This window comes from Hydrogenovibrio sp. (genome assembly GCF_965140365.1).
Lineage (GTDB): Bacteria > Pseudomonadota > Gammaproteobacteria > Thiomicrospirales > Thiomicrospiraceae > Hydrogenovibrio.
In genome coordinates this window covers 1,784,255-1,898,341 of sequence record NZ_OZ223196.1, presented here as the reverse complement: position 1 = coordinate 1,898,341, position 114,087 = coordinate 1,784,255, and the positions used below count along the sequence as shown (strand labels likewise).

The window sequence follows — 114,087 nt, the reverse complement described above, 5'->3', positions numbered from 1 at the left end:
ATAAATGGCACAGCCTTTTTCGTACACTTGGCGGGTATGACCGTCCGCGTGGCGCAAACGGTAAGCGATTTCAAAACAACGATTGTCCTGTATGGATTTTTGAACATTGCACCAGACGTCTTCCTGGTCCTCGTCGTGAATCAGCGAGCCGTAGGACAGCTCGGCGTTATTGATCATTTTCTCCGGAGAGTACCCCGTCAGTTCCCGGCAGCCGTCGCTGACAAATTCCATGGTCCAGTGAATGTTGTTGCGGGAACGGTAAATCATCGCGGGCACTCGGTCGACCAAACGGTTCAGGCTGCGGTAGCGGGCTTCCTTGATTTGGTCGGAACGGATTTGCGGGGTAATGTCGCACAGAGTGGCGCTCAACGGATAAGGCCGGCCGGGCAACAGCGGCTGCACCCGTATTTCGCACCAATGCACCACATCCTCTTTATCAAGAATGCGTAGCCATAACAATTGACTGTCGCAGGCCTGGTGAAATTTCTGGAATGCGATCTGCCAGTTGACGCGATCCTCCGGGTGGATGAACTGGGTGAAGGGTTGGTGCTGACAGTCGGCGGAGGCGTGACCCGTCAATTGTGACCAATGGCGGTTGGCGTATTGCAACCGATTGTGTTTTTCGATGACGATGACGGCGTCGTTGAGGCTGTCGATCAGCGTTTCCAGATTTAAGCTGTGGGGGCTTCGCAGCCAATCGGCCGCGTTTTGCAGCCAGGCGGTCATGATGGTTCGTCCGTTTGCGACGCTTTCAGGCGATGATTCCAAGCCGCCAGTTCCAACCGGGAATGCAGGTCGAGTTTGCGTAGCAGGTTCTTGACGTACACTTTGACCGTGCCGTCGCTGATGCCGAGTTCGCGGGCAATCAGCTTATTGCTGAGACCCTTTGAAATCAATTCGAGCGTCTGGCGTTCGCGTTCGGTCAGGTCGTTGAGAATGTCCTCGTGGGTTTCCGGTTCACGCTGAGTGGGCATCGGATGGTTTTGAGAACGAATGCCCTGGGCCAATAAGGTCACGGCGGATTCGTCGATGGCGATTTTGCCGGCCAGTACCGCCGAGAGATGGTCGAGAATCTGTTCGGAGTCGGTGTCTTTCAGCAGATAACCGTCGGCGCCAATGCTGATGGCTTCCATCAGGCTTTGGCTGTCCATCGACACCGTCAGCATGACGATTTTGGTGTCCGTCAGTTGTGGGCGTAGGGCTTTCAGGGCTTCAATGCCGCTCATATCGGGCATCTGTAAATCCAGCAGCAATAAGTCGGGCGGTATCTCCGGCATGTCTTCAATCAAGTCCAATGCCGATCCGTAGGATTGCATGACGTCAAAACGGTCGCTTTCATTCAGCAGTTCAACGACGCCGCGTCGGAACAGTGGGTGGTCGTCGACGACGATAGCATTCGCTGTCGTGGAGGATTTCATGGTGTCAGTGTTTCCTTGATAGCCATAAACAAACGCGCGTGCCACCTTGCTGACGCGTTTCGATTTGTAATTTGGCACCCAGTTTGCGGGCGCGTTCTTCCATTATGCGGAGCCCGAAGCTGTCCTTACGGGCGGGATTCGGGCGGATACCGATGCCGTTGTCTTCTACGGTGATGCTGACGTCGGCATCGGGGTGATGGGTGATGACGATTCGCGCGTGCGAGGCATGGGAGTGCCGCACCAGATTACAGAGCGCTTCACGAACGATGAACAACACTTCATTCGGGTGAGAGACGGTTTCCAACGCTTCTTTTGCCCGATTATCCAACTCGAAGACGATGCCGGAAAGTTGCTCGAATTCATTCATGGTGTTTTCGATGGCGCTTGAAAGGTGCGGTTCCTCATAAGTCACGCGGGAGGACGAAATCATCTCGCGGGTCAGACGGTGCGCAAAGCCGATTTGCTGTTCAATGTCTTTGCTCAGTTTGCGGAAAGTCGGGTCTTCCAGTTCCAGGCACGCGCTGTTTAAGGTGTAAGCCCGCATTTTGAGATAACTCAGTATCTGTGCGATGGAGTCGTGCAAATCGGCCGCTTGGGCTTCTCGTTCCTGTTGCACGGCCTGGTTGATTTGTTGCCGGTGTTTTTGGTGTGCCTGTAACCCTTTTTGTAATGCATTGCGGAATGGGCGTAGTCGGTTTGCCGCCAGGTTGTCGGTAGGAACCGGGCCTTTGAAGACCACCACCAGATAGGCTTCTTCATGACTTTCACGGTTTTTTAACGGGAAGAACACTATATTATGTGCGCCCACCTGGTCGATGCGCTGCGAATTGCTGGCACCCGGCGTGCGGATGCGCAGGGATTCGAAATAATTCATCAATTGCGGATTGGGCGGTAGGTGCGTGGGCGCATGCACATGGTATTTATGCCCGGCCAACGGCGTCAGAATGAACAAACTGTCGTAATGGGGCAGCTTGGCACTGCACTGGGCTTGCAAGGCGCTTTGGGAAAGCAGATTGGGTAGCAGTTGATTCAGGTTGTTAGTGGTGGCCAGTTGGAAAGCGATATCGGAGTAATCAAGCGCGTTTAAGCCGTGGGGCCTTGTCTTGCGGACAGAACGATGCCAAAGTGTGGAAATGTTGAACGATAACAGTTGTCCCAAGTTAACCATTCGGACTCACCTTGCTCACCTTTTTGGCTCATTAATTGTGCAATTTATTACCCAGTTGTGAGAAGTAGCACCAAACATGCCATCGGTCGGAATTCAGGCCTACTCCATTGGGGTTACTGCCAATGGAGTATTGTGCAAAGTCCTTGAATAATAAATCATATCAGTAAATTTTGTTTATTATCAGGAATCAATAAATCGGTTTGGTCATTCAGTGTTTGTCGGGAAAAGCCACAGCATCTTTTTCCAAAATCGCACTGATTGAGTGCAAATGCGCTGTTATGTACCAAATCGTTTATTGAGCACAGTGAGAGCAACATCATGACGCAAACACATGCCTATGTAAAGGAGTACCGCATTCCCGGACAAGACGCCATCTGTCTGTCGGTTCAGGCGGGGGAACGGGTGCAAGTGGCTTCGGTCGATGGTTGTCAGGGATGTGAAGTATTCTTCGTTTCCGACAACGGTTATCGGTTGCCTGTTTCAGGTGCCGTGACGCTCGGTCCGGCGAATGGCACTTTGAACCTGATGGCCGACAACGGTCAGGCTGCCGAGCGTTTGAAAGATCGGTTTCAGAGTTGGCAGGTGAAAGAGGCCGTTTTGAATGATGCCTACACCTTTCCCGCGCAAGCCTTACCGGATATTTCACCCGAGCAGGATGTCACGCTGGTTGTGGTGGCCGCAGGCGATAAAATGGCGGTGGATTCTCATCAGCCGACCACCGAGTTGAAGGTGGTGCATTATGCCCAGGCGCCGGTTGATTTGCCGGAACCGCTGGCTGAACCGGTACAGGAAATCCGCGTTCCGCACAGTAGCGCACGCACTTATGAAGTGAAGGCCGGGCAGTGGATTCAAATCATCGACGTGCAAGGCAAGCAAAGCTCCGACTTCATCGCGTTTGATAAAGCCGCATTGGACGCCGGGCAAGAAAAGATGATCGACGGCACCGCGACCCGAACCAATATGGGCTTGTCCTTACCGCAACCGGGCCTGTTTTCCAAATTCATGGACGAAGACCAGCAAACCATGTTGGAAGTGGTTCAGGATACGGTCGGTTGTCACGACAGCTTCCTGTTCGCCTGCAGTCCGAAATTTTATGAAGACCAGGGGTATTTCGGTCACATCAGTTGTACCGAGAACTTCAACAACGCTTTGAAAAAATACGGCATTCAACCGCGTAGCGGCTGGCCGGCGATTAATTTCTTTTTCAATACCTATGTCGAGCCGTGTGGCACTATCGGGTTTGCGGAACCCTGGTCTCGCCCCGGCGATTACGTTTTGTTGAAAGCCAATCGGGATTTGTTGTGTGCCTCGTCGGCCTGTCCGGATGACATCGACCCGGCCAACGGTTGGCATCCGACCGACATTCATGTCCGAATCTACGATGAGAACGAACAATTTACCCGTTCCATCGCTTACCGAACCATTCCAGAGGAGTTGTCCCGCATGACCAAGCAAACCGGCTTTCACAGTCGAACGTCGAAACTCACCAAACATTTTGCCGAATACCGGGGGTACTGGGTGGCGACCGAATACGAAGGCTGGGGCGTCAATGCCGAATATCTGGCGTGCCGTGAAAAGGTCGCCATGATTGACCTGACACCGCTGCGCAAGTTCGAAGTGGTCGGTTCGGATGCGGAAGTGTTCATGCAGTATGCCATCACCCGTAATGTCCGACGCGTTTCGGTGGGTGAAATCGTCTATTCGGCGATTTGCAACGAAACCGGCGGCATGATCGATGACGGCACCTTGTTCAAAATGAGTGACCAGGCGTTCCGTTGGGTGTGCGGTGATCCTTATACCGGCAAATGGCTACGCGAGTTGGCGGAGAAAACCGGGCATCAGGTCACGGTGCGTGAATCGACCGATCAGCTCCACAATGTCGCGGTGCAAGGGCCAAACAGCCGAGCGCTGTTGCAAGAACTGATTTGGACGCCCGAACACCAAACGGATGTGGCCGACCTGGCCTGGTTCTATTTCACCATCGGACGCCTCGGCGGGCCGACCGGAACACCGGTAATGGTATCCCGTACCGGTTACACCGGGGAGCTGGGGTTTGAAGTCTGGTGCCATCCGGACGATGCGGAAACCTTGTGGGATGTGATTTGGGAAGCCGGTCAGGCGTACGGCATCGCGCCCTTGGGGTTCGATGCACTGGATAAGCTGCGCATCGAAGCCGGTTTGATTTTCGCCGAGCATGAATTCTGCCCGGAAACCAATCCGTTTGAAGCGGGCATCGGTTTTACCACGCCGCTGAAAACCAACGATGAAGATTTTGTCGGGCGCCAGGCGATTGAGCGTCAGGCACCGGAAAGCCGTCATAAATTGATGGGGCTGGCGGTGCAAAGCAATGAACCGGTGCATCACGGCGACAAGATTTATAACGGGCGTTTCCCGGTCGGCGTTGTCACCAGCGCGACCTTTTCGCCGATTTTGAAAAAACAGATCGCGCTGTGCCGTCTGGCGCCGGATTTCGCTGCGGTGGATACCGAACTGGAAGTCGGGCAGTTGGACGGCCAGCAAAAACGCATTCCGGCCAAAGTAGTGGCCTTGCCGTTTTACGACCCGGAACGAACCCGGGTGAGAAGTTAATCCATAAATGGGGCTTATCTTGCTCCATTTCAATGAATTTAAGTGATGTCAGGGGGCCGACGAAGGCGACATCATTTATTTGCAATGCTGACAGGCATTGGTTTTGTGGCTTGCGTTTGGATGCCATTTTCAGTCATCGGGGGCTTTAAAGGTGGTTAAAAACGTGTTGTTTTGAGCGTTCCAAAAGGGGCGGTTTTGTTTGGCATTGTCGGGAAAGGTTCGGTTTTGGATGCTCGGCGTGTCGTGTTAGACCTGAGGAAGTTGTTCGAAAAAATTGAGATTCGAAACGCACCGCGTATCGGGATTGAGTTTTTTTGAACGATTAGATGGGTCCTTTAATCAACTTTAAGAGGTTTCAATTATGGAGCAATCAGCACCTACATTAGCCAGTTTACAGGCGATGATTGAAATGTCCGATACAATCAATATGGAAATTTTCTATTGGTTCTGTACCGGTCTGATGGTCATTATTCACGTCGGTTTCCTGGCCTATGAGATGGGCGCGTCCCGTCTTAAGAACGCATTGGCGTCCGGGGTTAAGAATATTCTGGCGTTTGCGTTTATGGTTCCCACTTTCTTTTTCATCGGATGGTGGATTTATTTGAGTATGTACAACGGGTTCGTTCCGGATTTCGAAGCAGGCGCCGCCGGGTTGCCTTGGTCGGAAAACATGGGGCCGAACTTGTCGGATAATGCCTCCGGTATCTTCTGGGGTGCTTTCGTGCTGTTCGCAGCGACCACGGCGTCAATTTTTTCGGGCGCGGTCATCGAGCGTATTCGCATGAGTTCCTTCCTGGTTCTGGCGGTTCTGCTGGGGTCTGTGGTGTGGATTTTGGCCGCGTCTTGGGGCTGGCACCCAACCGGTTGGTTGACCACCGAATGGGGTTATCATGACTTTGGTGCCGCCGGTGCCGTTCACATGGTTGCAGGTTTCTTTGCCTTGGGTGTGCTGCTGAATCTGGGCGCACGTATCGGCCGATTCGGTCCGAAGGGCGAAGTGAATACGATTGTCGGTCACAGCGTACCGATGAGCATGATCGGTTTGATGTTGATCGTGGTCGGTTTCTTCGGCTTCCTGGGCGGTTGTATCATCTATATGCCGGGCGCGCAATGGACGTCTATTTTCGGTAACGAAACCACGCTTTCCGCGATTAGCTTCAATACTTTGATGGCGATTGCCGGCGGGATTATCGGGGCTTATGTCATGACGCGTCAGCCGTTCTGGATGTTGTCCGGTGCGATTGCCGGTATCGTGGCTTCTGCGCCAGGTTTGGACCTTTACTATCCACCACTTGCGTTCCTGATCGCCTTCATCGGTGGTGCCGTCGCGCCAATGGTCGATAAGATACTGTCCTCGCGTTTCAAACTCGACGATCCGGTCGGTGCCTTCGGTGTGCACGGGGCCAGTGGTGTGGTCGGTTTGTTGATGTTGGGCGTGTTCAGCGGCTTCCCGAATGTGGTCGAAGGTGCGCCGAATGTTTCCTTCATGGGTCAATTGCAAAGTGCGGTTGTCATGGCACTGGTCGGCTTCATTCCTGGATACTTCGTATCGTTGGTGTTGTCGAAGTTCGGTTTACTGCGTGTGCCACCGAAAGCCGAAATGGCCGGTTTGGACATCGTAGAAGTACCGTTGCAGGCGTACCCTGAATCGGTTCCGGCTTACAACAGCAAAGACGAGTCTGGTGCTTCCGTCGGGAAAACCGCTTAATTTAATTCAGAGTAATATTCAACGTAATAAAGGAGAAATACGATGAATGCGAGTCCAATTACCAGTTGGGAAGGGGCCACGGCCTACTTTACGTTTGCCAATAATCCGACCATGATCGGATTGATTCTTGGCTTGGCCGTATTGGTGACGCTTGGCGTGATTGTTTATTCGTTCTATCACGAAAACCACTCATATATCGATTACCAATAACCAAGCAATTCTTACCTGACGTAATGTCAACCGGTGGACTTGGATCCACCGGCTTTTTTCTTCCTCCCTTCCCAAATTGATTTCCCCATCGTTTTTGCGTTTGTCTTGTCGCGAATTTGCGCTATGATGATTCAATTGCTCCAGAGAGTTCGAATGAATTTAAAACTCTTTCCGGCACCGTTTTATCCGACGTTCACACACATTCAGCGTAAAGAATCATGGCAAAAGACATCAATTGGAAAAAGACCTATGCCGCCGTTTGGCGCGGTAAAAAAGGGCGTTTACGCGCCGTCTCCGATTTGGACAGCATCGCAATGGACGATTTGCTGGGCATCGATACCCAAAAATTGGAATTCCGTCAAAACCTCGAACAGTTTCTGGACGGCCGACCGTGCAACCATGTTTTGCTGTGGGGCGCGCGTGGTACGGGCAAATCGTCTTTGGTCAAAGCCGCATTGAACACCTATGGCGAGCAAAAACTCCGTGTGGTGGAAGTGGAAAAACAAGACATCGACGACCTGCCGGAAATCAGCGATTTGCTGCGTGAATTGCCGTGGCGATTCCTGCTGTATTGCGATGACCTGACCTTCGAAGCCGGCGACCCGCGCTACCGTTATTTAAAAGTGTTGATGGAAGGTTCCATCGAGCGCCCGCCGGAAAATATTTTGATGATGGCCACGTCGAATCGTCGGCACCTGGTCAGCGAAAAAATGCAGGATAATCTGGCGGTGACGCAAGAGCAGAACGGCGAAATTCATTACGGAGACGCGGTGGAAGAAAGCACTTCGCTGGCGGACCGTTTCGGCTTGCGTTTGTCTTTTTACGCGCCGCCGCAGGATCAATACCTGCAAATGGTGGACCGATTGTTTACCGACTATGTGGGCGACCGTGAAATGCTGCATCGTGAAGCCATTAATTTCGCTACCGCTCGCGGTGGGCGCAGTGGCCGGGTGGCGAAACAGTTTTACAATTATTTCGCCATGCAAGTATCCGGTTCGGGCAACGAAGGTTAAACCCGCAAACGGTTATCTCGGTTTTCACCAGGCCTGGTGGTTTTTTGAGTTGGTTGGCTAATTGTCGAAACGGATAAAACCGTAACAAAAACAAGGTTTGTTACAATAGGCGGATTGTTTAAAAATAAGAAGATAAAACAGGATGTTATTCATGCGTCGAATGTTACAAGTCGTTTCGTTTTTGGTGGTGTCCATTGCTGTTTGGGGCACTGTTCAGGCCGCACAAACCACGCCGATCAAACAAGCCGCCGTCGCCATGCCGGACGAATACAGCGCCAAAGTCGCTCAGCAGATTTTACAACGCGGCGGTAATGCGGTGGACGCTTCCATTGCCGCGGCCTTGACCCTGGCAGTGACCTATCCTGAGGCCGGAAACCTGGGCGGCGGCGGTTTTATGACCTTGTACTTTCCTCAGTCGAAGTCGGCTGACGCAGCGCAACAGTCCCAGCAGGCGTATTTCCTCGATTACCGCGAAAAAGCCCCGCAAGCCGCACATCGTGATTTGTATCTGGATGCCAAAAAACGCGTGATTCCGTATCAATCGCTGGTCGGTTACAAAGCCTCCGGTGTACCGGGCACAGTGTTAGGCTTGTGGGAAGCGCACCAAAGATTCGGTTTCATGCCGTGGTGGATGCTGGTGCAACCGGCGATTGATTATGCCGAAAACGGCTTTGTGGTGTCCAAGCATTTGGTCAAAGTCGCCCAATGGTATCAAAGCTGGATTGCCGATAAATCCAAACAACCGCTTAATTTCAAAACCTATTTCGGTCATCTGAAAGCCGGGCAAACCTTCAAACAACCGGAGTTGGCGAAAACCTTGAAACGCATCGCCAAACTCGGGCCTTACGATTTTTATTTCGGCGAAACCGCCGATTTACTGGTCAAAGAAATGCAGTCCAACGGCGGTTTGATTACCCGTCAGGATTTGGCCGATTACCGCGTGAAATGGCGTCAGCCGATTGTGGCCGAATGGAAAGGGCACGAAATCATTTCCGCCGCGCCGCCCAGCTCCGGCGGCATCGCCATCGTGCAACTGCTGAAAATGAAAGCGTTGCTGGACGACGAATTCCAAGATGCGCTGGTATCGATGGACAAAGCCGGTATTCCGCCGGACGCCACGCGCGCCCACTTCTATGCGGAAATGGAAAAACGCGTCTATGCCGACCGTGCCAAATACCTCGGTGACCCGGATTTCGTTGAGGTGCCGATTCAGCAATTGATTTCGGATGCGTATCTGCAACGCCGCGCCGACGAAGTGAACATGGACGAAATTTCCGATTCGGAACAAATTCAGCCAGGCCTGGGCGAATCGCCGGATACCACGCATTTCTCGGTGGTGGACGGTGACGGGAATGCCGTGTCGAATACCTATACCTTGAATATGCCGTTCGGCAGCGGCGTAGTGGTTTCCGGTGCTGGGTTCCTGATGAACGATGAAATGGACGACTTCAGCACCAAACCCGGCGTGGCGAATGTGTTCGGCGTGGTCGGCGGCAAAGCCAATGAAATCGCCCCGGAAAAACGCATGCTATCCTCCATGTCGCCGACCATTCTGGTCAAGGACAATCAAGCCGAAGTCGTGGTCGGCACGCCGGGCGGTTCCTCCATTATCACGTCCGTGTTCCAAACCATTGTCAATGTGGTGGACCGCAAAATGCCCGCCCAGCAAGCGGTGGACGCCACGCGCGTGCATCATCAATTGTTGCCGAAGGATTTGATTCAATACCACCCCGAACTCGACACCGACACCCGTCAGGCATTGGAATTAATGGGCTACCGTTTGAAGCGCGGTAATTACTTGGGCGACGTGCAATTGATTGTGCAGGACGACAACGGCCTGCAAGCCGCCGCCGATGTGCGCGGCCGTGGCGTCGCCAAGGTATTTGACATTCCGCCCAGCGTTTCCAAAGATGATTGACGAAGCGCAAACGACTGAAACCCCTCAAAACGACTGGCAAGTGTATTTATTGCGCTGTGCTGACAATACCCTCTATTGCGGCATCACCAACGACCTGTCGCGTCGCCTGCGCCAACACAACGGCGAAATTAATGGCGGCGCCAAATACACCCAAGGCCGCCGCCCCTGCCAACTCGTCTATTCCGAAAACCATCCCGACAAAAGCCAAGCCCTCAAACGCGAACTGCAAATCAAAAAGTGGCCGAGAAGCCAGAAAGAAGGGTTGTGTTCCAACATGGAAAAATAATCATGTTTAGTTTTGATAAGGTTTGATACGTATTTAATTTTTGCAAATCAAAAAATGTGCTGAAATAATAAAGTATAAATAGGCTTGAAAAAATTTTAGAAGCGCATGTACAAAGAATATACGTTATCAATTTAGTTTTTATAGAGATTTATTGATCCTAGATTGTTAGATAAAGGAAATTGAGTGGCAAAAAGACCAGTTTATTTACCTTCTAAATCAGAAGACTTTTTAGTTGAAACTATAATGGTTGATTTCGAATGGTCTCCGGGACTCGCGGCCATTCATAAGCAAAAATCGATAGATTCCTTACATCAGTCTATTAAAGAAAAATTAAACTATATTAATGAATTATTAGAAGTTTCTAGTAAGTCAAAAGTTGATCTCGGGGTGAAGTTAAGTGCTTTTAACCTTTCTATTTACGATGTAAAGCGCCAAATTGAATTTAGCGTTGAGGCAGCTTTCCAGTCGAGTAAGGTTTTTGAGTTTGGTGGGCCTTATCGAGATTTACTTGATGTTCCTTCGCTCAAAGCTAAGAAGGATAGCCGTTTAAAGTCTTCGGGACGACTCATAAAGTTCCAATTTTACAATCAAGAGTGGCCTTTGGAACCTGAGACCGCATTCTATGATTATTTATATGTAAATGCCTTGTTGAAGCATCCCGAATATCATGATGAGCTTTTGAAGTTTTCGGCTTTTACTGATATTGAGTTTAACCCAGATAAGTCTATAAATTGCCAAGCATATTCTGTTGCACTTTTTGTTTCTTTGTATCAAAGAGGGCTGTTAAATCAAGTAAATTTAAAAGAAAAAGATTGTTTTTTAGGCCTGATATCCAAATTTAAAACAAGTAATGCTAACAATCAAAGTAGTATTCAGCCGAAGCTAATATAGGAAGTTTTTTCATGTTAAAGTCAATAAGCCTGACGGGAGAACAAAAGAAAGTCCTTTTTTTACCGCCGCAAAACCCAGTTCAGATAAGGGGGGGTGCTGGTAGTGGAAAAACTACAGTCTCCTTGTATCGTGCAAAACAATTGATTGAGACACAAAATCAATTGTTTAGCCAATCAAAGGTAGTTATTTTTACTTATAATAAAACGCTAGCAGCTTATATTGATGCTGTAAAAGCACATATACGGAACATTTATAGCAAAGAAGGGGAAGAAATTTCTACACACTCTGGCCTAGATATTCAAGTTACGAATTTTCATAAATGGGCATATAGCTTTGTTGGACTACATAGTAGTCAGGTTATTAAACCTTGGGATCAGGAAAAGTACATACAAGAAGCAATATACAAACAAAAGGCACTAGATCAACAAAATACAATTTTGAATAAATCTATCGAATTTTTTAAAGATGAAATTTCGTGGATGAAAGGTAAGGTTTTTGAATCAGAAATAGATTATTTAAATACTCCAAGGTCTGGAAGAGGAACTGGGGATAGGGTTATGAAAGATCACAAGTCTGCAATATGGGGTGTGTTTCTACATTACAAAAAAATAATGGAGATTAATGGCAAAATTGATTTTGATGATTTTGCATTACTTGCATTGAAGAAAATAAATAATACTAATTCATTTCAAGCCCCTTTTTCCCATATTATCATTGATGAAGCTCAAGACTTGAATAAGGCACAGATACTCACCTTATCGAAGTTGGTTTCAGAAGAGACAAATAGCTTAACGATAATTGCAGATGCAGCTCAGCGGATTTATAAGAGTGGGTTTACTTGGAAAGAAGTAGGTATAAATGTTCAAGGTGGGCGTAGTTTATCGTTTAAAAAAAATTATAGAAACACGTTAAATATAGCAAGATCTGCGGCGAGCCTATTAGATTATGAGGATGATAAATCCGATTTTACAGAATCTGACTTTTCTCACTTAAAGGAGGGAAGTACTCCGAAATTTATTCGATTTAGTTCGTCAATAGAGCAACTAGGCTGGCTTGTTAAAACTATAAATAGTTTTGAAAATCTAAGTGAGACAGTGGTTTTACACAGAACACAGATGGGAGTTAAAAGCTGTCACGCTTTTTTAGAAAGAATGGGAGTTTCATCTGAAATCGTAAATGGTGAGATTAACTACTATAGTAATGCTATTAAAGTTTGTACGATGTCTTCTATTAAAGGGCTTGAGTTCGATAATGTGTTTATTATTGATTTGAATGAAGGTGTATTTCCTTATCCTCCTGGATTTATTGATGAAGATGATGAATACCATATTTCTACAGAACGAAGACTTTTATATACATGTATGACTAGAGCAAGAAAAAATTTATTTTTATTGAATAGTGGTGAACCAACTAGGTATATAAATGAAATTTCCCCTGAATTCATTGAGAAGATTGACTTTTCTGTTGTACTGTAATTCTGAAGAGAGTTTTTTTGATGGAAATAAAAGATGATTATTTACAGATTGAAGAAGAAGTGAGAAAAAGAGGGATAGGACAGCTTATTCACTTTACTCCTACAATTAATTTGATGAGTATTATCGATCAGCAGGGGTTACTAAGTCGTGCAACCCTTGAAGCTTTAGATATAGATAAATACGATGTTTTGGATTATGCAAAGTTTACTGATGAGATAAGGTACGATGATAAGAATTACATTAATTTATCAATTACCGGTCCAAATACATATTTATTTAGAAAGTTTAGAGAACGTACAGAGGATGAACCATACATAGTGTGGTGTGTTTTAAAAATCAATTTAGAGCCTTTGTATTGGAAAGAGACAAAGTTTTCGATAACTAATGCGGCATCACAAGCGGCTAAAAAGCAAGGTATAGGTGGAGACTATGTTAGTTTTAGTAAGCTTTTTTCTAGTGAGCTATTTATAAAAAACAGAATTTTAAGGAGCAATCATATTCCTCAAAATATGCCAACGGATAGTCAAGCCGAAGTGTTGGTAAGGGATAAAATTCCCTTGTCCTGTATAAAGCAAGTTTGTTTTGTTGACGATGAGTCTTTGGCAATGACCTTGGCAGCTTTTTCCTCTCTAAAATTTGATTCGACAATTTTTACAGTAGATAAATCATTATTTGTTTAAATTAAGTCTATTAACATTAGACTCTTTGGTTTCCCTGACTCGGGTGTTTTTTGTATTTACTTTGAGGATACTGAAATTAATATGTCCAAATTGAAGGAAATCAATCGAGTGATTTCACCTTGTTGTTGTCTGGTTAGTGTTAACGATTTTTCGTCATACGTATTTCAAACTTGTCACAGTGATGGTATTAATTCCTTCGCATGGATTAATGTTAAGAGCATGGCAGATCTTCAAGTATTCAATCACATCAAGGCGCCTTTCGCCTGATTCAATTTTGCTAATCCAAGAGTGTGGCGAATTAAGCTGCGCAGATAGCTTTCTAGCAGAAATTCCTTTTTCTTCTCGTTTTGTTTGAATCCAATTGAGCAGTACTTTGTATTCTGCTAAATGAATTGTTTTATCCATGGAACGGGTCGCCAAAAAATAATTTGACCCTATTTTAGTTCCACCTTTATAATGACCCCAAAATAGGGTCAATATGACTTTTAGTATTTAAAATTTTATTTTCATTAGATAAAGGGATGATATGTATTACAGGAATTTTTTAGGGTCAGGAGCAGTTGTTATGTTTGTTGCTATTACTTTAGCTGCATGTGGTGGTGGAGGTTCTGATAGCCCACAAAGTAATGAAGTCGATAAGGGTGGAGAGCAACAATTAAGAGATTTTGGAGATTCTCAAAGTAAAAGAGGGGTTCCTTACAATTTGTCAGGGACTGATGGTAAGACGTTTTATAGTACATACGGTTGCACTTTAGGGGCATCTAAAAATTCTTTTTTAGTCTATTCAAACGGATTTGTCGAAGTATCTTACCAAGCATCTAAAAGTTCTACTTATCATACTGAATGTATGATGGAAAAGGCATATTTAAAAGTGGATATAGGAAATACGACTGATTTGGATGCTGATTTTTATGACGGTGAAAAATACGGGTATATGGTTTTTTATGATGAATCACTAAACTTGTTTTTTGAAATAAATAGTAATGCATTAGATATTGATGATGTTATAGCTTCTCAAGCTTACAAGTTAGTTGGGATAACCAATGATGGATTGAGCGCGGTAATCGATAAAAAAAACGGGGATACTGTTACCGTCCAACTTTCAGAAATATTTAAAGAGATTCCTCTTAGCACTATCGGTATCAATAAATATGCTCCAGCTTCATTTTACTCAGATAATTCTGATTTACTAATGGAAGTAGGAAGTACTGTTTCATATCCGATTGCATCATATGCAACCATCGATAAAGTATATGATTTAAGGGGTTTTCTATACAACTATAGCGATTCAGGATGTGATCATAGCGGAAGTGCTTATGCGATTTACAATGATGGAAGAATGGTAACAAAAGATCGAACAACAGGTAGTTATGAATCGACTTGCAATATAACTCAATTGTATGAAAAAGTAGAGTTGCATAATACAACAATGATAAAAGGTGATTATATTAATCAGTATACGTTTTATGATAGTTCTACGAAAATTTTTTATGATCACCTATCCACGAACTTTGGAGATAGTTCCGATTACTCCTTGGTTGAGATTATTTACCATGGAAATTATGGCGTGGTTGAAGATTCAGGCGGTAATAAAACAATTGTTAAGATTCTAAGTTCTTACAAACAGGTTTCATAACCATTGTTAATATTTCAATGGTAAGGTATTGAGATCGAGATGATCCAGGTTCAATTTATATTGATTATGATAAAGAAAGCGGACTTTCTAATGCTGATAGACACCGAATCATTGATGTAGATCCTACGGGAGCATTTTATATTTGTCCATAATAGAAAAGGTAGGCTAATGCATATTAATAAGTTGGTGGTATTTTTTGTAAGTATTTTCTTATCTATTGACGCGTTAGCCGCTGAATTTGAGTACAAGGGAGAAAAAATAAGGTCATCCATAAGCTCTAACACCGTACAGTGCGATGGATATGAGATAAAAATAGAAGTTGAAAAATTTCCTTTTGAATATGAAAGCTACGTACCGAACATATTTAAAATCAGTGGTTTTTATGGTAGTAATGCGATTGTTTCAAGAAAAGCTTATTTAGTAAAAAATAAAATAACCTTAATTTCAGAAGCTAATAAGCTAGATGGAATAAAAGATTTTTTAGTTGAAAATAGAACGTATTTGCCGTTAAAGGCAATGTGTAAGGGAAATGATTTCGTTATCCTGTATTGGTCAGGAGGAAATTGTAAATCCTGTGAAGTTTTTGTTGAGTTTAGTGTGGACCGATCAGGTTTTGGTAATCCAAAATTAATCTCAAAGGAGATGGTTCGCGACAAATACGACTAAATTCATAGCAAGAATCAATGCAGAAGGTTTGGTTTGTTTTGAGGAGTCGACTTTATCTAAAAACGCCCAGGCCTGGGCGTTTTTTGTATTCAGCTTACTGAGCGCGCACGGAAAAGGTATCGGTGGCTTTGATTTTAATCACGTCCGGATTGGGGGTGTTGTTTTCAATCAGCCAGGCGATTTCGTCTTGTTGTTGGCTGGCGTCGAAGATTTTTTGCCAGACGCGTTCCGACACCTGCCAGCGGTAACCGCGTTGGCGTAAAGCATCTTTCAAATCAAACGGTGCGCTTGCGCAGTTTTTCGCGGTACATGGCTTGGTCCGCCACGGCAATCAGGTGTTGCATGTCGTTTGCGTCTTCTGGGAATACGCTGCAGCCGATGCTGGCGGACAGGGTCAAGGTTAAGTCTTCTACTTGAAGGCTGGGCTTGAGGTTGGTATGAATCGCTGTCATGATCGGTTTCAGGTCGGGTGGCGTGGCGGAAGGGGGGATAATAATCAGAAACTCGTCGCCGGATAAGCGCCCAACTTGGTCATGCTCACCGATTGAACACTGCAAACGCTCGGCAATGTGTTTTAAAACCACATCACCCACTGGATGACCGTGCGTGTCGTTAATGATTTTGAAATCGTTTAGGTCAATGAACAGAATCGCCATATAGTCTTGGTCGGCGATGGCCGTGTCTAAGGTGTGTTTCAATTGTTCTAAAATTAAGGTTCGGTTCGGTAACCCGGTTAGGCCATCATAATGTGCCGCCCGATAAAGCTCTGCTTGCATCTCTTTTTGCTGAGTAATGTCTTGTGCCATGCAAATCAGGTGTTTGTGGTGTTTGTGTCCGGTCTCAAACGGCATATTGGACCATTTGCACAGAATTCGTTGTCCGTCTTTACGAATGTTTTCGTTTTCAGAAAAGGTCAAAACCTTTTCGGCTAATGTGCGTTGAATGATGTCGGGAATGGATGGGTTTTGTGGTTTGGGTAATAGCAAGTCATACACATTGCGCTGAATGGCTTCTTTGGCCGAATACTGAAAGGTGTTTTCGGCTTCGCGGTTCCAATGGTGAATTAGGCCTTGCTGGTCGATCTCGATCAGGCTGACCGGTGCATTTTGAAATAAATCTTCAAACTGTTGGCGGCGCACATTGGTGCGGTGAAACTGCCGGTACACGATGGCGGCGAGTAATGATATCAGCACGAGAATGGCGACGGCATAATAGAGTTGCTGTTTGAGGTGCTCGTAATCTAAATCGACGGGTTCATACAGCATCCCTTCAACATCGAATTTTTTCGGCAAGATGCCCAGTTGATGGTAAGTATGGGCAATGTGCTGCCAGCGACCGGGGTTCATATAACCGATTTCCACCAGGTCTGGCATCATCAACTGGCGCATCCGCTCGGCTTCGTATTCAAGGTGCGCGCGGCTTTTTCGAGTTGAATACTGTGTCAGAATCAGGTCGATGATCTCGTCCGGATGCTGCATGGCGTATTGCCAGCCTTTTAAAGAGGCCTGGAGAAAGTCGGCGACGATTTTCGGGGATGCTTCGACCATTTTTTTAGTGGTAAAGAGGTTGTCGCCGTAAAAGTCGATGCCCGACATCACCGGGCGGAACAGTTGCACATCAAGGCCTTTTTGTTTGAAGTCGAACGGCTCGTCGGTGGTGTAAACCGACATGGAACCCACTTGCCCGTCAATGAGTTCGTCGATGCGGTGCCGATGATCCCGTAGTTGTAATTTATCAAGATTGACCCCTTCGGCTTTCAAGTAAGCCATCAGCTCCAGAGAGTTGGGTTCCATCATGATGGGATGGCTGGCGAGCTGGTGAATGTTTTCGATGCCGGAATCGGATAAGGCGGCCAGTGCCAAAGGCGAGTGCTGCATAATGACCGCCAGCACCACAATGGGGCTGTTTTCATAAAAATTCAATAACACCTCGCTGGTGCCGACGCCGAATTGCGCTTGCCCCGAAAGGACGGATTGGATTGGACCCTGTCCGATGCCGGCTTCTTTTAAGGTCACATTTAAACCGGCGTCACGATAATACCCTTGTTGGATTGCGGCGTAGTAACCGGCGAACTGAAATTGATGTTTCCACTTTAATTGCAGTGTAATGGGGGTCAATGAATCGGGATGGCTTGTATCTCGTCCTGCCTGCGCGGGATGCGAGAGCATAAACACCGTCAAAAAGAGGGCGAGACTAGAGCGGGCTATGATTGTCATATTTGTTATGGCGAGTGCAATTTTATTATATTTTATATGGTTGCATAGTACTGAAAAGTCATGAACTTGCCAAGCCGGTTCGAGTGATTTTTATTGCGCGCGCACGGAAAAGGTATCGGTGGCTTTGATTTTAATGACGTCCGGGTTGGGGGTGTTGTTTTCGATGAGCCAGGCGATTTCGTCTTGTTGTTGACTGGCGTCGAAGATTTTTTGCCAAACGCGTTCCGACACTTGCCAGCGGTAACCGCGTTGGCGTAACGCATCTTTCAAATCAAACGGCGCGCCGGTGGCTTTGATGAGCACTTTTTGCTGGCGCACGGAGGCCAGCAGGAAGTGGAAGGCGGGCAGTTGCGATTCGGAAATCGGGAAACTCAGCAAATGGGTGAGGGCTTGCACGTCGTCCAAGGCGCGGTGCGCGCCGTAGAAAAACTGCCCGACTTTCCAGCATAAAAATTCCTGACTGCGCGAGCCGACTTTGGCGAGGTGAAACCAGTCCACCTGGCTGGCGGAGCAGCCCCATACCTTTTCCACAAACAAATCGTTATAACGTTCCACCACCGGGCGGTCGAAAGCCGCGTTGTGCGCCACGCAAAGTTGAACGTCCGCCAGATCGGCTTCGACTTCTTCCCACGAAATGCTATGGCCTTGCACGTCTTCCATGGTCAGGCCGGTCACTTGGGTGACTTCGGGCGTGATTTCGCCTTCCGGTTCGTTGAGGAAGTTTTTGGCAAGCAATACGCGGTAGAAATGGCCTTGCGAATCGAATTCGACTACCTGATAACCCAGTTCGATGATTTCGCACACCGAGGTGTCCAGCCCGGTGGTTTCGGTGTCGATAATGCAGACTTTGTGATAAGTGTCGCCTTGCGGTGCCTGATATTGGGAAACGGCTTGAAAGCGGCGCAGGACTTGATAGTCACCGGAGGCATCGAGTTGTTGGGCGAGGGTTTCCAGATGGGTGTCGGTTGTCATAGGCTTTGTGATTCGCTGTATTAAAGATGATGTGAACGCTCATTGTGACAAAACTCGGCAGGACGGGCAACTGTTTCGCAAAGCGGATGAGTATGTGAATGGTAGGTGAGTTATCGAATCCAATATTGCACGGCTTGCCACCAGCGCACGTCAAACCGCAGGCGGACGTAAATATACAGCCGGTGATATTGCCGATAAGCGGATTCGATTTCCGCGGTGTTGAGCTGGGCGTGTTGCAACAGCCAGGCGATGCGGCGTGAATGGCTGCGCGGAATGTAACCGAGCAAGCAGGACGAACCGTTCAGCCAGATTTGCACGGCATGGCCGTCGAATTTATTCTCGGGTTCCGGTTTGAGTGTGACGATTGCGCCCGGTGTCAGCAAGCCATGATTTTCCACGGCATCGGTTTCATAGAAATACACGCCTTTGACCGGCAGCACCCAGCTTAAAGACGGGTGCAGGATTCTTTGGGTGAGCTTCTGAAACCAAGTGGAAAGCATGGCGTTATCCTTTCGAGTCTTCTAGCCTTTCATCCTTGGATATTCGGCGGGTCCAAATCCTCGGGATGCGGTTCGATGGTAAGGCTTTGTTGTTTGCACATTTCCCGACAGATTTGACAGTGCTTTTGCAGGGATTGCAGCAATTCGCGGATTTCGTCCTGTTGCAGTTCCTCCAAAAGCTGGTTGTAGAAACAGGTATGCACCTGAATCATTTCGCCCATCAGTTTCCAGGCCTCGGCTTCGGTCATCAGGTAATGGGCTTGGAACAGACGCATGGCAGGGTGTTCGTATTCCTGATGCGGAATTTCCCAGGGCGGAATGCTCGGCAGTGCCACCGTCGGCAGTTTGTCCAGCAGGAAGGATTGTTCGGATTCGAAATGCGGCAGCATGGAATCGAAAATCCGCGCGGCGCTTGGGTTGTGATGCGCCTGCAAGGTGTGGCCGAAAGTTTGGCAATGGTACATGGATTCTTCAATCATCTCATTGACGGCGGCCAGCACCCAGGCCAGGTTTTTCTGGCTGGTTTTCAAGTGTGGACGTGGCTGGGTTTTGGTGTGCAGTGCGTTCATACCAAATGGCCCTCTTCAATACGGTTCAGGATGGTTTGCGCTTGGTCTTCGGCTAAGTCTGCGGATGTGGCCTGTTCGGTTTGCCCAGTTTTGACCGTGCTGTCACCATCCGGGTAAATCGGCAAATCGGCCTGATAAAAAATGCCGGTATCGAAGCCATCGCTGCCGTGAATGGCTTTGGCGGCTTCGATGACATCGGACGTGGGTTCGACATTCAACGGGCGCATGGTTTTCTGCCATTCCTTTTCTTCGGGGCGGAAGGTCACGCAGGGGCTTTTCACTTCAATCAACGAAAAGCCTTTGTGTTGAATGCCTTCGACAATCAATTTGCTTAAGCCGTTCGGGTCGCCGGAAAAACCGCGGGCAATAAAGCTGGCGCCGGAGGCCAGTGCAATGCCCAATGGGTTGAAGGAGCGGATGCCGGTGCCGTGTGGCGCGAGTTTGCTGTGCCAGTCCGGCGCGGTGGTGGGCGACGGTTGGCCTTTGGTCATGCCATAGACTTCGTTGTCCATGACGATGTAAGTCATGTCCATATTTCGGCGGCAGGCGTGAATGAAGTGATTGCCGCCGATGGAATAGCCGTCACCGTCGCCGCCGGCGACCAGCACGGTCAAATCCGGGCGATTCAGCTTCAAGCCGCTGGCCACCGCCAGTGCGCGACCGTGGACGCCGTGGAATCCGTACACATCCAGATAGGCGGGTAAACGGGAGGAACACCCGATGCCGGACACCAGCCCGATTTTCTCTTTCGGCAAATTCAACCAGGCCAGGGCTTTGGTCAAGGCGCGAAGGATGAAAAAGTGACCGCAGCCCGGACACCAGACCGGGTGAATGTCGGACATATAATCGTTTGGCTTGGCCGGTCTGGCCGGTTTAGCAGGGTTATCGGATTCCGCAGAGGCTTGTGTGGTTCTGATCTCCACGTGATTCAAGGCGTCGGTGCTCATTTGGTTTTCTCCAGACAGGCGGTCAAGTGGTGTTCGACACGGGCGGGATTGAACAGAATCGGCCCGGCTTCGGCGATGGAAACGGCTTTGACCGGAATCGCACTTTGCGACAGCAGGTAATGATACAACTGGCCGCTGGCGTTTTGTTCGATGATGATGACCTGGTTGCCTTTGAGGTGTTTTTTCAGGACGTTGGTTTGCAGTGGCATTAACAGGCGCAAAGCGATTAAACCGATATTGGCGCCGTTGGCATTCAGGTTGTCGATGGCCACGCGCACCGCTTCATAACTGGACCCCCAGGTGATGATAACGGTTTTGGTTTTCGGCGGCAGGTCGAGGCTGGCCCATCGGTCGCCGTAATCGAACTCGGCGATTTTGCGGGCGCGTTTCGCCAGTTGTTCCGAATGGTCGGAAGCCATTGATGACGGCACGCCGACTTCGGTGTGTTCTAATCCATCGGCGGTGTATTGGGTGTCCGGCATGCCCGGCCAGGCAATCGGTGAAATGGCGTCTTCGGTCAGTTGGTATCGACGATATGCGCCTTCCTGCGGTGTGGCGGTTTTGCGTTGCAACCCGAAATCCTGTGGCGGCACCGGGTCGATAATGGCGCGGCATTGCCCTAAGTGTTGGTCGGTGACTTCCACCACCAATGTTTGCAGGGCTTCGGCTAGGCCGAGCGACCACTGCGAAATCGGCACCATTTCCTGCACGTTCAAGGGTGCCACCACCACGTGCGGCGCTTCGCCGTGAAAAGCATACAGCACTTGGTTCAAATCGGTTTGTTCGGACTTGGTGGGAATGCCGGTGGACGGCCCGCCGCGCATCACCGTGACCACCAACGTGGGCGTTTCGCTGGCAATGGCGAGGCCCATTGCTTCGGTCATCAAGGCAAAGCCGGGGCCGGAAGTGGCGGTCATGCTCGGCCAGCCGCCGAAGGAACCGCCGATGACCATGTTCATGGCGGCGAGCTCGTCTTCGGCAATCAGCACATTGCCGCCCAGTTGTTCGATGCGTGGCGCGAGGTATTCGACAATGTCGGTGGCGGGGGTGATCGGATAAGCCGCGGCCAGTTTTAAGCCGCCGCGCAGCGCGCCCAAGCCGCAGGCTTCGTTGCCGCTGATGTTCCAGCGTGGCGTGTTGGTGGGCGTCCAATCCGGCAGACGGCGATAGGGTGTTTCCTCGACCAGAGTGGTGCCGATTTTGACGGCTTCCAGCGATTGCTGGACGACTTCGTCGCCTTTTTTGCCGAGGGTTTTGCGCAAGGCCGCTTCCAGGGTGTCCAACGACAGGCCGATTTGCTGGGCGAGAATGCCGAGCGCGAACATATTGATGCGGCTGCCCTTGAGGTTGCGCACGGCTTCCTGCAAGGCGACACCAATTAAGGTAGCACCGGTACTTTCTACCAGGCCTGGTGGTTTTTCACGGCTGTTGTCGTAAATCACCAGACTGTCCGAGGTCAGCGGGATTTCATCGTGGAAACGTTCGAACTTTAACCAATCCAATGCCAGATGCAGGTGAGAGAATTCGGCAAGGGTTTCGATGGGCCGGTCGGAAAAGTGCAACATCACGGCAGATTCGCCGCCGCGAATCTGCGGGCCGAAGGAGCGGTTCATCACGCCGTAAAAACCGGCCTTGGCCACCGCGTCCAGCAGAATCAACCCGACGGTGACGGCCCCGGTGCCGCCGGAGCCGGAAATGGATACCGCCAGAGTGTTGCGCGGTTGGGCGCTGGCTTTGGGGGGCGGCGAAGACGTGGCGTTATCCGACATGAAAGCTCCTTTGCATGTGTGGTCTTATCGGGTATATTGGATTACGTCTATTTTAGAACAATCGAAATTAGGATACACGTTGAAAGCGTCGGAATCTGCAAATAATGTGACTCATGCAGAGACCTCGGTGACGTTTTCGCGACGCTGAACAGGAAAGGAGAAGGCGATGAAATTAGCGTGGTTGAGTTTGGTGTTGGGGGCGGTGTTTGTGTTGAACGGTTGTTCGACGGCGGAAGAACGCGCCTATCAGAAAGAATATCAAAAGGAAGCGGCTAAGGAGTCGCATCAGGAACTGAGCCGCGAAGCGGAAAAAGTTAAAGAATAATCATCGGCTAAACTGGCATTCTAAGCCATCAGTGTATTGAGCGCATCCGGCAAACGGTAACCCTGTTCAACTTCACCGTTTTCGGAAAGCAGTGTCAAGCGCACGGCGGTGAGTTGTAAGTCCGGCGTGTTTTCGTCGGCTTCGCCATGCAGACGGTCGCCGATAATCGGAAAACCGGCCTGCGCCAGATGAATGCGAATCTGGTGTTTGCGGCCGGTGTCGATGCTCACTTCCACCCGGCTTTGCTGTCGTTCGGCATCATAGGCCAGCCGCGTGACATGACTGCGCGCGGCTTTGCCGTCAATCGGGGCATCCAATGTGACGGTGTCCGGCGGAAATTCCCCTTTTACCCAGGCCTGGTAGATTTTACGAATGTGCGGTTGTCGCGGCTCATCCAGTTCGTCCTTGGCGTTCGCTCGTTCAAAACGGTGTGCGAGTTGTTGGGCGGTTTTCTTATTGTGCGCCAACAGCATCAGGCCGTCGGTGGCTTTGTCGAGACGGTGAATCGGCCAGCAGGGGCGTTGCTGGGGTGCCTGCTCGAAACGGTATTCGCTTTCCACCCAGCGGTACAGGGTGGTGTGGTCGCCCCATTTCGAACCTTGCGATAGCACGCCTTTGGGTTTGTACCAAACGCTGTATGTCTGTTCGTCCGCGATCAATACTGGCGAGGGAATCTCGCTGTTCAATACCGCCGGATTGTAGTAAAACGACACCTCGCTGCCGGCTGGGAGGACTTTTTTGGCGCGGCGAATTCGGCCAGGTCGGGTTAATTTTGGGGTTTCGCTGTCGGCGTCAGGTTTTTTTAACGGTTCGGCCACCCAGACGGCGCCTTGCTGGCAAAAGCGTTTTAAAGCTTGATTGGAAAAAGCCACGCCGTTGGGCAAATGCGTTTGCAAGGCGTCCAGAAGCGATTGTGCCTGCGCCAGCGTAAAGTGGCATTCAATCGGTGTTTCGGTGGCGTTTTCGATGTCGGGTGTCGTGGTCATGGGAATATTTTACGGGATTCTCATGACTTGCGGTGGCTTCATCGGTAAATTGTCCAGCATCGACGGTTTTTGCAGTACAATTTGTCGCATTGTCATCAAAGATGGTTCAGCCGAGTGCAAACATTACAATTGGATACTGAAACAATCGAGGTGGTCAAAACCACCCGCCGCGGTTCGATTGCTCTGAAAGTCGAACCCGACCGCATCGCCCTGATGGTGCCGAAACAATTCTCCGAAGCGACAATTGAATCCCTGATCGAAAACGAGCGGGATTGGCTGTTGCAGCAAATCCGCAAGCATCAGGCGGAAATGCCGAAACGTCTGTTGTTGAAAAACGGGCATGAGCTGTTGCTGTTCGGCGAAAAAATTCTGTTCAAAGAAGATCACCACACCCAAGTGAAAACCCTGTCGGTGGCACTGGACGGGGCGCATTTGATGGCGTATATGAAAACCGCCCGTGCTTTGAAGGACCCGCAAGCCACGCAACGCAAAAAAGTGGTGCAGTTTTTCAGCGAGCAACTGCAAACCTATCTGGAACCGCGTTTGCAGATGTTTGCCGAGCAAATTGGGGTGCAACCTTCTGAGGTGACGATTCGCAATTACAAATCCCGTTGGGGAAGCTGTTACTCCGACGGGCGTGTGCAGTTCAACTGGCGGTTGGCGATGGCTCCGAAGGACGTGGTGGATTATGTGATTCAGCATGAATTGTGTCATTTGATTCACCCGAATCATTCCGCCGATTACTGGGCGTTGGTGGCGCGACATTGCCCGGATTTCGAGACCCATAAACAGTGGTTGAAGGAAAATGGCGCGGCGCTGATTGCGTTTTAATTCAGATTTCAAACCTAAATTCAAACCTAAAGTGAAACCCAGGAAAGGACGCAGTATGGATAAGAAGCAGGAAGACATTCAACCCATGGTGGAAAATGAAGCCACGCCCGTGACCGAACCGGAAACGGCTTTGAAAGCGGAAGTGGAAGCAGAAGTCCGGTACGCCGGGTTCTGGAAGCGTTTGGCGGCGTATATCATCGACTTTGTGGTGATTTCGTTTGTGTTCGTCATTATCGGTTTTGCCCTAGCCTTGATGGGCTTGGTGGACTTGAATCAGGAAGTGCCGATGGAGGAATACGACAATTCGATTGATTTGATTTCGATTCTGATTACTTGGGGTTATTTTGCCTTGATGGAGTCGTCGTCGAAACAAGGTACGTTGGGCAAGATGGCGCTGGGCATTAAAGTCACGGATTACGATGGTCAGCGCATTTCGTTTCTGCGCGCCACCGGGCGCTTTTTTGGAAAATACCTATCAGCGATTTTGTTGATGATCGGTTTCCTGATGATTGCTTTTACGGCCCGCAAACAAGGGTTGCACGATATTCTGGCGCGCACCTTGGTCGTTAATCAGCGTTAAAAGCCAGACAACTTCACACTCTTTATTCTCACCAGGCCTGGGCGTTTTTGTTTCTGACAAGGTATGATGCCGTTCAGGCTGTGGTTTGAATCTGACGGCGCACACTCAGCCAGAGCAACAGCGCCAGCATCACCAGTATCGCTTGCGATATCGCCATCCATTGCAAACTGTGTTGCACATACGGCACGACGAGCGCGGCCACCAATCCCGCCATCCCCATTTGAAAGAGACTTTGCACCGAACTGGCCAAACCGCGTTGGCTTGGCAAGCAATCCAGTGCCACCAAACTGAGGCCGGGGTTCGCCATGGCAAACGCGAATGAATAGAGCACTAGTGGGGCAATCACCAGCCAGGCTTGAACCGGCAAGAAGCTTTCAAAGAAAAGGTTGATGATGACCGCCAGGCTCGCCAGAGCAAAGGCGACATTGATTAAGGTGGTGGCTTTAAAACGGTCGGTGAGACGGTGAATAAGAATGGAGCCGATCAACACACCGGACACCACCGGCACAAACAGTATCCAAAAATCTTGCTGGCCGAGCTTTAGGTGATCGAACACCACGCTGGCGGCACCGGCGACATAGATAAAGAACCCGCCGATAATAAACCCTTGTGCGGCCACCAGTCGCAAGAACTGTGGATGCACCAGACTTTGCCAGTAGCCTTGGAGGATGCGAAGCGGGTGAATGGATTGCACGTGTTCGGGGGATTGCGATTCCTTCACCCGAAAGGAAAACAGCATAATGATGATGACGCTGTAAATTGCCAGAAAATAAAACACCGAGCGCCAGCCCAGGTGTATTTCCAGCCAACCGCCGATAATCGGTGCCAATGCTGGGGCTGCGGTGAACAACATCATCATTAACGCCATGGCCTTTTGTGCCTCATCGCCCTGGAAGAAGTCTCGTAACATGGCGCGGCTGGCCACTAGGCTGCCCGCCAACATGGTGCCTTGCAAGGCGCGACCCAGCAACAGGGTTTCGATGCTCTGTGCCAAGGCGCTGAGAATGGAAGCGGCCAAATAACCGACCAGGCTGATGAGAATAATCGGTTTGCGCCCCCAACGGTCAGCCATCGGCCCCCAGAACAGCGTTGCCAATGCGAAGCTGATAAGGTAGATGGCCAATGTCTGTGAAAGCAAATCCCGGTTCGCGGACAGTTCGGCTTCAATGGCTGGAAAAGAGGGCAGATAGGTGTCAATGGTGAAGGGCGCGAGCATGCCGATCATGGCGACGATCACAATTAAAAACATCGGTGATAAGTTGGCTGTAGAGTGATTGGATGATGAAAGAGATGGCATGGGGCGCAGGTTCGAATTGAATTTGAAAGACGTTATTGTAACGCGTTCAGACGTTTGACGAAACTCGAAGAAACGTTTGCCGGGCGGTCCACTAATAATGTTGGAGAGAAAATAAAAAACCTCCCGTTTTCATCCTGAAAAGGGAGGTCGGCTGAGGAGAGTGGTTTGGGCTTAAACCGCGACCACAGTGATGGTACTCAGCCACCACATGAGTGCGACGGAACCGAAGGTCAAAATCAAGCCCCAGATAATTGCTTTAATGCCATTCATGTCATTACTCCTTAACGGCCGGCATGGCCGCGTAGTAATCCGCCAGACCTTGAATTTCTTCATCGGTCAGGTCGTGGGTGAATTGCGACATCCCTTGGTGGACGTCGTTATGGCGTTGGCCGTCCTGATAGGCTTTCAGGGTGCGGACAAAATACTCCGGCACCTGACCGGCCAAGGACGGAACGATGCCGTGGCCTTCGCCGTGTACACCGTGGCAGGAGGCACAAGGCGTAATCATACGATTAACATCCCCTTTACGCACCAAACGGTCAATTTTAGGATCGGCTTCAGAGCTTTCTGTCCAGTTGGTCAGCGGTTGTTTGGCATAGAAGGCCGCGATATCCGCAATTTCCTGGTCGGTCATGCTTTGCGCCAGTTTCACCATAATATTGGCTTGTTTGTAGTTTTCCCAACGACGCCCGTCGCGATAATCCAGCATCTGTTTGATGGTGTATTCTTCCGGCATCCCATTGAGTGATGGGTAGTTGCGGGAAGGGGATTTCCCTGTTTCACCGTGACAAGCCGCACACATCCATTGATGGTTTACTTTTTCACCATTAGTTGCGTTTCCGGCTGGCATTTTGTTGAGCGTATTTTGCAACGTGAAGTTGGTCCAAGGACTGGCCTCGGGCTTCTCGTCATGGCCGCCGGCTAAGGCCATACCGCTGAATCCGATAAAGGCGGCTGTGCAGGCGGAAATTAAAGTTCGTTTTAACATAGTTATTACCTCACACCTTTATCAAGAGAATACGTCTTTTACAAATTCACGTTGCCAGTTCTTTTGGTAAACGGCTTCGAGAATCGGCTGAGCCGGTTTGTCGGTAATCGGTGAAACACCCGCCGATTTCCCTTTCGGTTGAATCAAACCGTCACGTACCTCATAGATGGCGGCAATGGATACCCCGTAGTTCTGACCAGCCAAGCTGTAACAGACGTTGGAGTAAATGGCTTTTTGCAGTTCATGCCCTTTCAACGTATCGGCCACGGCTTGCGCACACACTTTGGCCTGCGAGTTGGCGGAGTAACCGGATTTCGGCATCGCATCCGCGATGCTACTGTCGCCCAGAACGTAAACCTCTTCTTGAATCGTGGATTCGAAGGAGTTACGTTTGATTGGGCACCAACCGGAACGATCCGTCAAACCAAGCTTCTGTGCCAGTTTACCGGCGCGTTGGTTCGGGATGATGTTGATTATGTCCGCTTTGTACTCACCGAATTCGGTGATGACCGTTTTGTTTTTGGCGTCCAGGCCAATGACTTTACCGCCGTCGGAACCCGGTACCCAATCCAGCAAGGACTTGTCGGTTTTGTAACCGTAGAGGCGCTCCCAGGCTTTTTTGAACGGTACGTCTTTGGTGAAACGCTCTTTTGGGTCCAACACGATCAGCTTGGCGGTCGGGTTGAAGTTCTTGAAGTGCTCTGCAAAGAAAGACGCGCGTTCATAGGGCCCAGGCGGGCAACGGAACGGGTTTTGTGGTGGTGAAATAATGGCGACACCGCCTTTTTTCAGGCCAAATAGTTGGTCTCGTAATTTCAGTGTTTGAGGGCCTGCTTTGTAAGCATGCGGGAAGTCACCTGCCGCTAATTCAGCATTGTAACCTTCATAATCTTCAAATTTGAAGTCGATACCCGGTGAGACCACCAACTTGTCGTATTGGAAGTTATGACCTTTTTCGGTACGCACGGTTTTTTTGTCGAAGTCGGCACCGACCACTTTGTCGATGACGACATTGACGTTGTACTTCGACTTAATTGTGTCCAAGTTGAACGTTAAGTCATCCAGTGTGTGCATGCCGGCAATAACATCGTTGCTTCGCAAGCAGGTGATGTATTCCGGGTCTTGCTCGATGATGGTGATTTTGACGTCCGGGTCGGCGAAACGTAGGTATTTCGCAAAAGTGGACCCGCCGACACCGCCGCCGAGTACCACAACGTGCGGCGCGGATTTGGCGAAGGCTTTGTTGCTTGCGCCGAAGATACCGGTGCCGGCAACCGCCGCGGCACCGAACACTTTGATCAGATCGCGTCGTGTGATTTTACGATCGAAAGTCATGTTTTCTAATTGGCTCATTCTTGACCTCCTGTCGAACCGGCTTTCTGTGCCGCCAACGACTCTTTTAAACTGGTTTCTTCCCAAGGTTTCATTGGTTGTTTGACGAACCATTCCGCCATGGCTTTGATTTCTTCATCGGTGAAGCCGCGCGCGACTCGATCCATAATGACGGCCGGGCGAGTGCCTTCACGATAAGCAATCATCGCTTTGGTGAATTGTTCGACCGACATGCCCGCCAGCGGCGGCATGGCTTCTTGTAGCTCCTGCCCGTTGGTGCCGTGGCAAGGTGCACATTGCCAAGCCATCGCTTGGCCGGAGGCTGTCGGTGTTTTAACATCTGCTTGCGCAGCGTGCGTTCCGGCCAGGGTGAGGGCACAGAATGAGACGGTTAATAATTGTTTTTTCATTGTCTTCTCCTTACAGTGACCAGATATAGAAGCCAACCGCAAAGAATTGAACCATCCATAGAGTCATGATCCAAATCGCGATTGTTCCCATTTTGTTGACGGTCTCACCGGGGGTGTAAACACCAACGGTTTGACCGGCTTTCCACGCGATGGTCAGGAAGTAAGCCAAGACGCTTCCCCCGACAATCGCAAAGGTCAGGAAGAACAAGCCAGTGGAGTACCAGTCTGCAATGACTTTGTAGTCGAAGAAGCTGTAGTTGAAGAAGCCGTTCAGGATGTCGTAACGCAACACTTCACGAGAGATCGCCACAATCAAGCCAACCACGAGCCCCATTGGTAAGGCCATATAGCTGCAGATGCGTGCTTCGCCTCTCAGGCGGATTAAGCCCCAGACACCGTAGAACAGAACGGCCGCGCCACCGATAATGCCCCAGAAGGAGGTCGCGAAATTGCCAGCGGTTTCCGGTAAGGTCATCATCCAGCCGATGTAAAGCACGGTTGAGATAACGGAACCGACCAACATCCATTTCTTGCCGACGCCTGCCGCCCAGTTCAAGTAGTCGTGATCGGCATCTTCTCGTACCGACTTAAAGCGACGGTAGGTGACCAGCATGGCACCGGCGACCGGAATCGCCAAACTGATGAAGAAGGCAAAACGCCAAGGGCTGTAAGCATGCAGTTTCGAACCAGAATAATCTAACGTACCGTTCTGCATATACCATTCTTGCCACAGTTCAGGATGCAACATTTGTTTGGTCAAACTGTGCATGATGAAGCCGACAACCAACATCAACGCCAAGCTGACAACCATTGACCAGCGAGATTTCGGTGTTAGGGTTTTATCACTTTCTTTGTTGTTGCGGAAGTAATAGAAGTACATCGCCCAATACGCCAGAATCAAAATGACGATAAAGGAAATGACCCAGTCGGCGGACAACACGTTCGAAGTGTACCAGTGCGGATCGTAGGTGACCTGCACAAACAGTAACGGCGCGACCCCGATCACAATGGCGACCGAGACGGACACCTTGGCGATTTCGAGCATGGCCGCCCCTAGGCGACGCCAGTAAGCGTTTTGACTAAAAGCGCCGATGAGAGTAATCAAAGAAGTACCCAGCATCAGTTGCACAAAGAAAATGTGCATGGCGAAGGTCAAAACCCCCAGTGCAATGAAAATAATCGGATAGGTTGGAATCCCTGCGGGGTTACGCAGGGCGTACATCATCTCAGTAACCTGAGCAACTTGAGCAGCGTCCATTATTTGCCCTCCTGTTCAACGGTCAGACTTGCGACTTTGTCGTCGGCCTGTTTAATGGCCAGCGCACGGTCACGGTCTGAGATTTCTTTTTTAATCGCCGCAGTGACGGCCGGTTCGCCGCCTTCCTTATTCATGACCAAGAAGGCTGATAAGGCTTTGACTTCGGATTCCAGCATCGGCATTTTCGGCATGTAAGCGATGTTGCCGGTGGTGAGTACCCCGCGAACATATTCTTCCATGCGTGCTTGCGTGATGCCGTCAGGGAAGTAACGACGCAGAGGACGAATCCCGGTGGCACTTGGAGAGTGACAATTGGAGCAATAGGTCATGGCGATGAATTCACCCGCCTGAATCATGTTGCCGTTATTGACTTCTTTCAGGTGTTCAGGCGTAAATGGATGCGCCTTTAGGATGCCGACTTTTTCGATGGTCGGTAGTTGAGATTTAATATCCATGCCTGGTACGTCACGCCCAACCACCTGGTTGGAATAAACGTATTGACCGGCCACCCAAGGTTTACGCATGGATTCACGCGCGGTCTCTTCAGGCCATAGGCCCGCCACCAGAATGATAATGGTCATAGCACCGGCAAAGCCTTGAACCAAGGTTTGAGGACGTAACATGGTAATGATGAAGTAAGCTAACGTACCCGCCAATACGGCCATGATGCTGGCTTGGAAGTAGTTCGGCAAACGGTTTTCCATGACCAGAATAGCTTGGTCCGGTACAGACGTTAAATACCATTGGAACATGGCGGCACCAATCAAGGTGGAGATAATCCCTAGCCAACCCAGTTTGCGGGCCATTTCTTTTTTGAAGGCCGGGTCTTTGATGCCGGAAATGATAATCCCGCCAACGACCGCTGTCATGGTGAACATGAACGCCACACGCATACCCAGTTGCGCAAAGGTGTTGGTGCCGTAGAAACCGTTCAGGTACCCGCCTTCTTCAAACCAGATTTCTTTCCCTGGAACCATCATGAACGAGAGTATCCCGACGATAATGACCATGGTCGCGAAAGAGGCGATCCCGAAAATCAGTGAGATTTTCATGTGCGTTTTTTTGTCGACCTTGCCGACCAGATACACAATCATGTATACACCGACCACTTCGATGACGAAGAAAACCCATTCTGTGGCCCACTTCCACACGAAGGAGTGGATCAGGGCGCCGATGCCGTTCGGACTGGCGACGGTGGTTGAGTACCAGATCCCCGGCCCGGTGATGGAACCGGCTACATAGGTAAAGACCAGCAAGAAAAGGCCGTATTTCTTAATAAAATCCAGCAGATCTTCTCGGTCTTCTTTGTAGGCTTTATGAGACAGGTAGGCAAAGAGAAGTGCGGCTCCCACGGAAGTGTGGGAGGCCAGCACGTGGAAGGTTGCGATAAGCGCAACCACCCAGCCTGAACCGACAATTGGTTCGTACCAGGTTGGATATAAGCTGATTAAATCCATCTTGCTATTCCTCGATATTAATATCTTTTATCTAGTATAAGCCCATGTTATGGCTTTGCGGTCATCTTAAGTACTCAGTGTGGTTAATGGAATTAGAAAAAATTTATATTTATGGGTGTATAAAACTTAATGATGATTAAAATATTCCAAGAATCAATCGGTTATGGAAAACATAGCGTCATACTATGGTCATGCCCTTCATGGTTTTTTCACACTTCAATGAAAAGCTTAAAATAGATTATAAGTAAATGTACATAGATTAAAACCTTTTCTGCTGTTTAAATGCGTTTTTAAACCTTTTTTTATAAAGTTTTGGTTTTTGAAACCAACGCAAGAGGTTTCTTTATTACGCCAATCAGTTTTTTTGATTGGAGTTAGAATAAGTATTCTAGAATAATCATTCTAAAATAATTGACGCGAGAAATAAAAGACGTATGGCTAACTTTTTTGAAGCTTCCGATATCAGTGCCTCCAAAAAACGTATTTTGCAAAGTGCGTTGACGTTGTTCGTGGAAAAGGGGTTTTTCAATACCTCGATTCCAGATTTGGTGGAGCACTCGGGCGTCAGTACCGGTTCGATTTATCATGCCTTTAAAGATAAAGAAACTCTGGCCACAGAGTTGATGCACCACTTGTTGGCCACCATTGAAGCGGAGCAGGCTGAGATTTTGGCGCAGCACCAAGACGTGAAGGCTCGTTATTTCGCTTTGGTGGAGTGGATGTTGCGGTTTGCGAAAACCTATCCGGATGTGGAGCAGTTTATTTTGTATGCACGCCATAAAGAGTTCATGCCGTCGGTCAAACCCATTTGTTCGGCGAAACCTTTTATGACGTTACGCGATGTTATTTTGGAAGGGCAGGACACTGGCATATTACGCCGAATGGATGTGATGGTCGCGTCGTCCATTGCTTATGGCAGCGTTTTGCGTTTGATCCAATTGTATTTGGATGGGGTGTTGACCACGCCGTTGATGACGCATTTCGACGAATTGACCGAAGCGGCTTGGCGAGCTTTGGCGGTTGAGTGATGCGCTTAGTTTGGTGAATGAATTTTTTTACAGTAGATCTCTAGGAGCGAAAATGATTTTAAAAATGGATTTGGTGTGGTGGTATTGGGCCATTACGGATGCGTTGTTGATTGCGGGTGTGGCAGGCGTGCCTTATGGCATTGAAGCGGCCATTGTCTTCAATGTGATACAAGTAGTGCATTTTTATGTCCGTAAGCCCGATGTGAAAGCCTTTCCTGTTCAGGTGCGGTTGGCTTATCTGGCATTGTTATTGGTCGCACTGTATCCGCCGCTGTTCTTTTTATATTACCTCATTATTCTCGGCACTTCGGCAATGGTGTTTTTCGACTATTGTTTCCTGGCGCGTTTTATGTCGTTGATGCCGTGGAACCATTCCGAGCGGTTTAGCTGGGGGCTTATTCGCGCCACTTTTTTTTCCAAACCCGTGGACGGCTCGGTGCAAAAAGCCTGAGCGCACCGATTTTAATATTCAATTGATTAGCGTATATGAAGGAAAAAGTTATGCGACAACTATTATCAACGTTGATTTTGTCGTCCGGTTTTGTATCCGGTGCGGTATTTTCGGCCGGAGATAAGGCCGGTGACCCTTATGTCATGGGGTTTGAAACCTATGCGAAGGAAATGGGAGGGGACACGACTTACAGTGGGTATGCGCAAGAAGTGGTCAAAACCGAACGCAAGGCGGGTTACATTGGCCCGACGGTACATTTGCCGAAGCCTGTAAAAGTGACCGATGGCGTTTATACGGTGGTCGGAAGTTTGATCTGGCATAATCCGTCCAACTACGGGTTGAACAATAACCTGACGTTTATGATTTTTAAAGACGGCGTTTTTGTGTTCAATGCGGGGCCGAATCCGGCCGTAGCGGCCGCGTTCCATAAAATGATTCGTTCTTATACTGACAAACCAGTGAAATGGGTTGCGGTGGAAAACAGTCAAGGCCATGCTTATCTCGGCGCCAGTTATTGGGTGGATGTGGGCGTGAAAAACCTGTATTCGCATAAACGTGCTAATGATGATTTTCATAAAGGCTTTAAGTCGATTAAAGAACATTGGTCGTCGCGAGTGGGGGCGGAAATCACCCATTCGGCACGTGATGTGTCGGACCAATTCACCACCTTTGACGATAAATTGACCGTCGATGTCGGTGGTGGCGAGGCCGTTGAAGTCTTGAACTTTGGCCCCGGCCATACCCCAGGTTCGACATTGGTGTATGTACCAAGCCGTAAGCTGCTGTTGACCGGCGACTTGGCTTATAACTCCCGGATGTTGGCGTTGTTCTCTTACACGAATACGCTGCACTGGGTGGAATCTTTTGACCGGATGATGGCGGCGATGCCGAACGATGTCAAAGTGATTCCGGGGCATGGTGCGCCGACCGATATGGCGACCATTAAGCGTGACACCTATGATTATCTGACGTATATGCAAACCGAAGTGCAGAAAATCATCGACCGGGGCGGTTCGGAAGAGGACGCTTTGGAAATTGATCAATCGATGTATCAGGACCGTCCAGTCTTCGAACAGACGCATCGAAATAATGCCAGTCATATTTATCGTGAGATGACCGGTGGCGATTTAGGCGAAAACTTCGAGTAATTTTTGTTCGAACGGCGGCCTTAATAACCGCGTTCAGCATATTAAAAGGTTTCATTGCATTGCAATGAGGCCTTTTTTATTTGTCACCTGACAAATGCCGTTTCCGACTTTCCTTTTCTATCCCTATCCATTTTAGCGCTATTTTGACCAGGCCTGGTTTGTTTTCTGATGGGGTGGCGTCATATTTTTGGACGGTTTTTTTGAAGCGCTTCCAAGTTTTTTGATCAAAAAAATGCCATTTTGTTTTGAATTTTTAGAAAAAACGATTCTGTTTAAGTTACTGAAAAATAAGTATTTATTTTTAAAGTATTGATTATCGTCAATTCTAACCATCATGCCTTTCAATTAGTCACCTATAGGTTGGCGCACTAATATTGCACTTGAATTTATTTCAACTCCAAAAACAAGGAGAGCATTTATGGCGAGTAAAACGTTTGACGCTGGTGTACAGGATTACCAGCTGACTTATTGGACACCAGATTATACGCCTCTGGATACAGATCTATTGGCTTGTTTTAAGGTTGTTCCTCAAGATGGTGTACCGCGTGAAGAAGCAGCAGCGGCTGTAGCGGCAGAATCATCAACGGGTACCTGGACGACTGTATGGACGGATTTGTTGACGGACATGGAGTTCTACAAAGGTCGCGCATACCGAATTGAAGATGTCCCAGGTGATAAAAATGCATTTTATGCATTCATCGCTTACCCATTGGATCTTTTCGAAGAAGGGTCTGTTGTAAACGTATTGACTTCATTGGTCGGTAACGTATTCGGGTTTAAAGCCGTACGTTCACTTCGTTTGGAAGATCTACGCTTCCCAATGGCGTTCATTAAAACCTGTGGTGGGCCACCATCCGGGATTCAAGTTGAGCGTGATAAGTTGAACAAATACGGTCGTCCTATGTTGGGTTGTACCATCAAACCAAAACTGGGTCTTTCGGCTAAAAACTACGGACGTGCCGTATATGAATGTTTGCGCGGTGGTCTGGATTTGACCAAGGATGACGAAAACATCAACTCGCAACCCTTCCAGCGTTGGAGAGATCGTTTTGAATTCGTCGCCGAAGCGGTTGATAAAGCGACTGCGGAAACCGGTGAGCGTAAAGGTCACTATTTGAACGTTACCGCTGGTACCGTTGAAGAAATGATGAAACGTGCCGAGTTCGCTAAAGAGCTGGGTCAGCCAATCATCATGCATGACTTCTTGACCGCTGGTTTCACAGCGAATACCACGTTGGCGAACTGGTGTCGTGAAAATGGCATGTTGTTGCACATTCACCGTGCCATGCACGCCGTAATCGACCGTAACCCGAACCACGGTATTCATTTCCGCGTATTGGCTAAGTGCCTACGTTTGTCAGGGGGTGACCACCTACATACCGGTACGGTTGTTGGTAAGTTGGAAGGTGACCGTGCTTCGACGCTTGGTTTCGTTGATCAATTGCGTGAAGCATTTGTTCCAGAAGATCGTTCACGTGGTGTGTTCTTTGATCAGGACTGGGGTTCCATGCCTGGTGTGATGGCGGTAGCCTCCGGTGGTATCCACGTATGGCACATGCCGGCATTGGTGAATATCTTTGGTGACGATTCGGTTCTTCAGTTTGGTGGTGGTACGCAAGGTCACCCAGGCGGTAACGCAGCCGGTGCGGCAGCCAACCGTGTGGCATTGGAAGCTTGTGTTAAAGCACGTAACGAAGGTCGTGACCTGGAAAGAGAGGGTGGAGACATCTTGAGAGATGCGGCTCGTACGAGTAAAGAATTGGCAGTCGCTCTGGAAACTTGGAAAGAGATCAAGTTCGAGTTCGATACCGTTGACAAATTGGATGTGGGCTAAGCCGCATCTTATTTGAATGAATCCTAACAATACAAGGAGATAAAAATGTCAATGCAAACAGATGATTACCGTACTCAGTACACGTTGGAAACCTTCTCGTTTTTACCGGAATTCAATGCGGATGAGGTTTACGACCAGATTGTTTACATCATCAACCAGGGCTGGACACCAGCTCTAGAGCATGAAGATCCGGCCAATGCCTCAGCACATTACTGGGGAATGTGGAAGCTACCATTGTTTGGTACGCGTGATCCAAATGAAGTTTTGGTTGAGTTGGACGCCTGTCGCGCCGCTTACCCAAACCACTTGATTCGTTTGATTGGATATGACAACTACACCCAGTGTCAAGGGCACAATTTTGTAGTTTACCGTCCTCGCGGAATGTAATTCGCACGGAACGAATAACGAGATTAAACGAGTCATCAAGACGAAAAGGAGGCTTTAGCATGAGTAACAATGCTCAAAGCGGTCGAGCCGCAGCGATTGCGCGCCGAAAAGCACAGGTGAAAGGAAAGGGAGGGCAGGCGTCAGCTTCGACAGCGACGCGCCAGCGTCCATCCACTCCCGAGCCGGTTGCGACAACGGCGGCACCTGCACCTTCTCCAGTTGCTTCTAAGCCGTCTCGCTCTCGTCGCCAAGTTTCAGCTGCTGCGCCAACTCCGGCGTCCGCAGCAGGGCGTGAAGCGGCGAAACAGAAAAGACAGCAACAGAAAAACGGGAAAAGTGCGGCAGATGCGGCTAAGTCAACGTCTCACCCTAGTCAGAAGGCGAAAGCCAAGCAAAAACCGGAAGAGCCGATTGTCGAACCTCGTCAGTCTAAGACACCGAAGCCTGCGGCACGTTCAGAACGCCGTAAAGCGGTAAAACCTGAAGTGGCCGTGCAACCGAGCGGACGCCTTCAATCGAAGGCCTACCGTCAGGCGCAAGCTAAAGGCAAAGTCGGGCAGGAGGCTTTTAAAGCGAAAGGCACAAGTCAGTCTGGTGCCAAAGCCAAATTGGCGAATCCGGATGCATCGACGCGCGAGATTGCAAAGCAAGTTCGTGCCGAAAAATGCGCTAAAGGCAAAACCTGTTCAACTGGCGGTTCACGACCTATGCGGCAACCGAGAAATAGCGACCCGTTACCCCAAAAAGTGGGCGAGTCACAAACTCTAAGTGGTCAAACCGTTTCCGGTACGCAAGTCGGTCAAGGTGAAAAGAAAATGACAGGCGCTGAAACCGGTGCATGTCAATTGGTGAGCGGCACGGAATATTTGGGCTCTGAAGAGTTCAATGCGAGCTGCAGTTCTCAACCTGAGGCGAGGCCGGCAAAAGTGACGCAAACGCAAACCACTCGTGGTCAAAGCGTGAGCGGAACCGAAGTCGGGCGAGCTGAAAAAATGACCGGTAATGAAACAGGAACCTGTTCATCCATTACAGGAACCGAGTATTTGCCGGCCGACCAGAGTCAAATGTACTGTGGTTCCGTTCCTGCGAAAGCGAATGCAACCGGTTTTTCGGTGATGTCTCAGCCAGCGCAGAGCAACGGTAACAAAATCACCGGTGGCGACAATCGACAGTCTCAATCGACAACGATTAAGCCAAAAACACCGGCGAAAGCGCCGCAAAAGGTAATGCCTTCGCAAACGGCCAAAGGTAATACGACGACAGGTACCCAGGTGGGCCGCCTGGAAGCCGTAACCGGCGGTGAAGCAGGAAGTTGTAAATCTGTTACGGGTACAGGCTACCAGAGTGTGGAAGAGGCGGAGGCTTTATGCCAAATGCCCGCCACCGATACGGCCACCAAGGTAACCGCTTCTGGAACCAGTCGCGGCCAAAAGGTCACGGGGGAACGCAGTGGTGCTTACTACGGTATGACGGGTGCAGAAACCGGCGATTGTCAAGCGGTAACCGGCACACCTTATACGGGCGCTGAGCAAGCACAATTGTGCTCGGTTGATCAGCAAACTGAAATAAAGGTTCGGCAGCGTCAAGGCGCTAACCCGTCCATTTCAGGTGTTCAACCGGGGCCTCAGGGACTGACAGGTGCTCAAAAAGGGGCTTGTGAATTGGTTTCAGGGACACATTATCAAGGCAACGATCAAACCGCCATGGTATGTGATTCTAACAATGCCGCGGCACCGGGCGAGTCGGATTTTCCGATGATGGTGGGGCAAGCGCAAGCCGCTCCAGTGGCGATGGCAGAACCTGCGCCGGAACAAGGGTCGAGAATTACCGGTGACGGATGGGACAGAGGTTCCAAAGTCACCGGTACGGATGGACCTTGGGCGGCACAGCGTAATGCCTCGGTTCGTGGCACGGCTAAACAGTCTCCTATGGCGGCTGCGCAGTTTACGCCGGGGGCCAATGCCGAAGTGCCGATGAGTCCGATTACGGGTTCATCCGGTAATACCGACACGGGCGCGAAAGTGACTTTGTCGGGCGGTGCTAGAGCTTAATGATTGTGTAACGAAAGTGTGAGTGTTAGATGAATTCTACAAAAAAGAACTATCGTCAAAAGTCATTGTTTTGGAAACCGATTCCATCGAACCCTTTGTGGCAACAAAAGAAACCGACTGCTCATGGTGCGACGGTTGCAACGGAAGTGATGGATGAAATCGGAAGACAGGACAGAGTTGATACGACTCTAGCAATGGCCGGCACTCATGCTTTGGTTAACGAGGCTCAAAATGAATTGTTGCGTCGTTATGAAGTGGATATCAAAGCACGTTTTGATGACATCGAAACCGTTTTGAAAGACATTTTGACGCAGCAGGGCAAACCGGGATTTGTGGCTTGGGCCAACCAAGCGCTGTTTGCAAAGTTGGGTGTAAAGCTGACAGAAGACGATTGGCAATCTGAATTGAATTTTCAATCTCAGAAAGCGTTTCAGAAACTGTACGCCAAAACCCTCTTTGCACAATTTATTCGAATGTCGGAAGACTTCTATATCAATGACCCATTAATGGGCCAGCGAAAACAAGAAGCCGAACGCATTTTTAAAGAAGCGGGATTTCACGCCGTAGGCATTGCGCCTTGTGCGGATGGACGTCTTGCTCATGTAGTGAGTTATGTACTCAGACTGCCTTATAGTGCTGTAAGAAGAAAAGCCCATGCGGGTTCATTATTTGATATCAGCGAAAGTGTCAGAAACTGGGTGTTTATTGAACACACGCGGTTCAGAGAAGGTAAGCCAAATTCGGCTGAAGAACCGACGCGTTATTTAAAGATTGCGGTATATCACTTTTCCAAAGCCGATCCGACACATCAGGGGTGTGCGGCCCATGGGAGTGATGACCAAAAAGCAGCGGAGGCTGCACTAACAAAACTCAAGGATTTTAGACAGGCGATTGAAAATCGTTTCGGATGTGGTGCGAGTGTTCAGACCTTGTTGATTGGAATGAATACCGATGACGACAGTTTGAAAATTCATATTCCGAACGAGCAAGGCAAGGTGTGTTTGCAACGCTTTGTGGAAACCGATCAATTGTATCAGCAGACGGCTGATTTGTCGGCAGACCAAGCGAAGCAAGCGATTGAGCGCGCAATCGATGATTGCAATCTGAACAAAAGCTCAACCTTGCCACAATCGGGGGTGAATACCCTGATTGCCTGGTTGATTGCGAACAACTTCTCGCAACTGGCCTATGTCAACCGATATGAAAACGGTTGCTATAGCGATATCGGTCATGCGGAAAGGTTTATCGGAGTCGGTAACGGCTTCGAAGAAGTACAGCTTCGCAATCTGAGTTATTACAGCTTCCTCGATACGGTGGAAGAAGGTGTGAACGATGTGGATGTCGGTATCAAGATCTTCAAAGGTCTGAACGTCAAAAAAGGGCGACCGATTCCGATCATCATCCGTTGCGATTATGACGGGCGGGTTCCGGGATCGAAAGATAGAGCGCAAACCAAAGCGGTGAGAATTGAAAAGGCATTGCATAACCGTTATCAGGAATTGTCGACATCCGGTTTGTTGCAAACCATGCCGACCTTAAGAGATTTTACCGGCTGTCAGCCAGCTGAGAGGCTCTCCAGCCTGGCAGATTTTTCAGCTTGAGAAGCACTGCTTAGAAAGGAGTAGAAGGTGAAAATTTATAAAGTCGATAAGACACTCGTTTCGACCAATCGCATTTCCATGATGGAGCACAAGCCTCTGCTGGTGGTGCGAGAAAAAGATGGCGGTACCCCTCAAGTAGCGGTTGATCCGGTGGGGTGCAAGCCGGGAGATTGGGTGATTTGTTGTGGTAGCTCGGCAGCCCGAGATGCGACAGGTGTAAAAGGATATCCAAGTGATTTAACCATCGTTGGAATTATCGATAAATGGGAAGTGCCAGAGGATGCAGATACTACAAGTTAAAAAAGAGCTGGTTCTGACCAGTCGCTTGGAAGGGTTAGGTCATCTTCCAATCAAAGCGCTGGTCAGCCAGACAGGCGAAGTACTTGTGGCGATGGATCCCGTTGGGACAAAGTTGGGTGACTGGGTGTTTACCATCGCCAATTCTGCGGCGAGAGACGCGGCAGGAGACAAACGATTATTAACGGATTTAACGGTTGGCGGCATCATCGATGACTGGCAGCCAGAACAAAACTAAGTTTTAAAGTGAGCAACTCAAAGGAGAAAGTTATGAGTGATTACGGTATTGCGTTAGGCATGATTGAAACCCGTGGTTTGGTACCAGCGATCGAAGCCGCGGATGCGATGACGAAAGCGGCGGAAGTACGTTTGGTCAGTCGTGAATTTGTTGGCGGCGGTTACGTCACGGTAATGGTCCGTGGTGAAACCGGTGCGGTGAACGCAGCGGTCCGTGCCGGAGCAGATGCTTGTGAACGTGTTGGTGACGGTCTGGTAGCCGCGCACATCATTGCTCGCCCACACAAAGAAGTGGAACCTGTTTTAACAATTGAAAGTAAGTAACTTGTCTTTCGCTAAAAGTCTCTGAAAAGGAAGTACCCCGAAACACTTAATGCTTAGGGGCTTGAAGCGGAAACAATCATTTTTATCTGTAAGGAGAAAGGCTATGAGTACGGAATATGGAATTGCACTGGGCATGATTGAAACCCGTGGTTTGGTGCCGGCGATTGAAGCGGCGGATGCGATGACAAAAGCAGCGGAAGTGCGTTTGGTCAGTCGTGAGTTTGTTGGCGGCGGTTATGTAACGGTAATGGTTCGTGGTGAAACCGGTGCGGTTAACGCTGCGGTTCGTGCCGGAGCAGACGCTTGTGAACGTGTTGGTGACGGTCTGGTAGCCGCGCACATCATTGCTCGTCCACACAAAGAAGTGGAACCCGTTTTAACAATTGAAAGTAAGTAATTTGTCTTTCGCTAAAAGTCTCTAAACAGAAAGTACCCCGAAACACTTAATGTTTAGGGGCTTGATGCGGGAACAATTCTTTTTACCTCTAAGGAGAAAGGCTATGAGTACGGAATATGGAATTGCACTGGGCATGATTGAAACCCGTGGTTTGGTGCCAGCGATTGAAGCAGCGGATGCGATGACGAAAGCGGCGGAAGTACGCCTGGTCAGTCGTGAGTTTGTTGGCGGTGGTTATGTCACGGTAATGGTTCGTGGTGAAACCGGTGCGGTTAACGCCGCAGTTCGTGCCGGAGCAGACGCATGTGAACGTGTTGGTGACGGTCTGGTAGCCGCGCACATCATTGCTCGCCCACACAAAGAAGTGGAACCTGTTTTGACAATTGGTAACGGTGCCACCCGTAGCTGATTGAATGTCGAGGGTTAGTTTTTAACCCTCATTTGGAAGTTAGGAGGGAAAAATGCGTTATTCACAAAGAATGCCCGGTTCTGTAATGCCAGGAGCAGGCGCATACCCACAAATCCCCCAGGCACAGACGGCTGTTGCAAACAGTCAAATTCTGGGGTATTTGGGGCGAGCGTTGAGCCTGGAGTTTTCGGCCGGTCAGCATTACCTCGCACAGGCTTCGCTGGCGAAATTTCGCCAAGAAATTTCATATGCCGAAGGGTTTGTGACCCTGGCAAATGAAGAGTTCCAACATGCGAACTTGATTACAGATCGTATGGTTGCACAAGGAGCCCTTCCTGCGGGGAGCGTCTTACGTCCGGCTGGACCGGCAACCAATATGGTTGAAGCTTTGAGAAGTTGTGAAGAGCGAGAAATGGCGCTTATTCAACTGTATTCGGAAGCTTCGCAATATTGCGCCAATTTTGGTGCTCAAGAAGATTTGATGCTGTTTAACCGGCTATTGGAAGAAGAGCAAACTCAGCTTGTGAGAGTGCAATCCTGGTTGGAAGAATATTATGGATCTTTGATGATGCAACAACAGCCCAATAGGAGCTTTGTATGAACGAACAACGATGGAAGCTTAAAAAGAAACCTGCCAGTCTTGAGGCCCGTTTTGAGTTCGATGATTTCGAAACCCTACGGACCTTTCTTGACGATATGGCGGAAAAAGCCGAGCATCTGAATCACCACCCGAACATCAGTTTTGGTCGTGAGCATGTATCGGTCATCATTTATTCCCAGGCGCAAGAGTTGCAAGATGTCGATTTTGCGCTGGCGGATGGTATTGATGAAGGTTTCAGTCGCGTTAATCTGCACTAAAAGGAGAGTCTTATGACGACCCCATCAGACAAAACCAAGCCAGCCGCGACGGCGCAATCGTCCGCCTCGGATACGTCGGTTAAGCCGGTGTCAAGCACCTCGCCAAATGCGGCCAAAAATTCGGTTTCGAAACCGACGCCTAAAAAAACAGCGTCGGCCACGGCGAGTAAGAAACCGGCATCCAAACCGGCTGCACCGGCGAAAAAACCGGTGTCGGCACGTAAAAAACCCGCGCCGGCAAAATCGAATGCAAGCCCGTCCGGCAACGCTGGTCAGGAGCCTATTGCGGAGAGCATTAAGCGTTTTCCAAGTCGACGTGTTTGGCCGGATTAATCGCCTTTGAGTTCTTACGTTTGAATTTTTGAATTGAATTAAGTCTTAGTTGTTTGGGCAGATTTTTCTGCCCGTTTTTTTATGTGAAATTTAGAGTGGGATGATGTCGATCAGGGTTTGATTGATTATGCAGGATGGTTGTGGCCGAGAGGTAAAACCATTGATTCGAGTCTATGGAATCAAGTTGAAAAATCAATTTTTCATCCAGAGTGGATTTCTCTAGGATGAATATTCGTATGGAAGCGGTTCTCACGCAAGGAGGCGTTGAGGTGACCGGCAAGGTCCATAGGTGAAGCTTAGGCTTTGCATTTGGAGTTGATCGAACACAAAGACAAGAGATGGCGAACCGATATGAAATGGTATGAAGCAAATGCAGAGTCCTGGAGTTGTCCAAGCCAAAATGAAAACGATTCTTCAGCGGGCATTGAGGGTGGACTGAATATGGTGGAAACCTGTTGTGAAAAGCTGGTGCATATTGTAGCGAATACGGAATTGGAAACCGATTTAAGAAGCCTGTTTGATCAGGTGTCCGTCAGTCGTGTTACCGCTTTTGATGTGAAGCCCGCTCAAACGGAGACTTCCGGTCAAACCTTGTTTTTGGTCGTGGTGTCGGAGGAAAAACTGAACCGCTTATACAATGAACTGAATGTGTATTTGGACGGCAGTCATCAATTAACGGTGTTTACGGCCAATGTCGATGTGCTGACACCGAGTTATTTTGCTTAGGAAAAGACCATGCAGCGTTTGGTGTTAGCCACAGGAAATCCATACAAATTGACGGAAATGTTGCCGGTGATTGAGCAATACGGTGTTGAGCCATTGGCGCAAAGCACCTTTTTTGACGGAGAAGTGGACGAAGACGGTTTGAGCTTTGTGGAAAATGCCTTGAAAAAAGCACGTTTTGCCAGTGCCAAAAGTGGCTTGCCGGCTTTGGCGGATGACTCCGGTTTGGAAGTGGCCTCTTTGGGCGGGCTTCCCGGTATTATTTCCGCGCGTTACGCTGGGCAAGGACAACATAAACCCAGCGAAGAGGAAAATGTTCGCCAGCTATTACAGGATTTGGAAGGAAAACCTTTTTGTGAACGCAAGGCTCGCTACTCTTGTGCGGTGGTGTACGTAGCGCATGAGCGCGATCCTATGCCGGTGATTGGTATCGGTCATTGGTATGGTGAAATATTAAAGTCCCCACGCACGGGGCACGGAGTCGGTTACGACGACGTCATGTGGATTCCGGCGTTATTGAAGACGGTGTCGGAACTGCCGTTAGACGAAAAAATACGTTTGAGTCATCGCACGGAAGCGATTCATTCGGTGATGACCCAGTTGGAGACGAACGCTTTTTATGATTAAGCTTAGAACTTATGTTTTTTTGGACGCCTTACAACCGCAGTTGGCTTCGTATATGGCCACCGCTTCCATGGGGTTTCTACCGGTTGAAGGTGATGCTTGCCTATGGGTGGAAGTGGCGCCGGGGATGGCAGTTCACCGTTTGTCCGACATTGCCTTGAAGGCGTCCAATGTGCGTTTGGCGCAGCAAGTCGTGGAGCGGGCTTACGGTTCGATGGTCATTCACCACCGCACGCAAAGCGATGTGTTGGAGTCAGGCGAACGTATTTTGCAGCATTTACAAACACACGAATTTGATCGTCAGCAATGTTTGGTGATGTGGAATGAAACCATCCGTTGCATTACCGCCGACCATGCGACCTTGATTAACCGTGATAACCGACGTGGTTCGATGGCGCTGGCCGGGCAAAGCATGTTTATTATGGAAACCGAACCGGCCGGTTACATTGTTTATGCGGCCAATGAGGCGGAAAAGGCCGCGAATGTAACCTTGGTGGAAGCCCGAGCGGTGGGAGCTTATGGCCGCTTGATCATGTGTGGAAAAGAGGCCGACATCAATGAAGCCGCTCAAGCCGCGACGAGGTCGTTGGAAGGGTTGCAGTGTCGTCGTGATGGAAGAGATTAAAGTAACGTAACGTTATGTTATTCATAACAAATATTTAGTTTTACAGGCGCGTTTTTGAGATAGGGTTTACTCAGTTAGGGGGGTGATGTTGTGGCGGGAATGACTGAACATTTAAACAAGGCGACATCGAATTTTTTGATTCGGCATGCTTCGCTTCGGCAAATTCAGGTATTTGAGTGTGTGGCGAGAAACCTCAGTTTCACACGCGCCGCCGAAGAACTGTATTTGACGCAGCCGACGGTATCGTCTCAGGTCAAAAGCCTGGCTGAAGCGATTGATATGCCATTGTACGAGCAGGTCGGTCGGAAGATCTTTTTAACCGAAATCGGCGAAGAGGTCGCATGCAGTTGCCGTGCGATTATCGATCAGTTGTCGAACCTGGAAATTTTGTTGGATGATTTTCGAGGGTTAAAACGTGGTCGTTTACGTGTGGCGGTCATTACCACAGCAAAATATTTTGCTCCGATTGCCTTGGGTAAGTTTTGCAAAAAATTTCCCGATATTGATCTCAACCTTAAGGTCGGTAATCGTAATACGATTTTAAGCCGAATTGATCGAAATTTAGACGATTTGTATATACTCGGCCAGGTTCCGAGTACGGACATGGATTTGGAAGCGGTGCCTTTCGCGCCCAACCCATTGATTATGATTGCGCATGCCAATCATGAGCTGGTCGGCACCAAAGTCAGCTTGAAACGTTTGGCGAAAGAGCCGTTCATTATGCGTGAAAAAGGGTCCGGTATTCGTTCCGCGGTGGAAGACCTGTTTGCGCAACATGGCCTGACGGTGAAAGAACGCATGATGTTGGAAACCAACGAAGCCATCAAGCACTGCGTAATGGGGGAGTTGGGTGTCGCTTGTGTCTCCGAACATGCATTGGATCTGATCAGCCCGGGGGCAAAAATCGCCAAATTGGATGTGGAAGGCTTTCCGATTCATAAAGAATGGAATATCGTCTATCCGAAAGCCAAGTCCTTGTCGTTATTGGCGGAAGAATTCCTGAAGTTCTTGCAGGAACATGGTGACCAATACTTGGAGTTGGAGATGGATGAAAAGCCGGCATTGGACAAACCTGCTGAGACTTTGAAATCCGCATCCTCATAAAACTGTCATCCAAGGTTTCTCAACGACGGGTAGACTGAATCACTTAAATGAATCGTTTATGTTGTCGTTGAGGATTTTCCCGGCATGTCATTGCCCACCTTTTTAGCCCGTTGGGCCGCCACCGTTTCCATCTTTACACAGTTTCTAAAGCTCGGCTTGACCAGTTTCGGCGGGCCGGCGGCTCATATCGGTTTTTTTCATCAAGCGTTTGTGGTTCGACAGGGTTGGTTTGGTGAGAGCACTTTTGCGCGCTGGATTGCCTTGTGTCACCTTTTGCCCGGGCCTTCCAGTTCGCAATTGGGGTTTTTAATCGGTTATCAACGTGGCGGTTGGCCCGGTGCCGTCGCCGCGTTTGTCGGCTTCACCTTGCCCTCAGCCATGATGATGTTGGGATTGGCGTACGGTTGGTTTTGGCTGGACGACACCTGGCAGCCGGTTTGGCATGCTTTGGTGCTGGTGGCCGCCGCCATCGTCATTCAGGTCACTTGGCAGATGAATCGACAATTCTGCCAGGCCTGGTCACTTCGGTTCTTGGCGTTGCTGACGGCGGTCGGTCTGGCGGTGTGGCCATCGGTGTGGACGCCGTTGTTTTTGTTAATGGCGTTGGGTGTGATTGGCGTTTTGTTTAAACAGCGTCTGACGTCATCGGTCAATCAGGGAGCCATTTCAGACGGAGCGATAACGGAAAATCTATTACGCAGTCCGCCTTCCAAAGTCGGCTGGAGCTTAATCGTTTTAGCCGTTGGCTTATTGGGTTTTTTGCCGTTATTGGTATGGATGGGCGAGGGTGTCTGGTCAATCGCGAACGGTTTTTATCGCGCCGGCGCGCTGGTGTTCGGCGGCGGCCATGTGGTTTTGCCGATGTTGGAACTGGAGTGGGTGCAAACCGGGCGTGTGACCGAGTCGCAATTTTTGGCTGGTTACAGTTTGGCGCAAGCCTTACCGGGGCCCTTGTTTACCTTTGCGACCTATTTGGGTGGCGTTCTTGGCGGGTGGCTCGGCGCGGCCGTGGCGACGCTGGCGATTTTTCTACCCGGTTTATTGTTGATTATCGGCATTCTGCCGTTTTACCAAGCGTTCACCTCCTCGGAACGGATGCAGTCGGGCTTGGTGGCGGTGCAAGCCGGCGTGGTCGGTTTTATGTTGTTTGCATTGGCGGTGCCCATTTTGCCGCATGCTTTCGTGGATTGGACCAGCGGTTTCCTGGTGGCGATGAATCTGGTGTTTCTGTTCAAGTGGCAATGGCCGTCCATCTGGTTGATGCCCCTCAATATCGCACTTTATTGGAGTTGGTCACAGTTCGTTTCGGGGTGAACTCGGCTTAATCTCTGGCGCCAAAAGGCAGTCTTACGTCGTAATTTTTGGTATCCTTTGAGTTTGACTCAAATTGACTTAGACTGACTGAAAAGTGATACCGATTCCTTCATGATGCCAACCATTCACATTACCGCCAATAGCCGTTTAACCGGCTTTTTGAAACAAGCCTTACTGGCCGATCAATGGACGACGCAATCCGTGGCGAAAACCCCGGCGGTGATGACTTGGAGCCAATGGTGGCAGGAATGGGAGCAGGAAACTTTGTTAAGCGGGCGCTTGGCGCTGGACGCCTGGCCCGCCAAACGCTTGTCGGCGTTTGAAGCCCAATTGATTTGGGAATCTTTGCTGGATGACAAAATTCAAGCCGAGCCGCAACTGGCGTTGCTGAATGAGACGGCTACCGCCAAACAACTCTACCAGGCCTGGTGCTTTTGGTCGGAATATTTCGATGACCAGGATGAACAAACAATTTTCCAAACCGACGAAGTGCGTTTGTTTCTGGCCTTGAAAGGCGGTTACCAGAAGCGGCTGAAAGAACAGAACTGGCAAGACGATGTCTTGACGATGCAATGGCGATTACATTGGTTGCAGGAACGTCCGGTCACATCGACGCGTTTTATGCTGCATGGTTTTGACGAAATCACGTCGTTTATGCAGCAATGGATGAACCTACTGCGGGAAGCCGGTAATGAGGTCATGATCGTAGAGCCGGATGAGACACCAGCCCAGCCGCAAAAGCGTTACGCCGCCATGAACCCGCAGGACGAAATGCAACAAGCGGCGCTCTGGTGTGCCGAAACCCTGCAACGCCTCGGCGAAACCAAAGGGGCCAAAGATATTCGAATCGGTGTGGTGGCACCGAACCTCAACGACATTCAACAAGGATTCAGTGCCTTATTGGATGAGGTGTTGTTTCAACTCTTCGGTCAGGCATTACCATTAAAAACCGGGCGCCGTGTGTTGTATAACGTCTCGCTCGGCGAATCCTTGGCGAACACGCCGATTGTGCAAAACGCCTTGCAAACCTTGAACCTGGCGCTTTTGCCGGATAAACGCTTAAGCTACGCCGACTGGTCGGCCTGGCTGGTGTCGCCCTTTACATTGGGGGCCTTGCCACAGCGACAGAAAGCCGATGCCCAGTTGCGGCGGCTGCAATGGGCCAGTTTTAAGTGGCCGAATTTGGTGACTTGGCTGGAACAGCAGGAAAACCACTGGCCGACCCTTTTGCCCAAGCCGTTGATGACGGTGTTGCAAAAAATATCTGCCAAGCCTTCTGACCGAAAATACACAGGGCGCCTATCGTTGCACGCCTTTCTGGAACGGGTCGAACGGGTGTTGCAACAATTCCAATGGGGCGTTTCACGCCAGGAGCGCGCCTTAACCACTATTGAAACCCAACAGAAAGAAGCCTTTTTGGAATGCCTCGGTCGCTTTTCGCAGCTGCATCTGGGCGACGAAGCCCAAAACGCCCAGGCCTGGCTGAATTTGCTGAAACGGTTTGTGGCCGAAACCGTGCATCAACCCCAAACCAAAGATGTTGTCCCCATTCAGGTGGTGGGGATGCTCGAAGCCGGCGGACAAACCTTCGATGCCTTATGGGTCATGGGATTGACCGACGAAGCCTGGCCGCGACCGCCCAGCCCGAATCCTTTCTTGCCGATGCAGCTGCAACGCGAACGGGCCGTGCCGCGCGCCGATGCCCAGCGCGAGTTGCAGTATGCCCAAAAAATCACCCGCCGTTTGGCGGCGTCCGCCGAGCAGGTCGTCTGGTCATACGCCACACAATTGGAAGACCGCGTCGCTTTACCGTCACCGTTACTGAATTTGCCGGCATTGGCGATGGCCGAACCCTATCCGGCGCGCGACTATCGCAGTCTTGCCGAGCAACAATATCAGCAAGCCGCTCCGATTGAATGGGAAGAAGACGCCCAAGCACCGCCGATTCCATTGGGCGAACGCGCGCCGGGCGGTTCCGGGATTTTGACGGCGCAAAACAAATGCCCGCTGATGGCGTTTATCGATTTCCGGCTGGGCGCGCGTCAGCAATTGGAAGACGTGGCCGAAGGCTTGCGCGCCAACCATCTCGGGACCTTGGTGCATGAGGTATTGGAAGCTTTTTGGCGTGACGTGCAAACCCAAAACGCCTTGCTGGCCTTGGACGACGACAGCCTTGTCGCCAAGTTACACACGTTATTGGACGAGGCGATGCAGCCACTGATGCAACAGTTCGACGACCACTATCTGGCCTTGGAAAAAGAACGCATTACCGAGCTACTGATGAATTGGCTGGCGTTAGAAAAACAGCGGCCCGGCTTTAAAGTGGTGGCGTTTGAAGAAGTCCATACGCCGACGATTGCCGGCATTGAATTCAAAATCAAAATCGACCGGGTGGATGCGGTATTGGCCGAGGAATGCGAAAACAGTGGCGAAGCCGTGTCGGTCATCCTTGATTACAAAACCGGCAAAGCGTCCGTGAAAGATTTATTGAAAGAGCCGATTGAAGCGCCGCAACTGGCGGTGTATCTGCACGCCTATCGCGATGCGGTGGCCGGTTTGGGCTATGGCATCCTGCACAGCGACGACGGGGTTCGGTTTAATACTTTGGTGGCCGACGAGGGTGTGATGTTGAAAGACCGCTCGCAGTTGGTCTTTGCCAAAGAATCCGAAAAATCGGGCGGCGATTATGAAGGTGTCACCTGGACGGACTTCCTGAACGGCTTACGGGATGAAGTCGAAGCCTTGGCCGAATCGATTCAGCAGGGCCGTGCGGAAATGACCTTCCGCGATGAAAAGGATTTGGCCTATGCCGCCGGTGCTTTAGCGTTGCGATTGCCGGAAGTGAAAAGCCAGTTGGCGCAAGTCGGCTGGCAAGGCTCGGAGGAGGATGCATGAACGCATTGTCGAGCGCATCGCTGAACACACCGTTATACACCCCAATCAACCCTTTGGCGCAGGTGCAATTGGACACCGCCTTGCCGGATGGTGAAGCCCGTTATCAAGCGATTCACCCGCAAGGTTCCTTTATTGTGCAGGCACCGGCCGGTTCCGGGAAAACCGCTTTGCTGACCCAGCGCTTTTTGGCGTTGCTCTCACAGGTGGAGACGCCGGAACAGATTGTCGCCATGACCTTTACCAAAAAGGCCGCCGCCGAAATGCGTGAACGGATTTTCGAAGCCTTGGCCGACGGCCAGAAACCCCTGCCGGAAACGGCCTCGCTTTACGATCACAACACCTGGCAATTGGCGCAAGCCGCTTTGCAAAATGCCACACAGCGCGGTTGGCAATTGCTGGATAACCCGAACCGCTTGCGAATTCGCACCATTGATTCCATGAACGGTTATCTGGTGCAGCAAATGCCGCTGTTGTCGCGACTCGGCACTCAGCCGCAGATGGCCTCGTCGCCGGACACCTTGTATTTACAGGCCGCGCGTCAGGCGTTGAAAGACAGTCAAACCAGTGAAGCGGTGGCGAGCCTGTTGCGGCTGGTGAACGGCTCTTTCCGAACCGCAGAAAACCTGTTGGTGGGCATGTTGGCTAAACGCGACCAATGGATGGGCGCGCTGTTGCAATACGGTTCCGAGGATGAAGCCGAGGAGCGGGCCGAATTGGAGAATGCCTTGGCGCTGTTGGTGGCGCAGGAGCAACAACAAGCGGTGCAGCGACTGTCGCCAGGCCTGGGCAAATTGCAAGCATTATGCGATTACGCCGAATTTGCCGCGGGCAATGATCAGCCGCAATTGCAATGTTTGGCCGGGGTCGTTTTGTCGCCGGAAACGGATTTATCGGTTTGGCGCACACTGGGCGATTGGATTCTTACGAAAAGCGACCCGGCTTGCCGTAAAACCGTCAATAAAGCGCAGGGCTTTCCGGCCGGAAAAGGCGAAAACAAAGCCAATAAAGACGGCTTTTTGGAGGCTTTGTCGGATTTTGCTCTGGCCGATTTGCGCGGCGATATGGCACAAGCGTTACATGAGTTGCGGCAACTGCCGGACGGGCACTATAACGATGACCAATGGCAAAGCCTGCGGCATTTGATTGCGTTGCTGCGTCGCGCGGTGGCCCATTTGAAACTGGCGTTCCAACAACAGGGCGAAGCGGATTTCATTGAAGTGGCGCAGGCGGCGTCGCAAGCGCTCGGCACGGAACTGGAACCGACCGATTTGGCCGAACGGCTGGATTATACCTTGAAGCATTTGCTCATCGACGAATTCCAAGACACCAGTGTGGCGCAGTATGAATTGGTGAAAAAACTGGTGGCCGGTTGGACCTCAGAAGACAATCACAGCCTGTTTATCGTCGGTGACCCGATGCAGTCAATTTACCGTTTTCGTGAGGCGGAAGTGGGCAATTTCCTACAGGCCTGGCAAGGGCGCTTGGGGCAGGTGGCGTTGACGCCGTTGAGCCTGACGGTGAACTTCCGTTCCACTCAGGGCGTGGTGGATTGGGTCAATCAAACCTTTACCGAGGTGTTTCCGAAACACAGCGTCATCGAGCAGGGCGCAGTGTGTTATTCCTTGGCTAAAGCGTTTTCCGATAACGCCGAACCGGCGGTGCGTGCGAATTGGGCTTTGGAACGCTCGGCGGGAGAGGAAGCCGACGCGGCGGTCGATATCATCCAAACCACCTTGCCGGACTTGAAACCGGGCGCGGCCATCGGCGTGTTGGGGCGGAGTCGTTCGCACCTGATGCCCATTGCGGTGCGTTTAAAACAAGCGGGCATTCGTTTCCGGGCGCTGGAATTGGAAGGCCTGAAAGAGCGCCAGGAAATTCAGGATTGCGAAGCCTTGACACGCGCATTGCTGCATTTGGGCGATCGTCCGGCTTGGATTGCGTTGCTGCGTTCGCCGCTGGTCGGTTTGTCATTGGCCGATTTGTATGCGCTGTTGGGCGAAAACGACGATTATTATCAGACCCCGGTTTGGCAAAGTCTGCAAGCGGCGGTCTGTGACGAAAACAACCACACCCTAAAGGGCATAAAGGCCAGGTTGAAATTGTCGGAACCCGGTCAAACCCGTTTGGGGCAGGCCTGGTCGGTTTTGGATAAAGCCTTGAAGTCGATGGGTTCCTTCCGGCTAGAGCAGGTGGTGCGTCAGGCCTGGTTGGAATTGGACGGTGCCCAGACGGTGGAATCGGAACTGGCGTTGCAGAATGTCGAGGCGTATTGGATGATGCTCAATGCCTTACAAACGCAAAACGACGCTCAGGCGTTGACCGCCGCCGGATTGGCGGACACGCTGGAAAAACTGTTTGCTTTGCCGGATGCTTCGCCGGAAAGCGGTCGGGTGGAATTGATGACCATGCATAAATCCAAAGGGCTGGAATTCGACACCGTGATTCTGCCAGGCCTGGGGCGTAAACCGCGTTCAGACGACAAAACCTTATTGTCCTGGTTGTCGTTTAAAGGCACCGACGGTGATGACAACCGTTTGGTGATTGCCCCCTTTGAGCAAAAAGGCAAGGCGGCGCAGGCCAGCAATTCACCCGGCCTGGTGAATTTGATTAAACGTACCGACAGCGTGAAACAGGATTACGAGTTGGGGCGCTTGTTCTATGTGGCGGCGACTCGGGCCAAGCGCCGTTTGCATTTGCTGGGGTCGGTAACGGTGTCGGCCAAACAATTGGATGGCGACCAGCCGTTAGCACCGCCGGCCAAAAGCTTATTAAACTGTTTGTGGCCGCAGGTACAGGCCGAATTCGAGACGTTGTTGACGCACTATGCGCCCTCGGAGGAAGCAATCGAAGAGAGTGCGATTATCCCGAAGGTCAGCCGATTGCCGTTGATGCGAACGGGGTTTGCCTCATCCGCGGTGGCGATGCCGGATTGGTTGAAGCGCGGTGCGACGGAAACCTTGATGCCTGACGATGAAGCGGGTCGTGATGAGGGGGATTCGGCGACGAATGTTACTTCTAATAGCGGCGTGGAACGCGTGAACTGGCAAATCACATTGCTGGCGAAAAGTGTCGGCAATTTTGTGCATAAAATGCTGGAAATTTGGGTGGCCCAGGGCGTACCGACAGAGTTGGAATTAATCCGTTATGACGCTTTTTATCGGCACCAGCTATCGCAAGATGGCTTGAACGGCGAATTACTGGAAACGGCGATGGCTCGGGTCATGCGTTCATTGCAAAACGCCGTCCACAACGAATCGCTGATTTGGGCTTTGAAGCCATCGCATGCCGAGTCGGCGGTGGAGTTGGCGTTGAGTTCGATCAGCGAGGCCGGGCAGGCCAATCATATTGTGGACCGCACCTTTGTCGATGACCAAGGCGTTCGCTGGATTGTGGATTATAAAACCAGCTGGTTGGAAGCGGGGGCGTCTGAGGAAGACCGAAACATGTTTATTAAAGAGCAGGTGGCTGTTTACCGACCGCAATTGGCACGGTACGGCGATTTGTTTAAGGCCATGGAAGAACGGCCGCAGAAGTGGATTTTGTACTTCACCGCGCTGGATGCCTGGGTGGAAGTGAAACCGGAAGAGTGAAAGTGAGATGAGTGTGTCGATTGAAAAAACGCAACAACAAATTTTAAAACATCACGGTGGCAATGCTGTTCAAGCCCGGCAGGCCATTTCCAGCAGCTATGAACGACGTCATGATGACGACTTTTGGCAGTTTTGGGAAGCGACGGTGGCCGCAAACCATCAAACCGGCGATGGCATTGTCGATATGGGGGCGGGCATCGGGCAGTTCGTGCGGGATTGTGCGCGGCGTTATCCCGATTCGACGGTCACGGGGCTGGAAGCGGCGCCTTATATGTTGGAACATACCGTCGAGCTGCCGAACAATGCCCGCATCGTCCAAGACGATTTGAATCTTCCACAGGCGGACATTGCGCCGGGTTGCGTGTCGATGGTGATGGCGAATATGGTGGTGCATGAATTGACGCAGCCGATCAAAATGTTTAAGGCGGCGTACGATTGGTTGAAACCCGGCGGTCGTTTGTGTGTGGTGGATGTGGTGCGACAGCCGCTGAAAGATTATTTGGAGCACCGTTATACCGAAACTCAAGTGTGGGGCGAGGACACTACGGTGGCGGATTTGGAAGATGCGTTTGAGCATTTTCAGGAACACAATCGTTATCATCCGGATGATATTGTGTATATGTTGGAACTCGGCGGCTTCAAATTGGTGGACCGTTTGAGCTATCGCAATGATCGTTTTGTGCGTTTGGTGGTGGAGAAGTAATTTAGCTTGGTCTGCAAAAAGCCGACGTTAAAAGGCGTTTTGCAGCCATTCCGGTGTGTTTGACGTGTTGTCGTGAAAGGCGAGAACGTCAAAACGCATGGCGTGGTTTTGGTAATTGCTGTGTTGAAGCAGGAAAGCTTCGGCGCAGCGCCGGATGCGCTGTTGTTTGCGGGTATCGACAAACTCGGTGGCGTGGCCGTAACCGCGGTTTTGGCGCGCTTTGACTTCAATGAAAATCAAGGTGCTGTCGGCATCCAGTGCAATGAGGTCGATTTCACCGCCTTTGCAGCGATGGTTTTCGGCGAGGATTTTAATGCCGCGTTGGTTCAGCCAGTGTTTGGCGTTTTGTTCCGCTTGCCGTCCTTTATTCTGGCTGAACCAGCCCATTAGTTTTGCGCCGTTTCCAATAGGTTGGAGCCGGTTTCTTGTGGCGGTGTTTCCGGTGTTGTTTCTTGTGTTTCGGATGGTCGAATGTCAGGCGCTTTTTCAGCCAGGCCTGCCGAGCTGTATTTGCCCCAGACATAGTCGTGGTCGATTTCGTTTTCCTGAATGGAGAGCCTTCCCGTCATGCCGTTGTTTAAACAAACGCCGGGTGCCAGGTTGTCCTGATTCATGACAATGGTCAGGCTGTCCCAACCGAAGGCTTCAAAAGGTGTGTTGAGCGGCGTCGGTTTAAGCGCGGCGGGCATGGTTGGGAAAATCAAATCACTGAGGTCGCGATTGGCCGGGGTTTTATCCAGTTGAGCCGGGGTGATTTTCGAGGTGCCGTAAATCGGTAAATCCAGTTCGAAAAATTTGAACTGCGGTTTGAAAACGCCCAAGCGGCGCGTGTTACCGACCAGCACGATGGCATCTAAATCTTGGCGGGTGCGAGGCGTGAATTCAATTTTTTCCCGGAACAGCCAGTAAAGGTTGTTTTTGCGAGCTTGGCTGTTGGTTTCGTTGATGACGCTGCCGAGGGCTTTACGCAGATTCGGGTTTTTGGTTGGGTAGCTTTTGAGTACCGCGACATGGCCTTTGGTTTGTTTCCAGTCCCCGGCGATTTGCGAGGCCAGGGCGGCATCGGAATTGGCGGTGCTGGTAAGTATGCCGATGCGTTTCATATTGTTGTATTGCAGTTTCTGGTTGATTTGAAACGCTTCGGATTCCGATTTGAAATTGAATTGTTTCACCTGGCTTTGCTCCACGTGATTCAAGGCAATCAGGTTGTTTGGTTTTAAGGCGGCTAAGGTTTCCACGGCTTCTTTGGTGAGTGGGCCAATGATCCATTCGGCACCTTGGTGAACGGCGTTTAAATAGGTTTGTTGGAGATTGTTCAAATCCGAGCTGTCGTAAAAGCGGATGATGGTATCGCGTTGGTGTGCGAAGTGGTTTTTCAGAATGCCGTCACGAATCTGTTCGCTGATGTTGGCGTATTGACCGCTGAACGGCAGGAGCACGGCAAGGTGTTTAACGGAAACCGGGTGCTTCAGTCGGGTTTGAAGTTGGGGGAGTAAATGTTCGTTGTAGAGCGCGCCGGTATTGAACTCGGCCAGATCTTGCAGGGATTGTTTTTGCCAAATCGGGCGCTGTTGTGTGGCCTCGACCAATGCGAGCCAGTCGAGTAGTTCAATGTTTTGATTGGTTTCTGCCTGAGCTTGTAATTGTGCCAGGGTTTTCGGCGGCAGTTGCTTTAGCGTGGACCAGATTTGGTATTCAATCGCGAGCTGATCGGATGGGCCGACTTTTTGCCATAGCGATTGGCTCAATTGAATATAATCCGGCCAGGCCTGGCGCTTTTTAGCCTCTCGAATCGCGCCTTCAAGCTCTAGCAGAATGGCTTGCTTTTCGGCCGCGCTGCTTTTGGGGTCGGTCATGACCTTTTCGACGGTTTCGATTTTTGTGGACGGGGTGCTACAGCTCGACAGCCATAAAACCGAGAAGAAAAGGACGGGGATGATAGCGATTTGTTTAAGCATTTTGGTTAGAATGGCCCAAGTTATATATTGCGTTTAAGTTCGCGTTTAAGTTTGTGTGAAATGGTCGCGATTGAAATATTGTAATCATTATGAGAGCTTTGCATGAGTGGGGCGCGATAGAAAAATGAGATAAAATTTTTCTGAATTAGGCGGAAAACGCAGCGAATAGCGAGCTATTTGCCAGTTTTTCAACGACATTCAGGGAAATTTTAGCCATTTTTATCCGTGCATCCATCTCGTGCAGAGCTCTCATTATAACGAATTACGTTGAAATTGATAATGTCATGACCGTCACGAAAGGATTGAATGATGACGTCCTTGTGTGTTCGATAGACGTCACGGCGAAACAGGTAAAAATGAATGACTGAAATGATGACAGAATCTCAAACTGCGATGCCGGGTTGCTTATACATTGTCGCGACGCCCATCGGGAATTTGAAGGATATTACCTTGCGCGCACTGGAAGTGCTGGAATCGGTCGATTGGGTGGCGGCGGAGGACACGCGACATTCCAAAAGACTGTTGCAGCATTATGGGGTGAATAAGCCTTTGATCAGTTTGCATGATCATAACGAATTGGAACGGCGGGACGAATTGCTGGCACGTTTGGAAAAAGGCGAAACGGGGGCGTTGATTTCCGATGCCGGGACACCGTTGATCAGTGACCCGGGATATCATCTGGTGAGCTTATTGCGTGACGCGCAGGTGCGAGTGGAGCCAGTACCGGGAGCGTCTGCGATGATTGCGGCCTTGAGTGCGGCGGGGATGCCGACTAACCGATTTACGTTTGAGGGATTTTTGCCGGCGAAAAAACAAAAACGTTTGCATGCTTTAGAAGCCTTGGTGGCTGAACCGAGAACCATGGTGTTTTATGAATCGCCGCACCGGTTGTTGGAAAGCCTGGCGGCTTTCAAAGAAGTGTTTGGTCCGGATCGGGAAATGGTCGTCGCCAAAGAGCTGACGAAACAGTTCGAAATGTTTGTTTCTGGTGGTGTAGAAGCGGTTTTATCCTTTTTTGAACAACATCCCGATAAAGTACGCGGTGAATTTGTGTTGATTTTGTCGGGCTGTGCCGTGGTGGAGGTTGATGCCTCGGCGCTGAGTGCTGAAGCGGAAAATTTGATTCAAATATTGCTGGCGCAATCCTTGCCGGTGAAACAGATTTCGGAAATTGTGGCGAGCTTTTTCGGTTTGAAAAAAAAGGTGGTGTACCAATCGGTTTTAGAGCGTAAAGATTAGTATTTATCGCTATTTCTACAGAAAGTATTTAAATAAGAATTTTTCGTATTTTTATTTATTGTTTACAGATGTGTAACATGTTTTCTTTAGGGTGAAAAATACTTAAAAAAGTTGTTAGAATCGGCATAAATCGCCCATAAAAATGCTCGAATAAGGTATTATGTTGCACTAATATAAAAGCGTGAATGCAACACCCTATTAGAAGAACTTAGAATTAATAAAATAGAGTCAATAAAAAAGAAGTAACGAATTTATGTGCGGAATTGTGGGCGGTATTGCCGAGCGGAATTTGGTTCCGATTTTATTGGAAGGCCTAAAAAGGTTGGAATATCGTGGTTACGATTCTTCCGGTGTCGCGGTTCTGGATTCTGAAAACACCATCCAACGCGTTCGGGCTTTGGGAAAAATAAAAAGCTTGGAAGCCAAAATTGCAGAAGCCAAGCACCCGCTTTCCGGCCAAATTGGCATTGCCCATACCCGTTGGGCCACACATGGCGTGCCCGCCGAAAATAATGCGCACCCACACGTTTGCAATAATCAAGTTGCCGTTGTTCATAACGGTATTATTGAAAACTATCAATCCCTGAAAAAACACCAAGTTACCGAAGGCTATCGCTTTACCTCCGATACCGATACGGAAGTTGTCGCGCACTGTGTGCACGAGCAACTGAAATCATCTCAAACACTGCTTGAAGCCGTGCAAAAAGCCATTGCGCATTTTGAAGGGGCCTATGCGTTAGGCGTGGTGTCGGTTGAGTATCCAGATACCTTGATTGCGGCTCGTAAGGGCAGTCCTTTAGTGATTGGCGTTGGCATCGGAGAGCATTTTATCGCCTCGGATGTGTCCGCTTTGTTGCCAGTCACGCAGAGCTTTATCTTTCTTGAAGAGGGGGATGTCGCTGAAATTACCCGTGAAAGTGTCAATATTTATGATGTAAATGGGCAGCAAGTCGCACGAGAAATCAAACAGTCTTCTTTGAGTATGCATTCCGTGGATCTGGGTGATCATCGTCACTATATGCATAAAGAAATTTTCGAGCAGCCCCAGGCGGTCGTTGATACATTGGAAGGTCGGATTACACAAAATCATATGTTAGTGTCGGCTTTTGGTCATGATGCTGAAACCATTTTTCAAACGGTTCGGCAGGTGCAGATTATTGCCTGTGGCACCAGCTATCATGCCGGCTTGGTGGCGAAGTATTGGTTTGAAGACATTATCGGCTTGCCGTGTCAGGTGGAAGTGGCGAGTGAATATCGTTACCGCAATCCGGTGCTACTCGATCATACGCTTTTTGTGACGATCAGTCAGTCCGGTGAAACCGCTGATACCCTGGCCGCCCTTCAACAAATCAAGGCCCTGAAAGGGGATAAAACGATTGCCACCTTGTCGATCTGTAATGTGCCCGAATCCAGTTTAACGCGCGAATCCGATTTAACCTTCTTAACCCATGCCGGGCCGGAAATCGGTGTCGCCTCCACTAAGGCTTTTACCACTCAATTAGTCGCCTTGTCTTTGCTGGTGACGGCGCTTGGTAAAGCGTTGCATTTGATGTCCGAAACCCAAGAACGCAAAATCATTCACGGGTTGCAAAAACTGCCAGGCCTGCTGCAAAAAGCGCTGACTCATGAAAACGATATTAAAGAAATTGCTCAAAGCTTTGCGGACAAGGATAGTGCGCTTTTCTTGGGGCGCGGCACTATGTACCCCATCGCTATGGAAGGGGCTCTGAAGCTGAAAGAAATCAGCTACATTCATGCTGAAGCTTATCCGGCCGGTGAATTAAAGCATGGGCCTTTAGCATTGATTGACGAACATATTCCTGTGATTGCGATTGCGCCACATGATGATTTGTTGGAAAAACTAAAGTCTAACCTTCAGGAAGTCAAAGCGCGTGGCGGACAAATGATTGTGTTCGAAGATGAGCAGGCCAATACAAACTCCGAAGGTGGTATGAAAGTCGTTAAGGCCACGAGTAATGTGGGTCGAATTACCGCGCCGATTACCTTTAATATTCCACTTCAATTGTTGAGCTATCACGTGGCTTTGATCAAAGGCACGGATGTAGATCAGCCTCGTAATCTCGCCAAAAGCGTCACGGTCGAATAAGTTTTTTCTATAAAAAAGGATAAAATTAAATAATGTTTAATAATCAAGTAATTCTTATCACAGGTGGTACGGGTTCTTTTGGTAAAAAGTACACTCAAATTATTTTGGAAAAATATAAACCTAAGAAAATCATCATTTTTTCCCGTGATGAGTTAAAGCAGTTTGAAATGCAACAAAGGTACAACGATGACTGTATGCGTTATTTTATTGGAGATGTCAGAGACCCAAGCAGAATGCTAGAAGCCATGGAAGGTGTGGATTATGTCATTCATGCGGCGGCTATGAAGCAAGTGCCAGCGGCTGAATACAACCCAATGGAATGCATTAAAACCAATGTAAACGGTGCGGAAAATGTAATTAAAGCGGCGATCAAGAATAACGTTAAAAAAGTCATTGCTTTATCTACTGATAAAGCCGCGAACCCAATTAACCTTTATGGCGCGACAAAGCTGGCTTCGGACAAATTATTTGTCGCGGCCAACAATATGGTTGGCGGGCGTGAAACACGTTTTGCAGTGGTGCGCTATGGTAATGTTGTTGGTTCACGTGGTTCGGTTGTACCGTTTTTCAGAAAACTCATTGCGGATGGCGCAACAGAGCTGCCAATTACCCATGCCGATATGACACGTTTTATGATTACGCTTCGCCAAGGTGTTGAGTTTGTCCTTAAAAACTTTGAACGTATGCAAGGCGGTGAAATTTTTGTTCCCAAAATTCCATCTATGTATATGACTGAACTCGCAAAAGCTATGGCACCCGATTTGCCTATCAAAATTATTGGTATCAGGCCTGGTGAAAAGCTGCATGAAATCATGTGCCCAGCCGATGATAGTCATTTGACGCTAGAGTTTAAAGATCATTATGTCATCTGCCCGACCATTCAATTTGCGCATAAGTCAGACTTTACTAAAAACAAGCTAGGTGAAGAGGGTAAACCTGTTGAGCAAGGTTTTGAATACCATTCCGGTAATAATGATGATTGGCTTACGCATGAAGCCTTTTTAGACATGGCTAAAAACATTGACTCAATTTGAGCTAAATCATGATTCCCTACGGCAAACAAGATATTAACCAACAAGATATTGATGCAGTGCTGGACGTTCTGCAATCGGACTTTCTCACCCAAGGCCCGCAAGTTCCTTTGTTTGAAAAAACAGTGGCAGATTATTGTGGTGCAAAATATGGTGTCGCGGTGAATAGTGCGACATCGGCTTTGCATATTGCCTGTCTTGCTTTAGATCTTGGGGAGGGTGATAGCCTTTGGACAAGCCCAAATACCTTTGTGGCTTCAGCCAATTGCGGGCTATATTGCGGCGCTAAAGTTGATTTCGTCGATATCGATCTGGAAACCTACAATATGTGTGCGGACAAGCTGGAACAAAAACTTATCCAAGCTAAAGCCGACAATAATCTGCCAAAAATCGTCATTCCAGTGCACTTTGCCGGTCAATCTTGCGACATGAAACGCATTCATCAGCTTAGTCAAGAATACGGTTTTAAGATCATCGAAGATGCATCACACGCCATTGGAGGAAAGTACCTTGATAAGCCTGTTGGCGGATGCCAATATTCAGATATCACCGTATTCAGCTTTCATCCGGTTAAAATCATCACCACCGCAGAAGGGGGGCTAGCCACCACCAATCAACCCGACCTGGCCGAAAAAATGCAATTCTTACGAAGTCATGGTGTGACTCGTGATCCGAAGTTAATGACCAAAGAATCCGAAGGCGGCTGGTATTATCAGCAAATTGATCTAGGCTTCAACTACCGCATGACAGAAATGCAAGCGGCCTTAGGTGTCTCGCAAATGAAGCGACTCGATGACTTTGTTGCTACGCGTCATCAGCTACAAGAGCGCTATGATGAATTGCTTAATGATTTGCCTTTGACCAGGCCTGGTCAAAATCCCGATGCCCATTCCGCTTTGCATCTTTATCCGATTCAGATTGAACTGGACAAGGTAAGCAAAACGCATCGGCAAATCTTTGAAGAACTCCGCCATAACGGCATTGGCGTCAACCTGCATTACATTCCGGTACACACACAACCTTATTATCTGCAAAAGGGCTTTAAACAAGGTGATTTCCCAAACGCAGAGCATTATTACAGCCGGGCAATCAGTATTCCGTTATTTCACAGAATGACATACGAGCAACAAGATGCAGTGGTTAAAGTGTTGAAGAAGGTTTTATTGTGATTTTGGATAAAAAGTTGGTCGAATTAAAAACAGAAAGGTTGTGCTTAAGAATTTTAAGTGAAGATGATGTTACTCAGGTTTATGTTGATTGGTTGAATGATGTTGATATAAATCAATTCTTAGAGACTAGGTTTGTTAATCAAACATTAAAAAGCTGTTCTGAATTTGTTCGCCAGTGTTATTTAAGTGATGAAGCATATCTTTTTGGAGTTTTTATTAGAGATGAAGGCGGTTTAATTCATATTGGTAATATAAAGCTTGGTCTAATTAATCGGATTCATTTAACTGGTGATGTTTCATATTTTATTGGTGAAAAAAAGTACTGGGGGAAAGGTTTAGCGACTGAGATGATAGCAACAGTTGTTGATTTTGGGTTTAAGCAGTTAGGTTTGAAAAAAATTTGTGCTGGAGTCTATGAAAAAAACTTAGGTTCGTTAAAAGTTTTAAGGAAATGTCGTTTTTCTATTGAGGGTTTTCTTGAATCTCAAGTTGAGGGTGTTGATGGACGACAGGGTGTTTTTAAGCTGGGTATTTTGAATGATTGAGATAAAAAAACTCGCATTGGGTAGTGCTCAGTTTGGTGTTGAATATGGTGTAGCTAACAAAGTTGGCAAGCCATCCATTGAAATGGTCAAAGAAACCCTAGCATTAGCTAGATCAGAAGGTATTTTAGCTCTCGATACTGCCATTGCTTATGGTAATGCTGAAAGTGTTCTAGGAACGGCTGGCGTTGAGGGGTTTGATGTTATTACAAAGTTACCAAGTTGTCTCGAGTTAGCTCCAGCAGAAGTTCATGGTTGGGTTATCGATTCGATCAAAGCATCTTCCAAAAGGCTTGGCTGTAGAAAGTTAAATGGAGTTTTGCTTCATCGTCCATTGGAATTACTTTCAAATAATGGTCATGAACTTTATAAGGCTCTAAACAAACTAAAAGAATTAAACTTGTCAAAAAAAATCGGAATATCAGTATATGAGCCAGCTGATTTAGAGAAGCTTATTCCAAACTATGATATCGATTTAGTTCAGCTTCCTCTTAATATACTTGATAATAGGTGGGATAAGTGGTTGATTGAACTGCAAAAAAAAGGTGTTGAAGTTCATGTGCGCTCTGCTTTTCTTCAAGGTGTTTTGCTTATGCCTGCTGAACAACGTCAACATAAATTTAAACGTTGGAATGGGCTTTTCAGTCAGCTAGACCAGTGGTGCGCTAACAATGGTGTAAGCCCCATGACAGCATGTTTAGCAGGTTTAATGAAGCGACAAGAGATCTCTAAGGTTATTGTTGGGGTGGATTCTAGTCTTCAATTGCAGCAAATAGTTAATAATGTAAAGAACTTAGATTACCTACCTGTTCCCGAGGCCTTGAAGACAGATGATTCTATGTTACTTAACCCCTCAAATTGGAATAAATTATGAAAATAGTTGCGATTGTTCAAGCCCGGATGGGGTCGACTAGGTTGCCAAATAAGGTTATGAAGGATATAAATGGCAAGCCTATGATTGAGTTGCTGCTCGAAAGGCTTTCTTGTTCAAATGAACTTGATCAAATTGTTGTGGCAAGCTCTGAAGATAAAAAAAATGATATTTTGCAGGATTTTGTAGAGTCATTGGGTTATCAATGCACACGGGGAAGTGAAGTTGATGTTTTAAACCGTTTTTACAATGCAGCAAAAGAGTCTAGTGCAGATGTTATTGTGAGAATAACTGGTGATTGCCCTTTGGTTGATTTTGAGTTGGTAGATAAGTGCATCAAAGAGTTTAAGGCGGCTAAGGTTGATTATTTTAGTAATATCACTCCTCCTACTTATCCTGATGGCCTTGATATAGAAGTTTTTTCTTTTGGTGCATTATCCAAAGCTCAGACTGAAGCCACCTCTTCTTTTGATAGGGAGCATGTCACACCTTATCTAAGAAATAATGAAAGTATTTCAAAAGCAGGAATGACTAATGTTGAAGATCTATCGGCTCTTCGTTGGACTGTCGATGACCCTGAAGATCTCATAGTGATAGAAGCTGTTTTCGAACACTTTTATCCTAATAACTCTTTTTCATGGACAGAAGTTTTGGATTTATATAAAAACTCCCCAGAATTATTTGAAATGAACTCAGAAACTAAGCGTAATGAAGGTGAAACTATGGGAACAGGTCAAAAACTGTATAAAAGGGCAAAAAGAATTATTCCTGGCGGCAATATGTTGTTGTCCAAACGACCTGAAATGTTTCTGCCTGAGAAGTGGCCCGCTTATTTTAGTAAGGCTAAGGGGTGTACGGTTTGGGATATGGATGATAACCAATACATTGACATGTCTATTATGGGAATTGGTACCAATACTCTTGGTTATGGTCACCCAGAAGTAGATGAAGCGGTCATGCAAACTGTACGAAATGGCAATATGTCTACATTTAACTGTCCAGAAGAGGTGTATTTAGCTGAAAAGCTTGTTGAGCTTCACCCGTGGGCTGATATGGTGCGCCTTGCTCGTTCAGGAGGAGAGATTAACTCTATTGCGGTTCGCATTGCTCGAGCAGCGACTGGGCGAGACAAAATTGCGATATGCGGTTACCATGGTTGGCATGATTGGTATCTATCTACTAATTTAAGGGATGATAAGAACCTCGATGGACATCTTCTACCTGGCTTGGAGCCAAATGGGGTGCCAAGAGGCCTAATTGGCACCACGCTACCTTTTAATTACAACAGAATTGATGAGTTGGAAAATCTTATTAAATCCAACCCAGGACAAATTGCAGCCATAAAAATGGAAGTTTCTCGAAACGCTGGTCCGGAAGATGACTTCTTGCAAAAGGTTAGGAATTTGGCGACCGAAAATAAAATTGTACTTATTTTTGATGAATGTACTTCAGGGTTTAGAGAAACCTTTGGAGGGTTGCATAAAAAATATGGCGTTGAGCCAGATATGGCAATTTTCGCAAAAGCTCTTGGTAATGGTTATGCTATCTCTGCTTGTATTGGTCGTGCTGAAGTGATGCAAGCGGCTCAGAAAACTTTTATCAGTAGCACTTTTTGGACAGAACGTATTGGACCGTCTGCAGCAATAAAAACTTTAGAGGTTATGGAGAAGACCCGTTCCTGGGAACAAATTACACAAACAGGTACTCAAGTTTCAACTCGATGGCAAAACCTTGCGGATAAGTATCAACTTGAAATAAAGCGCTGGGGTTTGCCTGCGCTTTCTGGTTTTTCCTTTTCATCTGAGGATGCACTGGCATATAAGACTTTGATTACCCAAGAGATGTTGAAAAAAGGTTATTTAGCAAGTAATGCGGTTTATGTATGTACTGAACATACGCCTGAGATTTTGGACGGCTACTTTGAAAATCTTGAACCAATTTTCGCACTCATTAAAGAATGTGAAGAGGGACGAAATGTGAGTACGTTGCTTGATGGCCCTATATGTCATGCTGGTTTTAAGCGTTTAAACTAATGCGAATTGTATTCCGAACCGATGCTTCAATTAAGATCGGCACAGGGCATGTGATGCGCTGCATCACCTTAGCTAAAGCTTTAGTTGAAAAGGATGCGGAAGTTCAGTTTATTTGTCGGGATAATGTAGGCAATTTAATCGAAAAAATTCGCCAACAAGGGTTTACCGTTCATACGCTTGTCACTAGTTCAAGTGATTCTGAACAAACAGGATTAAAAGAATTTCCTAAGTTGTTTCATTCAGAATGGCTCGAAGTCACGCAACAACAGGACGCAAAAGACTGTCAGTCAATTTTGGAAGAAATCCAGCCGGATTGGCTGGTTGTGGATCATTATGCAATTGACCAGGCCTGGCAAAAACTGCTAGAGCCTTATTACCAAAAGCTCATGGTGATTGATGATCTGGGTGATCGAAACCATGAGTGTGATTTGCTGGTGGACCAAAACTACGGTTCTAACTCTGAAAAGTATCAAAACCTCGTGCCGGAAACCTGTAAGATTTTAGCCGGTCCGACTTATGCGCTTTTAAGACCTGAGTTTGCGCAATGGCGGGAAATCAGTTTGAAGCGCCGTGCGAATCAAAAAGAAATTGAAACGCTGTTGGTAACGATGGGTGGCGTTGACCCAGATAACTACACCGGGCAAGTGTTGCAGCAACTTGATAAACTGCAACAAACAACCATTAAAGAAATCATTGTGGTGATGGGGGCAACCGCCCCGCACTTGGAAACGGTGGAACAACAAGCACAAACCCTGTCAATCAAAACGACTGTACAAACCAATGTCAGTAATATGGCCGAAATTATGGCGAATGCCGACTTAGCAATCGGCGCGGCAGGTGCCACGACCTGGGAGCGCTGTTGTTTGGGTTTGCCAACCATTCAAATGGTGATTGCCGACAACCAGCGCCAAATTGCCAATGCTTTGGAAAAAGATCATATTGTCATATTGCTGGATGAAATCCAAAAACTACCAGGCCTAGTGACTGAGGCAAAATCAAAAATAACTTTGCTGGTAAAAAATGCTTCGGAGTTTGTCGATGGTCAAGGCCTTAAATGGGTGGTTGAGACGATGCAGGAATTTACCTAATGCAGATTGATACACAAAACTTTGGTCAGTTGACGTTGTTAAACTTTACTGATGCATCCAGAGATGACTCGTTTTGTGTGCTTAAAATGCGAAATCATCCTGATATAAAGAAGTGGATGTATAACCAAGAAGATATTAGCGAGCAGCAACACTTTGATTTTGTCGAGAAACTAAAATCTGATGCACTCAAAAAGTATTTTATTGTTAAACAGAACGAAAGTATTGTCGGTTCTATAAATTTTATAAACATTAACCAAACCGAGAGGGCGGCAGATTTTGGCTTGTATGCTAATCCCTTTGTGTCAATCACTGGCGCAGGTCGAATCCTTGAAGAAGTCGCCATACAATATGCTCAAGACATATTGGAGCTAAAGTGCTTAAAGTTGGAAGTGTTTGAAAAAAATATACGAGCGATAAATTTTTATGAAAAAAATGGCTTTACTAAGACGGCAGAAAAACGAATAAATGATCAATGTGTCATTTGTATGCAAAAACGAATTCAAAGTGGTAAAGAATAAGATGCTAAAGTTTAAAATTGACAATCGTTTAGTTGGCTCGGACTGTCCACCTTATGTGATAGCAGAAATGTCAGCAAATCATAATGGCGATATTCAAAATGCTTATAAAATTATTGAGATGGCGAAGCGTTCTGGAGCAGATGCAGTCAAGTTGCAAACCTATCGTCCTGACACAATTACCATGGATATGCGCACTCCGGAATTTATGATTGAAGGAGGCCTTTGGCATGGGCAAAGCCTCTATGAGCTTTATGATAGTGCGTATATGCCGTGGGATTGGCATAAGCTCCTATTTGATTACGCCAGAAAGCTCGATATCACCATTTTTAGTTCACCATTTGATAACACGGCAGTCGATTTACTCGAAGATTTAAATGTACCCGCCTATAAAATCGCCAGTTTTGAAGCGGTTGATTTACCCTTAATCAAATATGTCGCGCAAACTGGTAAGCCGATGATTATTTCCACGGGGATGGCCGATGCGGAAGAAATTCAAGAAGCCATTGATGCTGCAAGAGAGGGAGGGTGTAAGGAGCTTGCAATTTTGCATTGCGTCAGTGGTTATCCCGCGCCGGCAGAAGACTACAACTTGTTGACAATTCCAGACATGCAACAATGTTTTGGTGTTCCGGTCGGGCTTTCAGATCACACCTTAGATAATACAACTGCGATCGCCAGTGTCGCGCTAGGTGCGTCCATTATCGAAAAACACGTCACGCTTGACCGAAATGGCGGCGGGCCTGATGATAGCTTTTCACTCGAAGAATTAGAGCTGAAAGCGCTATGTGATAACGCTAAAACCGCCTGGCAAGCCCTAGGGAAAGTGGATTATGGCCGAAAATCTAGCGAACAAGGCAATGTTAAATTTAGACGCTCGTTGTACTTTGTAAAAGACATTAAAGCGGGTGAAACCATTACCTCAGAGCATGTTAAAAGCATTAGGCCTGGCTATGGTTTACCTCCGAAGTATTTAGACCTTGTGATTGGTAAAGTTGCGAAAGGATATATTTCTAAAGGCCAACCTATGAGTTTTGAAGTAATAAAATGAGATATCACTATACATACGACGATTTAGTAAATTGTTTTAAAGCGCTTAAGTTTTCCAATGAACACGAGGCAATCTTTATTTCCGGTGATTTAGGAAAACTAGGGCTGGGCGAATTTGGTAATAGAGAACAATATCTTGTTTCTCTGCTAAACTCGCTAGTTGATGTGTTTGGCGATAGCACAACAATTATGACTTCTACATTCACTCATGACTTGGTCAATACGGATAAGGTTTTTGATAAAAAGACTACGCCATCTATGCATGGTGCGGTTGCAAATTTTTTTATAAAACACTCTAGAAGTGTCCGCTCTTCTCATCCGTTTACGTCATTTTGTGCCATTGGACCAAAGGCAGAATATCTTTGCGGGGAAGATTTGATTCACCCTTATGGAATAGATTCACCTTATGACAAGCTCTTAAGTTTGAAGAATCCATTAACCATAAGTCTTGGTTTGCCGCCAAACATTACGTGTAGCCTGGTTCATCACGCTGAAGTCGTAATGAATGTTCCATATAGGTATATAAAAGAGTTTCCACATAAAGTAATGCAAAATGGTGTTGGAGTGGAAAAAAGTTATTGCTTACCTGTTGTTTATCGTGAAGTTGAAGCGACAAGAAATAAAAATGTAAGGATTTTTGAAGAGTTTCAAACACGTAAATCAGTAAAAGAAACGGATGTGGGGCGGGGCAAAATCTATAGTTATCAAACTAATGAATTATTTAAATCAATGGTTGCGCAGTTCAAAAAGAATATCTACTGCTGGTTTGATTCACCACCGAAAAATAGACCCTATAGGAAATAAATTTTATGACTACCAAACTCAATTTCTGTTTTAAAGGCAATCGAGCTTATGCACATGGCACGGATATTGTCGCCGCGTTGTTTAAACAGTTTGCTGATTCTGATTTAAGTGCAATCGATTTAAAGTTTAATGGTATTACCCACACCAACTTGGATGTTGTAGATGGTATTGATAATTCAGAAGCGAAAGTCAATATTCGCTGGTTAGAAGGTGGAAGTGAAAAACACTATCAGCTTGTTGAAAATGGCGAACCGATTGAATGCCGTTATGAGTACGATGAAGACAACATTATCGCAAAAACAAGCATTGATCTTGATAGCCAAACGATTCGTTTGGGTGCGGTCACTGGGTTTACTTTATGTGAAAACTTGGTCGCGATGAATAAGTATTTATTGCAGTCTCTCTATCCCGATGAAAAGGGTAAGTGGTATTTTACCCGCTTAGAACAAACAAAATTAATATCGGATGATGCTCTGATAGAAGTGGAACTGATTAAAAACTTCAACTTTAGGCTGACCAAAAGCGATATTTTGCTAGATGGTAAAGTCATTGGCAGCGTGTATTTTACGATGGTCAGAGGTTAAAGATGATTGCGATTACAACGATTGGAACCTACCTACCAGAAAACCGCGTATCAAACTTAGCCCAGCTTGAAAAGTTTGAAACCGACGAAACATTTATTCGTGAAAAAATTGGTGTGGTGCAACGTGCTGTCAAAGCATCGGAGCAAAAAACATCAGATTTATGCATCAAAGCTTTTGAAGACTTGATGACCAAAAAAGCGTTAGACAAAAGCACTGTGGATTGCTGTGTGGTGGTGACACAAAATCCAGATTTAAATATTCCGCATACTTCGGCCATCGTTCATAGCGCGCTAGGGTTGCCAGAGACTTGCGCCTGTTTTGATATTTCGCTTGGCTGTTCCGGGTATGTTTATGGTTTGTCGATTATTAGCGCATTTATGCAAGCAAACGGTTTTAAAACCGGCTTATTATTTACCGCCGACCCTTATTCCGACATTATTGATTCCGACGACAAAAATACAGCATTAATTTTTGGCGATGGAGCGACTGTAACCTTATTGGAAGAAAATCAACCAGGCCTGGTGGCTTTGGGTTACGACTTTGGCACCAAAGGTGCAGGTTATAAAAATCTCGTTAATGAGGATAAGCTTTATATGAATGGGCGAGCCGTGTTTAACTTTACGGCGGGTGTTGTTCCAAAGTCGATTGAGAAGCTATTGCAAAGGCTAGACCTAGACAAAAGAGACATAGGCAAATGGTACTTGCACCAAGGCAGTAAATATATTGTCGATACCATCACTATGCGTTTAGGTCTAGAGCCTGAAAAAGTGGTGTTTAATATGTATGAGTACGGCAATACCGTATCGTCTTCCATTCCTATGTTGTTAAGTAACGATTTAAATCAATTTAAATCAGGCCAAAAAATTGGCTTGAGTGGTTTTGGCGTAGGTCTGTCTTGGGCATCCGCCATATTTGAAATGAAATAGGAGTAAGAAAATGAGCAAAGTAACTGTAGAACAGATTTTAGAAACGATTGAAAACGCCAACCTTGTCAAAGATGTAAATGCATTAGACCTTGCAAAGCCATTGGGGGAACAGGGAATTGACTCGTTAGATTTTTCGGGCGTTCTATTCAATATGGAAGAAGCGTTTGGGATTGAAATCCCGGATGCTGATATAGATCAACTTCTAACTATTAATGATATTTTAGCTTACGTTAATAAAAAATTGGGTTGAGAATGAAAGAACAGTCTATTGGCCAGGTCATGCATCAGTGGGCAGAGGATTTATTTCCGATAAATCGCAGTATCACTGGAGAGGGAGTACGGAAGACATTACGTTACATTCAAGAAATACTACATGGTCTTGAAATAAAATCAGTACCCACTGGTTATAAAGCTTTTGATTGGACTGTACCTGATGAATGGAATGTATCTGAAGCCTTTATAGAAGATGATGACGGAAATATCATTGTAGACTTTAAAAATAATAACTTGCATTTGGTAGGTTATTCAGAGCCTGTTGATAAGTGGGTAAACTTCGAAGAGCTTGATAAACATCTCTATTCATTACCGAGTCAACCTGATGCTATACCTTATATAACATCATATTATTCGAGAAGGTGGGGTTTCTGCTTAACTCATAACCAAAGATTGTCTTTAGATAGATTAAGAAAATATCGTGTAGTTATTAATAGTGAACTGCAACCTGGTTTTTTGAACTATGGAGAGTTGATAATACCTGGTAAACAGAAGAAAGAAATTCTTCTTTCTACTTATGTGTGTCATCCTTCAATGGTAAATAACGAATTATCGGGTCCCGTTGTTACAATGGCTATAGCGAATTGGTTGTTGTCACTTGATAGGCAATATACGTATAGGGTTATATTTATACCTGAAACAATCGGATCTATTGTTTACTTAAGCCAACATTGGCGGGAAATGAAGGCTAATACTCTAGCTGGTTTCGTTTTGACCTGTATTGGTGATGATGAAAACTATTCAATATTGAGATCTAGGATCGGTAATACTTTTGCAGATAAAGTTGCTACATACGCGGCAAGTATTATAGATAAAAATTTTATTGAATATTCATATGTCGAACGTGGAAGTGATGAGAGGCAATATTGTAGCCCTGGGATTGATTTGCCTGTTTGTTGTTTAATGCGAACAAAGTTTGGCGAGTTTCCCGAATATCATACTTCTCTTGATAATCTTCAGCTGGTTACAGCTGAAGGGTTACAAGGTGGTTATGATTTGGTAAAGGAGGCGCTGGAGGGTATTGAGCTAAATAGGAAGTTTAAAGTACAAGTAATGTGTGAACCTCAGTTGGGAAAAAGAGGTTTGTATCCTAATGTGAGTACTAAGGATACGTTTGATAAGATTAAGTTAATAAGCAATTTAATTGCTTATTCTGATGGTAATTATGACTTGATTGACATAGCAAGAAAACTTGATTGCCGAGTCTCAGAGTTATTTGAGTTGGCTAATCCACTTCTTAAAAATGGTCTTTTAGAAGAAATGGATGTAATTTAATGAAAATTTTATTTTTAGAAAACCGGTCCAAAACGAAATTTTGGGTCGAGATAGCTGATTTATTAATTGAAAAGGGATATGAGGTCGAGTTTTTAGTACAGAATCATTTTTATAAACCAAAAAAACATAAATCTTTTTCTATTCCATACCCCACCAAAAAAGATTTATTTTTTTCAAAAAATAATGATTTTTTTTACGAGTTATCGCAAAAGGATCGTTTAGCTTATATCTTTAGAAGACCAGTAAATCACTATCAATATTATTATGATGAAATAAAAAAAGTCATTTTAAAAGGGGGCTATAAGTTTGTTTTTGGTGAATCAACTTTATTTCATGAGTTGATGGCAATTGATATTTGCCGGAATGAAAGTATTAAATATCTGAATCCTACTTTGAGTCGTTATCCAAATAATCGTTTTTCTTTTTTACTTTATGATACCTTGCAACCATATGAAGAAACCTTATCAAATGAAAACCTATCAGCATATGAGAATGATGAAAAAAAATTACTTTCAAAAGATTATCATCTGGCTTATATGAAAGCTAGAAAAAATAGATTTGGTTTTGATGTAAGATTTTTAAAAAAAATAAAAAATTATCAGCTTTCTTTGATTAGTTGGCTTATGGGAGAGCGATTCAACACACCTTCACCGATTGCAAAGTTAAAAATAAATTTCAGAACTTTTCTTTTAGCACGAAAGTGGGATGGTTTGGCCTGCAATCAACAGATTAATTTGGACTGGAATAAAACATTATTATTTCCACTCCAACTTCAACCAGAAGCGAACTTGGATGTCTGGGGATATCCATATAATAATCAAGAAGATTTGATTGAATTTTTGGCTGATAACATTCCAAGTGATTGGACTTTGCTTATTAAGCCAAATCCTAGAGTTAAATATGAACTGACAGAGGGTCTATTAAATACTGTTTCTAAACTAGAAAATACAAAGCTTATGTCCACTCGGTCATCCATGTCGGATATATTTGATGATGTTTGTTATATATTTTCAGTAACAGGCACGGTTTGTCTAGAAGCATTATTTTCTGGCAAACGCATTTTTTCTCCTAGCTTTCATATGGTTAAATTATTTTCTCCTGAGACAAGTGAATTGTCTTTTATTAAGAATATCGAGCACATAAAACCTGAAAGCAATTATATACAAGGATCTGGGTATAAGTATTTATTAGATAACTCATATGAAGGAACTATTTCAGACCCTTTATCAATGCCAGATTGTGTAGAAAATGATAATCTTCAGAGGGTATTTGAAGGTTTTTTAAAGGTGTTGCAAGATGGCTAAATACATTAGTGGTTTTTTTTGTTTTGTGCTTCCTGCGTTTATATTAAAAAATTGGTTGCTTCGATTATTTGGTTGGAAGATAGGTCGTAATGTCAAGATTGGACATTCCATTATTTTATCTAAAAATGTTTTTTTAGAAAGTGGAAGTCGAGTAGGCAACCTAAACTTTTGTATAGTTGACTATCTAAAAATCAATTCGAGTGGGAGTTTAGGGCATTTAAACTACATACGAGGCCCCCTTTATTTTTTCCTTGGTTTTAAAGCAGCATTGGGTAATTTTAACCATGTTAAACGCTCATATAAACCGGTTACATGGGGAAAGTCAATGTTAAAAGTAGGGGCATACTCGAAAATTACTTCTGGCCATACTATTGATTGTACTCGGCCAGTCATATTAGGGTGCTCGAGTGTTATAGCTGGTAAATCATCGCAGTTGTGGACACATGGATATATGCACGACTCTAAATCTGGAAAAAGGGTTCGTATAGATGGAAGTATTCGGATCGGAGACCATGTGTACATCGGTTCAATGTCGTTGATTAACCCAGGCATCAAACTGTGTTCTGGGGTCACCATTGGATCAATGTCTGTTGTCAGTAAATCAATTTTTCAAGGTGGATTTTATGCTTCTCCCCCCTTACGCCATCTGCAATTAAGTTATCAAGAGGCATTTAAAAAATATAAACAGGCTCCCTGTAGTATAGAAACAGTTCTAAATAAGAAAGATAACTAATGCTTACAGTTATTCGAAAACTTTCAATAGATCTTTCATTATTTTCCTTTTTTAAGTTTATTACATTAATCGCTCCACTATATGCTGCCTCGGTTGTAAACTCAGATGATTATGGTTTTCTTGAGTTTGCTCTGTCGACAGCCTACCTTGGTGCGTTGCTTCTATTGTTCGGTTCAACAAGAGCTATATCATTCGGAATACTAAAACAGGAAGATAGTGCTGTTTTTAGTGCAATGGTGTACATCATTTCAATATCTTTTCTATTGGCAATCGTTTTTCTTGTTTTACGTTTTATGAACTGGGGGGGCTATTCTTATTATTTAGCCTTTTCATTTGTGATTGTTTTTGTTCTTCAACAGGCTTTAGGTTCATTTTTTCGTTCAAAAGCAATGGGAAGAGTTGCTTCATTAAATGATTCAACTATTTATTTAGCATTGATGTTAGCAGTTTATCTAGTGAGTGTTGACTTTATTGGTTTTGATGAAGCATTGTGGATCTTTTTTTGGGTATTTGTTTTTCAATTTTTTTTCTTTATTAAGATTTTTAAAAGTGAGTGCTTTAATCAATGTCGGTTTGAATTTTCTTTTTCTGAGAATCTGTCAATAATTACGGGAGTATTTTTATCTATTGCAGTTTTGCATGTTCCTAAAATTCTAGGTTATTTCATTTCTCCTCAATTGGTGGCAGAATTTTCTTTACTTTTTAGGTATCTAGCGATAGCGGTTATTTTTCAGCAGTTTATAACGGTATTTTTTTTTAAAGATATCTATAAAACAAAACATGAAATTTTTTCTAAATTCATCATTATTATTCCCTCTGCCGTTTTTATTGGGGCAGCCTGTATGTATGGTTTATTTAATGGCTTCAGTTATTATTTTATATCGTTGGGTCTTGCATTGCCGAAATTTGAACCCTCTTTGGCTATCATGATGGTTTCATGTATCGCTTTATGGTCCTTAACCAGTTTGCTTGATGGTTTTTTTCTGCGTGAAAGAAAATACAAAATTAATATTGTAACTAACTTATTAGGTTTGCTAACTTTTTTGTTGCTTTTGGGTGTTTTGTTTATTAATAATCACAACCCTAGCGTTACTGAGCTTGTTCAGTACTGGCTTATTTCCTACGCTGTAATTTCTGCGTCTCAAGTTGTATTGGCAGGCGGTCTTAATGGTTTTGACGTAAAGAATATTGTGATGTTTCTTATATTTATAGGTGCTCTTAATATGTTGATGAATATATGGTTTCAATAAAAATTAAAATTTTGAACCCTTTGGTGTTCATTCCATTGGTTTTATCAATTATAGGATTCGGTTTGATTACTCTTCCATTAGATGTATGGTATGTGCCTTCATCGTTGGCTGTTTTCTATCTGGCATCTGCGATTTTTTCGCTTACTGTTGGTTATAGCCTATTTGACTTTCACTTTAAGATTGTACGTTATGAAGTTTTATCTATAGATGAAAGGGATGTTAAATTGGCTTTGAGATTAGCAATAGTTCTTGCTTATGTTGGCGTGCTTCTACATGTTATCGATATATTCTATTATAGAGGCTTCGATTTATTTGCTAGCTTTTCATTTAATCGGTTAACTTTGATGGAAACGGCCCCTACACCTTTTGGAGTTATCTCGGCTTTTTTCTATCCAGTAGCATTCATATTACCTTTTCTATATTTTTTAATGTTAAAAACTAAAGTACTAAGTTTTAGAGCTGTCCGTTCCTTATTAATATTCTTTCCTTTAATTTTTGAAATAGGTGTATCTATATTGCTTGGTGCAAGAATATTTGTATTTATAGCAATGTTTTTTGTTTTGTTTTATTTATATATGTTTGAGTATATTAAGTTTAGTTTTTTTATAAAAAAAACAGGCCTTGCTTTAGTAGTCTTGTTTCTGGTTTTTTTCGGTTATGTTTTTTCGATTAGGGCTGAAGTAATTGGTATGAGTGTCGGTGAATCGGCAACTCTTTCTGGTTATGCCTATTTCGTACCTATGGCTAGTGGCTACGGTTATTGGCTCGATGAAGTTGAAAGCATTAGCATGTTTTTATTTTTTCTTATTGTTGGTTTTATAAATTTATTGCAATATTTATCTCATTCGATTTTTGAATTATTTTTTGTAGTGGATAATTACAATGCTTTTACCTATTGCGCCGGTTCGAGTACATTTGGAGTGGTTGTTAAGTTTTTAAGTTATATTGGTATTAGTGGAGAGAATACATGTAATGTTTTAAGAGAAGGTGTTTATAGTACCCTGTGGGGGAATTTATTTTATGATTTCGGATTTATGGGTATTATTCCATCTTTTTTTTTAGGGGCTTTAGCTTCTTTTATTATGAATAGGCGATTTAAATTTAAATGGCTGTTATTCCCAGTTTATGCACATCTATTTTTAATTATATCCTTTTCCTTGTCGATAAATTTCATTTCAACAGGAAAAGGGGTTTATTTATTGTCGTCATTTTTTTTATTTTATACATTATTTATAATAGTTAAGGTTTTATTAGATGCGCATCGCAATAATTCATGACTGGCTAGTAACCTATGCCGGTGCGGAAAGAGTACTAGAGCAGATATTGAAAGTTTACCCTGAAGCCGATTTGTTCAGTACGGTTGATTTTCTAGATGAGGGTGAGCGAGACTTTATTTTGAACAAGTCGGTAAATACATCTTTTATCCAAAAGTGGCCAAAGGCAAAATCCAAGTATAGAAATTATTTACCGCTTATGCCCTTGGCGGTTGAACAGTTTGATCTTTCCGAATATGACTTGATTATTTCTTCTTCTCATGCTGTAGCTAAAGGCGTAATTACAGGTCCCGATCAATTGCATATTTGTATGTGTTATTCACCTATTCGCTATGCGTGGGATTTGCAGCATCAATATTTACGTGAGTCAGGATTAGATAAGGGATTAAAAGGCTGGCTGGCCAAGTGGTTGCTGCACAAAATGCGATTGTGGGATTTACGTACTGTTAATGGCGTGGATCAATTCATTGCTATTTCCGATTTTATAGGGCGGAGAATAAACAAAGTGTATCGTCGTGATTCAGTCACTATTTATCCGCCCGTTTACGTTGATGATTTTGTAGCGATTGATGTCACGAATGAAGATTTTTATTTTACGTCTTCCAGAATGGTGCCTTATAAAAAAATCGACTTGATCGTTGAGACTTTTTCAAAAAAACTGCCTGATAAAAAATTGGTGGTGATTGGTGATGGGCCCGACTTTAAAAAGATACAGGCCTTAGCGGGCGATAATGTCACTTTGCTTGGGTATCAAAAATTTGATGTTTTAAAAAGCCATTTAGCTAAAGCTAAGGCGTTTATTTTTGCTGCAGAAGAAGATTTTGGTATTGCACCTTTAGAAGCGCAAGCGAGTGGAACGCCCGTTATTGCATTTGGCAAAGGCGGTGCTTTAGAAACGATTGTGGGTTTGGATTCTGAAAAACCAACGGGTGTGTTTTTTAGAGAGCAAACCGTCGATGCATTAGCACAATCGATTGAGACTTTTGAGTTAGATGGTTACAAAATTCGACCAGAGCATTGCGTGGAAAATGCTGAGCGTTTCAGAGACGCGCGTTTTAGACAAGAATTTAAAGACTTTGTAGAAAAAGAATATAAAGAGTGGACAGAAAACTTATGAAAAAAGCAATAGTAACTGGGATTACAGGTCAAGATGGGGCATATCTGGCCGAGTTGTTGTTAGAGAAAGGTTATGCGGTTTATGGCACTTTTCGCCGTACGGCTTCGGTTAACTTTTGGCGGATCGAGGAGTTAGGGATTCAGAATCATCCTAATTTACATTTGATTGAATATGATTTAACCGATGCTTCTAACTCGATTCGTATGGTATCTGACATACAGCCGGATGAAATTTATAATTTGGCGGCACAAAGTTTTGTTGGTGTTTCGTTTGAACAACCACTAGCCACAGCGCATATTACCGGTTTGGGCGCGGTGCACTTGTTAGAAGCGATTCGTATTTTTAACCCTAAGATTAAGTTTTACCAAGCTTCCACTTCTGAAATGTTTGGTGAGGTGCAGGAAATTCCTCAGGTCGAATCCACGCCTTTTTATCCTCGTAGTCCTTATGGTGTTGCCAAGCTGTATGCGCATTGGATGACGATTAACTACCGAGAGTCGTATGGCATTTTTGGCTCTAGCGGCATATTATTTAATCATGAATCTCCCTTGCGTGGGCGTGAGTTTGTCACTCGTAAAATCACCGATTCGGTGGCAAAAATTAAACTCGGCAAACTGGATTGTTTAGAGCTGGGCAATATGGATGCCAAGCGAGATTGGGGGTATGCTAAAGAATATGTTGAGGGTATGTATTTAATGCTTCAAGCGGATAAGCCTGGTACATATGTTTTAGCAACCAATCGGACAGAGACAGTACGTGATTTTGTACGCTTAGCTTTTAAAGCCGTTGATATTGAACTTGAGTTTAAAGGTGAAGCTGAAAACGAGATTGGGGTTGATAAGGCTAGTGGCAAAACTGTTGTTCGAGTTAATCCCAAGTTTTATCGTCCAGCGGAAGTTGATTTGTTGATTGGTAATCCAGAAAAAGCAAAGCGTGAACTTGGCTGGGAACCAAAGACTTCTCTTGAGGAGCTTTGTGTAATGATGGTAAAAGAAGATTTGAGACGAAATGAAGTCGGCTTCTCATTCTAAAGTTTTAATAACCGGGTTAGAGGGTTTTACTGGTCATCATTTAGCAGCTTTTTTAGCCCAGGCCGGTTTCGAGGTTGTGGGCTTAAAAAGTGATTTGACGGATCGAGATTCGGTATTCTCTGAAGTAGCGTCTTGCTCGCCTGATTATGTCATTCATTTGGCGGGTATATCTTTTGCGGCAGAAGCGGACGCGGATTTGATTTATCGAGTCAATGTGGTCGGTACATTAAATTTATTAGATGCTTTATGCCAGCTTGATAAACCTGTGCAAAAAGTCGTTATTGCCAGTAGTGCAACGGTTTATGGCAATGTTATTGGTTCTGTACTTTCTGAAGCATTGTGCCCTAAACCAGTGAGCCATTATGGTTGCAGTAAGCTGGCTATGGAGCATATGTCGCAGAACTATCTGGATAAGTTGCCGTTGGTTATTACTCGTCCATTTAATTACACCGGTATTGGTCATGCTGAGCATTTTTTAATTCCTAAGATTGTGAAAGCTTACCAAGAGGGAAAAACTGAAATTGAGCTAGGAAACTTGGATGTTTCGCGTGAGTTTAATGATGTTCGTGATATATGTTGCATATACCATGATTTGTTATTGGCTGAAAAGTCCGGCGTTACTGTAAATGTTTGCTCTGGTAGAACGATTAGTTTGATGCGCATTATGACGTTAATGGATCAGATTGCTGGTTATAAAATGCAAGTAAAGGTAAATCCTGCTTTTGTGCGTGCTAATGAAATAAAGGATTTGTCTGGCGATGTGTCGCAATTAAATGATTTGATTCAGCCTGATTTTAAATATGGTATCGAGGATACTTTACGCTGGATGTATGGAGCTAAGTAATGATTAATATTCTTTTGTCAGGTGGGTCGGGTACGCGTTTGTGGCCTTTGAGTCGCGCCATGTTGCCAAAGCAATTTGTCCGTTTATTCGATAACGAATCCTTGTTTCAGCAGACCGTAAAACGAAACGCCCTAATCTGTTCCCACAGTTTAATCGTATCTAATATCGACCAATACTTTCTTGCCGTTGACCAATATCAACAAGTTAGTGAGCATGCGGCGCAATTTCTTCTTGAGCCAATTGGCCGGAATACGGCACCTGCGATAGCTTTAGCGTGTATGTTATTGGATGAGGATGATGTGGTTTTGGTTACGACATCAGATCATTTGGTAAAAGATCAGGCCGCATATGAGAAGGCCGTATTGAAGGCAAAAGAGTTAGCCGAGGCGGGTAGTTTGGTAACCTTTGGCATTCAGCCAACTTATGCCGAAACAGGGTTTGGTTATATTGAAGCATCGGATCACGATGTACTTTCTTTTAAAGAAAAACCGGATGTTGAGACGGCCCAATCTTACATAGAGCAAGGTAATTACTATTGGAACTCCGGTATGTTTTGCTTTAAGGCGGGCGTTCTGCTGAAAGAGCTTGAAAAATATTCACCGGAGATGTTGGAAGCCTGTCGCGTAGCATTGCCGAAACAGCAGGATTGTTCGGAAATCCGAATTGACTTTGAAGCGATGCAGGCGATTCCTGAAGATTCTATTGACTACGCGGTGATGGAAAAGTCCGATAAGGTAAAGGTGGTGCCGTGTGATATGGGGTGGTCGGATTTGGGTAGTTTTGATGCGTTGTATGATGAGGTAAAACAACCAGGCCTGGATAATGCGGTTTTGGCGCGTTCGGATAATGCGCCGGATGTCATTAGTGTGGATGCTAAGGATAATTTGGTGGTGTCACGAGATCGTCAAATTGCGTTGGTGGATGTGGAAGATTTATTGGTGGTCGATACGTCAGATGCGATTTTGATTTCTAAAAAAGGCAGTTCTCAGAAAGTGAAACAGGTTGTGGCGGAAATCAAAAAATTACAACCGGAGTTGGCCGAGGTGCATCGTCTGGCCCATCGACCTTGGGGTACTTATGAAGTATTGGTCGATTCCGATCAGTATAAGGTCAAGCGCATTGTGGTGAAGCCGGGGCAGCGGCTATCTTTACAGAAACATTTTCATCGTAATGAGCATTGGGTGGTTGTGTCTGGAACAGCGACTGTGACAGTGGATGAGGAATGTTTTTTAGTTCGCCCGAATGAATCAACTTATATTCAAATGGGCCAAGTGCATCGCTTGGAAAATAGCGGAAAAATTGACCTGGTAATGGTGGAGGTTCAGGTCGGTGAGTATACCTGCGAAGATGATATTGTTCGTATTGAAGATGTTTATGGACGTTGATGTAAGCAATGGAATTGGTGTGATTAATTTAAGTGCCAGCAAAATGCTGGCATTTTTATGGAAGAGAGTATGAATAAATTATCGTGTTTTAAAGCTTATGACGTTCGTGGCAAGGTGCCGGAAGAGTTGAATGAAGAACTGGCTTACAAAGTTGGCCGAGCATTTGTGGAAGAGTTAAATGCGAGCTCTGTGGCCGTGGGTTATGATATCCGGTTGGAAAGTGAAGGCCTGGCAGCGGCTTTAAAAAAGGGCTTGACTGAAGCTGGCGCGAATGTTGTGGATATTGGTTTGTGTGGTACGGAAGAAGTGTATTTCGCTACGTTTCATCGAAAGTTGGATGGTGGGATTATGATTACCGCCAGCCATAATCCAAAGGGCTATAACGGCATGAAGTTGGTTGGCAAAGGGGCAAAACCGATTTCCGGCGATTCTGGTTTAAAAGCGATTGAACAGCGGGTTTTAGATGAAGCGTTTAATAGAGAGAAATCACCAGGCCTGGTGGATTTTCAACCGGAAAAGTCTGCCTATATTCAGCATTTAATGTCTTATGTAGATATGTCAGTTTTAAAGTCGCTTAAATTGGTGATGGATGCAGGAAACGGTTCTGCAGGGGCCGTAATTAAACAAATTGCTGAGAAGTTACCGTTTGACTGTGTGTTTGTAAACGACACACCCGATGGTAACTTTCCTAACGGAGTGCCAAATCCATTATTGCCAGAAATGCGCTCCATTACTTCAAATGCTGTGAAAGAACATAATGCGGATTTAGGTATTGCCTGGGATGGCGATTTTGATCGATGTTTTCTCTTTGATGAAAATGGTGAGTTTATCGAGGGTTATTATTTGGTTGGATTGTTGGCTGAAACGTTGCTGGACAAACAGCCAGGGGGCAAAGTCATTCATGATCCGCGTTTAACTTGGAATACGATTGACCAAGTAGAGAAAGCAGGTGGTGTACCCATTCAATCGAAAACAGGGCATGCGTTTATTAAAGAGCGGATGCGTTTGGAAGATGCTATTTACGGCGGTGAAATGTCTGCTCACCATTACTTTAAAGATTTTGCTTATTGCGACTCCGGTATGATTCCGTGGTTATTGATTATGCAGTTGATGTCTAGCACAGGAAAACCTTTATCGGAGTTGGTCAGTGAGCGCATGAAAGCTTACCCGTGTAGTGGTGAGATTAATTATAAGGTTCAAGATGTGCCAGTCGTCTTGGAAAAAGTAATGGAACATTTTGCCTCCCTTAATCCTCTGGTGGATAAGACGGATGGTATTAGCCTGGATTTCGGACATTGGCGAATGAATATTCGTGCTTCTAATACCGAACCACTGCTGAGATTGAATGTCGAAAGTAAGGGGGGCGAAGAGCTTGTCAGGAACAAGGTAAAAGAAATAGAGGAGCTACTAGTTTGATGATGTTCAAAGTGCCTATTGTTTAATAGGCGTTCTTGTTTACAAAACCTTTGAACACCGTCAGGATAATGATTCTGATATCCAGCCATAATGACCAGTTATTGATGTAGTGCAAATCAAATTGCACTCGTTTTTCCATTTTTTCTAACGTATCCGTTTCACCTCGCCAGCCATTGATTTGTGCCCAGCCCGTGATGCCTGGCTTCACTAAATGGCGCTGCATATATTTGGGGACAAGCCTCCGATACTCTTCGTTATGAGCTACGGCATGAGGTCTGGGGCCGACAATGCTCATTTTTCCTTGCAATACATTAATAAATTGAGGAAGTTCATCCAAGCTTGTACGACGAATAAAAGCACCAAAAGGCGTGACTCTGGGATCATTTTGTGTGGCTTGCTTAATAACGGCGCCATTGTCTTGAGTAGTCATGGAGCGAAACTTGTAAACCTTAATTTCTTTGCCATTAAGCCCATAGCGCTTTTGTTTGAATAAAACTGGGCCGGGGGAACTTTTTTTAACCATGAAGGCAACCCATAGCAGTATTGGGCTGATGAATATTAATATGATGAATGAGAAGACAACGTCCTCTAGTCTTTTAATGATTTGATTGCTGGTCGAACTGAGAGGCGTGTCGTACACGCTGAAAACCGGAATACCTTTGAGCTCACTGGTTTTTGCATGCATGAGGTCGAAAGTGAACAGGTCTGGTACGAATTTCACCACGCTGGTGGTGTCGGTGAGTTCGTTAAGAATTTGTTTGATTTTTTGTTCGGCTCGTAAGGGTAGGCAAATATAAATTTCACTGTAGTGATTTTGATTAACGATGTTACCGATTTGATTGGTGCATCCCTTGACTGGAATGCCATTGATTTCGGTGCCGTGAAGTTCTGTGTTGTCGTCATAAAAAGCACATACACGATAGCCCAACCAGGGGTTGTTTTGGATGATGTTGGCAATATGTTGGCCCACTTTACCCGCGCCGATAATGGCAATGGTTTTGGTGTTATTGCCGTGCATACGATATTTGGCCAAGATTGCTCGCAATGCGACGCGGTAGCCGATTAAAATGATTGGTGTGATGATGGCCCAAAGGGTGACGGCCAGGCGTGAGAAGTTTTCGCTGTCTTTATACAAAAAAGCAATTACGATCAGTGTGGCCCAAGTCAACAACCACGCGTTTAAAATGAGTTTGGCGCTGGCAAACAGGGACCGACCTCGCCAACTGCGATAAACGCCGACCATTTGGCTGGCGATGACAAAAATAAACCCGCCTAATAACCCCATGGTTAAGTAGCGGTCATGCCATGGAATGTTTTGAAGCTGGGTGAGTGCTAGTAGTAACCCGATAGGTAGGAAGGCGTCAATGACGCGGTGAATCCAAACAAAACCGGAATGGTCGGGTTTAATGGCGTTTAGCATAGGCGGTACAACTTTTGGTTTGTTTATTTTTTAACACAACATTTACGCAAGTGCTTGTTGCGCCCATCCGTGGGGAATGCTCCTAATGTCAAAGTAAAGATAAACTGTAAAATCGACCCAATGGATCGGACCCAATGGATCGATGGCTACTTTGAAGTTCTCCTGAGAGAATTATACTTTAATCGGGCGGATAAACCTATTGTAAAGTTAGGGTTTTCGCGTATAAAGCATTGGTGGGAGGAATGCCGTGCACAGATGGGGACTGGCTTTAACGTTTGTCCTCTTTGTCCCTTGAGTACAGGCATGGTCAAGATTGTCACGCCGTACGCTCCTCGCGATGACAGTTCGAATTGGTTCTTTGTCAAAAGCTTGTCGTAAAAATGCCCAGGCCTGGCCAAAATTGATATACTTTTGCACAGTTAAATGAATATTTAAAAATGAGGTTTGGCAATGGCAAAACACCCCGCTCAGGCATTGAATGAAGATTATTATCCTGCAGATGACGAGATAGATTTATTTGAGCTATGGAATAGCTTAGTGGCGGAAAAAAAGACAATTGTCGGCATTACGTTGGCTTTTATTGGTTTGGGCGCTGTTTGGGCTTTTTTGGGGCCTAAAACGTATGAGGTGTCTATGGCCTTTTTGCCGCCTTATGAAAAGGATGTGGCGACTTTGAACTTTCCAGGGGTCGTGTCTGAATCGCCGCAAGATGTATATCAAAACTTTTCGCAAAACCTAGTGTCCCCAGAAAATATTTTATGGTTGAGTCAAAATGACAAAGTGAGACTCTTGTATGCTAAGGGCGCGAATGTGTCTGCAATCCGTGCCGATTTAGAAAAGCAAGTTGCAGTAAACCTGCCTGTTGAGAGTAAAAAGAAGACGTTGGTTGGAGATTCTCTATTGTCGTCGGTTGTGGTTTCTGGAAAAGGGGCGGAAGAGGCTTATTTATTGGCTTCTCTTTATTTAGATAGGGTTTTATCGAGCACAAAGCAGGATATTAAAGATAATATTATTCTAACGATTGAAGAGAAAATAAAACAAAAAAATAAAGATTATCAGATTGAGGATAATCGTATCAATGCGGAAATTGAAGCGGAGATTTCAGCTTTAACAGAAAAGGATTTGCAATCGAAGGCGGAAATTAATGAACAAATTCGTTTGTTAAAAGAAAAGGTTAAGCTTCAAAGAGAATTTCAGATCGAACGCTTGCAAGCGGATTATGCCTTGGCCAAAAAATTGGGGATTCATCAGCCAATCGATCCTTTGGACTATAAACGCAATTCCGGTAGTTCAAGAACAGAGTTGGTGATAAATAATGCCAATCCATCACGTTATTGGTTAGGAACGGAAATATTGGCGGCAGAAATTAAAAACTTACAGAATCGTAAAAGCGATGATGCTTATATTTCTGGGTTGGCGGATTTGAAACAAAAGTTGAAAGCTTTAGAGGTTAACCATCGTATTAATACATTGAAACAACGCCAGAACAACTTACCGTTTTCTAAATCTTTGAGAAACTTAAAGGTTGAAATTGAAAAGCTTCAAGAAGCTGAGGATAAAGTGAAAAAGGCCGATTTTGACGTTACAAGAATTGTTGAACCGCCAAGCAAACCTTTTAAGCCGGTAAAACCCAAAAAAGCATTGATTTTGGCCGTGGCCGGTGTGTTGGGGTTGATGTTGGGTGTATTCATTGCGCTGATTCGTCGTGCGGTTAAAAAGCGCCGTGAGGCGATGGTCACATAAGATTTAACTCTCTATGGTTGGTAGGTAATTATAAAAAGGAGGCTTTGGCCTCTTTTTTTATGCCTCTTATCTATGTCTTTTCATTCATGTTTCGTTGGATGGTCATTTGAACGTCATGAATCTATCAAGAAGGTGTCATTAAAGAGCGCTTCGAAGTTTATAGGATTGGATTCGAATTTTAAATTTGATCAATAACATAAACCGAGAGGGTATTATGACTCTGAATAAACTGAGTGTGGCAATGGGGTTGGTATTTACGGTATCAACACTTTCTTTGAGTGGCTGCGGAGGCAGTAGCGATGACGGTTCCGATGGAGTGGATGGAAAAGATGCATCCAGCCAAGTGGTTGGGTTGGAGCGTGTTGGTCGTACGGCTTCTCAGGGCTTTGATGTTAGTGCGGCGGAAATTGTCGACTATGATAAGCACCACAATCGTATTTTTGTGGTCAATGCCGACAGTGGGCGAGTGGACGTATTTTCGGATTTGATGTCGGCGCAACCGGCTTTATATGGCAGTTTGGATCTGGCCCAAATGTTGGTTGATAACGCGATTGTTTCAGCCACTTCCGAAGTGGGAGCCGCGAACAGTATTTCGGTTTATGGAGACTATGCGGCTGTGGCGGTGCAGGCGAATCCTAAAACCAATGATGGTTGGGTGGTTTTTTTGAATACGGCTGATTTGTCTTATGCCCGTGCCGTCCAAGTGGGGGCCTTGCCGGATATGGTAACGTTTACACCGGATGGTTCGAAGGTGTTGGTGGCCAATGAAGGCGAGCCGAACAGTGATTATTCCGTGGATCCGGAAGGGTCGGTCAGCGTGGTTTCCATGAGTGACTATTCCGTGACCAACATTGGTTTTACCGATTTCAATGTCGGTGGCTCTCGAAATAGTGAATTGCCGACCGATAAAATGGTGTTGGATGGTTTCAGCGCGACAACTTTGGATAATAAAGCGACGGTGGCCCAGAGTTTTGAGCCAGAGTATATTTCGGTGGCAGCTGATAATTCGAAGGCGTATGTGACCTTGCAGGAATCCAATGCGGTTGCGGTGATTAATTTAAATGATAGCTCGGTTGATAAAATTATCGGCTTAGGATTTAAAGACCATTCGATTCCCGGCAATGAATTAGATGCCAGTCAGAAGGACGGTGTTCATATTCAGAACTGGCCGGTGATGGGAATGTATATGCCGGATTCCATTACGTCCATGACTTACAATGGCAAAACCTATTTATTAACCGCCAACGAGGGGGATGATCGCCAGGATTGGTTGGAAAACGTAACGGATCAGGCGGCTTGCGAAGCGGCGGGTTATTATTTCGACAGTTCGGATAACTGTGTTGATGCGTTTTCGGCTAAGGATTATTACGATTCCGATAACGTCACCCTGGATTCGAATATGACGTCTTCGGATAACGGCGGGTTTGGCGATGACGATGAGTTAAGACGTTTGAAATTTTCTTACCATACCAGCGTTGTTCAAAACGGTGGCACGGATTTCGAAAAACTATACGCTTATGGTGCTAGATCTTTTACGATTTGGGATGCCGAAACCGGCGAGCAGGTGTTTGACTCTGGTAGCGATTTTGAACGTTTGACGGCCTTACGTTATGGTGATGATTTCAATAACGATAATGCCGAAAATGCCGGGGATGATCGTTCCGATAATAAAGGTCCAGAGCCGGAGGCGATTACGGTAGGGCAGGTTAATGGTCATACCTATGCATTCATCGGTTTGGAGCGAATGGGGGGCATTATGGTTTATGATGTGTCCAACCCTTACGCGCCACAATATGTTCAATATATCAATGATCGGGATCTTTCCGTTGATCCTGACGATAATTCCGGTTCGACATACAGTGTGGATGCAGGCGATTTAGGGCCAGAAGGTTTTAAGTTTGTTTCAGCATCGGATAGCGGCTCAGGAAAGCCGTACTTGATCGTTGGCAACGAAGTCAGCGGTACGACGGCGATTTATGAGGTCAAACTGACGACGTTGTCTGACTGATTGACGTTTTTTTAAGTTTGCTACGTTGTCGAAAACAACACAAAACCCCGTAATGCGGGGTTTTGTGTTTTAAGTATTTTTACGTTATTATTTTTATTGCGCTTTAATGCGTAATTTTTAATGTGTAAGATTAAAAGGATGATAACGATGATTAGATTAGTTGCACTTGTTTTCAGTTTGTTTTTTGCTTCCTACGTTATGGCGGCACCGGTGAATGTCAACAGCGCTTCGGCGAGTGAAATTGCCGATGCTTTGAGTGGTGTGGGTGAAGTAAAGGCGCAGGCGATTGTTGAATACCGTAAAGCGCATGGCGGATTTAAGTCCGTGGATGAACTGGCGAATGTCAAAGGCATTGGCGCCAAAACGCTTGAGAAGAATAAGAGCGATATTTTGTTGTCGGATAAGAAATAATCGAGACAGCAGATGAATCTAATAATCAGGAGGCTTGGCCTCCTTTTTTGTTTGTGCAGTGGTTTGCTGGTTTTTCCGACGGCCAACTCAGAAGACAGTCCTGACCTTTTTTTACCTAAGGTGTATGATCCGGGTAAAGTCGACGTTCGAGGTTGGCTGATGAGTGAAAAGCTGGATGGCGTTCGGGCTTACTGGGATGGTCAGCAGTTGTTATCGCGCGGCGGTCAGGTGATTCATGCTCCAGGGTGGTTTTTGAAAGGCTTTCCGAAGTTTGAATTGGACGGTGAACTTTGGACCAAGCGCCAGGACTTTGAAAACATCGTTTCCATTGTGCGCAAGCAAGAACCGGATAATCGATGGAAGCAAATCACGTATCAAGTGTTTGATGTGCCGAATCAGCCGGGCGGTTTGCTGGAACGGCTTGCGGTATTGAAAGCCTATCTGAAAAAGCAGCCTTTACCGCAGGTGAGGCTGATCCCTCAAATACCGGTTGAAACCACGGCTCAAGTGGAGGAAATGCTTGAGCGATTGGTTAAGAAGGGAGCCGAAGGGTTGGTTTTGCGCCAGGCTTCACAAGCTTATGTGACTGGCCGAACGCAAACGGCATTGAAGGTGAAAACCTATTGGGATGACGAGTGCCAAGTGGTTGGCTATACGCCGGGCAAGGGTCGTTTTAAAGGCTTGGTGGGGTCTTTGGTGTGTGATTGGCAAGGGCAGCAAATTAAACTGGGGTCTGGCCTAAGTGTTCCGGAGCGTGAAAATCCGCCAACGCTCAATACGTGGGTGACGTTTAAGTATTATGGTTTGACTCAGTCCGGTAAGCCCCGTTTCCCGGTCTTTTTACGGGTTCGCACCGACCGGGATTTGCAGTGAAGGAGGGGCTTTTTCTTGTTTGATTAAAGAGAGAAATGCGATTTCGGTTCGGCATTGACCAAGTAAGGCAAGACGGTTTCAAACAATACTTCCGTTTCCCATTCTGTTTCGCTGATGCGGGTTAAGACTTCGGCCGTCATAGTGGGTTTTTCACCTTGGACGGCGACGAGGCGACCGCCCAGGTTCAGTTGCTGTTTGTAACTGTCCGGCAATTCGGCTACGGCGCCGGTCAGGAAAATGACGTCGTAGGATTGGCCATCGTCCCAACCTTGGCTGGCGTCGCCTTGTTTGAAAGTAATGTTGTCGAATTCGGTCAAGCGTTGCTGAGCCGTTTTTTGTAAGCTTGGGAAGAGCTCTACGGTGGTGACGCTTTTCGCGGCTTTAGCCAACAGGGCGGTGGTGTAACCGGAACCCGTGCCAATCTCCAGGACGGTTTCGTCTTCGGCTGGATCCAGTGCTTGCAGCAAACGGGCTTCGACACGTGGCGGCAACATGGTTTGATCTTCGCCAATCGGCAATTCGATGTCGCTGTAGGCCAATGCTTGCTGTGATTCGGCCACAAACTCGTGGCGCGGTGTTGACATGAACAAGTCCAGTATTTTCGGGTCGAGTACATCCCAAGGGCGGATTTGTTGTTCGACCATGTTAAAGCGCGCTTGTTCGAAGTTCATGGCGTTGTTCCTTTTGTTCTGGTTCCGTTGAGTACGAGGTTGTTATTGATTGTCTTTACCCGCTTTTTCGTTTTGGGGTAATTCGGCCGTCTCAAAATGGGCGCTTAATTATAGCGGAATTTTTTGGAAAAAACAGCGAATCCAGTAAGCCAGTGCTCACCACGTCATTTTTGAAATGACGGAAATGCCCAGGCCTGGCCGTATTTGTGAAAAGATTGTGAAATAACCTTGTTTTGAGCTAGGTTTTTTTGACAGCGTGCGAGTAGGTTGTTAAGGTTGAGTTGCAGCGGATGTAATCTGTTTTGGAACAGGAGGTGTATCATGTTTGCGAAATCGTTTCTTACGGCCGTCTTGGTCTTCTCTCTTAGCTCGACGTTGGCTTATTCGGCTGAACAGAAAGTTAATATCACCAAAGACTTGGCATCCATTACGGTGATGGATAACGGTAAAAAATATGTGATCAAACGTAATCAGGACGTGAATAACAAGATTGTTGATGATTACGCTCTAACCTCTCGGCCTTGTCCGCCGTTTTGTGTGCAACCGATGCAGTTGTTGCCCGGTGTACATACGATTGGCGAAATTGAAATGTTGAAGTTCCTCAAAGCCCGTTCTGATGGCGATAAGAACATTTTGATTATTGATTCGCGTACCCCGGATTGGGTGCGAAAAGGCTCGATTCCAAGTGCCATCAATATTCCGTGGACGCAATTGTATCCAGAGTCTTCCTCCTATCAGCCTTTTGTTGTGGAAGATTTGCTGACCAGCCGTTTTGGTGCCAAAGTGGATGACGGTATTTGGGATTTTTCCAATGCGAAAACCTTGGTGATGTTCTGTAACGGTCCTTGGTGCGGCCAGTCGCCGACCAATATCAAGGCGTTGGTGAATATGGGCTATCCGGCCGATAAAATCTATTGGTATCGGGGTGGTATGCAGGCTTGGAATGCGTTGGGCCTCACCACGACGACCTCGCCTTAATATTTGAGAGCTTAACACGAGATGGATTCACGGCTAAAAATGGCTAAAATCTTCCTGAATGTCGTTGAAAAACTTGTTAATAGCCCGCTATTAGCTTCGTTTTCCGCCTAATTCAGAAAAATTTTATCTCATTTTTTCCTCGCGTCCCACTCATGCAAAGCTCTCTATTTGAATAACCTCAACGCTTCTAAGGCCTTGATTTATCGAGGTGAACGCATTGTTTGCCTCGAACACACATTAGTGGTTATTTTTCATTTTAATCTGCTAAAACGTAATCCTTCGTGTTATAATCGTCCGCTTTGTCGCGGATTGACTTTTCTTCGGGAAATCAGCCCTCAGTCTTTGTCGTCAGCGCCTTTAGAACGTTGTATCGAATTTTTGTACCGAATAGTTGAATAAATTTTTAAAGAGATTGAATCATGCCTATCATTACCTTGCCGGATGGCTCGAAAAGAGCGTTTGAAGATGCCGTTACTGTCATGCAAGTTGCGTCCGATATCGGGACGGGGTTGGCCAAGGCGACGGTGGCCGGTCGTGTGAATGGTCAGCTGAAAGATGCGTGTGATTTGATTACGGAAGATGCCGATCTGCAGATAATCACTCTGAAAGATGAGGATGGTTTGCACATTATGCGCCATTCCTGTGCCCACTTATTGGGGCATGCCTTGAAGCAGCTTTATCCGTCGGCCAAGATGGCGATCGGCCCGATTGTCGAAAACGGTTTTTATTACGACATCGATCTGGAAGAAAAGATTACGCCGGAAGATTTATCAAAAATTGAAAAGCGTATGGCGGAGTTGGCTAAAACCAAATACGAAGTTATTAAGAAAATGACGCCGCGTGATGAGGCGCTGGCGATTTTTAGAGAGCGCGGCGAAGATTATAAAGTCGAGCTGATTGAAGATATGCCGGAAGAGACCGAGTTCGGTTTTTATTATCATCAGGAATACATCGACATGTGCCGAGGCCCGCACGTGCCAAATATGGGCTTTATCAAAGCGTTTAAGCTGACACACGTTGCTGGTGCCTACTGGCGTGGCGATTCGGACAATAAAATGTTGCAACGTATTTACGGTGTGGCGTTTGCCGATAAAAAAGAATTGAAAGATTACCTGGCGATGATGGAAGAAGCGGAAAAGCGCGATCATCGTAAGTTGGGGAAACAGTTGGATTTATTCCATGTGGATGAGTTGGCACCGGGCATGGCGTTCTGGCACCCGAAAGGTTCGACCCTGTACCGCATCGTGGAAGATTATATGCGTGAACAGCTTCGTGAAAACGATTACCATGAAATCCGCACGCCATTAATTATGGACCGCTCCTTGTGGGAAAAATCCGGCCACTGGGACAAATTTAAGGACAATATGTTCACCACGGAAACCGAAAACCGTGATTATGCCGTTAAGCCGATGAACTGTCCGGGACACATTCAGGTGTACAACCATAATTTGAGCAGTTACCGTGACTTGCCGATTCGTTTGGCCGAGTTCGGTTTGGTGCATCGTAATGAGCCGTCTGGTACCTTGCACGGTTTGATGCGTGTGCGCTCTTTTACCCAGGATGATGCACATATTTTCTGTATGCCGGAGCAAATCAAACAAGAAGTGCAGGCCTGTATTGATTTGGTCTTTACGACTTATGCGGATTTTGGGTTTGATAATATTCAAGTGAAGTTTTCGACGCGTCCTGAGCAGCGCGTGGGGTCCGATGAGGTTTGGGATGCGGCCGAAGAGGCGCTGGAACAGACCCTTAAAGACGCTGGTTTGGAATATGCTTTGCAGCCGGGTGAAGGTGCTTTTTATGGTCCTAAGATCGAATTTCAGTTAAAAGATTGTATCGGTCGAGTCTGGCAGTGCGGCACCATTCAGCTGGATTTCTCGATGACGCAGGCTGAACGTTTGAATGCCGTTTACATTGGACCAGATAACGAAAAACATCACCCGGTCATGATTCACCGTGCGATTCTCGGGTCGCTGGAACGTTTTGTCGGTATTTTGGTTGAACACTATGAAGGTAAGTTCCCAACCTGGCTGGCGCCGGTGCAAATGGTGATGGCCTCCATTGCCGAAGTCCACAATGATTATGTGGCCGATTTTGCTAAAAAATTGAAAAAACATGGGTTTAGAGTCGAAACAGACTTGAGAAATGAGAAGGTTGGGTTTAAAATTCGCGAACACACTTTGCAACGTGTGCCGTATATCCTCGTTGTTGGGGATCAAGAAATGGAAAACGGTACCGTAAACGTGCGTGCCCGTGGCGGTGAAAACCTGGGAAGTTTCTCGTTTGAAGAACTGCTCAACCTGCTTGTAGATGATATTTCACACCTGGGTCGTGTTGTTGAATCTTAGTTTTACAGAATATAGTTTATTGAGGAGATATTGCTATCGCAGTTAGAAGAGGTCGTGGTAGGCCGCAGCAACCAGAGGCGCCTAAAGACAACATTAACGACAGAATTACGGCAAAAGAAGTCCGCTTAATTGATGCGGAAGGCGAACAACGAGGCGTTGTTTCTATTGAAGAAGCTCTAGAAATCGCCCGTGACGCTGAATTGGATTTGGTGGAAATTTCCGCAAAATCCAGCCCACCTGTTTGCCGCATCATGGACTATGGTAAATACGTTTATCAGCAACAAAAGAAAAAGCACGAAGCTAAGAAAAAACAAAAGCAGGTTCAGGTCAAGGAAGTGAAATTCCGCCCTGGAACGGAAGAAGGGGACTATCAGGTGAAAATGCGAAACCTGACGAAGTTCCTGGAAAAAGGCGACCGCGTCAAGGTCACCATCTGGTTCCGTGGTCGAGAGATTACCCACAAAGAGCTGGGCATGCGAATGTTGGAACGTGTGCGCGATGATATTCAGGATATCGCCACCGTTGAGCAGATGCCGAAAATGGAAGGTCGTCAATTACAAATGATGGTCGCGCCCATTAAAAAATAACGTCGGCAAAGAGTTTATGGAAAACTTCGGCTCTCTGAGTTGAAGGCTTTTCGATAGAAGCTTGCTCCCACAAGTGTAAAAAGGGAACCTTAAAACAATAACTGGGGCGGCGTGTAAAACGTGGTTACCGGTGCAGCTCTTCAGTGCTGTTTATTGTTATGCGCTCGGTACCAAAGGTACCGAACATTCTAAAAACTGATGGTATTCCGGCTCGCTGGAATATCGGCAATTGGAGTTTTAGCCATGCCTAAGATGAAAACAAATAAAAGTGCTCAAAAGCGCTTTAAAAAAACCGGCTCCGGCCGTTTTAAGTGCAAACAATCGCATCTTCGTCACATCTTGACCAAGAAGTCGACTAAGCGTAAACGTCATTTACGTGCTGCAAGCATGATTCATGATAACGATGTGGCAATGGTTCGCCGCATGCTACCGTACGCATAAGGAGGTTGACCCATGGCAAGAGTTAAAAGAGGCGTGATTGCACGCAAGAGACACAATAAAGTATTAAAGCAAGCAAAAGGTTATTACGGAGCTCGTAAAAAGATTTTCCGTGTGGCCAAGCAGGCAGTAATCAAAGCGGGTCAATATGCTTACCGTGACCGTCGTCAGAAGAAACGCCAATTCCGTCGTTTGTGGATTGCACGTATCAATGCCGCGGCACGTATCAATGGTATGACTTACAGCCGTTTCATTTCCGGTTTGAACAAAGCGGGAATCGAAGTGGATCGTAAAGTGCTATCCGATATCGCTATCCATGACGCAGAAGCGTTTTCCGCCATTGTTGAAAAAGCAAAAGCGGCCTTGGCATAACGATAGAGGTTCCTACGGAACCCATTTAAAGGGGCTTTTAATAAGCTCCTTTTTTATTTTTAAGCTCAGTTGTCTTTCGATATAACTCGATATAACGTACCGGTGAATGAGTTTAAAAATAAACCCCCTCACCTTGTTTTGATAGCTGAAATAAGCGTGATGCATTAACCGCCGGGAAGACGGCGCGAACAACAGACATTCCTCATTTTTTATTTTTAAAGGTCGTTTAGATCATGCAAGAAAAACTGCAGCAGATAGTGTCGCAAGCTAAGGAAACGATTCATTCCGTTTCCGAATTGATGCACTTGGACGAAATTCGCGTCCAATACCTTGGGAAAAAAGGTGAACTGACCGCCATGATGAAAACGCTGGGGCAGCTTTCCGCTGAGGAAAGACCCAAAGCGGGGCAGGTGATTAACGAAGCCAAGCAAGCCGTACAAGGCTTTTTGAACGAAAAAAAAGCGGAGCTGGAAAAGGCGATTCTGGATGCCCAGCTAGCCAGCGAAACCATCGATGTCTCCCTGCCGGGCCGTGGTTTGGATATGGGCGGGCTGCACCCGGTTACACGTACCTTGCGCCGCATTGAAACGATTTTTTCCAAGGCCGGATTCGATGTTGAAACCGGGCCGGAAATCGAAGACGATTGGCACAACTTCGAAGCTTTGAATATTCCTGAAACGCATCCGGCGCGTGCGATGCACGATACCTTTTATTTCGATGAGAAAACCGTTCTGAGAACGCACACCTCGGGCGTGCAGATTCGAACCATGGAAAACAAAGATGCACCGATGCGTATTATTGCGCCAGGGCGAGTGTATCGTTGCGATTCCGATCAGACGCACACGCCGATGTTCCATCAAGTGGAAGGGTTGGTCATTGAAGAAAATGCTAGTTTTGCGCAGTTGCGCACGCTGATTATCGAATTTCTACGCCAGTTCTTTGAAGACGAAAATCTTAAAGTGCGCTTCCGTCCGTCTTATTTCCCGTTTACGGAGCCGTCCGCAGAAGTGGACATTGCCACGAATTTATTCGGTGACGGCCGTTGGATCGAAGTCTTGGGATGCGGCATGGTACACCCGAATGTATTGAAAAACGTCGATGTGGATGCCGAGCAGTATTCCGGGTTTGCGTTCGGATTAGGTGTGGAGCGCTTAGCGATGTTACGTTATGGCGTGACGGATTTGCGCCAGTTCTTTGAGAATGACCTTCGTTTTTTGAAACAGTTTAAATAATCACCAGGCCTGATGAGAAGATAAGCATTATGAAAGTAAGTGAAAGTTGGTTAAGAGAGTGGACGAACCCGGAATGGGATTCTCAAACCTTAGCGGAAGAATTGAGTTTGGCCGGCCTGGAAGTGGATGGCGTGGAGCCGGTGGCTCCCGATTTTTCAAATGTTGTTGTGGGTCATGTGGTGTTGGTGGAAAAGCACCCGGACGCCGATAAGTTGAATGTCACCCAGGTGGATGTCGGCGAAGAAGAAAACCTGCAAATCGTCTGCGGCGCACCCAATGTGGTGGCCGGTATGAAAGCCTGTTGTGCGAAAGTCGGTGCCGTGTTACCGGGCGATTTCAAAATCAAAAAGGCCAAGTTGCGCGGTGTGCCATCACACGGCATGCTATGCGGGGCCACCGAAATTGGCTTGCCGGATGATGGTGTGGATGGCCTGTATGTGCTGCCGGAAGCGGCGCCGGTTGGCCAAGATATTCGTGAGTATTTGAATTTGGACGATCACGTCATTGATGTGGACCTAACGCCGAATCGAGCGGATTGCTTGAGTGTGGAAGGTGTGGCTCGTGATATTGCGGCCATCAGTAATACGCCTTTCAAAGCTCCGTTTGAAAGCCAGGAAGTGGCGAAACACGGCGCTTGTTCACAAGGTGTTGTGGTCGAACAAGCTCAAGCCTGCCCGAAATATCTTGGGTGCGTGGTGGACGGCTTGAATCCGCAGGCCGAAACACCGCTTTGGATGAAGCAGCGCCTGGAACGCGGTGGCGTTTCACCGAAAACCTTTTTGGTGGATGTGACCAATTATGTGTTGTTGGAATTGGGACAGCCGATGCATGCGTTTGATGCGGATAAACTGCAAGGGGATATTCAAGTCCGTTATGCACAATCGGGTGAAACGTTGGTGACGCTGGATGAAAAAGAGCTGACGCTGCAAGACGACACCTTGGTGATTGCCGATGATTCCGGCGCCATTGCGTTGGCGGGTATTATGGGCGGTCACTCAACGGCCGTATCGGACACGACACAGCGGATTTTTCTGGAATGCGCGCATTTTGCACCGTTGACCATTATCGGAAAAGCACGTCAATACGGTTTGCATACCGATTCGTCCCACCGTTTCGAGCGAGGCGTGGATGCCTATTTGCCGGAACGTGCTTTGGAAAGAGCCTTGCAGTTGATTACCGATATTGCCGGGGGGCAGGTTTCGGAAGTGTCTTCGACGGTTTCCGCCGAAAATTTGCCAAGCCCTGCGCCGATTGTACTGCGGCCGGAGCGTGTGGCGAAACTGTTGGGTGTTGATTTACTCAACGCTGAAATCGAAGCGATTTTCGAGCGCTTAAACTTTGATGTGAAGGCGATTGACGGCGGTTGGGAGATGACGGCACCAACGTATCGTTTTGACATGGAAATCGAAGCCGATTTGATAGAAGAAGTCGGCCGTGTATACGGTTACAACAATTTACCGGATACCGAGGTGGAGGCGCCCATGCGCTTGCCGGCGCTTCCTGAAGCGGAACAGGAATTATATGTTATTCGTAAGGCGCTGGTGAACCGAGGTTATTTTGAAGTGGTGACCTATTCGTTTGTGGATGAAGTATTGCAGGCCAAGTTGGTACCGGACAGCCCGGCCATTTGTTTGCAAAACCCGATTTCAGACGATATGAAAGCCATGCGCACGACGCTATTTCCAGGGCTGTTGCAGACGATTTCTTACAATCAGAAGCGCCAGCAAAACCGCATTCGCATTTTTGAGTCCGGCTTGGTGTTTAACCGTCAGGATGGTGAAACCTTGCAAACCCCGATGATTGGCGGAGCGATTGTCGGTGATGTGAATCCACAAAACTGGGCGGGTGATAACCGTGCGGCCGATTTCTTTGACTTGAAAGGCGATGTGGAAACCTTGTTGGAAATGAGCCACGTTCTCGATAAGGTACGTTTTGAGGCCCGAGAATACCCGATGCTGCACCCTGGCCAATCGGCCGCAATTGTCAAAGACGGTCGTACCGTTGGTGTTATGGGGCAGTTGCATCCAAGTTTGTTGAAGCCAACCGGCGTATCCGGCAAGGTGTATGTGTTCGAATTGCGTTTGGATGCGATTTCCAAAGCGCAGGTGCCACAAGCCAAGCCGGTTTCCAAGTTCCCGGAAGTGCAACGTGATCTGGCGTTTGTCGTGACGGAAGACTTGCCGATGCGTGCGTTGTTGGACGCCATCCATTTGGTCAAATCCGATCTCTTAACGGGGATTGAAGTCTTTGATATTTACCGCGGACAAGGGGTGGATGATGGTTATAAAAGTGTTGCATTGACACTGAAGATTCAGCACCAAGAACGCACCCTTCAAGATGAAGAAGTCGATGCGCTGGTTTCTCAAGTAATTGAAATGGCAAAAGAAAACGTCCAGGCCGAATTACGGCAATAATGGACGATGAATCGAATAAAAGTTGAATTAACGGCCTTGAAAAGGTTTAATTGACGTATTGTATTGAGAGGAAAAGACATGGCATTGACCAAAGCAGATCTTGCGGAAACCTTATCCGAGAAATTCGGGTTCAATAAGCGTGAATCGAAAGATTTAGTCGAGCAGTTTTACGATGAAATGTCGGATATCCTGGTGAAGGGTGAACAGATCAAGCTTTCCGGGTTTGGTAACTTTGAATTAAAAGACAAAAGCGCCAGGCCTGGTCGAAATCCACGGACCGGTGAAGATGTACCGATTTCCGCACGCCGTGTGGTGACATTCAAACCCGGTCAAAAATTACGAGCTCAGATAGATAACCATGGTAAAGCCTAAGTCGACGGAAAATCCGAAGCAGCTGGAGATCGATTTACCCGATAAGAAATATTTCACGATCGGGGAAGTGAGCGAGTTCTGCCAGTTGAAATCGCATGTTTTGCGGTATTGGGAGCAGGTGTTTCCACAGTTGCAGCCCAGTAAACGCCGTGGTCGTCGTTACTATCAAAAGCGCGATGTCGAAGTCGTGATCGAAATTAAATCCCTGTTGCATGAACAGGGGTTCACTATCCCGGGCGCAAAAGCCCGATTAAGTAAATCCGATGTATTGGATGTCGACCTCAAGGGAGAGGCTGAAAATGCGATGGGGTTGCTTCAGCAAATGCGTTCGGAATTAAAAGAATTTCAGCGCTATCTCAGTCAACGCTATTAAGCGTGTCTTTAGATACTTTTCGGGTATCGGTCCAAAATCAAATTCCGAATAATCTGATCCAGTGCTTCGTCGAAGCGGTAATCTGGATTCGTTAAGGTAAACACATTGTGGGACGATACCACCATGTGAGTTTCGTACTGAGATTTTTTGCAGTTGACCATGTGGTGCCCTAAGTGATTGAGGTAATGCTCACTGGGGTGAATGGTTTTAAAGGTCGGGTGTCCGTTTGGTCCAAGTGCAATGAGAACGTGATCATCCGGTTGGATAGGGCGAGTGGGTAGGTGCATTTATGGCCTCTTAAGTATTATGGGCGTTATTTAAGTATGTTACTGCGTTGAGTCGCTGACGTAATAGTCGTCTTCCATTGCCTCATCATCGGGAGCGGTTTCAGGGTGTTTGAGTCGCCATATACGAATGAATTTATCACTGTCCAAGCGTTGTTGCAAGAGTGTGATGGCGGCAATGTATTGTTCGATGTAGATGTAATTCTGTTTTTTAAGACTCTGCCAGAGGTGGCGGTATTTTTTGGGTAGAAAATCTTTAAAATGAGGCACAAGCCCTTCTTCGGTTTCAGCTTCCTTGATGCGTCGCATCACTTCTAGGCGGGCTTGATGCCGGAATTTCTGTTCGTATTGATCAATCATTTTCCCAATCACGAATAAAATCCCCGCAGAGACGATAAAACTCAGAATAAAGTAACCGGTCATAAAGGTGCCGAGTAAGGTAAAAACAACCAGTAAAATCGCCGTAATGGGCATGGTCAGCACAAATAGCCAGGCATTGTTGCCTTTCAGTTCATCGGTGATGGTTTGAAGGTCAAAGTCGTCCAGGTTAACGGCGTGCAAGCGGTCCAGCATTTCTTCCGCGGTTGGCGTTCGAGGCTCGAGCGTCATGTCTTCTTGTGACGCGTCGGGTAGGTTGTTTTCACTCGTTTCCATAGGGTTTTATGACTCTGGTTTTGATCCGTTTTTAGGGTGGGGGGCGGTTTTCTTTTTCGGCTTGCATTGCATATCGCATTTTATTGTATGTCGAGTGTGAGTCTCAAGGCAATAGGCCGTTAAATCGCCGCCCCATAAACAGCCGGTATCGGTGGCGTGTATGTTATAGGCATCCACTGCGCCCAGCGTTGACCAGTGCCCGAAAAACAGTTCGTAGTCCTTGTTTCGACGGTTACTGTGCGCAAACCAGGGTTGGTAATTTTTTTTCAAGTCGTCGGCTTGTGTGGGCGACATTTTCTGCTTGAACTCAAGTTTTCCTTTATTGTTGCAGTAACGCATGCGGGCAAAGGCATTGACGATGTACCGAATACGTTCCCAACCGGTGAGGGTGTCTTGCCATTCTCTCGGTTCCGAACCGAACAGATGTTCTCGGATAAAAGTTTGCCAGTGCTCGGATTGCAAATGCTGCTCAACTTCTTGGCTATGTCTTAAAGCCTCTGCGACGGTCCACTGAGGTGGAATACCGGCGTGCACCATAGCGGCAGGCAAGTAATCGTGTTTAATGACCAATGGCTGACGACGCAGCCAGTCAATCAGTTTCGGAGCGTTATCGGCTTGAAGGATATCCGTTAAGGTATCGGATTTGGAGACGTATTTTTCCAGGCCGGAGTAGGCGGCCAGTAAATGAAAGTCGTGGTTGCCCAACACCATCTTACCCCGACCAGTTTCTTCAATTTCTTTAACAAACGTCAGGCATTCTAGGGATTTGGGGCCGCGATTCACGATGTCGCCGGCAAACCAGAGTACATCGTTTTGCTCGTCGTACTGGATGGCTTCCAATAAGGTCATGAGTTCGTCGAAGCAGCCTTGTAGGTCGCCAATCACATAGGTGGCCATCAGGTGGCTCCTTTGGCGGTGTAACGATCCGATAAGGCGACAAAATCGGCGACGGAAAGGGTTTCCGCTCGATCGGAGGGGCGTATGCCACAAGCTTCGATATCGTCGTCGGTTAACCAGCCTTTGAGGTTGTTACGCAACGTTTTACGCTTCTGGGAAAAAGACTGGCGCACGAGGTTCGCTAGGTCCGAGTCGGATTGAGCCGAGTAGGGTTTGATTTGGTAAGGGGTTAAACGAATGATGGCGGAGTCCACTTTGGGTGGCGGCGTGAAGTTTTCCGGACCGACGGTGAAAAGGTATTCGGTGGCGCAGGCGTATTGCAGCATGACGCTCAGGCGACCATAGGTTTTACTGCCCGGTTTGGCCGTAATACGTTCCACGACTTCTTTTTGCAGCATGAAATGCATATCGATAATGGCTTGGCCGTACTCCATCAGGTGAAACAGCAGTGGACTGGAGATGTTATAAGGCAGGTTTCCAACCACTCGAAGCCGGTCGTTTTCGTCTTTCAACAATTGATGGTAGTCAAAGCTCAATGCATCGGTGTGGTGTAGATTGAAAGCCGGGTAGTGGCCGAGCGTTTGCGTCAACGGGGCAATCAGGTCGTTGTCGATTTCGATGATGTCAAGCGTTTCCACAGCCTCCAGAAGCGGGCGGGTCAGGGCGGCTTCGCCGGGGCCGATTTCCACCAAATGCTGATCCGGTTTCGGTTGGATCGCCATGACAATTTGTTGAATGACACGGTCATTATTGAGAAAGTTTTGCCCAAACCGTTTTTTGTGCTGATGTGATTTCTGTCGTTGCGCCATCAAGCGGCCCCTTCTTCAGGAATCATTTCGATGGCCACTTCCATGGCGTAGCGGAAGCTGTCGATGCTCGCTTTTCCTTGTCCAGCCAAGTTCAGGGCGGTGCCGTGATCGACTGAGGTGCGCACGAAAGGCAGCCCTAGGGTGACGTTCACAGCTTGTCCAAAGCCAACGTATTTCAGAACCGGCAGTCCCTGATCGTGATACATGGCCAGAAAAGCATCCGCTTGTTTGAGGTTGTCGGGGCTGAAAATGGTGTCGGCGGGCAATGGGCCGATTAAATCCATGCCTTTTGCGCGCAAACGATCCAGTGTTGGAATGATGATATCGAGTTCTTCACGTCCCAGATGACCATCTTCGCCGGCGTGAGGGTTTAACCCCATCGCATAGATTTTCGGATCGGAAATTTTGAATTGTATTTGAAGGGATTGGTACAGGATGCCGATGACGTCTTCCAATAATTTCGGGGTAATGGCCTTCGGAACCTCTGAAAGGGGCAGGTGAGTGGTCGCTAGAGGGACTCGCAAGCCGGGGGTTGCCAGCATCATGACCACACGCTCGGTTCCCGAGGCGTCGGCTAAGAGTTCGGTATGGCCGGTGAACTTCAAACCGGCTTCATTGATAATGCCCTTATGAATGGGGCCGGTCACCATGGCATCAAAGGTACCGTTCATGCATCCGTCAATGGCGGCATGAAGCATTTTGAGGACATAGCCGGCATTCTCAACGGCCAGTTGCCCCGGGGTGGATGCTACGGTTAGGTCAATTTGATGTAGTTTAATGACTCCGGCGGTGTTTGGTGTGGGCGCTTGTGAGGGGGTAAACCGTTCGATTTGAATCGGTAAGCCGATGCGTTTGGCTCTTTCTTTCAGTAGGTCGGCATCGGCCAAGACCACCCATTCAAACGGCCAATCTTGTTGTGCCAGCTGAACCACTTGTTCCGGGCCGATGCCGGCCGGTTCGCCGGAGGTGATGACGAGTCGGTGTTGTGTGGCGGCCATTTATTGTTCGGACCCCTCGTCGTGTTTGGGTTGTGGTTTCATGATCTCCGGATCGTGGTAACGGATATCGACGAGGGCTTCGTCTCGCAGGCGTCGGAGCCAGATTTCATAGCTTTCATTGGCTTTTTTCATGCGCAGGGTTTGCATGGCTTGTTGACGTTTGTCATCCAGCGTCACATCCTGCTCACGAATGCCGTCCAAATAGAGAATGACCCAGCCCTCATCGGTTGCGAAGGGGCGTGCCGTTTGTCCAGGTTCCAAGCCGTTGATGGCGCTAAAATATTCGGCCGGTAAGTCACGAGCCGTTTGCCAGCCAAGGTTGCCGTTGGCATTGACGGACGCCGGGATGTCGGAATACTGTTCGTTCAATTGCTTGAATTTTTCCAGGCTGTCGATGCTGTCAGCCAAACTGATCAAGGTATTACTGGGTTGTTTCAGATGTTTGGCATCGTCAGACAATAGGATGAAACGATATACGTGGTATTGCTTGACGAGCTTGCTGTTTTTATTGCGCTTGCCATCCAATTCAATAATATGAAAGCCGACTGGGCTGCGGATGATGTCGCTGAATTCGCCGGGTTGCAGCTGGTTGAATGCTTTGCTGAAAAACGTGGGGATTTGATCACTGGATAGCCAGCCTAGGTCGCCGCCTTGTAAGGCTTTGCTGCCGTCCGAGTAACGCACCGCCATTTGGCTGAAGTCTTCACCTTCGCGCAGTTTTTGCAAGACGTCTTCGGCTTTTTTGCGTGCGGCATCACGTTGGGCCGGGGTTGCGGATTCGGGTAAGCCAATCAAAATGTGTTTCAGGTGGTATTCGTCGCTGTTGTCGATCAGGTTTTGGCGTTGGATGAAGTTATTAATTTCATCTTCGGTCACTTGGGTTTTGGAAAGCACTTCGGCTTCGCGTAATTTTTGGAACAGCATCTGCTGGCGAATTCGTTCACGGAATTCCTGGAAGCCGTTCGGGCGTGCGTAGTTGAGACGGTCACGCAGTTCAAGCACCGAAAGATTGTTTTGTTCGGCAATTTGTTGAATTTGGCCGAGCAATTCCTCATCCGGCACCTTTAAACCCATGCGCTTGATTTGCTGTAACTGCAGCTTTTCCAAAACCATGCGATCCAGTACCTTCATGCTCAGTTCGTCCATATCGCTGACGGTGATGTTTCGCGTCTGCAATTCTTGGCGGGCTATGACCACTTCGCGATCCAGCTGGCTTTTGAGAATAATGTCGTCGTTGACCACCGCAACGACCCGGTCAAGCAACTGTGGTTGCGTTTCAGACCAGGCCTGGCCGGAATGGAAAATAGCGAGTAGGGCCAACCAAGTGAAAAAGCGGGTGAATGTTGTTGATTTCATGCAAAGTCTCTAAGCGTGATGGGGCATTTCGGTTTAAAAATTCAGCTTGTCGTTCAAGTATTCTTTGAACGGTGTGCCGACGGAACTGAGCCCTTTGAATTCGATTAAATATTGAATGCTGTAATTATACAGTCCATTGTCCAGTTGTGTTTCCTTAAGTGACAATTCGGAGGCCCAGCAGCAACTGTCGTAACGGATGGCACTTTGCACTTCGGTTTTTCGTTCGCTGGTGAAGTCGTAATTGATATACCCTCCAAGGCCCCATTTCGGTGTCAACTGCCAGGTCAGTCCGGCGGCTAGGTCTTCCTGTTTGTTGGGTTGATTGCGGTTGGTGATGAGGTGTGTCATGAGCAGATTAAAGTCCGATGATAAGCCAAACTTGAAGCGGCTGTTGCTGTTGGTTAAGTCATAGTTGCTTCTATCGTACTGACTGGTGGAGGCAAAGTAAACCGGGCCAGCGGTAAAGCCCAGTTTAATGTAATAGTCGGACACGTTTTGGGTGTTCTGTGTCAATTCCGCTTCGGTTGCGGTGCTGTTGAGTGTGACTTGACGGTCTTCTAAATAAAAAATTTGCCCGAGGCCGGCTTCGGCCACCGGCGTGCCGTCACGTTTCAAAAAACGCGTGGTGAGGGCGGCGGATATTTGGTTGGTGTCGCCAATGCGGTCGGAACCGGAAAAACGGTTGTAGCTGAACAGGTTGGTAAAATCCAAACTGCGAGCGGTGGTGTCAAACAACGGTATGTTCGATTGATTTTGATAGGGCACATACAAATACTGCACTTCCGGTTCGAGCGTTTGGATCATGTCAAATCCGGCTAGAGAAAAATCCCGTTCGAAAATCAGCTTTCCGTGTAACGCATATTGCGGCACGGTGATGTCGAGCTGGTTTTGGCCGGAGGTATTGTAGCCGTTGTCTTGCATGTAATAGTGGACTTTATTGGCGACGGCTTCGGCTTTAAAGCTGCCGTAAGGCTGGTAATATTGGTATTGCACAGATGGCGATAGGACATTTCGTTGCGCTTCCGGCTTGTGCGCTTGTTTGTCGATTTGGAATTCAGTGGATTCAACCGGCAGGTTGACGCTGACATTTCGCAGGCCCTCGGTTTCGAACGGGTGGAAATAGTTTAGTGTGATTTCCGGGCGCTTTTCATAGTTGTAGTCGGCATCGTCGCGTAAGCGTAAGTAATTTAAGATGTGAACACCCGCCTGAAAATTTTCCTTGTTGTAATTCAGGTTGATGTAACGCTGTGTGTAACTGGCACTGTCCAATGCACTTTCCACCGGAATGTCGGTGTAGAAATATTTGTCGGACAATTCATGCCAGAGAATGTTACTGCTTAAACCGGGTGTCCATTGTTGCTGGGCCACCAGTTTGGCTCGCCAGCGCTGATCGATTTTGTCGCCATAAGCCGGGTCGCCGTTTTCGTCGATGTAGCCCAACCCTTCTTTTGAGGTGACTTGGTCGTTCAGGCCGGTTAAGTTCAATTGGGCGCTGCTGTTGGGGAGCAGATAACGGAATTCATTGTCTAGCACCCAACCACGATCCTGCATTTTCATCACGGTTAGGGTATCGTCGTAATTGGGGGCTAGGTTGAAATAATAGGGAACGGCCACATAGTTTTCGGCCGTGTCACGCGTTAAAGGACGGTAGCTACCGATGGTGGGAAACAGGAAGCCACTGGCGCGATCATCCATTGGGAAATCGATGTAAGGCGTATAAAACACCGGTACGGTCTGGAAATACAACCAAGTGTTGTAACCATAGATGCGGCGCTTGTTGTTATCGATTTGTAAATGCCCGAAGTCCAGTTCCCAATCGTATTTTTCTGAGCTTTGAATGTCGCCGTTGCGAGCCTGCCAACTGTATTGCACCAGCGGGCAAGTCGTAAAGGTAGCTTTTTCCAGTTCGGCCAGGTTCGTTTTTTGATTAACGTCCACTTGTTTAGCTGTGCCGTGGGCCCGGGTGTCGATGAACTGATAACGAGCGCCTTTAAGTTGTGCGGTTTGCTTTTGATGGTTTAGGTGTGCGCTCCGGCTGGTGACAATCAAACCGTCTCGCTGAAACTGAACCTGCCCAAATGCTTTGGCTTCTTCATTCAAGCGATTGAGCTGTAACTGGTTGGAAAAAACCACCAGGCCTGGCCGTTTCAGAACCACGTTGCCGCTTAGGTCGTAGGTGAGTTCATTCGGCTGTGAAATGCGATCGGCTTCAGCCGAATGATCCGCTTGGGCGCCTGGTGGGGTGATTGGTGGTGCAATCCAGGCCGGCAAGCAGGCTGGGTCGGAAGAAACCGGGGAGGCTTTTAACGGACTGGTATCGGCGGCCTGCAATAGGGAGGGAGACCACAATGGTAACAGTAAAAAACCTGATAAAATGAAGCGGCTTCGAATTGACATCCAGCGTTAAATCGTAAATGATGAATAATTCAGGTATTCTACCGCAAAGACAGCGTCGACGTTACCTTGAAGCGTTAAAATACGTTGGGTGATGGCTTTGTTGTCAGGATTACAAAACAATTAACCATTCTTCGGTCGGGCAAAGGAGCCGAAATAAAGTCGATGTCACAGCGTTTTCAACAATTACAGAGCTGGCTTGGCCAGTGCCCATCTTTGCAGGGGGGGGATGTCTCATCCCCTGTCGCCGCCTCAAGCGATGCCAGTTTTCGGCGTTATTACCGAATTGATGTTCGTCTTCATGATGCTCCGGATTCAACCCGCATTGTTATGGATGCGCCGCCGGAGCATGAGAACTGTGAGCCGTTTGTGCGCATTGCCGGTCAGCTAGAGAAAATGGGGCTGACAGTGCCCAGTGTGTTGGAGCAGGATTTGGAACAGGGGTTTTTATTGTTGAAGGATTTGGGCAATGAAACCTATCTGAACCGTTTGACGACCACCGAGTCCGAAGAGACGGCGGATGCCTTGTATGCGGATGCGTTGAATGCGCTCGTGGCTCTGCAAACAAAAGGCAAACAACAGGCCGGCGCCTTGCCGGAGTACGATGCGGTTTTGCTGAATACTGAAATGGCGCTGTTTACCGATTGGCTACTGGGAACGCATTTGGAGGTCTCATTATCGGCTTCCGAGCGCCAGGCCTGGCAGAATTTGACGTCCGCTCTGGCGCAATCGGCATTGAATCAACCGCAAACCTACGTGCACCGCGATTATCACAGTCGTAATCTGATGGTGTTGGACGCGGGTAATCCGGGGGTTTTGGATTTTCAAGACGCTGTGAAAGGCCCGCTAACCTACGACGCTGTGTCCTTATTACGCGATTGTTATATCACTTGGCCGATTGAGCAGGTTTCCGAGTGGCAGCGACAGTATTTCCTGAGTTTGGTGCAAGCGAGGTTGTTGGCGAAAGATGAGTGGAAAGGGTTCGTTAAAGCGATGGATTTGATGGGCATTCAGCGGCATTTAAAAGCGTCCGGCATTTTCGCCCGTTTGTATCATCGGGACGGTAAAGATGGCTATTTAAATGATATTCCGACCACTGTGCAGTATTTATACGACATGGCACCGCAATATGTGGAAACACGCGCTTTGGTCGACCTGCTGGAAACCAAAGTGTTGCCGGCGTTATCAAAGCCGCGTCAGGTGGTGTGATGACGGTTATGGCACCCCATAAAGCGATCATTCTGGCCGCTGGGCGCGGCAATCGTTTACGCCCGTTGACCGATGTCTTGCCCAAACCCTTGATGGAAGTCGGTGGCCTGGCGTTAATTGAACACCACCTGCTGGCCTTGTCTAAAGCCGGTGTGACGGATGTGGTGGTCAACCATGCCTGGTTGGGCGACAAAATCGAAGCCAAACTGGGGAATGGGGAGGCTTACGGTGTGCGCATTGTTTATTCTCCGGAGCCGGAGGGTGGCTTGGAAACCGCTGGGGGGATTTTGCAAGCCTTGCCCAATCTGACGGTGGGGGATACACCGTTTTTGGTCGTGAACGGCGATGTGTTAACCGATTATGATTTTGCAGGCCTGGTGAAAATGGCCTTGCCAAAGGGGAGCTTGGCGCATTTGGTGTTGGTGCCGACTCCGGCATTTAAAGCAAAAGGGGATTTCGGTTTGCACAACGGACGAGTGATGTCAGAAGGCGATTGGACTTTCGCAGGCATCAGTTTATTACACCCGAGTTTGTTCGATGGACTGACTCCTGGTTTTGAACCCTTAGCACCGTTGTTGCGCAAAGCGATGACAGCAGGCAAGGTAACGGGAGAGGTTTACTCCGGTCTATGGGATGATATTGGAACGGTAGAGCGTTTGGAAGCCGCTCGACGCCATTACCCAAAATAACACCTCTTCATAGAATTTTTTAAGTTGGCTTTTACGTCAATTAGAGTATATTAAACGTCGAGAAGGGCGATGGATAGCGCCCGGTTATTAACTCAAATGAATTGATTGAAATCAGTAGGATGATAAATGAGCCACAAACATAAAGCGACGATTGAAAAAGTGTTTGCGCACCCGATTGCGACGAATATTGACTGGAAAAAACTGGCTTCGGCTTTGGAGCATTTCGGGGCGGATATTGATGTGTCCAACGCCAATCGAGCGCACATTAAATTGAATGAGGCCGAGTTAACGCTTGGCTTGCCGCATCATGGGCATGAATTGGCCAATAAAGAAGAAGTCACCAAGTTGCGTCACTTCTTGGAAGAGCAAGGCTTGACTCCCGACAGTCTTTAAGCGGATGACAAAAGATTGTTAAACCGAAAAGGGAAGCGTGGCTTCCCTTTTTGCGTTTTGACGCTAAAATAAGTTTCATTTGAATTTTCCTTCCTAGGAGCAAATATGTTGTTTTTAGTCTCGCCGGCCAAAGCGTTGGATGAAACGCCGGCCCCGGCATCCGTACCGTCCTCTGAGGCCGATTTCCTTGCGCAATCACAACGCTTGATTGATGATTTAAAACAACTCGGGCCGGTGGATATCGCCGGGTTGATGCATCTAAGTGACAAGTTGGCCGAGTTAAATTACGAGCGTTTCCAAGCCTGGGAACAACCGTTTGGCGAACAAGCCAAACAAGCGGTATTGTTGTTTAAAGGGGATGTTTATCAAGGGCTGGAAGCCTCTTCGCTTAATGAGAATCAAATGTCCTATTTGCAAACTCATCTGCGTATTTTGTCCGGCTTGTACGGTGTATTGAAACCCTTGGATAGGATTTTGCCTTATCGTTTGGAAATGGGCACCAAGTTCGCCAACCCCGCCGGAAAAGATTTGTATGCCTTTTGGGGAAGCGAGTTGACGGAGGCCTTAAATCAACAGTTGGCGGCACAAGACAGTCGTTTGGTGGTGAACCTAGCCTCCAATGAATATTTTAAAGCGATTAAGAAAAAAGAGTTGAACGCCGATATCATTACGCCGCAGTTCAAAGACTGGAAAAACGGTCAATATAAAATGATCAGTTTTTACGCCAAACGGGCGCGTGGTTTGATGGCGCGCTATGCCGCCGTAAACCAAGTGGAGCAGGTCGAGGATTTAAAGTATTTCGATTACGATGGCTATCGTTTTGCGCCGGATTTATCGTCCGAAAAAGACTGGGTCTTTACGCGGAAACAAGATGATTAAATAGACATGAAGCTCATCCCGAAGAGAAAGTTTATTTTGTTAGGAGTCCTTTGTGTCGCCTGAATATATGCGTAAAGGCATGCGAAAAAATGCTTTTCAGACATTCATAAAAACCGTTGGCACAGTGTTGAACCGTGGCAGTGATTGGTTGGAGCACTGGGGAAGTCGCCGAGTACACAATATCATGATGACGGGGTTGAGTCGGAGTGGTAAGTCTATGTTGTTTACCTCGCTGATGGCTTTGTTGATGGAACGGCATCGCGCAAGCATAAACCTACCGCTTTTAAAGGCTTTGCCACTCGATTTGGTGGAAGACGTGACCTTGAATCCGATTCCATATGAAGCGGTTTTCCCTTTGGAGCAAAGTTTAGATGCCTTGGAGAATGGGCATTGGCCCCCACCGACAGAGGCCATTTATGGTTTTGAATTGGTGCTGACACTGCGGGCCAGTTTTTGGGTGAAACGTGCTTTAGGGCGCAAACGTCAGGTGGTTTTTCGATTTTACGATTATCCGGGTGAGTGGTTGACGGATTTGCCGATGTTAGAAAAACCGTTTGTGGCCTGGTCGGATTCGTCCTGGGCACAGCAGTCAAACCGTCCTCAGCGTTTTTTTGCTCAGCAGTGGCAGGCGTTTACCGATGTGTTTGATTTTGATCAAATGCCAAACGATGATGTGGTGGAGGGTTACATTTCCGCTTATCGGGATTATCTTCAAAAAGCGAAAGCGGGGGGCATTACACTGCTGCAACCGGGAGCTTTATTATTGCCCGACAGTGACTTTGACTGGCAACGGCATGGCTTCGCCCCTTTGCCGACATCAATATGCAGTGATCCGGCTCACCCTTGGACACAACGTTTTACACAAGGGTATCAAGTTTTTCAAACCCGTTGGCTGAAACCCTTACGGGAGGCTTATTTTTTGAAGGCGGATAAGCAAGTGGTGTTGGTGGATGTGCTTGAGGGCTTAAGCCATGGTCGGGCGCACCTCAATCAACTTAAAGAAACCGTCTCTCACTTGTCGTCGGTTTTGGTAAAAGGGCGCTCTAAATGGTATAAGCCTGGGGTTTTAAGTCGGTCGGAATTTTCTCGTGTGGCCTTTGTGGCTACAAAAGTGGATCTGGTGCCAGCGTCTCAACATGGCGCTCTGTTGAAATTACTACAGGAAATCACCTCAGGGGCGCGTGCGCAATTGAGTGAACAGCAGGTGGATTTTCAGCATTTTTTAGCCTCGGCCTTGCAGGTGACTGACCCAGGTGAGATATCGGAGGCCCTGCGTTATACCAATCGATCAGGGGACTATACAGAAGCGGTTTTTGAACCCTTGCCAGAAACTATGTCTGAATTGGGGGAACATGAAAATTACCCTTATTTAAAGGCGGGTGTTCCGAAGGATTGGTGGAAGCGTATGCAGCATTCCCAAGGCGTTGATCGATTATTTGAATATTTACTGGGGGTCTCATGAGTCAGGATGATCAAGAACCATTGTCTCAGCGTTATATCCCGGAATATCGTTCTAGAATTTCGGAAAAAACGTTGAATCAGTCGCAGCCGGAAATTCATCTTGATGATGCAATAGATGAACAGCCTGTTATCGAACAAAAATCGGTTGTACCGGCTTTTCGGTTAGGAGGATGGTTGATATTGGCGGCCGTGTTGGTGATGATTGCGTTTGGCCTAACCGATGCCATGTTGATGATTCGAGCGTTGACGGACTCAACCCCTTGGCTGTCAATCACGCTATCCGCGATTTTGTTTGTCTTTGTTTTATTGCTATTGGCTTTCGTGTTACGAGAATGGCGAGGCTATCTTTCAATCAAGCGCTTTTTGAGTGTGTCAGACTCTTTAGATGCTCTTCAGCGCAAAGACGATAAAACCGCGACTTTGGCGGCTTTGAAACGCCGTGAAAACTTGCAGTCCGGCAGCTCGTTTGCTCGGCATTGTTATCAGGAATTTCATCAAGCACTTCGTTCCCACCATTCCAATGATGAGGTGTTGATGATCTATCGTGATCGTGTGGTTTTGCCGATTCAAGTGACGGCTAAAAAGCAGCTCAATAAAGTGTCGATGACATCCGGCGGCTTGGCGTTTCTAAGCCCAAATAGCTTGATTCAATCTATTTTGTTCCTATGGATGGGCATGCGGACTTTGCGTTTGATTGCTCAGGTGTATGGTTTGCGAACAGGTTGGGCTGGGAACTGGCGTCTGTTGCGTTTGGCCTTGGAGGGCTTGGCGGTCACGTCAGTAGTGGATTTGTTGAGCGATGAAGTGGTTTCGCAGATAGGGGGTGGAATCGGCGCAAAGGTGCTGGAAGGTTCCACCGAAGCCATCGCCGCCGGCGGCTTGAATTACCGTTTGGGCCGTTCTTTAATTCGACAGTTGGATCAGGCGTTTGCCGAATAATTTTAGCTGAGTAACGGTGAGTCTGGCGATGCCTTGAACAGGGCGTCAACATCTTCTTCTGTGAAGCGGATGTGATAGTTGCAGATTTCATTGTGTACGACAATTTCACCGTGTTCTTCCAGAATTTTGCGTGCTTCAGCCTCGCCGAGTGATAGCAGCATGTCTTCCACTTTTTTTCGATCTTGCGGGCATTCGAATTCAATATCTTGGGACTCGAACAGTTCGATGGTTTCTTCATGGAATAACCGATGCAACAGGGTGCGCGCATCCAGTCCAATCAGTTCCTCATCCTTTAAGGTGTCGGTAAGCATATAGATGCGCTCCCAGCCATCTTCGTCTTGCTCATCGGTGGTGGGCATTTTCTGGATCATGACGCCGCCAATGCCGCTTTCGTTGGCGGCCAGCCATAGTTTGGAAGGTTGTTGCTCGGACTGACTCAAAAAGGCCTCAAACGACTGGGCGATGTCGTTTTCTTCACGCGGTACATAGGATTGGAAAATGCCGTTTGTTTGAGTGTTTTCCATGGTGACCAGTATTTGACCATCGCCGAGCAGTTCTTCCAGTGTGGATTCGGTGGACAGAGTGGCATTGGTTTTGGCAACACCGCGTATTTTCAAGTCGTGTGTGGATTCGACCACTAATAAGTTCACCGGCCCTTTTCCCTGTACTTGAATGGAGACTTTGCCGGTGTGTTTCATGCCGTTGGCGAGCATCACGGCCATGGCGGTCAATTCACCCAGCACCTTGGTCAAAGGCGCGGTATAGTGGCGGTCTTTTATCATTTCCTGCCAGGCCTGGTCAATTTGCAGGTGCTGCCCACGGATATTGAGGTGTTTGAATAAGAAACGCTGAATGGCATTATTCATAATCGGGAGTCCTATGTAAGACGATTAAGCAAATTGGCCCTGTGCCTGGAGGTCGGCATGATACGAAGAACGAACCATCGGGCCGGATGCCACGTGAGTGAAGCCCATTTCCAAGCCGGCCACTTCCAGTTGCTTGAATTCGTCCGGTGTCCAATAACGTTTGACGCCGAGATGGAAGTCAGAAGGTTGTAGGTATTGACCGATGGTTAGCATTTCCACATCGTGCGCTCGTAAATCCCGCATGACATCCAGAATTTCGTCCATCTCCTCGCCCAGTCCGACCATCAGGCCGGATTTGGTGGTGGTTTCCGGACGCATGTCTTTAAAGCGTTTCAGCAAGTCTAAGGAGGCTTGGTAATCGGCTCCCGGGCGTGCCTCGTCATAGAGGCGGGGAATGGTTTCCAGGTTATGGTTCAGTACGTCCGGAGCGGATTGCGATAGGGTCTTCAGCGCAACGCTCAGGCGACCGCGAAAATCCGGCACCAGTGTTTCGATTTTGACGTCCGGTGTGGTGGTTCGAATGGCTTCAATACACTGCAAAAAGTGATTGGCACCACCGTCTCGCAAGTCGTCTCGATCGACGGAAGTGATGACAACGTAATTCAATTGCATGGCGGCAATGGTTTTGGCCAAGTGTTGTGGTTCATTGTCGTCCAACGCATTCGGGCGGCCGTGGGTGACATCGCAAAAAGGGCATTTCCGGGTGCAGATGTGGCCCATTATCATAAACGTGGCGGTACCATGACCGAAGCATTCGCCCAGGTTGGGGCAGGATGCTTCTTCACACACCGAGTTTAAGCCTTGTTCTCTTAGAATTTGTTTGAGCTCTTTGACGCGGCCAATGTGTTTCGCGGATGGCAGCTTGGCTTTAATCCAACTGGGTTTTTTGAGCTTGGGCTGGTTTGGGTCCGGCCGGTGTTTCAGCGATTTGGTTTTGTATTCGCCTTTTGACATCTGTTCGTTACGCGCTTTCAGGCTGTCTTTTTGCAAGCCGGTGATGGCGTCGAGTGAAATTTCGTGCATTTGTGGTGACGTCATAAGCTGGAAAACCTAATAAAACAAAGACGTTATTATAGTGCCAAAGCGATTTTATTCAAGAAATGCCGGGTGTTCGTCGGTGATTTCCGGTTCAAGGTGAGCCAATAAAATTTGACTCAATTCTGTCAGGCAGG

112 protein-coding genes (2 of these 112 only partly in view) are annotated in these 114,087 nt (G+C 47.1%); 80 read left to right on the top strand and 32 right to left on the bottom strand.

Features of this window, described 5'->3' with window-relative positions; genetic code table 11:
- The 3 genes in view from AC0KH7_RS09045 to AC0KH7_RS09035 are tightly spaced (at most 4 nt apart) and all read right to left on the bottom strand, a layout consistent with a single transcriptional unit that may run on beyond the window.
- Positions 1-726: the 5' portion of a PAS domain-containing protein gene (locus tag AC0KH7_RS09045; protein WP_472372710.1), read on the bottom strand. Its footprint begins 63 nt before the window's first position; 726 of the gene's 789 nt are visible here — the first part of the coding sequence; its start codon is at positions 724-726; its stop codon lies off the left edge, out of view.
- Positions 723-1,418, bottom strand: a complete 696-nt coding sequence (locus AC0KH7_RS09040; RefSeq protein ID WP_472372708.1) for a response regulator — start codon at positions 1,416-1,418, stop codon at positions 723-725. The genes AC0KH7_RS09045 and AC0KH7_RS09040 overlap by 4 nt, the downstream gene beginning before the upstream one ends.
- Before the next feature lie 4 nt (positions 1,419-1,422).
- Positions 1,423-2,586, bottom strand: coding sequence for a sensor histidine kinase (locus AC0KH7_RS09035; RefSeq protein WP_472372706.1), 1,164 nt, complete (start codon positions 2,584-2,586; stop codon positions 1,423-1,425).
- Positions 2,587-2,904: 318 nt separating this feature from the next.
- Here AC0KH7_RS09035 and AC0KH7_RS09030 point away from each other — a divergent pair, with 318 nt between their 5' ends.
- The 9 genes from AC0KH7_RS09030 to AC0KH7_RS08990 all read left to right on the top strand — a co-directional run bounded on the left by AC0KH7_RS09030 (position 2,905) and on the right by AC0KH7_RS08990 (position 13,356).
- Positions 2,905-5,175, top strand: a complete 2,271-nt coding sequence (locus tag AC0KH7_RS09030) for a DUF1989 domain-containing protein (protein ID WP_472372704.1) — start codon at positions 2,905-2,907, stop codon at positions 5,173-5,175.
- A gap of 361 nt (positions 5,176-5,536) precedes the next feature.
- Positions 5,537-6,883, top strand: coding sequence for an ammonium transporter (locus tag AC0KH7_RS09025; protein ID WP_472372702.1), 1,347 nt, complete (start codon positions 5,537-5,539; stop codon positions 6,881-6,883).
- Positions 6,884-6,925: 42 nt separating this feature from the next.
- Positions 6,926-7,093: a hypothetical protein gene (locus AC0KH7_RS09020; protein WP_472372700.1), complete on the top strand. Its 168-nt coding sequence runs from the start codon at positions 6,926-6,928 to the stop codon at positions 7,091-7,093.
- A 218-nt stretch (positions 7,094-7,311) separates the two neighbouring features.
- On the top strand, positions 7,312-8,106 hold the full coding sequence (locus AC0KH7_RS09015; RefSeq protein ID WP_472372698.1) for an ATP-binding protein: 795 nt from the start codon (positions 7,312-7,314) through the stop codon (positions 8,104-8,106).
- Positions 8,107-8,257: 151 nt separating this feature from the next.
- Positions 8,258-10,024 (top strand): gamma-glutamyltransferase, encoded by a 1,767-nt coding sequence (gene ggt, locus AC0KH7_RS09010; RefSeq protein ID WP_472372696.1) that lies wholly within the window; start codon positions 8,258-8,260, stop codon positions 10,022-10,024.
- Positions 10,017-10,310: a GIY-YIG nuclease family protein gene (locus AC0KH7_RS09005; protein ID WP_472372694.1), complete on the top strand. Its 294-nt coding sequence runs from the start codon at positions 10,017-10,019 to the stop codon at positions 10,308-10,310. The genes ggt and AC0KH7_RS09005 overlap by 8 nt, the downstream gene beginning before the upstream one ends.
- A gap of 183 nt (positions 10,311-10,493) precedes the next feature.
- Positions 10,494-11,201 carry a DarT1-associated NADAR antitoxin family protein gene (locus tag AC0KH7_RS09000; protein ID WP_472372692.1) on the top strand — a complete coding sequence of 236 codons (708 nt, stop codon included), beginning with the start codon at positions 10,494-10,496 and terminating at the stop codon, positions 11,199-11,201.
- 11 nt (positions 11,202-11,212) lie between these two features.
- Positions 11,213-12,676: a UvrD-helicase domain-containing protein gene (locus AC0KH7_RS08995; RefSeq protein ID WP_472372690.1), complete on the top strand. Its 1,464-nt coding sequence runs from the start codon at positions 11,213-11,215 to the stop codon at positions 12,674-12,676.
- A gap of 20 nt (positions 12,677-12,696) precedes the next feature.
- Entirely contained in the window at positions 12,697-13,356 is a 660-nt protein-coding gene (locus AC0KH7_RS08990) for a DarT ssDNA thymidine ADP-ribosyltransferase family protein (RefSeq protein WP_472372688.1), read from the top strand.
- A 153-nt stretch (positions 13,357-13,509) separates the two neighbouring features.
- Here AC0KH7_RS08990 and AC0KH7_RS08985 read toward each other — a convergent pair whose 3' ends face one another.
- Positions 13,510-13,761: a helix-turn-helix domain-containing protein gene (locus AC0KH7_RS08985; protein ID WP_472372686.1), complete on the bottom strand. Its 252-nt coding sequence runs from the start codon at positions 13,759-13,761 to the stop codon at positions 13,510-13,512.
- A gap of 160 nt (positions 13,762-13,921) precedes the next feature.
- On the opposite strand from AC0KH7_RS08985, the gene AC0KH7_RS08980 reads away from it, so the two are divergent.
- Both AC0KH7_RS08980 and AC0KH7_RS08975 read left to right on the top strand, forming a co-directional pair.
- Positions 13,922-14,992 (top strand): hypothetical protein, encoded by a 1,071-nt coding sequence (locus tag AC0KH7_RS08980; protein ID WP_472372684.1) that lies wholly within the window; start codon positions 13,922-13,924, stop codon positions 14,990-14,992.
- Between the two features lie 168 nt (positions 14,993-15,160).
- Entirely contained in the window at positions 15,161-15,658 is a 498-nt protein-coding gene (locus AC0KH7_RS08975) for a hypothetical protein (RefSeq protein WP_472372682.1), read from the top strand.
- 94 nt (positions 15,659-15,752) lie between these two features.
- Here AC0KH7_RS08975 and AC0KH7_RS08970 read toward each other — a convergent pair whose 3' ends face one another.
- The 7 genes from AC0KH7_RS08970 to AC0KH7_RS08940 all read right to left on the bottom strand — a co-directional run bounded on the left by AC0KH7_RS08970 (position 15,753) and on the right by AC0KH7_RS08940 (position 22,631).
- On the bottom strand, positions 15,753-15,932 hold the full coding sequence (locus AC0KH7_RS08970; protein WP_472356943.1) for a hypothetical protein: 180 nt from the start codon (positions 15,930-15,932) through the stop codon (positions 15,753-15,755).
- Position 15,933: 1 nt separating this feature from the next.
- Positions 15,934-17,826, bottom strand: a complete 1,893-nt coding sequence (locus AC0KH7_RS08965) for a diguanylate cyclase domain-containing protein (RefSeq protein ID WP_472372680.1) — start codon at positions 17,824-17,826, stop codon at positions 15,934-15,936.
- Between the two features lie 138 nt (positions 17,827-17,964).
- Complete coding sequence (locus tag AC0KH7_RS08960; RefSeq protein ID WP_472372678.1) at positions 17,965-18,846, bottom strand: 3'-5' exonuclease; 882 nt, start codon at positions 18,844-18,846, stop codon at positions 17,965-17,967.
- Positions 18,847-18,956: 110 nt separating this feature from the next.
- Complete coding sequence (locus AC0KH7_RS08955) at positions 18,957-19,346, bottom strand: HIRAN domain-containing protein (protein WP_472372676.1); 390 nt, start codon at positions 19,344-19,346, stop codon at positions 18,957-18,959.
- Positions 19,347-19,375: 29 nt separating this feature from the next.
- A complete protein-coding gene (locus tag AC0KH7_RS08950; RefSeq protein ID WP_472367418.1) occupies positions 19,376-19,915 on the bottom strand; it encodes a hypothetical protein in 540 nt (179 codons plus the stop codon).
- Positions 19,912-20,862 (bottom strand): 2-oxoacid:ferredoxin oxidoreductase subunit beta, encoded by a 951-nt coding sequence (locus AC0KH7_RS08945; protein ID WP_472372674.1) that lies wholly within the window; start codon positions 20,860-20,862, stop codon positions 19,912-19,914. Before AC0KH7_RS08945 ends, AC0KH7_RS08950 begins: the two co-directional genes overlap by 4 nt.
- Entirely contained in the window at positions 20,859-22,631 is a 1,773-nt protein-coding gene (locus AC0KH7_RS08940) for a 2-oxoacid:acceptor oxidoreductase subunit alpha (RefSeq protein ID WP_472372672.1), read from the bottom strand. The genes AC0KH7_RS08945 and AC0KH7_RS08940 overlap by 4 nt, the downstream gene beginning before the upstream one ends.
- A gap of 166 nt (positions 22,632-22,797) precedes the next feature.
- Between AC0KH7_RS08940 and AC0KH7_RS08935 the strand changes: the two genes are divergently transcribed.
- A complete protein-coding gene (locus AC0KH7_RS08935) occupies positions 22,798-22,956 on the top strand; it encodes a hypothetical protein (protein WP_192893978.1) in 159 nt (52 codons plus the stop codon).
- Between the two features lie 20 nt (positions 22,957-22,976).
- On the opposite strand, the gene AC0KH7_RS08930 is transcribed toward AC0KH7_RS08935, so the two are convergent.
- Complete coding sequence (locus AC0KH7_RS08930) at positions 22,977-23,942, bottom strand: pseudouridine synthase family protein (RefSeq protein WP_472372670.1); 966 nt, start codon at positions 23,940-23,942, stop codon at positions 22,977-22,979.
- A gap of 114 nt (positions 23,943-24,056) precedes the next feature.
- On the opposite strand from AC0KH7_RS08930, the gene AC0KH7_RS08925 reads away from it, so the two are divergent.
- A complete protein-coding gene (locus tag AC0KH7_RS08925; protein ID WP_472372668.1) occupies positions 24,057-24,773 on the top strand; it encodes a M48 family metallopeptidase in 717 nt (238 codons plus the stop codon).
- Positions 24,774-24,828: 55 nt separating this feature from the next.
- Positions 24,829-25,353, top strand: a complete 525-nt coding sequence (locus AC0KH7_RS08920; RefSeq protein WP_472372666.1) for an RDD family protein — start codon at positions 24,829-24,831, stop codon at positions 25,351-25,353.
- 73 nt (positions 25,354-25,426) lie between these two features.
- Here the strand turns inward: AC0KH7_RS08920 and AC0KH7_RS08915 are convergent, their stop codons facing one another.
- The 6 genes from AC0KH7_RS08915 to AC0KH7_RS08890 form a co-directional block, all read right to left on the bottom strand.
- Positions 25,427-26,602 carry a multidrug effflux MFS transporter gene (locus AC0KH7_RS08915; RefSeq protein WP_472372664.1) on the bottom strand — a complete coding sequence of 392 codons (1,176 nt, stop codon included), beginning with the start codon at positions 26,600-26,602 and terminating at the stop codon, positions 25,427-25,429.
- A 322-nt stretch (positions 26,603-26,924) separates the two neighbouring features.
- A complete protein-coding gene (locus AC0KH7_RS08910; RefSeq protein ID WP_472372662.1) occupies positions 26,925-27,638 on the bottom strand; it encodes a c-type cytochrome in 714 nt (237 codons plus the stop codon).
- Positions 27,639-27,659: 21 nt separating this feature from the next.
- Complete coding sequence (locus AC0KH7_RS08905; RefSeq protein WP_472372660.1) at positions 27,660-28,991, bottom strand: FCSD flavin-binding domain-containing protein; 1,332 nt, start codon at positions 28,989-28,991, stop codon at positions 27,660-27,662.
- The gene (locus tag AC0KH7_RS08900; protein ID WP_472367377.1) at positions 28,988-29,380 is read right to left on the bottom strand and encodes a c-type cytochrome; all 393 of its coding nucleotides are present in this window, start codon (positions 29,378-29,380) and stop codon (positions 28,988-28,990) included. Before AC0KH7_RS08900 ends, AC0KH7_RS08905 begins: the two co-directional genes overlap by 4 nt.
- Positions 29,381-29,390: 10 nt before the next feature.
- Positions 29,391-30,638 (bottom strand): hypothetical protein, encoded by a 1,248-nt coding sequence (locus AC0KH7_RS08895; RefSeq protein WP_472372658.1) that lies wholly within the window; start codon positions 30,636-30,638, stop codon positions 29,391-29,393.
- Positions 30,638-32,095, bottom strand: coding sequence for a c-type cytochrome (locus AC0KH7_RS08890; protein WP_472372656.1), 1,458 nt, complete (start codon positions 32,093-32,095; stop codon positions 30,638-30,640). Before AC0KH7_RS08890 ends, AC0KH7_RS08895 begins: the two co-directional genes overlap by 1 nt.
- 434 nt (positions 32,096-32,529) lie before the next feature.
- Between AC0KH7_RS08890 and AC0KH7_RS08885 the strand changes: the two genes are divergently transcribed.
- The 23 genes from AC0KH7_RS08885 to AC0KH7_RS08775 all read left to right on the top strand — a co-directional run bounded on the left by AC0KH7_RS08885 (position 32,530) and on the right by AC0KH7_RS08775 (position 55,028).
- On the top strand, positions 32,530-33,123 hold the full coding sequence (locus AC0KH7_RS08885) for a TetR/AcrR family transcriptional regulator (RefSeq protein WP_472372654.1): 594 nt from the start codon (positions 32,530-32,532) through the stop codon (positions 33,121-33,123).
- Between the two features lie 52 nt (positions 33,124-33,175).
- Positions 33,176-33,574 carry a hypothetical protein gene (locus AC0KH7_RS08880; protein WP_472372652.1) on the top strand — a complete coding sequence of 133 codons (399 nt, stop codon included), beginning with the start codon at positions 33,176-33,178 and terminating at the stop codon, positions 33,572-33,574.
- A 50-nt stretch (positions 33,575-33,624) separates the two neighbouring features.
- Positions 33,625-34,722, top strand: coding sequence for an MBL fold metallo-hydrolase (locus AC0KH7_RS08875; protein ID WP_472372650.1), 1,098 nt, complete (start codon positions 33,625-33,627; stop codon positions 34,720-34,722).
- A 418-nt stretch (positions 34,723-35,140) separates the two neighbouring features.
- Positions 35,141-36,556 carry a form I ribulose bisphosphate carboxylase large subunit gene (locus AC0KH7_RS08870; RefSeq protein ID WP_068650386.1) on the top strand — a complete coding sequence of 472 codons (1,416 nt, stop codon included), beginning with the start codon at positions 35,141-35,143 and terminating at the stop codon, positions 36,554-36,556.
- A gap of 45 nt (positions 36,557-36,601) precedes the next feature.
- Entirely contained in the window at positions 36,602-36,943 is a 342-nt protein-coding gene (locus AC0KH7_RS08865; RefSeq protein WP_029938609.1) for a ribulose bisphosphate carboxylase small subunit, read from the top strand.
- A gap of 59 nt (positions 36,944-37,002) precedes the next feature.
- Positions 37,003-38,994 (top strand): carboxysome assembly protein CsoS2, encoded by a 1,992-nt coding sequence (gene csoS2, locus AC0KH7_RS08860; protein ID WP_472372648.1) that lies wholly within the window; start codon positions 37,003-37,005, stop codon positions 38,992-38,994.
- 29 nt (positions 38,995-39,023) lie between these two features.
- Positions 39,024-40,595, top strand: a complete 1,572-nt coding sequence (locus tag AC0KH7_RS08855) for a carboxysome shell carbonic anhydrase (protein ID WP_472372646.1) — start codon at positions 39,024-39,026, stop codon at positions 40,593-40,595.
- A gap of 27 nt (positions 40,596-40,622) precedes the next feature.
- Complete coding sequence (locus tag AC0KH7_RS08850) at positions 40,623-40,895, top strand: carboxysome peptide A (protein WP_068650379.1); 273 nt, start codon at positions 40,623-40,625, stop codon at positions 40,893-40,895.
- A complete protein-coding gene (locus AC0KH7_RS08845; RefSeq protein ID WP_472372644.1) occupies positions 40,876-41,130 on the top strand; it encodes a carboxysome peptide B in 255 nt (84 codons plus the stop codon). The genes AC0KH7_RS08850 and AC0KH7_RS08845 overlap by 20 nt, the downstream gene beginning before the upstream one ends.
- A gap of 32 nt (positions 41,131-41,162) precedes the next feature.
- Positions 41,163-41,453: a BMC domain-containing protein gene (locus tag AC0KH7_RS08840; protein WP_472372642.1), complete on the top strand. Its 291-nt coding sequence runs from the start codon at positions 41,163-41,165 to the stop codon at positions 41,451-41,453.
- 103 nt (positions 41,454-41,556) lie between these two features.
- Positions 41,557-41,850, top strand: a complete 294-nt coding sequence (locus AC0KH7_RS08835; protein ID WP_029910948.1) for a BMC domain-containing protein — start codon at positions 41,557-41,559, stop codon at positions 41,848-41,850.
- A 103-nt stretch (positions 41,851-41,953) separates the two neighbouring features.
- Complete coding sequence (locus tag AC0KH7_RS08830) at positions 41,954-42,259, top strand: BMC domain-containing protein (RefSeq protein WP_029938603.1); 306 nt, start codon at positions 41,954-41,956, stop codon at positions 42,257-42,259.
- A gap of 52 nt (positions 42,260-42,311) precedes the next feature.
- Positions 42,312-42,860, top strand: coding sequence for a ferritin-like domain-containing protein (locus AC0KH7_RS08825; protein ID WP_472372640.1), 549 nt, complete (start codon positions 42,312-42,314; stop codon positions 42,858-42,860).
- On the top strand, positions 42,857-43,117 hold the full coding sequence (locus tag AC0KH7_RS08820; protein WP_472372638.1) for a 4a-hydroxytetrahydrobiopterin dehydratase: 261 nt from the start codon (positions 42,857-42,859) through the stop codon (positions 43,115-43,117). The genes AC0KH7_RS08825 and AC0KH7_RS08820 overlap by 4 nt, the downstream gene beginning before the upstream one ends.
- Before the next feature lie 12 nt (positions 43,118-43,129).
- Positions 43,130-43,450 carry a hypothetical protein gene (locus AC0KH7_RS08815; RefSeq protein WP_472372636.1) on the top strand — a complete coding sequence of 107 codons (321 nt, stop codon included), beginning with the start codon at positions 43,130-43,132 and terminating at the stop codon, positions 43,448-43,450.
- Positions 43,451-43,801: 351 nt separating this feature from the next.
- Positions 43,802-44,176 (top strand): hypothetical protein, encoded by a 375-nt coding sequence (locus tag AC0KH7_RS08810; protein ID WP_472372634.1) that lies wholly within the window; start codon positions 43,802-43,804, stop codon positions 44,174-44,176.
- Between the two features lie 9 nt (positions 44,177-44,185).
- A complete protein-coding gene (locus AC0KH7_RS08805) occupies positions 44,186-44,800 on the top strand; it encodes a non-canonical purine NTP pyrophosphatase (protein ID WP_472372632.1) in 615 nt (204 codons plus the stop codon).
- Positions 44,793-45,422 carry a BMC domain-containing protein gene (locus AC0KH7_RS08800; RefSeq protein WP_472372630.1) on the top strand — a complete coding sequence of 210 codons (630 nt, stop codon included), beginning with the start codon at positions 44,793-44,795 and terminating at the stop codon, positions 45,420-45,422. The genes AC0KH7_RS08805 and AC0KH7_RS08800 overlap by 8 nt, the downstream gene beginning before the upstream one ends.
- Before the next feature lie 99 nt (positions 45,423-45,521).
- Positions 45,522-46,526, top strand: a complete 1,005-nt coding sequence (locus AC0KH7_RS08795; RefSeq protein WP_472372629.1) for a LysR substrate-binding domain-containing protein — start codon at positions 45,522-45,524, stop codon at positions 46,524-46,526.
- 84 nt (positions 46,527-46,610) lie between these two features.
- Positions 46,611-47,840: a chromate efflux transporter gene (gene chrA, locus AC0KH7_RS08790; protein ID WP_472372627.1), complete on the top strand. Its 1,230-nt coding sequence runs from the start codon at positions 46,611-46,613 to the stop codon at positions 47,838-47,840.
- Between the two features lie 111 nt (positions 47,841-47,951).
- A complete protein-coding gene (locus AC0KH7_RS08785; RefSeq protein ID WP_472372625.1) occupies positions 47,952-50,735 on the top strand; it encodes a PD-(D/E)XK nuclease family protein in 2,784 nt (927 codons plus the stop codon).
- Positions 50,732-54,325, top strand: a complete 3,594-nt coding sequence (locus AC0KH7_RS08780) for a UvrD-helicase domain-containing protein (protein ID WP_472372623.1) — start codon at positions 50,732-50,734, stop codon at positions 54,323-54,325. Before AC0KH7_RS08785 ends, AC0KH7_RS08780 begins: the two co-directional genes overlap by 4 nt.
- Before the next feature lie 7 nt (positions 54,326-54,332).
- Positions 54,333-55,028 carry a class I SAM-dependent methyltransferase gene (locus tag AC0KH7_RS08775; RefSeq protein ID WP_472372621.1) on the top strand — a complete coding sequence of 232 codons (696 nt, stop codon included), beginning with the start codon at positions 54,333-54,335 and terminating at the stop codon, positions 55,026-55,028.
- 27 nt (positions 55,029-55,055) lie between these two features.
- Here the strand turns inward: AC0KH7_RS08775 and AC0KH7_RS08770 are convergent, their stop codons facing one another.
- The gene (locus tag AC0KH7_RS08770; RefSeq protein WP_472372619.1) at positions 55,056-55,415 is read right to left on the bottom strand and encodes a YraN family protein; all 360 of its coding nucleotides are present in this window, start codon (positions 55,413-55,415) and stop codon (positions 55,056-55,058) included.
- Positions 55,415-56,986 carry a penicillin-binding protein activator gene (locus AC0KH7_RS08765; RefSeq protein ID WP_472372617.1) on the bottom strand — a complete coding sequence of 524 codons (1,572 nt, stop codon included), beginning with the start codon at positions 56,984-56,986 and terminating at the stop codon, positions 55,415-55,417. Before AC0KH7_RS08765 ends, AC0KH7_RS08770 begins: the two co-directional genes overlap by 1 nt.
- A gap of 369 nt (positions 56,987-57,355) precedes the next feature.
- Between AC0KH7_RS08765 and rsmI the strand changes: the two genes are divergently transcribed.
- The 24 genes from rsmI (at position 57,356) to AC0KH7_RS08645 (ending at position 82,847) form a co-directional block, all read left to right on the top strand.
- A complete protein-coding gene (gene rsmI, locus AC0KH7_RS08760; RefSeq protein WP_472372615.1) occupies positions 57,356-58,225 on the top strand; it encodes a 16S rRNA (cytidine(1402)-2'-O)-methyltransferase in 870 nt (289 codons plus the stop codon).
- Between the two features lie 253 nt (positions 58,226-58,478).
- Entirely contained in the window at positions 58,479-60,332 is a 1,854-nt protein-coding gene (gene glmS / locus AC0KH7_RS08755; protein WP_472372613.1) for a glutamine--fructose-6-phosphate transaminase (isomerizing), read from the top strand.
- Positions 60,333-60,364: 32 nt separating this feature from the next.
- Complete coding sequence (gene pseB, locus AC0KH7_RS08750) at positions 60,365-61,366, top strand: UDP-N-acetylglucosamine 4,6-dehydratase (inverting) (RefSeq protein WP_472372611.1); 1,002 nt, start codon at positions 60,365-60,367, stop codon at positions 61,364-61,366.
- Positions 61,367-61,374: 8 nt separating this feature from the next.
- Entirely contained in the window at positions 61,375-62,532 is a 1,158-nt protein-coding gene (gene pseC, locus AC0KH7_RS08745; protein WP_472372609.1) for a UDP-4-amino-4,6-dideoxy-N-acetyl-beta-L-altrosamine transaminase, read from the top strand.
- The gene (locus tag AC0KH7_RS08740; protein ID WP_472372607.1) at positions 62,529-63,077 is read left to right on the top strand and encodes a GNAT family N-acetyltransferase; all 549 of its coding nucleotides are present in this window, start codon (positions 62,529-62,531) and stop codon (positions 63,075-63,077) included. Before pseC ends, AC0KH7_RS08740 begins: the two co-directional genes overlap by 4 nt.
- Positions 63,070-63,948, top strand: a complete 879-nt coding sequence (locus tag AC0KH7_RS08735) for an aldo/keto reductase (RefSeq protein WP_472372605.1) — start codon at positions 63,070-63,072, stop codon at positions 63,946-63,948. Before AC0KH7_RS08740 ends, AC0KH7_RS08735 begins: the two co-directional genes overlap by 8 nt.
- The gene (locus tag AC0KH7_RS08730; RefSeq protein ID WP_472372603.1) at positions 63,945-65,978 is read left to right on the top strand and encodes an aminotransferase class III-fold pyridoxal phosphate-dependent enzyme; all 2,034 of its coding nucleotides are present in this window, start codon (positions 63,945-63,947) and stop codon (positions 65,976-65,978) included. The genes AC0KH7_RS08735 and AC0KH7_RS08730 overlap by 4 nt, the downstream gene beginning before the upstream one ends.
- Positions 65,978-67,066: a UDP-2,4-diacetamido-2,4,6-trideoxy-beta-L-altropyranose hydrolase gene (gene pseG, locus AC0KH7_RS08725; RefSeq protein WP_472372601.1), complete on the top strand. Its 1,089-nt coding sequence runs from the start codon at positions 65,978-65,980 to the stop codon at positions 67,064-67,066. The genes AC0KH7_RS08730 and pseG overlap by 1 nt, the downstream gene beginning before the upstream one ends.
- Entirely contained in the window at positions 67,066-67,584 is a 519-nt protein-coding gene (gene pseH / locus AC0KH7_RS08720) for a UDP-4-amino-4,6-dideoxy-N-acetyl-beta-L-altrosamine N-acetyltransferase (RefSeq protein WP_472372599.1), read from the top strand. Before pseG ends, pseH begins: the two co-directional genes overlap by 1 nt.
- Position 67,585: 1 nt before the next feature.
- Complete coding sequence (gene pseI, locus AC0KH7_RS08715) at positions 67,586-68,632, top strand: pseudaminic acid synthase (protein ID WP_472372597.1); 1,047 nt, start codon at positions 67,586-67,588, stop codon at positions 68,630-68,632.
- Positions 68,629-69,435, top strand: a complete 807-nt coding sequence (locus tag AC0KH7_RS08710; protein ID WP_472372595.1) for an AAC(3) family N-acetyltransferase — start codon at positions 68,629-68,631, stop codon at positions 69,433-69,435. Before pseI ends, AC0KH7_RS08710 begins: the two co-directional genes overlap by 4 nt.
- 5 nt (positions 69,436-69,440) lie before the next feature.
- Positions 69,441-70,019: a hypothetical protein gene (locus tag AC0KH7_RS08705; protein WP_472372593.1), complete on the top strand. Its 579-nt coding sequence runs from the start codon at positions 69,441-69,443 to the stop codon at positions 70,017-70,019.
- A gap of 2 nt (positions 70,020-70,021) precedes the next feature.
- A complete protein-coding gene (locus tag AC0KH7_RS08700; protein ID WP_472372591.1) occupies positions 70,022-70,945 on the top strand; it encodes a ketoacyl-ACP synthase III in 924 nt (307 codons plus the stop codon).
- A gap of 10 nt (positions 70,946-70,955) precedes the next feature.
- Positions 70,956-71,195: an acyl carrier protein gene (locus tag AC0KH7_RS08695; protein ID WP_472372589.1), complete on the top strand. Its 240-nt coding sequence runs from the start codon at positions 70,956-70,958 to the stop codon at positions 71,193-71,195.
- A gap of 2 nt (positions 71,196-71,197) precedes the next feature.
- Positions 71,198-72,493 carry a DUF4910 domain-containing protein gene (locus AC0KH7_RS08690; RefSeq protein WP_472372587.1) on the top strand — a complete coding sequence of 432 codons (1,296 nt, stop codon included), beginning with the start codon at positions 71,198-71,200 and terminating at the stop codon, positions 72,491-72,493.
- Positions 72,493-73,797, top strand: coding sequence for a hypothetical protein (locus AC0KH7_RS08685; protein ID WP_472372585.1), 1,305 nt, complete (start codon positions 72,493-72,495; stop codon positions 73,795-73,797). Before AC0KH7_RS08690 ends, AC0KH7_RS08685 begins: the two co-directional genes overlap by 1 nt.
- Positions 73,790-74,530, top strand: coding sequence for an acyltransferase (locus AC0KH7_RS08680; RefSeq protein ID WP_472372583.1), 741 nt, complete (start codon positions 73,790-73,792; stop codon positions 74,528-74,530). Before AC0KH7_RS08685 ends, AC0KH7_RS08680 begins: the two co-directional genes overlap by 8 nt.
- Positions 74,530-75,780 (top strand): hypothetical protein, encoded by a 1,251-nt coding sequence (locus tag AC0KH7_RS08675; RefSeq protein ID WP_472372581.1) that lies wholly within the window; start codon positions 74,530-74,532, stop codon positions 75,778-75,780. Before AC0KH7_RS08680 ends, AC0KH7_RS08675 begins: the two co-directional genes overlap by 1 nt.
- Before the next feature lie 62 nt (positions 75,781-75,842).
- Entirely contained in the window at positions 75,843-77,057 is a 1,215-nt protein-coding gene (locus AC0KH7_RS08670) for an O-antigen polymerase (protein ID WP_472372579.1), read from the top strand.
- Positions 77,035-78,171, top strand: coding sequence for a glycosyltransferase family 4 protein (locus AC0KH7_RS08665; protein ID WP_472372577.1), 1,137 nt, complete (start codon positions 77,035-77,037; stop codon positions 78,169-78,171). Before AC0KH7_RS08670 ends, AC0KH7_RS08665 begins: the two co-directional genes overlap by 23 nt.
- Positions 78,168-79,202 carry a GDP-mannose 4,6-dehydratase gene (gene gmd, locus AC0KH7_RS08660; protein WP_472372575.1) on the top strand — a complete coding sequence of 345 codons (1,035 nt, stop codon included), beginning with the start codon at positions 78,168-78,170 and terminating at the stop codon, positions 79,200-79,202. The genes AC0KH7_RS08665 and gmd overlap by 4 nt, the downstream gene beginning before the upstream one ends.
- A complete protein-coding gene (locus AC0KH7_RS08655) occupies positions 79,180-80,046 on the top strand; it encodes a GDP-mannose 4,6-dehydratase (protein WP_472372573.1) in 867 nt (288 codons plus the stop codon). Before gmd ends, AC0KH7_RS08655 begins: the two co-directional genes overlap by 23 nt.
- Positions 80,046-81,431, top strand: a complete 1,386-nt coding sequence (locus tag AC0KH7_RS08650; RefSeq protein ID WP_472372571.1) for a mannose-1-phosphate guanylyltransferase/mannose-6-phosphate isomerase — start codon at positions 80,046-80,048, stop codon at positions 81,429-81,431. Before AC0KH7_RS08655 ends, AC0KH7_RS08650 begins: the two co-directional genes overlap by 1 nt.
- Before the next feature lie 69 nt (positions 81,432-81,500).
- Positions 81,501-82,847: a phosphohexomutase domain-containing protein gene (locus AC0KH7_RS08645; RefSeq protein WP_472372569.1), complete on the top strand. Its 1,347-nt coding sequence runs from the start codon at positions 81,501-81,503 to the stop codon at positions 82,845-82,847.
- 22 nt (positions 82,848-82,869) lie between these two features.
- Here the strand turns inward: AC0KH7_RS08645 and AC0KH7_RS08640 are convergent, their stop codons facing one another.
- On the bottom strand, positions 82,870-84,267 hold the full coding sequence (locus AC0KH7_RS08640) for an undecaprenyl-phosphate glucose phosphotransferase (RefSeq protein ID WP_472372567.1): 1,398 nt from the start codon (positions 84,265-84,267) through the stop codon (positions 82,870-82,872).
- Between the two features lie 450 nt (positions 84,268-84,717).
- Here AC0KH7_RS08640 and AC0KH7_RS08635 point away from each other — a divergent pair, with 450 nt between their 5' ends.
- The 4 genes from AC0KH7_RS08635 (at position 84,718) to AC0KH7_RS08620 (ending at position 89,302) form a co-directional block, all read left to right on the top strand.
- Positions 84,718-86,010 carry a Wzz/FepE/Etk N-terminal domain-containing protein gene (locus tag AC0KH7_RS08635; RefSeq protein WP_472372565.1) on the top strand — a complete coding sequence of 431 codons (1,293 nt, stop codon included), beginning with the start codon at positions 84,718-84,720 and terminating at the stop codon, positions 86,008-86,010.
- A gap of 214 nt (positions 86,011-86,224) precedes the next feature.
- On the top strand, positions 86,225-88,018 hold the full coding sequence (locus AC0KH7_RS08630; protein WP_472372563.1) for a choice-of-anchor I family protein: 1,794 nt from the start codon (positions 86,225-86,227) through the stop codon (positions 88,016-88,018).
- 147 nt (positions 88,019-88,165) lie between these two features.
- Positions 88,166-88,429: a ComEA family DNA-binding protein gene (locus AC0KH7_RS08625; RefSeq protein ID WP_472372561.1), complete on the top strand. Its 264-nt coding sequence runs from the start codon at positions 88,166-88,168 to the stop codon at positions 88,427-88,429.
- A 12-nt stretch (positions 88,430-88,441) separates the two neighbouring features.
- Positions 88,442-89,302, top strand: coding sequence for a DNA ligase (locus AC0KH7_RS08620; RefSeq protein ID WP_472372559.1), 861 nt, complete (start codon positions 88,442-88,444; stop codon positions 89,300-89,302).
- A gap of 23 nt (positions 89,303-89,325) precedes the next feature.
- Here AC0KH7_RS08620 and AC0KH7_RS08615 read toward each other — a convergent pair whose 3' ends face one another.
- On the bottom strand, positions 89,326-89,973 hold the full coding sequence (locus tag AC0KH7_RS08615) for a protein-L-isoaspartate O-methyltransferase family protein (protein ID WP_472372557.1): 648 nt from the start codon (positions 89,971-89,973) through the stop codon (positions 89,326-89,328).
- 321 nt (positions 89,974-90,294) lie between these two features.
- Here AC0KH7_RS08615 and AC0KH7_RS08610 point away from each other — a divergent pair, with 321 nt between their 5' ends.
- The 9 genes from AC0KH7_RS08610 (at position 90,295) to AC0KH7_RS08570 (ending at position 99,087) form a co-directional block, all read left to right on the top strand.
- Positions 90,295-90,951, top strand: a complete 657-nt coding sequence (locus AC0KH7_RS08610; RefSeq protein ID WP_472372555.1) for a rhodanese-like domain-containing protein — start codon at positions 90,295-90,297, stop codon at positions 90,949-90,951.
- 419 nt (positions 90,952-91,370) lie between these two features.
- Entirely contained in the window at positions 91,371-93,299 is a 1,929-nt protein-coding gene (gene thrS / locus AC0KH7_RS08605; protein WP_472372553.1) for a threonine--tRNA ligase, read from the top strand.
- Between the two features lie 35 nt (positions 93,300-93,334).
- On the top strand, positions 93,335-93,886 hold the full coding sequence (infC, locus tag AC0KH7_RS08600) for a translation initiation factor IF-3 (protein WP_472366819.1): 552 nt from the start codon (positions 93,335-93,337) through the stop codon (positions 93,884-93,886).
- A 243-nt stretch (positions 93,887-94,129) separates the two neighbouring features.
- Positions 94,130-94,327: a 50S ribosomal protein L35 gene (rpmI, locus tag AC0KH7_RS08595; RefSeq protein ID WP_011371086.1), complete on the top strand. Its 198-nt coding sequence runs from the start codon at positions 94,130-94,132 to the stop codon at positions 94,325-94,327.
- A gap of 12 nt (positions 94,328-94,339) precedes the next feature.
- Complete coding sequence (gene rplT / locus AC0KH7_RS08590; RefSeq protein WP_472372551.1) at positions 94,340-94,696, top strand: 50S ribosomal protein L20; 357 nt, start codon at positions 94,340-94,342, stop codon at positions 94,694-94,696.
- 233 nt (positions 94,697-94,929) lie between these two features.
- Positions 94,930-95,928, top strand: coding sequence for a phenylalanine--tRNA ligase subunit alpha (gene pheS / locus AC0KH7_RS08585; RefSeq protein ID WP_472372549.1), 999 nt, complete (start codon positions 94,930-94,932; stop codon positions 95,926-95,928).
- 29 nt (positions 95,929-95,957) lie between these two features.
- The gene (pheT, locus tag AC0KH7_RS08580) at positions 95,958-98,342 is read left to right on the top strand and encodes a phenylalanine--tRNA ligase subunit beta (protein WP_472372547.1); all 2,385 of its coding nucleotides are present in this window, start codon (positions 95,958-95,960) and stop codon (positions 98,340-98,342) included.
- A 78-nt stretch (positions 98,343-98,420) separates the two neighbouring features.
- On the top strand, positions 98,421-98,714 hold the full coding sequence (locus tag AC0KH7_RS08575; protein ID WP_472372545.1) for an integration host factor subunit alpha: 294 nt from the start codon (positions 98,421-98,423) through the stop codon (positions 98,712-98,714).
- The gene (locus AC0KH7_RS08570) at positions 98,701-99,087 is read left to right on the top strand and encodes a MerR family transcriptional regulator (RefSeq protein ID WP_472372544.1); all 387 of its coding nucleotides are present in this window, start codon (positions 98,701-98,703) and stop codon (positions 99,085-99,087) included. The genes AC0KH7_RS08575 and AC0KH7_RS08570 overlap by 14 nt, the downstream gene beginning before the upstream one ends.
- 8 nt (positions 99,088-99,095) lie before the next feature.
- Here AC0KH7_RS08570 and AC0KH7_RS08565 read toward each other — a convergent pair whose 3' ends face one another.
- The 7 genes from AC0KH7_RS08565 to AC0KH7_RS08535 are packed head-to-tail and all read right to left on the bottom strand — an operon-like array spanning position 99,096 to position 106,434.
- A complete protein-coding gene (locus AC0KH7_RS08565; protein WP_472372542.1) occupies positions 99,096-99,374 on the bottom strand; it encodes a hypothetical protein in 279 nt (92 codons plus the stop codon).
- Between the two features lie 39 nt (positions 99,375-99,413).
- Positions 99,414-100,025, bottom strand: coding sequence for a hypothetical protein (locus tag AC0KH7_RS08560; protein WP_472372541.1), 612 nt, complete (start codon positions 100,023-100,025; stop codon positions 99,414-99,416).
- Between the two features lie 6 nt (positions 100,026-100,031).
- Positions 100,032-100,922 (bottom strand): symmetrical bis(5'-nucleosyl)-tetraphosphatase, encoded by an 891-nt coding sequence (locus tag AC0KH7_RS08555; RefSeq protein ID WP_472372539.1) that lies wholly within the window; start codon positions 100,920-100,922, stop codon positions 100,032-100,034.
- Positions 100,922-101,731, bottom strand: coding sequence for a 16S rRNA (adenine(1518)-N(6)/adenine(1519)-N(6))-dimethyltransferase RsmA (gene rsmA, locus AC0KH7_RS08550; RefSeq protein WP_472372537.1), 810 nt, complete (start codon positions 101,729-101,731; stop codon positions 100,922-100,924). Before rsmA ends, AC0KH7_RS08555 begins: the two co-directional genes overlap by 1 nt.
- Positions 101,731-102,729 (bottom strand): 4-hydroxythreonine-4-phosphate dehydrogenase PdxA, encoded by a 999-nt coding sequence (gene pdxA / locus AC0KH7_RS08545; protein WP_472372535.1) that lies wholly within the window; start codon positions 102,727-102,729, stop codon positions 101,731-101,733. Before pdxA ends, rsmA begins: the two co-directional genes overlap by 1 nt.
- The gene (locus AC0KH7_RS08540; RefSeq protein WP_472372533.1) at positions 102,730-104,085 is read right to left on the bottom strand and encodes a peptidylprolyl isomerase; all 1,356 of its coding nucleotides are present in this window, start codon (positions 104,083-104,085) and stop codon (positions 102,730-102,732) included.
- Positions 104,086-104,118: 33 nt separating this feature from the next.
- Positions 104,119-106,434, bottom strand: coding sequence for an LPS-assembly protein LptD (locus tag AC0KH7_RS08535; RefSeq protein WP_472372531.1), 2,316 nt, complete (start codon positions 106,432-106,434; stop codon positions 104,119-104,121).
- Between the two features lie 210 nt (positions 106,435-106,644).
- Here AC0KH7_RS08535 and AC0KH7_RS08530 point away from each other — a divergent pair, with 210 nt between their 5' ends.
- From AC0KH7_RS08530 to AC0KH7_RS08505, 6 genes are all read left to right on the top strand, one after another.
- Entirely contained in the window at positions 106,645-107,688 is a 1,044-nt protein-coding gene (locus AC0KH7_RS08530; protein WP_472372529.1) for an aminoglycoside phosphotransferase family protein, read from the top strand.
- Positions 107,688-108,377, top strand: coding sequence for an N-acetylmuramate alpha-1-phosphate uridylyltransferase MurU (gene murU / locus AC0KH7_RS08525; RefSeq protein WP_472372527.1), 690 nt, complete (start codon positions 107,688-107,690; stop codon positions 108,375-108,377). Before AC0KH7_RS08530 ends, murU begins: the two co-directional genes overlap by 1 nt.
- A gap of 126 nt (positions 108,378-108,503) precedes the next feature.
- The gene (locus tag AC0KH7_RS08520) at positions 108,504-108,770 is read left to right on the top strand and encodes a hypothetical protein (RefSeq protein ID WP_472372525.1); all 267 of its coding nucleotides are present in this window, start codon (positions 108,504-108,506) and stop codon (positions 108,768-108,770) included.
- Between the two features lie 105 nt (positions 108,771-108,875).
- Entirely contained in the window at positions 108,876-109,649 is a 774-nt protein-coding gene (gene yaaA / locus AC0KH7_RS08515; RefSeq protein ID WP_472372523.1) for a peroxide stress protein YaaA, read from the top strand.
- A 52-nt stretch (positions 109,650-109,701) separates the two neighbouring features.
- Positions 109,702-111,111, top strand: coding sequence for a YcjX family protein (locus AC0KH7_RS08510; RefSeq protein WP_472372521.1), 1,410 nt, complete (start codon positions 109,702-109,704; stop codon positions 111,109-111,111).
- Positions 111,108-112,049: a DUF697 domain-containing protein gene (locus tag AC0KH7_RS08505; RefSeq protein ID WP_472372519.1), complete on the top strand. Its 942-nt coding sequence runs from the start codon at positions 111,108-111,110 to the stop codon at positions 112,047-112,049. The genes AC0KH7_RS08510 and AC0KH7_RS08505 overlap by 4 nt, the downstream gene beginning before the upstream one ends.
- Positions 112,050-112,051: 2 nt before the next feature.
- On the opposite strand, the gene hslO is transcribed toward AC0KH7_RS08505, so the two are convergent.
- The 3 genes in view from hslO to lipB are tightly spaced (at most 51 nt apart) and all read right to left on the bottom strand, a layout consistent with a single transcriptional unit that may run on beyond the window.
- The gene (gene hslO / locus AC0KH7_RS08500; protein WP_472372517.1) at positions 112,052-112,915 is read right to left on the bottom strand and encodes an Hsp33 family molecular chaperone HslO; all 864 of its coding nucleotides are present in this window, start codon (positions 112,913-112,915) and stop codon (positions 112,052-112,054) included.
- A 24-nt stretch (positions 112,916-112,939) separates the two neighbouring features.
- A complete protein-coding gene (lipA, locus tag AC0KH7_RS08495; protein ID WP_472372515.1) occupies positions 112,940-113,953 on the bottom strand; it encodes a lipoyl synthase in 1,014 nt (337 codons plus the stop codon).
- A 51-nt stretch (positions 113,954-114,004) separates the two neighbouring features.
- Positions 114,005-114,087, bottom strand: partial view of a lipoyl(octanoyl) transferase LipB gene (gene lipB / locus AC0KH7_RS08490; protein ID WP_472372513.1) — the 3' end only. The gene runs 580 nt beyond the window's last position; only the last 83 of its 663 coding nucleotides appear in the window; the start codon falls outside the window, past its right edge — the gene reads right to left on this strand; its stop codon occupies positions 114,005-114,007.

Excerpts from the sequence above, each read along its gene's own strand:
- AC0KH7_RS08910 (WP_472372662.1), bottom strand. The coding sequence starts at position 27,638 with ATGTTAAAACGAACTTTAATTTCCGCCTGCACAGCCGCCTTTATCGGA.
- AC0KH7_RS08780 (WP_472372623.1), top strand. The coding sequence starts at position 50,732 with ATGAACGCATTGTCGAGCGCATCGCTGAACACACCGTTATACACCCCA.
- AC0KH7_RS08865 (WP_029938609.1), top strand. The coding sequence starts at position 36,602 with ATGTCAATGCAAACAGATGATTACCGTACTCAGTACACGTTGGAAACC.
- AC0KH7_RS08615 (WP_472372557.1), bottom strand. The coding sequence starts at position 89,973 with ATGAACTTCGAACAAGCGCGCTTTAACATGGTCGAACAACAAATCCGC.
- AC0KH7_RS08695 (WP_472372589.1), top strand. The coding sequence starts at position 70,956 with ATGAGCAAAGTAACTGTAGAACAGATTTTAGAAACGATTGAAAACGCC.
- AC0KH7_RS08830 (WP_029938603.1), top strand. The coding sequence starts at position 41,954 with ATGAGTACGGAATATGGAATTGCACTGGGCATGATTGAAACCCGTGGT.
- AC0KH7_RS08645 (WP_472372569.1), top strand. The coding sequence starts at position 81,501 with ATGAATAAATTATCGTGTTTTAAAGCTTATGACGTTCGTGGCAAGGTG.
- AC0KH7_RS08555 (WP_472372539.1), bottom strand. The coding sequence starts at position 100,922 with ATGGCCACCTATGTGATTGGCGACCTACAAGGCTGCTTCGACGAACTC.
- AC0KH7_RS08795 (WP_472372629.1), top strand. The coding sequence starts at position 45,522 with ATGACTGAACATTTAAACAAGGCGACATCGAATTTTTTGATTCGGCAT.
- AC0KH7_RS08635 (WP_472372565.1), top strand. The coding sequence starts at position 84,718 with ATGGCAAAACACCCCGCTCAGGCATTGAATGAAGATTATTATCCTGCA.
- AC0KH7_RS08685 (WP_472372585.1), top strand. The coding sequence starts at position 72,493 with ATGAAAATTTTATTTTTAGAAAACCGGTCCAAAACGAAATTTTGGGTC.
- thrS (WP_472372553.1), top strand. The coding sequence starts at position 91,371 with ATGCCTATCATTACCTTGCCGGATGGCTCGAAAAGAGCGTTTGAAGAT.
- AC0KH7_RS08815 (WP_472372636.1), top strand. The coding sequence starts at position 43,130 with ATGACGACCCCATCAGACAAAACCAAGCCAGCCGCGACGGCGCAATCG.
- AC0KH7_RS08960 (WP_472372678.1), bottom strand. The coding sequence starts at position 18,846 with ATGACAACCGACACCCATCTGGAAACCCTCGCCCAACAACTCGATGCC.
- AC0KH7_RS08610 (WP_472372555.1), top strand. The coding sequence starts at position 90,295 with ATGTTTGCGAAATCGTTTCTTACGGCCGTCTTGGTCTTCTCTCTTAGC.
- murU (WP_472372527.1), top strand. The coding sequence starts at position 107,688 with ATGACGGTTATGGCACCCCATAAAGCGATCATTCTGGCCGCTGGGCGC.
- AC0KH7_RS08625 (WP_472372561.1), top strand. The coding sequence starts at position 88,166 with ATGATTAGATTAGTTGCACTTGTTTTCAGTTTGTTTTTTGCTTCCTAC.
- AC0KH7_RS08990 (WP_472372688.1), top strand. The coding sequence starts at position 12,697 with ATGGAAATAAAAGATGATTATTTACAGATTGAAGAAGAAGTGAGAAAA.
- AC0KH7_RS08905 (WP_472372660.1), bottom strand. The coding sequence starts at position 28,991 with ATGAGCCAATTAGAAAACATGACTTTCGATCGTAAAATCACACGACGC.
- AC0KH7_RS08785 (WP_472372625.1), top strand. The coding sequence starts at position 47,952 with ATGATGCCAACCATTCACATTACCGCCAATAGCCGTTTAACCGGCTTT.
- AC0KH7_RS08940 (WP_472372672.1), bottom strand. The coding sequence starts at position 22,631 with ATGTCGGATAACGCCACGTCTTCGCCGCCCCCCAAAGCCAGCGCCCAA.
- AC0KH7_RS08920 (WP_472372666.1), top strand. The coding sequence starts at position 24,829 with ATGGATAAGAAGCAGGAAGACATTCAACCCATGGTGGAAAATGAAGCC.
- chrA (WP_472372627.1), top strand. The coding sequence starts at position 46,611 with ATGTCATTGCCCACCTTTTTAGCCCGTTGGGCCGCCACCGTTTCCATC.
- rsmA (WP_472372537.1), bottom strand. The coding sequence starts at position 101,731 with ATGGCGCAACGACAGAAATCACATCAGCACAAAAAACGGTTTGGGCAA.
- gmd (WP_472372575.1), top strand. The coding sequence starts at position 78,168 with ATGAAAAAAGCAATAGTAACTGGGATTACAGGTCAAGATGGGGCATAT.
- AC0KH7_RS08620 (WP_472372559.1), top strand. The coding sequence starts at position 88,442 with ATGAATCTAATAATCAGGAGGCTTGGCCTCCTTTTTTGTTTGTGCAGT.
- rsmI (WP_472372615.1), top strand. The coding sequence starts at position 57,356 with ATGATGACAGAATCTCAAACTGCGATGCCGGGTTGCTTATACATTGTC.
- AC0KH7_RS08855 (WP_472372646.1), top strand. The coding sequence starts at position 39,024 with ATGAATTCTACAAAAAAGAACTATCGTCAAAAGTCATTGTTTTGGAAA.
- AC0KH7_RS08800 (WP_472372630.1), top strand. The coding sequence starts at position 44,793 with ATGATTAAGCTTAGAACTTATGTTTTTTTGGACGCCTTACAACCGCAG.
- AC0KH7_RS08705 (WP_472372593.1), top strand. The coding sequence starts at position 69,441 with ATGACTACCAAACTCAATTTCTGTTTTAAAGGCAATCGAGCTTATGCA.
- yaaA (WP_472372523.1), top strand. The coding sequence starts at position 108,876 with ATGTTGTTTTTAGTCTCGCCGGCCAAAGCGTTGGATGAAACGCCGGCC.
- AC0KH7_RS08680 (WP_472372583.1), top strand. The coding sequence starts at position 73,790 with ATGGCTAAATACATTAGTGGTTTTTTTTGTTTTGTGCTTCCTGCGTTT.
- AC0KH7_RS08575 (WP_472372545.1), top strand. The coding sequence starts at position 98,421 with ATGGCATTGACCAAAGCAGATCTTGCGGAAACCTTATCCGAGAAATTC.
- AC0KH7_RS08835 (WP_029910948.1), top strand. The coding sequence starts at position 41,557 with ATGAGTACGGAATATGGAATTGCACTGGGCATGATTGAAACCCGTGGT.
- AC0KH7_RS09030 (WP_472372704.1), top strand. The coding sequence starts at position 2,905 with ATGACGCAAACACATGCCTATGTAAAGGAGTACCGCATTCCCGGACAA.
- ggt (WP_472372696.1), top strand. The coding sequence starts at position 8,258 with ATGCGTCGAATGTTACAAGTCGTTTCGTTTTTGGTGGTGTCCATTGCT.
- hslO (WP_472372517.1), bottom strand. The coding sequence starts at position 112,915 with ATGAATAATGCCATTCAGCGTTTCTTATTCAAACACCTCAATATCCGT.
- AC0KH7_RS08675 (WP_472372581.1), top strand. The coding sequence starts at position 74,530 with ATGCTTACAGTTATTCGAAAACTTTCAATAGATCTTTCATTATTTTCC.
- AC0KH7_RS08880 (WP_472372652.1), top strand. The coding sequence starts at position 33,176 with ATGATTTTAAAAATGGATTTGGTGTGGTGGTATTGGGCCATTACGGAT.
- AC0KH7_RS08770 (WP_472372619.1), bottom strand. The coding sequence starts at position 55,415 with ATGGGCTGGTTCAGCCAGAATAAAGGACGGCAAGCGGAACAAAACGCC.
- AC0KH7_RS08975 (WP_472372682.1), top strand. The coding sequence starts at position 15,161 with ATGCATATTAATAAGTTGGTGGTATTTTTTGTAAGTATTTTCTTATCT.
- AC0KH7_RS08840 (WP_472372642.1), top strand. The coding sequence starts at position 41,163 with ATGAGTGATTACGGTATTGCGTTAGGCATGATTGAAACCCGTGGTTTG.
- glmS (WP_472372613.1), top strand. The coding sequence starts at position 58,479 with ATGTGCGGAATTGTGGGCGGTATTGCCGAGCGGAATTTGGTTCCGATT.
- AC0KH7_RS08775 (WP_472372621.1), top strand. The coding sequence starts at position 54,333 with ATGAGTGTGTCGATTGAAAAAACGCAACAACAAATTTTAAAACATCAC.
- AC0KH7_RS08890 (WP_472372656.1), bottom strand. The coding sequence starts at position 32,095 with ATGGATTTAATCAGCTTATATCCAACCTGGTACGAACCAATTGTCGGT.
- AC0KH7_RS08560 (WP_472372541.1), bottom strand. The coding sequence starts at position 100,025 with ATGGAAACGAGTGAAAACAACCTACCCGACGCGTCACAAGAAGACATG.
- AC0KH7_RS08565 (WP_472372542.1), bottom strand. The coding sequence starts at position 99,374 with ATGCACCTACCCACTCGCCCTATCCAACCGGATGATCACGTTCTCATT.
- AC0KH7_RS08935 (WP_192893978.1), top strand. The coding sequence starts at position 22,798 with ATGAAATTAGCGTGGTTGAGTTTGGTGTTGGGGGCGGTGTTTGTGTTG.
- AC0KH7_RS08810 (WP_472372634.1), top strand. The coding sequence starts at position 43,802 with ATGAAATGGTATGAAGCAAATGCAGAGTCCTGGAGTTGTCCAAGCCAA.
- AC0KH7_RS08870 (WP_068650386.1), top strand. The coding sequence starts at position 35,141 with ATGGCGAGTAAAACGTTTGACGCTGGTGTACAGGATTACCAGCTGACT.
- AC0KH7_RS08650 (WP_472372571.1), top strand. The coding sequence starts at position 80,046 with ATGATTAATATTCTTTTGTCAGGTGGGTCGGGTACGCGTTTGTGGCCT.
- AC0KH7_RS08945 (WP_472372674.1), bottom strand. The coding sequence starts at position 20,862 with ATGAGCACCGACGCCTTGAATCACGTGGAGATCAGAACCACACAAGCC.
- pseI (WP_472372597.1), top strand. The coding sequence starts at position 67,586 with ATGCTAAAGTTTAAAATTGACAATCGTTTAGTTGGCTCGGACTGTCCA.
- AC0KH7_RS09035 (WP_472372706.1), bottom strand. The coding sequence starts at position 2,586 with ATGGTTAACTTGGGACAACTGTTATCGTTCAACATTTCCACACTTTGG.
- AC0KH7_RS08950 (WP_472367418.1), bottom strand. The coding sequence starts at position 19,915 with ATGAACGCACTGCACACCAAAACCCAGCCACGTCCACACTTGAAAACC.
- AC0KH7_RS08655 (WP_472372573.1), top strand. The coding sequence starts at position 79,180 with ATGAAGTCGGCTTCTCATTCTAAAGTTTTAATAACCGGGTTAGAGGGT.
- AC0KH7_RS08845 (WP_472372644.1), top strand. The coding sequence starts at position 40,876 with ATGCAGATACTACAAGTTAAAAAAGAGCTGGTTCTGACCAGTCGCTTG.
- AC0KH7_RS08930 (WP_472372670.1), bottom strand. The coding sequence starts at position 23,942 with ATGACCACGACACCCGACATCGAAAACGCCACCGAAACACCGATTGAA.
- AC0KH7_RS08735 (WP_472372605.1), top strand. The coding sequence starts at position 63,070 with ATGATTGAGATAAAAAAACTCGCATTGGGTAGTGCTCAGTTTGGTGTT.
- AC0KH7_RS08985 (WP_472372686.1), bottom strand. The coding sequence starts at position 13,761 with ATGGATAAAACAATTCATTTAGCAGAATACAAAGTACTGCTCAATTGG.
- AC0KH7_RS08875 (WP_472372650.1), top strand. The coding sequence starts at position 33,625 with ATGCGACAACTATTATCAACGTTGATTTTGTCGTCCGGTTTTGTATCC.
- pseC (WP_472372609.1), top strand. The coding sequence starts at position 61,375 with ATGATTCCCTACGGCAAACAAGATATTAACCAACAAGATATTGATGCA.
- AC0KH7_RS08980 (WP_472372684.1), top strand. The coding sequence starts at position 13,922 with ATGTTTGTTGCTATTACTTTAGCTGCATGTGGTGGTGGAGGTTCTGAT.
- AC0KH7_RS08690 (WP_472372587.1), top strand. The coding sequence starts at position 71,198 with ATGAAAGAACAGTCTATTGGCCAGGTCATGCATCAGTGGGCAGAGGAT.
- AC0KH7_RS08820 (WP_472372638.1), top strand. The coding sequence starts at position 42,857 with ATGAACGAACAACGATGGAAGCTTAAAAAGAAACCTGCCAGTCTTGAG.
- AC0KH7_RS08895 (WP_472372658.1), bottom strand. The coding sequence starts at position 30,638 with ATGGACGCTGCTCAAGTTGCTCAGGTTACTGAGATGATGTACGCCCTG.
- pseH (WP_472372599.1), top strand. The coding sequence starts at position 67,066 with ATGCAGATTGATACACAAAACTTTGGTCAGTTGACGTTGTTAAACTTT.
- AC0KH7_RS09040 (WP_472372708.1), bottom strand. The coding sequence starts at position 1,418 with ATGAAATCCTCCACGACAGCGAATGCTATCGTCGTCGACGACCACCCA.
- AC0KH7_RS08765 (WP_472372617.1), bottom strand. The coding sequence starts at position 56,986 with ATGCTTAAACAAATCGCTATCATCCCCGTCCTTTTCTTCTCGGTTTTA.
- AC0KH7_RS08965 (WP_472372680.1), bottom strand. The coding sequence starts at position 17,826 with ATGCTCTCGCATCCCGCGCAGGCAGGACGAGATACAAGCCATCCCGAT.
- AC0KH7_RS08825 (WP_472372640.1), top strand. The coding sequence starts at position 42,312 with ATGCGTTATTCACAAAGAATGCCCGGTTCTGTAATGCCAGGAGCAGGC.
- lipA (WP_472372515.1), bottom strand. The coding sequence starts at position 113,953 with ATGACGTCACCACAAATGCACGAAATTTCACTCGACGCCATCACCGGC.
- rplT (WP_472372551.1), top strand. The coding sequence starts at position 94,340 with ATGGCAAGAGTTAAAAGAGGCGTGATTGCACGCAAGAGACACAATAAA.
- csoS2 (WP_472372648.1), top strand. The coding sequence starts at position 37,003 with ATGAGTAACAATGCTCAAAGCGGTCGAGCCGCAGCGATTGCGCGCCGA.
- pseG (WP_472372601.1), top strand. The coding sequence starts at position 65,978 with ATGCGAATTGTATTCCGAACCGATGCTTCAATTAAGATCGGCACAGGG.
- AC0KH7_RS08805 (WP_472372632.1), top strand. The coding sequence starts at position 44,186 with ATGCAGCGTTTGGTGTTAGCCACAGGAAATCCATACAAATTGACGGAA.
- AC0KH7_RS08640 (WP_472372567.1), bottom strand. The coding sequence starts at position 84,267 with ATGCTAAACGCCATTAAACCCGACCATTCCGGTTTTGTTTGGATTCAC.
- pheT (WP_472372547.1), top strand. The coding sequence starts at position 95,958 with ATGAAAGTAAGTGAAAGTTGGTTAAGAGAGTGGACGAACCCGGAATGG.
- rpmI (WP_011371086.1), top strand. The coding sequence starts at position 94,130 with ATGCCTAAGATGAAAACAAATAAAAGTGCTCAAAAGCGCTTTAAAAAA.
- AC0KH7_RS08505 (WP_472372519.1), top strand. The coding sequence starts at position 111,108 with ATGAGTCAGGATGATCAAGAACCATTGTCTCAGCGTTATATCCCGGAA.
- AC0KH7_RS08520 (WP_472372525.1), top strand. The coding sequence starts at position 108,504 with ATGAGCCACAAACATAAAGCGACGATTGAAAAAGTGTTTGCGCACCCG.
- AC0KH7_RS08955 (WP_472372676.1), bottom strand. The coding sequence starts at position 19,346 with ATGCTTTCCACTTGGTTTCAGAAGCTCACCCAAAGAATCCTGCACCCG.
- AC0KH7_RS09005 (WP_472372694.1), top strand. The coding sequence starts at position 10,017 with ATGATTGACGAAGCGCAAACGACTGAAACCCCTCAAAACGACTGGCAA.
- AC0KH7_RS08665 (WP_472372577.1), top strand. The coding sequence starts at position 77,035 with ATGCGCATCGCAATAATTCATGACTGGCTAGTAACCTATGCCGGTGCG.
- AC0KH7_RS08730 (WP_472372603.1), top strand. The coding sequence starts at position 63,945 with ATGAAAATAGTTGCGATTGTTCAAGCCCGGATGGGGTCGACTAGGTTG.
- AC0KH7_RS08540 (WP_472372533.1), bottom strand. The coding sequence starts at position 104,085 with ATGAAATCAACAACATTCACCCGCTTTTTCACTTGGTTGGCCCTACTC.
- AC0KH7_RS08885 (WP_472372654.1), top strand. The coding sequence starts at position 32,530 with ATGGCTAACTTTTTTGAAGCTTCCGATATCAGTGCCTCCAAAAAACGT.
- AC0KH7_RS08995 (WP_472372690.1), top strand. The coding sequence starts at position 11,213 with ATGTTAAAGTCAATAAGCCTGACGGGAGAACAAAAGAAAGTCCTTTTT.
- AC0KH7_RS09020 (WP_472372700.1), top strand. The coding sequence starts at position 6,926 with ATGAATGCGAGTCCAATTACCAGTTGGGAAGGGGCCACGGCCTACTTT.
- AC0KH7_RS08530 (WP_472372529.1), top strand. The coding sequence starts at position 106,645 with ATGTCACAGCGTTTTCAACAATTACAGAGCTGGCTTGGCCAGTGCCCA.
- AC0KH7_RS08570 (WP_472372544.1), top strand. The coding sequence starts at position 98,701 with ATGGTAAAGCCTAAGTCGACGGAAAATCCGAAGCAGCTGGAGATCGAT.
- AC0KH7_RS08700 (WP_472372591.1), top strand. The coding sequence starts at position 70,022 with ATGATTGCGATTACAACGATTGGAACCTACCTACCAGAAAACCGCGTA.
- AC0KH7_RS08900 (WP_472367377.1), bottom strand. The coding sequence starts at position 29,380 with ATGAAAAAACAATTATTAACCGTCTCATTCTGTGCCCTCACCCTGGCC.
- AC0KH7_RS08710 (WP_472372595.1), top strand. The coding sequence starts at position 68,629 with ATGAGATATCACTATACATACGACGATTTAGTAAATTGTTTTAAAGCG.
- AC0KH7_RS09025 (WP_472372702.1), top strand. The coding sequence starts at position 5,537 with ATGGAGCAATCAGCACCTACATTAGCCAGTTTACAGGCGATGATTGAA.
- AC0KH7_RS08915 (WP_472372664.1), bottom strand. The coding sequence starts at position 26,602 with ATGTTTTTAATTGTGATCGTCGCCATGATCGGCATGCTCGCGCCCTTC.
- pseB (WP_472372611.1), top strand. The coding sequence starts at position 60,365 with ATGTTTAATAATCAAGTAATTCTTATCACAGGTGGTACGGGTTCTTTT.
- AC0KH7_RS08630 (WP_472372563.1), top strand. The coding sequence starts at position 86,225 with ATGACTCTGAATAAACTGAGTGTGGCAATGGGGTTGGTATTTACGGTA.
- pdxA (WP_472372535.1), bottom strand. The coding sequence starts at position 102,729 with ATGGCCGCCACACAACACCGACTCGTCATCACCTCCGGCGAACCGGCC.
- AC0KH7_RS09015 (WP_472372698.1), top strand. The coding sequence starts at position 7,312 with ATGGCAAAAGACATCAATTGGAAAAAGACCTATGCCGCCGTTTGGCGC.
- pheS (WP_472372549.1), top strand. The coding sequence starts at position 94,930 with ATGCAAGAAAAACTGCAGCAGATAGTGTCGCAAGCTAAGGAAACGATT.